General features: G+C 69.3%; 105 protein-coding genes, 1 tRNA gene and 1 riboswitch. Of the genes, 26 read left to right on the top strand and 80 right to left on the bottom strand.

Annotated elements, in window-relative coordinates; translation table 11 throughout:
* Positions 1-81: 81 nt before the first annotated feature.
* The 3 genes from ACT3SQ_RS02830 to ACT3SQ_RS02820 all read left to right on the top strand — a co-directional run bounded on the left by ACT3SQ_RS02830 (position 82) and on the right by ACT3SQ_RS02820 (position 2161).
* Positions 82-426 (top strand): hypothetical protein, encoded by a 345-nt coding sequence (locus tag ACT3SQ_RS02830; RefSeq protein WP_444600802.1) that lies wholly within the window; start codon positions 82-84, stop codon positions 424-426.
* A gap of 50 nt (positions 427-476) precedes the next feature.
* Positions 477-1421 (top strand): hypothetical protein, encoded by a 945-nt coding sequence (locus ACT3SQ_RS02825; protein WP_444600801.1) that lies wholly within the window; start codon positions 477-479, stop codon positions 1419-1421.
* A gap of 158 nt (positions 1422-1579) precedes the next feature.
* Entirely contained in the window at positions 1580-2161 is a 582-nt protein-coding gene (locus ACT3SQ_RS02820; RefSeq protein ID WP_444600800.1) for a DUF4145 domain-containing protein, read from the top strand.
* 12 nt (positions 2162-2173) lie between these two features.
* On the opposite strand, the gene ACT3SQ_RS02815 is transcribed toward ACT3SQ_RS02820, so the two are convergent.
* Positions 2174-2698, bottom strand: a complete 525-nt coding sequence (locus tag ACT3SQ_RS02815; protein WP_444600799.1) for a hypothetical protein — start codon at positions 2696-2698, stop codon at positions 2174-2176.
* 47 nt (positions 2699-2745) lie between these two features.
* On the opposite strand from ACT3SQ_RS02815, the gene ACT3SQ_RS02810 reads away from it, so the two are divergent.
* Positions 2746-3720 (top strand): nucleoside hydrolase, encoded by a 975-nt coding sequence (locus tag ACT3SQ_RS02810; RefSeq protein WP_444600823.1) that lies wholly within the window; start codon positions 2746-2748, stop codon positions 3718-3720.
* A 179-nt stretch (positions 3721-3899) separates the two neighbouring features.
* Here the strand turns inward: ACT3SQ_RS02810 and ACT3SQ_RS02805 are convergent, their stop codons facing one another.
* From ACT3SQ_RS02805 to ACT3SQ_RS02795, 3 genes are all read right to left on the bottom strand, one after another.
* The gene (locus tag ACT3SQ_RS02805) at positions 3900-4946 is read right to left on the bottom strand and encodes a MaoC family dehydratase (protein ID WP_444600798.1); all 1047 of its coding nucleotides are present in this window, start codon (positions 4944-4946) and stop codon (positions 3900-3902) included.
* Complete coding sequence (locus ACT3SQ_RS02800; RefSeq protein WP_441444706.1) at positions 4943-6283, bottom strand: 3-oxoacyl-ACP reductase; 1341 nt, start codon at positions 6281-6283, stop codon at positions 4943-4945. Before ACT3SQ_RS02800 ends, ACT3SQ_RS02805 begins: the two co-directional genes overlap by 4 nt.
* A gap of 88 nt (positions 6284-6371) precedes the next feature.
* Positions 6372-7694 (bottom strand): acetyl-CoA C-acetyltransferase, encoded by a 1323-nt coding sequence (locus tag ACT3SQ_RS02795; RefSeq protein ID WP_441444705.1) that lies wholly within the window; start codon positions 7692-7694, stop codon positions 6372-6374.
* A gap of 175 nt (positions 7695-7869) precedes the next feature.
* Here ACT3SQ_RS02795 and ACT3SQ_RS02790 point away from each other — a divergent pair, with 175 nt between their 5' ends.
* From ACT3SQ_RS02790 to purL, 3 genes are all read left to right on the top strand, one after another.
* Complete coding sequence (locus ACT3SQ_RS02790; protein ID WP_444600797.1) at positions 7870-8580, top strand: TetR/AcrR family transcriptional regulator; 711 nt, start codon at positions 7870-7872, stop codon at positions 8578-8580.
* On the top strand, positions 8577-10766 hold the full coding sequence (locus ACT3SQ_RS02785; RefSeq protein WP_444598990.1) for an acyl-CoA dehydrogenase family protein: 2190 nt from the start codon (positions 8577-8579) through the stop codon (positions 10764-10766). The genes ACT3SQ_RS02790 and ACT3SQ_RS02785 overlap by 4 nt, the downstream gene beginning before the upstream one ends.
* A 120-nt stretch (positions 10767-10886) precedes the next feature.
* Positions 10887-13235: a phosphoribosylformylglycinamidine synthase subunit PurL gene (purL, locus tag ACT3SQ_RS02780; RefSeq protein WP_441444702.1), complete on the top strand. Its 2349-nt coding sequence runs from the start codon at positions 10887-10889 to the stop codon at positions 13233-13235.
* Between the two features lie 152 nt (positions 13236-13387).
* Here purL and ACT3SQ_RS02775 read toward each other — a convergent pair whose 3' ends face one another.
* From ACT3SQ_RS02775 to rplN, 21 genes are all read right to left on the bottom strand, one after another.
* On the bottom strand, positions 13388-15721 hold the full coding sequence (locus ACT3SQ_RS02775; protein WP_444592087.1) for a glycosyltransferase: 2334 nt from the start codon (positions 15719-15721) through the stop codon (positions 13388-13390).
* Between the two features lie 41 nt (positions 15722-15762).
* Positions 15763-17697: an S-layer homology domain-containing protein gene (locus tag ACT3SQ_RS02770; protein ID WP_444592088.1), complete on the bottom strand. Its 1935-nt coding sequence runs from the start codon at positions 17695-17697 to the stop codon at positions 15763-15765.
* A 461-nt stretch (positions 17698-18158) separates the two neighbouring features.
* Positions 18159-18665 (bottom strand): 50S ribosomal protein L17, encoded by a 507-nt coding sequence (gene rplQ / locus ACT3SQ_RS02765; RefSeq protein WP_444592089.1) that lies wholly within the window; start codon positions 18663-18665, stop codon positions 18159-18161.
* 27 nt (positions 18666-18692) lie between these two features.
* Positions 18693-19688, bottom strand: a complete 996-nt coding sequence (locus tag ACT3SQ_RS02760) for a DNA-directed RNA polymerase subunit alpha (RefSeq protein ID WP_444600796.1) — start codon at positions 19686-19688, stop codon at positions 18693-18695.
* 154 nt (positions 19689-19842) lie between these two features.
* Positions 19843-20247, bottom strand: a complete 405-nt coding sequence (gene rpsK, locus ACT3SQ_RS02755; RefSeq protein ID WP_441444698.1) for a 30S ribosomal protein S11 — start codon at positions 20245-20247, stop codon at positions 19843-19845.
* Positions 20248-20351: 104 nt separating this feature from the next.
* Complete coding sequence (gene rpsM, locus ACT3SQ_RS02750) at positions 20352-20726, bottom strand: 30S ribosomal protein S13 (RefSeq protein WP_441444697.1); 375 nt, start codon at positions 20724-20726, stop codon at positions 20352-20354.
* A 216-nt stretch (positions 20727-20942) separates the two neighbouring features.
* On the bottom strand, positions 20943-21056 hold the full coding sequence (gene rpmJ, locus ACT3SQ_RS02745) for a 50S ribosomal protein L36 (protein ID WP_299298739.1): 114 nt from the start codon (positions 21054-21056) through the stop codon (positions 20943-20945).
* A 22-nt stretch (positions 21057-21078) separates the two neighbouring features.
* Positions 21079-21300: a translation initiation factor IF-1 gene (gene infA, locus ACT3SQ_RS02740; RefSeq protein WP_299298742.1), complete on the bottom strand. Its 222-nt coding sequence runs from the start codon at positions 21298-21300 to the stop codon at positions 21079-21081.
* Positions 21301-21630: 330 nt separating this feature from the next.
* On the bottom strand, positions 21631-22479 hold the full coding sequence (gene map / locus ACT3SQ_RS02735) for a type I methionyl aminopeptidase (protein WP_441444696.1): 849 nt from the start codon (positions 22477-22479) through the stop codon (positions 21631-21633).
* Complete coding sequence (locus ACT3SQ_RS02730) at positions 22476-23081, bottom strand: adenylate kinase (RefSeq protein WP_441444695.1); 606 nt, start codon at positions 23079-23081, stop codon at positions 22476-22478. Before ACT3SQ_RS02730 ends, map begins: the two co-directional genes overlap by 4 nt.
* Positions 23078-24382 carry a preprotein translocase subunit SecY gene (gene secY / locus ACT3SQ_RS02725; protein ID WP_442331988.1) on the bottom strand — a complete coding sequence of 435 codons (1305 nt, stop codon included), beginning with the start codon at positions 24380-24382 and terminating at the stop codon, positions 23078-23080. The genes ACT3SQ_RS02730 and secY overlap by 4 nt, the downstream gene beginning before the upstream one ends.
* Positions 24383-24535: 153 nt before the next feature.
* A complete protein-coding gene (rplO, locus tag ACT3SQ_RS02720; RefSeq protein ID WP_441444693.1) occupies positions 24536-24994 on the bottom strand; it encodes a 50S ribosomal protein L15 in 459 nt (152 codons plus the stop codon).
* A 1-nt stretch (position 24995) separates the two neighbouring features.
* A complete protein-coding gene (rpmD, locus tag ACT3SQ_RS02715) occupies positions 24996-25175 on the bottom strand; it encodes a 50S ribosomal protein L30 (protein WP_441444692.1) in 180 nt (59 codons plus the stop codon).
* A complete protein-coding gene (gene rpsE / locus ACT3SQ_RS02710; RefSeq protein ID WP_299298757.1) occupies positions 25175-25864 on the bottom strand; it encodes a 30S ribosomal protein S5 in 690 nt (229 codons plus the stop codon). Before rpsE ends, rpmD begins: the two co-directional genes overlap by 1 nt.
* 37 nt (positions 25865-25901) lie before the next feature.
* Complete coding sequence (rplR, locus tag ACT3SQ_RS02705; protein WP_441444691.1) at positions 25902-26288, bottom strand: 50S ribosomal protein L18; 387 nt, start codon at positions 26286-26288, stop codon at positions 25902-25904.
* 2 nt (positions 26289-26290) lie between these two features.
* Positions 26291-26833 carry a 50S ribosomal protein L6 gene (rplF, locus tag ACT3SQ_RS02700; protein ID WP_441444690.1) on the bottom strand — a complete coding sequence of 181 codons (543 nt, stop codon included), beginning with the start codon at positions 26831-26833 and terminating at the stop codon, positions 26291-26293.
* Between the two features lie 22 nt (positions 26834-26855).
* Positions 26856-27254: a 30S ribosomal protein S8 gene (gene rpsH / locus ACT3SQ_RS02695; RefSeq protein WP_299298766.1), complete on the bottom strand. Its 399-nt coding sequence runs from the start codon at positions 27252-27254 to the stop codon at positions 26856-26858.
* A 72-nt stretch (positions 27255-27326) separates the two neighbouring features.
* Positions 27327-27512, bottom strand: coding sequence for a type Z 30S ribosomal protein S14 (locus tag ACT3SQ_RS02690; RefSeq protein WP_193103395.1), 186 nt, complete (start codon positions 27510-27512; stop codon positions 27327-27329).
* A 1-nt stretch (position 27513) separates the two neighbouring features.
* Positions 27514-28083 (bottom strand): 50S ribosomal protein L5, encoded by a 570-nt coding sequence (rplE, locus tag ACT3SQ_RS02685; protein WP_441444689.1) that lies wholly within the window; start codon positions 28081-28083, stop codon positions 27514-27516.
* Between the two features lies 1 nt (position 28084).
* On the bottom strand, positions 28085-28471 hold the full coding sequence (gene rplX / locus ACT3SQ_RS02680; protein WP_441444688.1) for a 50S ribosomal protein L24: 387 nt from the start codon (positions 28469-28471) through the stop codon (positions 28085-28087).
* 1 nt (position 28472) lies between these two features.
* Positions 28473-28841 carry a 50S ribosomal protein L14 gene (gene rplN / locus ACT3SQ_RS02675; protein ID WP_089064412.1) on the bottom strand — a complete coding sequence of 123 codons (369 nt, stop codon included), beginning with the start codon at positions 28839-28841 and terminating at the stop codon, positions 28473-28475.
* A gap of 486 nt (positions 28842-29327) precedes the next feature.
* Between rplN and ACT3SQ_RS02670 the strand changes: the two genes are divergently transcribed.
* Positions 29328-29735, top strand: coding sequence for a hypothetical protein (locus tag ACT3SQ_RS02670; RefSeq protein WP_441444687.1), 408 nt, complete (start codon positions 29328-29330; stop codon positions 29733-29735).
* Between the two features lie 144 nt (positions 29736-29879).
* On the opposite strand, the gene rpsQ is transcribed toward ACT3SQ_RS02670, so the two are convergent.
* The 14 genes from rpsQ to ngcE form a co-directional block, all read right to left on the bottom strand.
* Complete coding sequence (gene rpsQ, locus ACT3SQ_RS02665) at positions 29880-30206, bottom strand: 30S ribosomal protein S17 (RefSeq protein ID WP_441444686.1); 327 nt, start codon at positions 30204-30206, stop codon at positions 29880-29882.
* Positions 30207-30226: 20 nt separating this feature from the next.
* Positions 30227-30460: a 50S ribosomal protein L29 gene (gene rpmC, locus ACT3SQ_RS02660; protein ID WP_345077038.1), complete on the bottom strand. Its 234-nt coding sequence runs from the start codon at positions 30458-30460 to the stop codon at positions 30227-30229.
* Positions 30460-30879: a 50S ribosomal protein L16 gene (gene rplP / locus ACT3SQ_RS02655; protein WP_441444685.1), complete on the bottom strand. Its 420-nt coding sequence runs from the start codon at positions 30877-30879 to the stop codon at positions 30460-30462. Before rplP ends, rpmC begins: the two co-directional genes overlap by 1 nt.
* Positions 30880-30884: 5 nt before the next feature.
* Positions 30885-31736 (bottom strand): 30S ribosomal protein S3, encoded by an 852-nt coding sequence (gene rpsC / locus ACT3SQ_RS02650; RefSeq protein WP_441444684.1) that lies wholly within the window; start codon positions 31734-31736, stop codon positions 30885-30887.
* A 10-nt stretch (positions 31737-31746) separates the two neighbouring features.
* Positions 31747-32100 (bottom strand): 50S ribosomal protein L22, encoded by a 354-nt coding sequence (gene rplV, locus ACT3SQ_RS02645; RefSeq protein WP_299298804.1) that lies wholly within the window; start codon positions 32098-32100, stop codon positions 31747-31749.
* Positions 32101-32153: 53 nt separating this feature from the next.
* Positions 32154-32435, bottom strand: coding sequence for a 30S ribosomal protein S19 (rpsS, locus tag ACT3SQ_RS02640; RefSeq protein WP_015776373.1), 282 nt, complete (start codon positions 32433-32435; stop codon positions 32154-32156).
* Positions 32436-32453: 18 nt separating this feature from the next.
* Positions 32454-33290, bottom strand: a complete 837-nt coding sequence (gene rplB / locus ACT3SQ_RS02635) for a 50S ribosomal protein L2 (protein ID WP_441444683.1) — start codon at positions 33288-33290, stop codon at positions 32454-32456.
* Between the two features lie 46 nt (positions 33291-33336).
* Entirely contained in the window at positions 33337-33639 is a 303-nt protein-coding gene (gene rplW / locus ACT3SQ_RS02630; RefSeq protein WP_441444682.1) for a 50S ribosomal protein L23, read from the bottom strand.
* Positions 33636-34568: a 50S ribosomal protein L4, sunset domain variant gene (gene rplD, locus ACT3SQ_RS02625; RefSeq protein ID WP_444592094.1), complete on the bottom strand. Its 933-nt coding sequence runs from the start codon at positions 34566-34568 to the stop codon at positions 33636-33638. Before rplD ends, rplW begins: the two co-directional genes overlap by 4 nt.
* A 5-nt stretch (positions 34569-34573) precedes the next feature.
* Entirely contained in the window at positions 34574-35254 is a 681-nt protein-coding gene (gene rplC, locus ACT3SQ_RS02620) for a 50S ribosomal protein L3 (RefSeq protein WP_441444680.1), read from the bottom strand.
* An 11-nt stretch (positions 35255-35265) separates the two neighbouring features.
* A complete protein-coding gene (gene rpsJ, locus ACT3SQ_RS02615; protein ID WP_015776378.1) occupies positions 35266-35574 on the bottom strand; it encodes a 30S ribosomal protein S10 in 309 nt (102 codons plus the stop codon).
* A gap of 456 nt (positions 35575-36030) precedes the next feature.
* Positions 36031-36942: a carbohydrate ABC transporter permease gene (locus tag ACT3SQ_RS02610; RefSeq protein ID WP_441444679.1), complete on the bottom strand. Its 912-nt coding sequence runs from the start codon at positions 36940-36942 to the stop codon at positions 36031-36033.
* Complete coding sequence (locus tag ACT3SQ_RS02605) at positions 36939-37910, bottom strand: carbohydrate ABC transporter permease (RefSeq protein WP_441444678.1); 972 nt, start codon at positions 37908-37910, stop codon at positions 36939-36941. Before ACT3SQ_RS02605 ends, ACT3SQ_RS02610 begins: the two co-directional genes overlap by 4 nt.
* Positions 37907-39370, bottom strand: coding sequence for an N-acetylglucosamine/diacetylchitobiose ABC transporter substrate-binding protein (gene ngcE, locus ACT3SQ_RS02600; RefSeq protein ID WP_441444677.1), 1464 nt, complete (start codon positions 39368-39370; stop codon positions 37907-37909). Before ngcE ends, ACT3SQ_RS02605 begins: the two co-directional genes overlap by 4 nt.
* A 173-nt stretch (positions 39371-39543) precedes the next feature.
* Here ngcE and ACT3SQ_RS02595 point away from each other — a divergent pair, with 173 nt between their 5' ends.
* The gene (locus tag ACT3SQ_RS02595; RefSeq protein ID WP_441444676.1) at positions 39544-40488 is read left to right on the top strand and encodes a general stress protein; all 945 of its coding nucleotides are present in this window, start codon (positions 39544-39546) and stop codon (positions 40486-40488) included.
* 381 nt (positions 40489-40869) lie between these two features.
* Here the strand turns inward: ACT3SQ_RS02595 and tuf are convergent, their stop codons facing one another.
* The 15 genes from tuf to ACT3SQ_RS02520 all read right to left on the bottom strand — a co-directional run bounded on the left by tuf (position 40870) and on the right by ACT3SQ_RS02520 (position 66021).
* Positions 40870-42057 (bottom strand): elongation factor Tu, encoded by a 1188-nt coding sequence (gene tuf, locus ACT3SQ_RS02590; protein ID WP_441444675.1) that lies wholly within the window; start codon positions 42055-42057, stop codon positions 40870-40872.
* Positions 42058-42187: 130 nt separating this feature from the next.
* Positions 42188-44335 carry an elongation factor G gene (fusA, locus tag ACT3SQ_RS02585; protein ID WP_441444674.1) on the bottom strand — a complete coding sequence of 716 codons (2148 nt, stop codon included), beginning with the start codon at positions 44333-44335 and terminating at the stop codon, positions 42188-42190.
* A 90-nt stretch (positions 44336-44425) separates the two neighbouring features.
* Positions 44426-44896, bottom strand: coding sequence for a 30S ribosomal protein S7 (rpsG, locus tag ACT3SQ_RS02580; RefSeq protein WP_299298842.1), 471 nt, complete (start codon positions 44894-44896; stop codon positions 44426-44428).
* Positions 44896-45270: a 30S ribosomal protein S12 gene (gene rpsL / locus ACT3SQ_RS02575; RefSeq protein ID WP_345076990.1), complete on the bottom strand. Its 375-nt coding sequence runs from the start codon at positions 45268-45270 to the stop codon at positions 44896-44898. The genes rpsG and rpsL overlap by 1 nt, the downstream gene beginning before the upstream one ends.
* Before the next feature lie 582 nt (positions 45271-45852).
* Entirely contained in the window at positions 45853-47085 is a 1233-nt protein-coding gene (locus ACT3SQ_RS02570) for a resuscitation-promoting factor (RefSeq protein WP_441444673.1), read from the bottom strand.
* A gap of 562 nt (positions 47086-47647) precedes the next feature.
* The gene (locus ACT3SQ_RS02565; RefSeq protein ID WP_441444672.1) at positions 47648-51532 is read right to left on the bottom strand and encodes a DNA-directed RNA polymerase subunit beta'; all 3885 of its coding nucleotides are present in this window, start codon (positions 51530-51532) and stop codon (positions 47648-47650) included.
* Between the two features lie 114 nt (positions 51533-51646).
* Complete coding sequence (rpoB, locus tag ACT3SQ_RS02560; protein WP_441444671.1) at positions 51647-55135, bottom strand: DNA-directed RNA polymerase subunit beta; 3489 nt, start codon at positions 55133-55135, stop codon at positions 51647-51649.
* Positions 55136-55752: 617 nt separating this feature from the next.
* Positions 55753-61095 (bottom strand): S8 family serine peptidase, encoded by a 5343-nt coding sequence (locus ACT3SQ_RS02555; RefSeq protein ID WP_444600795.1) that lies wholly within the window; start codon positions 61093-61095, stop codon positions 55753-55755.
* A 323-nt stretch (positions 61096-61418) separates the two neighbouring features.
* Positions 61419-61805, bottom strand: a complete 387-nt coding sequence (gene rplL / locus ACT3SQ_RS02550) for a 50S ribosomal protein L7/L12 (protein ID WP_441444669.1) — start codon at positions 61803-61805, stop codon at positions 61419-61421.
* Between the two features lie 150 nt (positions 61806-61955).
* Entirely contained in the window at positions 61956-62471 is a 516-nt protein-coding gene (gene rplJ / locus ACT3SQ_RS02545; protein ID WP_442331985.1) for a 50S ribosomal protein L10, read from the bottom strand.
* A 774-nt stretch (positions 62472-63245) separates the two neighbouring features.
* On the bottom strand, positions 63246-63965 hold the full coding sequence (rplA, locus tag ACT3SQ_RS02540) for a 50S ribosomal protein L1 (RefSeq protein ID WP_441444667.1): 720 nt from the start codon (positions 63963-63965) through the stop codon (positions 63246-63248).
* 5 nt (positions 63966-63970) lie between these two features.
* The gene (rplK, locus tag ACT3SQ_RS02535) at positions 63971-64402 is read right to left on the bottom strand and encodes a 50S ribosomal protein L11 (RefSeq protein WP_441444666.1); all 432 of its coding nucleotides are present in this window, start codon (positions 64400-64402) and stop codon (positions 63971-63973) included.
* 183 nt (positions 64403-64585) lie between these two features.
* The gene (gene nusG, locus ACT3SQ_RS02530) at positions 64586-65542 is read right to left on the bottom strand and encodes a transcription termination/antitermination protein NusG (protein ID WP_442332785.1); all 957 of its coding nucleotides are present in this window, start codon (positions 65540-65542) and stop codon (positions 64586-64588) included.
* Positions 65543-65618: 76 nt separating this feature from the next.
* Entirely contained in the window at positions 65619-65885 is a 267-nt protein-coding gene (gene secE, locus ACT3SQ_RS02525) for a preprotein translocase subunit SecE (RefSeq protein ID WP_441446251.1), read from the bottom strand.
* Between the two features lie 63 nt (positions 65886-65948).
* Positions 65949-66021, bottom strand: a tRNA-Trp gene (locus tag ACT3SQ_RS02520).
* 229 nt (positions 66022-66250) lie between these two features.
* Here ACT3SQ_RS02520 and ACT3SQ_RS02515 point away from each other — a divergent pair.
* Genes ACT3SQ_RS02515 through ACT3SQ_RS02505 form a run of 3 tightly spaced genes read left to right on the top strand, consistent with a single transcriptional unit; the run spans position 66251 to position 69015 of the window.
* Positions 66251-67495: a pyridoxal phosphate-dependent aminotransferase gene (locus ACT3SQ_RS02515; protein WP_441446250.1), complete on the top strand. Its 1245-nt coding sequence runs from the start codon at positions 66251-66253 to the stop codon at positions 67493-67495.
* A complete protein-coding gene (locus tag ACT3SQ_RS02510; protein ID WP_442332786.1) occupies positions 67492-68529 on the top strand; it encodes an adenosine deaminase in 1038 nt (345 codons plus the stop codon). The genes ACT3SQ_RS02515 and ACT3SQ_RS02510 overlap by 4 nt, the downstream gene beginning before the upstream one ends.
* Before the next feature lie 9 nt (positions 68530-68538).
* Complete coding sequence (locus ACT3SQ_RS02505) at positions 68539-69015, top strand: hypothetical protein (protein WP_441446248.1); 477 nt, start codon at positions 68539-68541, stop codon at positions 69013-69015.
* A 219-nt stretch (positions 69016-69234) separates the two neighbouring features.
* Here the strand turns inward: ACT3SQ_RS02505 and galK are convergent, their stop codons facing one another.
* The 4 genes from galK to ACT3SQ_RS02485 form a co-directional block, all read right to left on the bottom strand.
* On the bottom strand, positions 69235-70488 hold the full coding sequence (galK, locus tag ACT3SQ_RS02500; protein ID WP_444502122.1) for a galactokinase: 1254 nt from the start codon (positions 70486-70488) through the stop codon (positions 69235-69237).
* A 112-nt stretch (positions 70489-70600) separates the two neighbouring features.
* A complete protein-coding gene (locus ACT3SQ_RS02495) occupies positions 70601-71704 on the bottom strand; it encodes a lactonase family protein (RefSeq protein ID WP_444502123.1) in 1104 nt (367 codons plus the stop codon).
* Complete coding sequence (locus ACT3SQ_RS02490) at positions 71701-73197, bottom strand: threonine/serine ThrE exporter family protein (protein WP_444592095.1); 1497 nt, start codon at positions 73195-73197, stop codon at positions 71701-71703. Before ACT3SQ_RS02490 ends, ACT3SQ_RS02495 begins: the two co-directional genes overlap by 4 nt.
* A 208-nt stretch (positions 73198-73405) precedes the next feature.
* Positions 73406-73696 carry a DUF3017 domain-containing protein gene (locus ACT3SQ_RS02485; protein WP_441446244.1) on the bottom strand — a complete coding sequence of 97 codons (291 nt, stop codon included), beginning with the start codon at positions 73694-73696 and terminating at the stop codon, positions 73406-73408.
* Between the two features lie 112 nt (positions 73697-73808).
* Between ACT3SQ_RS02485 and ACT3SQ_RS02480 the strand changes: the two genes are divergently transcribed.
* Positions 73809-75323 (top strand): aspartate ammonia-lyase, encoded by a 1515-nt coding sequence (locus ACT3SQ_RS02480; protein ID WP_442332572.1) that lies wholly within the window; start codon positions 73809-73811, stop codon positions 75321-75323.
* Positions 75324-75510: 187 nt separating this feature from the next.
* Here the strand turns inward: ACT3SQ_RS02480 and ppk2 are convergent, their stop codons facing one another.
* The 3 genes from ppk2 to purN all read right to left on the bottom strand — a co-directional run bounded on the left by ppk2 (position 75511) and on the right by purN (position 79004).
* Positions 75511-76416, bottom strand: a complete 906-nt coding sequence (ppk2, locus tag ACT3SQ_RS02475) for a polyphosphate kinase 2 (protein WP_442332573.1) — start codon at positions 76414-76416, stop codon at positions 75511-75513.
* 191 nt (positions 76417-76607) lie between these two features.
* Positions 76608-78296: a bifunctional phosphoribosylaminoimidazolecarboxamide formyltransferase/IMP cyclohydrolase gene (gene purH / locus ACT3SQ_RS02470; protein WP_442332574.1), complete on the bottom strand. Its 1689-nt coding sequence runs from the start codon at positions 78294-78296 to the stop codon at positions 76608-76610.
* Between the two features lie 28 nt (positions 78297-78324).
* Positions 78325-78402: riboswitch (ZMP/ZTP riboswitch) on the bottom strand.
* Between the two features lie 29 nt (positions 78403-78431).
* Positions 78432-79004: a phosphoribosylglycinamide formyltransferase gene (gene purN / locus ACT3SQ_RS02465; protein ID WP_441444450.1), complete on the bottom strand. Its 573-nt coding sequence runs from the start codon at positions 79002-79004 to the stop codon at positions 78432-78434.
* Between the two features lie 290 nt (positions 79005-79294).
* On the opposite strand from purN, the gene ACT3SQ_RS02460 reads away from it, so the two are divergent.
* Positions 79295-79711 (top strand): hypothetical protein, encoded by a 417-nt coding sequence (locus ACT3SQ_RS02460; protein ID WP_442332576.1) that lies wholly within the window; start codon positions 79295-79297, stop codon positions 79709-79711.
* On the opposite strand, the gene ACT3SQ_RS02455 is transcribed toward ACT3SQ_RS02460, so the two are convergent.
* The gene (locus tag ACT3SQ_RS02455) at positions 79689-81284 is read right to left on the bottom strand and encodes a cell division protein PerM (RefSeq protein ID WP_444600794.1); all 1596 of its coding nucleotides are present in this window, start codon (positions 81282-81284) and stop codon (positions 79689-79691) included. The two genes, ACT3SQ_RS02460 and ACT3SQ_RS02455, sit on opposite strands and share 23 nt — an antisense overlap.
* Before the next feature lie 175 nt (positions 81285-81459).
* On the opposite strand from ACT3SQ_RS02455, the gene ACT3SQ_RS02450 reads away from it, so the two are divergent.
* Positions 81460-82749, top strand: a complete 1290-nt coding sequence (locus ACT3SQ_RS02450) for an isochorismate synthase (protein WP_444600793.1) — start codon at positions 81460-81462, stop codon at positions 82747-82749.
* A gap of 3 nt (positions 82750-82752) precedes the next feature.
* Here the strand turns inward: ACT3SQ_RS02450 and ACT3SQ_RS02445 are convergent, their stop codons facing one another.
* The 3 genes from ACT3SQ_RS02445 to ACT3SQ_RS02435 form a co-directional block, all read right to left on the bottom strand.
* Entirely contained in the window at positions 82753-84003 is a 1251-nt protein-coding gene (locus tag ACT3SQ_RS02445) for a S1C family serine protease (protein WP_444600792.1), read from the bottom strand.
* A gap of 182 nt (positions 84004-84185) precedes the next feature.
* Positions 84186-85979 carry a 2-succinyl-5-enolpyruvyl-6-hydroxy-3-cyclohexene-1-carboxylic-acid synthase gene (menD, locus tag ACT3SQ_RS02440; RefSeq protein WP_444600791.1) on the bottom strand — a complete coding sequence of 598 codons (1794 nt, stop codon included), beginning with the start codon at positions 85977-85979 and terminating at the stop codon, positions 84186-84188.
* 47 nt (positions 85980-86026) lie between these two features.
* The gene (locus ACT3SQ_RS02435) at positions 86027-87004 is read right to left on the bottom strand and encodes an o-succinylbenzoate synthase (RefSeq protein ID WP_441444444.1); all 978 of its coding nucleotides are present in this window, start codon (positions 87002-87004) and stop codon (positions 86027-86029) included.
* 54 nt (positions 87005-87058) lie between these two features.
* Between ACT3SQ_RS02435 and ACT3SQ_RS02430 the strand changes: the two genes are divergently transcribed.
* From ACT3SQ_RS02430 to ACT3SQ_RS02415, 4 genes are all read left to right on the top strand, one after another.
* Positions 87059-87661, top strand: coding sequence for a GNAT family N-acetyltransferase (locus tag ACT3SQ_RS02430; protein ID WP_441444443.1), 603 nt, complete (start codon positions 87059-87061; stop codon positions 87659-87661).
* A complete protein-coding gene (locus ACT3SQ_RS02425; protein WP_444600790.1) occupies positions 87658-88653 on the top strand; it encodes a 1,4-dihydroxy-2-naphthoyl-CoA synthase in 996 nt (331 codons plus the stop codon). The genes ACT3SQ_RS02430 and ACT3SQ_RS02425 overlap by 4 nt, the downstream gene beginning before the upstream one ends.
* 13 nt (positions 88654-88666) lie before the next feature.
* Positions 88667-89965, top strand: a complete 1299-nt coding sequence (locus ACT3SQ_RS02420; protein ID WP_444502199.1) for an AMP-binding enzyme — start codon at positions 88667-88669, stop codon at positions 89963-89965.
* 161 nt (positions 89966-90126) lie between these two features.
* Positions 90127-91023, top strand: a complete 897-nt coding sequence (locus ACT3SQ_RS02415) for a 1,4-dihydroxy-2-naphthoate polyprenyltransferase (RefSeq protein ID WP_442332297.1) — start codon at positions 90127-90129, stop codon at positions 91021-91023.
* On the opposite strand, the gene ACT3SQ_RS02410 is transcribed toward ACT3SQ_RS02415, so the two are convergent.
* Positions 91004-91390: a DUF4229 domain-containing protein gene (locus ACT3SQ_RS02410; protein WP_442332296.1), complete on the bottom strand. Its 387-nt coding sequence runs from the start codon at positions 91388-91390 to the stop codon at positions 91004-91006. The genes ACT3SQ_RS02415 and ACT3SQ_RS02410 overlap by 20 nt on opposite strands.
* A gap of 94 nt (positions 91391-91484) precedes the next feature.
* Here ACT3SQ_RS02410 and ACT3SQ_RS02405 point away from each other — a divergent pair, with 94 nt between their 5' ends.
* Positions 91485-91856 carry a PLD nuclease N-terminal domain-containing protein gene (locus ACT3SQ_RS02405; RefSeq protein WP_442332295.1) on the top strand — a complete coding sequence of 124 codons (372 nt, stop codon included), beginning with the start codon at positions 91485-91487 and terminating at the stop codon, positions 91854-91856.
* A gap of 28 nt (positions 91857-91884) precedes the next feature.
* Here ACT3SQ_RS02405 and ccsB read toward each other — a convergent pair whose 3' ends face one another.
* From ccsB to ACT3SQ_RS02375, 6 genes are read right to left on the bottom strand one after another with little or no spacing between them, the layout of a single operon-like run.
* A complete protein-coding gene (gene ccsB / locus ACT3SQ_RS02400) occupies positions 91885-92988 on the bottom strand; it encodes a c-type cytochrome biogenesis protein CcsB (protein ID WP_442332294.1) in 1104 nt (367 codons plus the stop codon).
* Positions 92985-94760: a cytochrome c biogenesis protein ResB gene (resB, locus tag ACT3SQ_RS02395; protein WP_442332293.1), complete on the bottom strand. Its 1776-nt coding sequence runs from the start codon at positions 94758-94760 to the stop codon at positions 92985-92987. The genes ccsB and resB overlap by 4 nt, the downstream gene beginning before the upstream one ends.
* Positions 94760-95566, bottom strand: a complete 807-nt coding sequence (locus ACT3SQ_RS02390) for a cytochrome c biogenesis CcdA family protein (protein WP_442332292.1) — start codon at positions 95564-95566, stop codon at positions 94760-94762. Before ACT3SQ_RS02390 ends, resB begins: the two co-directional genes overlap by 1 nt.
* Positions 95563-96177, bottom strand: a complete 615-nt coding sequence (locus ACT3SQ_RS02385; protein ID WP_441444434.1) for a TlpA family protein disulfide reductase — start codon at positions 96175-96177, stop codon at positions 95563-95565. Before ACT3SQ_RS02385 ends, ACT3SQ_RS02390 begins: the two co-directional genes overlap by 4 nt.
* Positions 96174-96821, bottom strand: a complete 648-nt coding sequence (locus ACT3SQ_RS02380; RefSeq protein ID WP_441444433.1) for a histidine phosphatase family protein — start codon at positions 96819-96821, stop codon at positions 96174-96176. The genes ACT3SQ_RS02385 and ACT3SQ_RS02380 overlap by 4 nt, the downstream gene beginning before the upstream one ends.
* Before the next feature lie 17 nt (positions 96822-96838).
* The gene (locus ACT3SQ_RS02375) at positions 96839-97447 is read right to left on the bottom strand and encodes a MarR family winged helix-turn-helix transcriptional regulator (protein WP_442332291.1); all 609 of its coding nucleotides are present in this window, start codon (positions 97445-97447) and stop codon (positions 96839-96841) included.
* A gap of 125 nt (positions 97448-97572) precedes the next feature.
* Between ACT3SQ_RS02375 and ACT3SQ_RS02370 the strand changes: the two genes are divergently transcribed.
* Together ACT3SQ_RS02370 and ACT3SQ_RS02365 are read left to right on the top strand one after the other, a co-directional pair.
* Positions 97573-98103 carry a YceI family protein gene (locus ACT3SQ_RS02370; protein ID WP_441444431.1) on the top strand — a complete coding sequence of 177 codons (531 nt, stop codon included), beginning with the start codon at positions 97573-97575 and terminating at the stop codon, positions 98101-98103.
* A gap of 157 nt (positions 98104-98260) precedes the next feature.
* Positions 98261-98566, top strand: a complete 306-nt coding sequence (locus ACT3SQ_RS02365; RefSeq protein WP_441444430.1) for a glutaredoxin family protein — start codon at positions 98261-98263, stop codon at positions 98564-98566.
* A 159-nt stretch (positions 98567-98725) separates the two neighbouring features.
* Here ACT3SQ_RS02365 and ACT3SQ_RS02360 read toward each other — a convergent pair whose 3' ends face one another.
* From ACT3SQ_RS02360 to ACT3SQ_RS02350, 3 genes are all read right to left on the bottom strand, one after another.
* A complete protein-coding gene (locus ACT3SQ_RS02360; protein ID WP_019174583.1) occupies positions 98726-98824 on the bottom strand; it encodes a 30S ribosomal protein bS22 in 99 nt (32 codons plus the stop codon).
* A gap of 143 nt (positions 98825-98967) precedes the next feature.
* Positions 98968-100668 (bottom strand): GTPase family protein, encoded by a 1701-nt coding sequence (locus ACT3SQ_RS02355; RefSeq protein ID WP_441444429.1) that lies wholly within the window; start codon positions 100666-100668, stop codon positions 98968-98970.
* Entirely contained in the window at positions 100665-102419 is a 1755-nt protein-coding gene (locus ACT3SQ_RS02350; protein WP_444600789.1) for a dynamin family protein, read from the bottom strand. Before ACT3SQ_RS02350 ends, ACT3SQ_RS02355 begins: the two co-directional genes overlap by 4 nt.
* Before the next feature lie 58 nt (positions 102420-102477).
* Between ACT3SQ_RS02350 and ACT3SQ_RS02345 the strand changes: the two genes are divergently transcribed.
* Positions 102478-103074: a hypothetical protein gene (locus ACT3SQ_RS02345; protein ID WP_444600788.1), complete on the top strand. Its 597-nt coding sequence runs from the start codon at positions 102478-102480 to the stop codon at positions 103072-103074.
* Here the strand turns inward: ACT3SQ_RS02345 and ACT3SQ_RS02340 are convergent.
* Positions 103034-104311, bottom strand: coding sequence for an acetoin utilization protein AcuC (locus ACT3SQ_RS02340; protein ID WP_444600787.1), 1278 nt, complete (start codon positions 104309-104311; stop codon positions 103034-103036). The genes ACT3SQ_RS02345 and ACT3SQ_RS02340 overlap by 41 nt on opposite strands.
* 173 nt (positions 104312-104484) lie before the next feature.
* Here ACT3SQ_RS02340 and ACT3SQ_RS02335 point away from each other — a divergent pair, with 173 nt between their 5' ends.
* A complete protein-coding gene (locus tag ACT3SQ_RS02335; RefSeq protein ID WP_441444425.1) occupies positions 104485-105900 on the top strand; it encodes a TrkH family potassium uptake protein in 1416 nt (471 codons plus the stop codon).
* 86 nt (positions 105901-105986) lie between these two features.
* Complete coding sequence (locus tag ACT3SQ_RS02330; RefSeq protein WP_441444424.1) at positions 105987-106652, top strand: potassium channel family protein; 666 nt, start codon at positions 105987-105989, stop codon at positions 106650-106652.
* A 50-nt stretch (positions 106653-106702) separates the two neighbouring features.
* Here the strand turns inward: ACT3SQ_RS02330 and proC are convergent, their stop codons facing one another.
* The 4 genes from proC to ACT3SQ_RS02310 all read right to left on the bottom strand — a co-directional run bounded on the left by proC (position 106703) and on the right by ACT3SQ_RS02310 (position 113709).
* Entirely contained in the window at positions 106703-107557 is an 855-nt protein-coding gene (gene proC / locus ACT3SQ_RS02325; RefSeq protein WP_442332287.1) for a pyrroline-5-carboxylate reductase, read from the bottom strand.
* A gap of 100 nt (positions 107558-107657) precedes the next feature.
* Positions 107658-107993 carry a hypothetical protein gene (locus ACT3SQ_RS02320; RefSeq protein WP_441444422.1) on the bottom strand — a complete coding sequence of 112 codons (336 nt, stop codon included), beginning with the start codon at positions 107991-107993 and terminating at the stop codon, positions 107658-107660.
* Positions 107990-112651 (bottom strand): hypothetical protein, encoded by a 4662-nt coding sequence (locus ACT3SQ_RS02315; protein ID WP_444600786.1) that lies wholly within the window; start codon positions 112649-112651, stop codon positions 107990-107992. Before ACT3SQ_RS02315 ends, ACT3SQ_RS02320 begins: the two co-directional genes overlap by 4 nt.
* Before the next feature lie 158 nt (positions 112652-112809).
* Entirely contained in the window at positions 112810-113709 is a 900-nt protein-coding gene (locus ACT3SQ_RS02310; RefSeq protein ID WP_444600785.1) for a DeoR/GlpR family DNA-binding transcription regulator, read from the bottom strand.
* Between the two features lie 163 nt (positions 113710-113872).
* Here ACT3SQ_RS02310 and ACT3SQ_RS02305 point away from each other — a divergent pair, with 163 nt between their 5' ends.
* Positions 113873-114070: an antitoxin gene (locus ACT3SQ_RS02305; RefSeq protein WP_444600784.1), complete on the top strand. Its 198-nt coding sequence runs from the start codon at positions 113873-113875 to the stop codon at positions 114068-114070.
* The last annotated feature ends 110 nt before the right edge of the window (positions 114071-114180 follow it).

Here is a 114180-nt window from a genome sequence, read left to right as displayed (position 1 = left end):
AGCGTCGAGCGCGCTACCGCCGCGCCTTCAACGCGCTCATCAAGGCGGGCAAGCGCCGAGCCTCGAAGAAGGAGACCGCTCGTGGCTAACGCGAAGACGACCAAGCGCAACCGCTCGCGTCAGCGCCAGAGAGAGCGCGACCGAGAGAAGGCAGAGCTGGCCGAGAAGGGTCTCACTGCGGAGCAGAGAGAAGAGCTGGCCGCGATCGACGCCCGCCTCGGACTGACCCCGGACCGAAGCCCACGCAAGCGGCAGTACTTCGGGGGCAACTGCCTGGAGTGCGACCGGGCGCAGTGGCACTTCGACGCCCGACCTCGTGTGCCGATGTGCGACACGTGCGCCGCGAAGCGGGAGGGGCGGAAGCGCCGCGATCGGCTGGACCGGATCGCCCTCGATCAGTGGAAGCAGGAGAGGAAGGCGCGATGAGCAGCACCGAGCACAGAGCATCCCAGATCACCAACCGGAACAGGACGACCATGAGCACCACGACCACCCTCGCCTGCTACTCGTGCGGAGCGCAGGCCAACACCCACCGCCGACCGTTGAACTTCTCCTCGATGTGGATCGAAGGCCAGAACCCTGCCCTCGCCGCATCAGCCCGCGCGAAGCCGCGCACCATCCAGCTGGGCGAGTGCACCGAGTGCGGGGAGAGGCACGCCCTGGCCCGCTACCTCGTGACGGGCAAGCGCGACGGTCGCGACGCCACCGTGACGACGGACCGCCTCGGAGCAGCGCTCGACGGGCTGGCGATCCTCGGGAAGCCGATGCCGAAGCTCGGGGACGGCATCGGGTCACTGCTGCGGCACATGTCCACGCCGGGCTCCCTGGCCCGCTGGGCGATGCGCTACGCACCGACGTGGACGAAGGGCGCGACAAAGGACGAGATGAACCCGAGCGCGTGGGCGCACGTGTCCGAGGAGCAGATGAAGGACCTGAGGGAGGGCTACGCGTCGGTGCTCGCCGAGCGCGTGGCGGCGACTTCTCCCCCGACCGGAGTCGAGCCCCCGGCGGTCGGAGAGGGTAAGGGCCGCACGGTGGAGGGCGCGTGCCTGTTCTGCGGCACGACCGCAGTCGAGGTGAACGCGCAGAGCATCGTGGCGAGCGGTGGCCTCGGGACGATGCGGGACCGGGTGTGGAGGCCGGTGAGCGCAACCACCGGTGCGCTGGGCTCCAAGCACGCCTCGGAGAAGTTGCGAGGGCACCTCTGCCCGTCGTGCACGGAAAGCGTGGAGGCGGTGGGCGCCGTCGGCACGAAGGCGATGGAGCGGGCCTTCATGCGTCACCTGAAGGCGAGCGGGCGCGGAGACGATCTGCCACCTCTCGGGCCGGGTGAGCACCTGTCGGGCATCGTCGCGTGGGCGGTGACGGAGCGGCGTCGGAACGGCGTGCCGTGGGACCACCTGAGCCTGCCTCGGAAGTAATCTGGAGGCAGTGCTACAGCACGGCGTGGCGGAGCGGGTCGGTCCTCGGATCGGCCCGTTTCGTCGTCTGGGCTCCGCCTGTGGTACCCACCGCATACGATCCGAGCATGGTGGCGAGAATCTGCTGGAGCTGCGGCGTACACGCTCAGATGCATGGGATGCAGCAGGCATCCCCGATGAAGAACCCGTGGCACAACTGGGCGATCCCGATGCAGTGCATGCACTGCGGCGACATCAACGTCGCGCATGCGAAGTCGGACTTGAAGGAGACCGGCTTCGCCTACGAGGAGTTCATGGAGGACGGGTGGTCCCGAGCCACCTGGTACCCCAAGCGGCTCGACGCTCCGGACTTCCGGTTCACACCAGCGGCGATCAGCGCGCCCGCTCACGAGGCCTACGTGGCGAGGAGCAATGGCGCCAATCGAGCCGCGATCCTCATGGCACGTGCCGTGCTGGAGGCGATCTGCAAGGACCACGGCATCACCTCGGGGCTGCTCTTCCACAAGATCGACGCCCTGGAGTCGGAAGGGCACATCACGAAGTCGTTGCAGCGGGCGGCGCACGCGGTGCGGGACCTCGGGAACGACATGGCGCACGGCGACTTCGTGAAGACGGACCCGACGGCGGAGCAGGCGCTGCAGGTGCTCGCGATCATGTGGCAGTTCATCGAGCAGCTGTACGAGCAGCCCGCTCAGACGCGGCGCCTCCTGGGCGAGGACGAGGCCAGCTCAGAGACCTGACCCCGGCCCTGATCACAGACGTTCGAGGAGTCGCAGGTCGCGCAGTGCACGATCCACGTCGTCCGATGCCGAAGGTGCCGAGAGCGCTACGTGCAGGGAGCCTGTGTCGATGTTCTGCGGACCGGAACGGAACGCGGCGCCGACGTGAGCGACGAACGCCGAATTCCCCGAGTCGTCCTTCATGAGCCGGACACGATCGACGACCCACTGCCCGAAGATGCGACGGAGGACTCGAAGCGTCACCCGCTTCCGCACCCACCCGAGCTGCTGTGCGGCACGAACGAACCTCCACGCCGTCGAGAGATCATCGGCATCGAACACGTCAAGCGATCTCGGCCCGACGTGGTTGCGGGCGTCCTGGTGATTGAGGAGCTGGAGCTGCAGTTCGCGTGCCTTCTCGACGATTTCTCGGCGGGCAAGCTCGCGCTCCTCCGCTCGCATCTGGATCACCTTGGTCTGGGAGGCGATGCCGAGTCCGATGGAGGCGCTGATGCCGGTGCTGATGAGCGCCGAGACGGTGACGGTGGACCAGTCCATGGGCCTGAGAGTAATGGTCCAGAGTGAAAAAGTGAACTTTGTGACAGATATGTCAAATCGTAGGTATCGACGATGCGATCGCCCTGGCCTACCTCGCGAGCCGTCCCGACGTCGAGGCGGTGGGCCTGGTCTCCACCGGCGGCAACGTCGACGTCCACGCGGTCCATCGCAACAACCTGGCCCTCGCCGAGCTGCTCGGGACCACCGCCCCCATCGCGCGGGGTGCGGAGCGGCCGCTGGTGCAGGAGCCGATGTACGCCGACGACACCCATGGCCCCGGCGGGCTCGGTCATGCAGTCCTCCCTCCCACGACTCGTAGGGAGGATCCGCGCAGCGGCGCGCAGCTGTGGGTCGATGTCGCGCGCGCATATCCCGGGGAGCTGGTCGGCCTGGTGCTCGGACCGCACACCAACCTCGCCCTCGCACTGGAGATCGAGCCGGAGCTGCCACGGCTCCTCAAGCGCCTGCACATCATGGGCGGGGCGATCAATCATCGCGGCAACACCGGACCCACGAGCGAGTGGAACATCGCCGTGGATCCGGAGGCCGCCCAGCGCGTCCTCGCCGCGTTCTCCGCCGCGCCGCACCGTCCGGTGCTGGGGTCGCTCGAGGCGACGGAAAGCGTCCGCTTCACGCAGCGCGAGCTGGATCGCTTCGGCGAGCTCGCCGAGCGCACCGGCCATCCAGTGGCGCAGATCCTGGTCGACGCGCTGCGCTTCTACTTCGAGTTCCACGAGGCCGACGGACTCGGCTGGTCCGCGCATGTGCACGACCCGCTGGTCACCGCGCATGCGGTCACCGGCGGCTTCGCCTCCACCCGCGCGCTCGCCGTGGACGTGGAGCTCACAGGCACCCTGACCCGCGGTCAGACGGTGGGCGATGTGCTGGGTCGCTGGGGCCGGGAGCCGAACGTCGACGTGCTCACCGAGGTGCGGCCCGCGGAGTTCATCGACCACCTGCTGGAGACGCTGCAGACCGGACTGGACCGGACCGTCCGACCAGACCATCCCGTCGGCGGCTGACCACGACGGGGCATCTCACCCCATCCTCGCCGGGGGCGACTCACCCACGTCGAGAACGACCTTCGGAACAACATCTCGCGAGGAAGGTGTGCCAAAGGTCGTTCTCGATGCTGTGGGGTGGGATCTCGGTGCCGTCAGGTGGCTCCGGGTCCTCTCTCGCGACTCAGCAGCTCAGGGGCTCACCGGCCCAGCGTGGTCACCTGGACCTCGAAGCAGCGCCGGGGGCCCTTGTCCCCGCGCCCGGCGCGCCAGCCCACGCAGCGGGTGGTTCCCGCGTCGCGGTCGTCCTCGAAGGCGACGAGCACTGTGCCGGGCAGGGTGACAGGGGCGTCGAAGCTGACGTCCCAGCGCAGGGGACGGGAGAGGTCCACGCGCGCCTCGGTGAAGGCGCGGGAGGCGGTGTACATCCCGTGCGCGATCGCTCTCGGGAATCCGAAGGCCTTCGCACTGAGGGCCGACATATGGATCGGATTCACGTCGCCCGAGACCGCCGCATAGCGCCGACCGGCATCGGCCGACAAGGACCAGCGGCCGGTCGGCGTCGGCGCCTCGAAGGCACGACGCGCGGCGCGACCGCCGTCGGTCGAGGACGTGTCGCGCGCCGCCTGGACGGTGGACGGCGACTGCTCGGCAGACGCCGTCAGCGCAGGGGACGCCGCGCCGCCCTTGGTCAGGTAGGTCGACACATCGGTGGCGATGATCTCCCCGTCCTCGCCGAGGATCGTGGAGACCGCCTCGAAGGTGCGCCCCTTGCGGTGCGGGCGCAGGTCCCGCACCCGGCATTCGACATCCACCAGCTCCCCCACCCGCACCGGGCGGTGCTGGAGGACCTGGTTGCGCAGGTGGACCAGGCCCAGCAGGGGGAAGGGGAAGTCCCGCCGTGCCATCAGGGCGAGGGAGACCGGGAAGGCGAGCACGTGCAGCACGCCCGGGTGGACCAGGTCCGTGGCGGGCCCACCCATCAGGTGGTCGAAGTCGCGGGCCCGCTCGGCATCGATCCGCACGGAGCGCACCCGGTAGGCGGTGCTCGGGAGCACCGGTTCACCACGGGTGCGGCCACCACGGGTGCGGCCACCGCGAGGGTCGAGCGCGGCGGCATAGACGGCGGGGAAGGAGGGGATGTCGGTGAGGTCCTTCATCCGCTCGGGCATCGACTCGGAACCGCCCTGCTGAGAGGGATCCTGCTGCGAGGAGCCGGGGTGCGAGGAGCTCTGCACGGCGCTCACTTCCCGACCATGTTCTGGCCGCACACCCGCAGCGTCTCACCGCGGATCCCGCCGGCCTCATCGGAGGAGAGAAAGGAGATCGTCTCGGCGACGTCGATGGGCAGCCCGCCCTGCTGGAGCGAGTTGACCCGGCGGGCGACCTCGCGGGTGAGGGCCGGCATCCGGGCGGTCATCTCGGTCTCGATGAATCCGGGGGCGACAGCGTTGGCGGTGCCGCCCAGCGGCTCGAGTTTTCCGGCGAGCGCGTCGACGAAGGCGATCACGCCTGCCTTCGAGGCGGCGTAGTTCGTCTGGCCGCGGTTCCCGGCGATGCCGCTGGTCGAGGCCAGGGACACCACCCGGGGCTGCTCGCCGAGCACGTCACCCGCCTCGATCAGCGCCTCGGTGAGGGTGATCTGGCTGGTGATGTTGACCGCGAGGACGGGGTCCCAGCGGTCGGCGGTCATGTTGGCCAGCAGCTTGTCGCGGGTGATGCCGGCGTTGAGGACGATCACATCGAGGGTCAGTCCCCGCTCGCGGAGGACGCCGACCAGCCGCTCCCCCGCGCCCACGGAGGCGACGTCGAGCTGGATCGGCACTGCACGCAGCTCGTTGGCGAGCCGTGCCAGCTCGGTGCCCGCACCCGGGACATCGAGGACCACGAGCTTCGCACCGTCCGCGGCGAGCGTGCGCGCGATCGCCGCGCCGATGCCGCGGGCGGCGCCGGTGACCAGAGCGGTGCGCCCGGCCAGCGGCAGCGTGTCGTCCTCGGTGCGGCTGCCGGCATCGGTGGAGACGGTGAGCAGCTGCCCGGTGACGAAGGCGCTGCGGGCGGAGAGGAAGAAGCGCAGCGCCCCGATCACGCCGGGAGCGTCAAGCTTCACACCGTCTTCGACAAGGACGCCGTTGGCGGTCGCCCCGCCGCGCATCTCGTGGGCGAGGGAGCGCAGGAAGCCCTCGACCCCACCGCGCGCGGCATCCTGTGCCGGATCCTCGCCGCGCGCGGGACGGGACAGGGTGATCACGCGGGCACCGGGGGAAAGGCTGCGCATGGCACTGCCCAGCGGGAGCACCAGCGGGCCGAGATCGGACGGGGAGGTGATCTCGTCGGCCACCACGATCACGGAGCCGATCTTCCGCAGCTCCTCGAAGCGGCGGCGCACGTCGGCGCCCCACTGCAGGAGCAGGCGCGCGATCTCGTCGGCTCCTGCGGAGTCTCCCAGCACCACGACCGGGTCGAGCACGGGTCCGGGCCGGTCCGCGCGGCGCGGAAGCTTCGAGGGGCGTGGCAGACCCAGCTGCTTGGCGAGGGCACCACCGGGGGCGGAGCGGATGAAGCGGGTATAGGCATCGGTCATGGGGACCTCCGGTTCAGAACTGCGGGCACGGGGCTGCGGATCGGGGCGTGAAGGGCTCAGCCGATCAAGGGCTCAGCCGGTGACGGGATCAGTCGGTGACGGACTCGAGCAGCACGACGGTGCCCTGGCCGGCAGCGGCGCACACCGAGATCAGCCCGCGCTGGACGCGGCCGGTCTCCTTGGCCCGCTCGTGCAGGAGCTTGGCGAGGGTCGCGACGAGACGCCCGCCGGTGGCCGCGAAGGGGTGGCCCACCGCGAGCGAGGAGCCCGCGACGTTGAGCTTGGCGCGGTCAATGCTTCCCAGTGCTCCGCCTCGGCCCAGCCGCTCGCGGCAGAACTCCTCGGACTCCCAGGCCTTCAGAGTGCTCAGCACGGTCGAGGCGAAGGCCTCGTGGATCTCGTAGAAGTCAAGATCCTGGAGGGAGAGGTGGTTCGCGTCCAGCAGCTCCGGCACGGCGTAGGCGGGGGCCATCAGCAGGCCCTCGTCTCCGTGCACGTAGTCGACGGCGGCGCTGCGGGCGTCGACCACCCGTGCGAGCGGCGTGAGACCGCGCTCGGCGGCCCATTCGGCGCTGCCCATCAGCACCGAGGATGCGCCGTCGGAGAGCGGTGTCGAGTTACCGGCGGTCATGCTCGGCTCGGCGACCTGCGGGGACTTCACGCCGAAGACGGGCTTGAGGGAGCCGAGCTTCTCGAGCGAGGAGTCGGGGCGCAGGTTCTGGTCGCGTGAGAGCCCGCGGTAGCCGGTGATCAGATCGTCGAAGAATCCGGCGTCGTAGGCGGCGGCGAGATGCTGGTGGGAGGCGAGTGCGAGCTCGTCCTGGTCCTGGCGGGTGATGCCCCACTGGGCGGCGGTGAGCGCCTGGTGCTCCCCCATGGACAGCCCGGTGCGGGGCTCGCCGTTGCGGGGTGGGACCGGGGCGAGATCGGCGGGGCGGATCGCGCTGAAGGCCTTGACGCGCTGCATCGCGGTCTTCGCGGCGAAGGCGCGATGGAGGATGCGGCGCAGGCGAGGGGTGACCTCGATCGGGGAGTCCGAGGCGGAGTCGACGCCGCAGGCGATGCCCGAGTCGATCTGGCCCAGCTGGATCCGGTTGGACACGTGGATCACGGTCTCGAGGCTGGTGGCGCAGGCCTTGGACATGTCGATCGCCGGGGTGCGCGGGTCCAGGGGTGTGCCCAGGGCGCTCTCGCGGGTGAGGTTGAGGTCACCGGCCAGCTTGAGCACAGCGCCGCCGGCGATCTCGCCGAGCTTCTCACCCTGCAGCCCGAAGCGAGCCACGAGGCCGTCGAGCGCCGCGGTGAGCAGGTCCTGGTTGGAGATGCCGGCGTAGGGGCCGCCGGAACGGGCGAAGGGGATCCTGTTACCGCCGAGGATCAGGGCGTCGCGCGGGGAGTCGTGCTGGGTCACTGGGTGCACCTCTTCGTGGTCACTGCGGTCTTCATGGTCACTGCCGTGGTTCGTGGAGATCCTGGGCCGTGGGAGCCCGGGCTGCCGATGCGCTCTCGCTCCCGCAGGAACTCGCCGGAGGATCTTCTCCGGAGCACTTTACATAGAACCGACGGTACTTGATACCCTAGGTCTCGTGAACGCGACGACGCAAGCCCCCGTGGACGGCCGATCGGCCCGTTGGGCCCGCCACCGGGAAGAGAGACGTGCCGAGCTGCTCGACGTGGCCCGGCACCTCATCCATGAGCAGGGTCCCGATGTGACGATGGAGGACATCGCCGCAGCCTCCGGCACCTCCAAGTCCATCGTCTACCGCTACTTCGAGGACAAGGCCCAGCTCCAGCGCGCGCTGGGGCGCAGCATCCTGTCCACGATGCACGGCAAGCTGCTGGAGGAGATGCGAGCCCTCGAGGCTCGCGTCGGCCGCGAACCGGAGGCCGACGAGCGGATCCACGCGATGATCCGCGCCTATGTCGAAACGGCCCAGCGCTCCCCCGGCGTGTACCGCTTCGTCACCCGGCCCAGCGACGGGCTGAACCACTTCCTGTCCTCGGTCTCGCGGCTGGTCGCGACCTTCCTGCCCGCCGAGATCCCGGCGCCGCAGGTCTGGGCCCACGGCTCCGTCGGCTTCGTCGAACGCGCCGTCGACGTCTGGATGACTGATCACGACACCTCTGAGATCTCTGAGGCCTCTGAGACCGCTGACGCCTCACACGCCTCACACGCCTCAGCCGACCCGACCGACCCGACCGACCCGGGCAACGCAGCCCAGCGCACCACCCCACTCACCTCCGATCAGCTCGTGACCCACCTGGTCACCTGGCTCATGAAGGGACTGCACGCATGACCACCGATTCCCGCACCGCACCCGCCACCACCACTTCCCCCGCCACGGCGGAGGTCTCCGACGTGACGACCACCGCCAATCCCACCGGACCCATCTCGATCCCGCCCGGCGGGAGCCCCCGGCTCGACATCGCGCAGGTCTCCGAGGCCCTGCTGGGCAAGTGGGCCGACGCCCGCCTCGAGGCCCGTGAGCGCGCCGCCCGCCCCGAACTGCACCGACCGCTCGACGCCTCCGTCGCCGAGCATCGCGAGCGCGTCTACGAACAGCTCCAGCTCCTCGTGAAGGACGACGTCTCCCGCCGGATGCTGCCCGAGCACCTCGGCGGCCCCAACGACAACGGAGGCAACGTCGCCTCCTTCGAGGAGCTGGTCGTCGCCGACCCTTCCCTGCAGATCAAGGCCGGAGTGCAGTGGGGCCTGTACACCTCGGCGATCATCCAGCTGGGCAGTGAGGAGCAGCAGCACGCCTGGGTGCCCGATGCGATGGACCTGACCACCCCCGGCGCCTTCGCGATGACCGAGATCGGCCACGGCTCCGACGTGCAGGCGCTGGCGACCACCGCCACCTTCGACCCCGCCGGCGGGACCGATGGGGAATGGGTGATCCACACCCCCTTCCGCGCTGCCTGGAAGGACTTCCTGGGCAACGCCGCGATCCACGCGAAGGCAGCGACGCTGTTCGCACGCCTGATCACGAACGGCGTGGACCACGGCGTGCACTGCTTCTACGTCCCGGTCCGGGACGCGGCCGGGGAGCTGCTGCCCGGCATCTCGAGCGAGGACGACGGCGAGAAGGGTGGGCTGAACGGCATCGACAACGGACGCCTGGCCTTCGACCAGGTGCGCATCCCCCGCACCAACCTGCTGAACCGATACGGCGACGTCGCACCCGACGGCACCTACACCTCCCCCATCGAGTCTCCCGGCCGCCGGTTCTTCACGATGCTCGGCACCCTGGTCCAGGGCAGGGTCTCCCTGGACGGCTCCGCGATCCGGGCCAGCCAGCTCGCCCTGCATATCGCGATCACCTACGCGACTCAGCGCCGCCAGTTCAGCGCCGCGGATCCCACGCAGGAGACGGTGCTGATGGACTACCAGGCACACCTGCACCGCCTGCTGCCGAAGCTCGCCGAGACCTATGCCGGCGCCTTCGCGCACGAGCAGCTGCTGCAGGCCTTCGATGACGTGTTCTCCGGCCGGGCCGACGACCCCGAGTCCCGTGAGGACCTCGAGACCCTCGCCGCGACCCTCAAGCCCACCTCGACCCGGCTCGCGCTGGACACCATCCAGGAGTGCCGCGAAGCCTGCGGCGGCTCCGGCTTCATGGCGGAGAACCAGCTGGTGGGCCTCCACCAGGATCTGGACGTGTACGCCACCTTCGAGGGTGACAACACCGTCCTGCTGCAGCTGGTCGCCAAGCGTCTGCTCTCGGACTACACCTCCGAGCTGAGCAGCGTGGACCGGGCGGGGATCGGCCGCTTCATCGCGCAGCGCGCCGAGGTGCTCGCCAAGCGCCACACTCCCTGGGCGCGCCTCGGGCAGAGCGTCAGCGACCGCGGCAACGCCCGGCGCGCCTTCGATTCCATGCGCCAGTCGGAGTTCCAGGAGGAGCTGCTCGCCGACCGCGCCCGCGTCAAGGTCGAAGAGGTCGCTCTCGCCCTTCGCGGCGCCGCGAAGATGAGCCCGGCCGACGCCGCCTCCGAGGTCAACAAGCACCAGGTGGAGATGCTGGACGCCGCACGCGCCCACGCGGACCTGGTCCGCTGGCGCGCCTTCACCAGGGGGATCGAGGCGCTCACGGATGAGGGCTCCCGGGCGGTGCTCACCGATGTCCGGGACCTGTTCGGGCTCACCGCGATCAACGACGACCTCGCCTGGTTCCTGCTCAGCGGGATGATCTCCACCCAGCGCGGCCGCCAGATCGACCATGATCTGCGCCGGCTGCTGTGGCGGCTGCGCCCGCATGTGCTCGATCTGGTCGCCGCCTTCGACGTGCGCCCCGGTCACGTGCGAGCACCGATCGCTCTGGGCGGGGAGCAGGAGCGGCAGGACGAGGCCGCTGTGTACTTCCGTGCGCAGCGCGCCAGCAAGTCCGCGCCGGTCAGCGAGAAGGTCCTGCGGGACCGGGCGAAGAAGGCGAAGAGGGCGAAGCAGGGGGCCGGCCCGCGCGGCAGCGGCGCCCGCTGACCGCTGCAGGGCGGTCCGGGTCTCAGCACCTGCCCCGGTCCGCCCTGTCGTGCGCCGCGATCGTAGACTGTGGTCGCCGGGTCCGGGCCCTCACGGCCCGCCCGCACCCCAGCCCTCGTGATGAACGGACCCGAAACCGCGATGACCGCCGACCTCGCCCCCTCCACCCCGCACGGCACGCCCGCGGACGTCGACACGGTCGAGCATGCCGCCTCCACCCCTGACCAGGCTCAGCCGTACGCCGATCTCGGGCTCAAGGAGGACGAGTACGCGAACATCCGCGAGATCCTCGGCCGCCGTCCCACGAACGCCGAGCTCGCCATGTACTCGGTGATGTGGTCCGAGCACTGCTCGTACAAGTCCTCCAAGAGGCACCTGAGCACCTTCGGCAAGCACACCACCGAGAAGATGCGCGAGAAGCTGCTGGTGGGCATGGGCGAGAACGCCGGCGTGGTCGACATCGGTGACGGCTGGGCGGTGACCTTCAAGGTCGAGTCCCACAACCACCCCTCCTACGTCGAGCCCTACCAGGGCGCGGCCACCGGCGTCGGCGGAATCGTGCGCGACATCATCTCGATGGGTGCCCGCCCGGTCGCGGTCATGGATCAGCTGCGCTTCGGCGCGATCGACCACCCCGACACCGCCCGCGTGGTCCACGGCGTCGTCTCCGGAGTGGGCGGCTACGGCAACTCCCTCGGCCTGCCGAACATCGGCGGCGAGACCGTGTTCGATGCCGCCTACCAGACCAACCCCCTGGTCAACGCGCTCGCACTCGGCGTGATGCGCCACGAGGACATCCACCTCGCCTCCGCGACCGGCCCCGGCAACAAGGTGGTGCTCTTCGGTGCCCGCACCGGAGGGGACGGCATCGGCGGCGCCTCCATCCTCGCCTCGGAGACCTTCGAGGAGGACGGCCCCCTCAAGCGCCCCAGCGTCCAGGTGGGCGACCCCTTCATGGAGAAGGTGCTCATCGAGTGCTGCCTCGAGCTGTTCGCCGCCGGCACCGTCGAGGGCATCCAGGATCTTGGCGCCGCGGGCATCTCCTGCGCCACCAGCGAGCTGGCCGCCAACGGCGCCTCGGGCATGCACATCCACCTCGAGGAGGTGCTGCTGCGCGACCCCACCCTGAACGCCGGCGAGATCCTGATGAGCGAGTCCCAGGAACGCATGATGGCCGTGGTGAGCCCCGAGAAGCTCGAGGAGTTCCAGGCGATCGCCGCGAAGTGGGATGTCGAAGCCGCGGTGATCGGCGAGGTCACCGGTGACGGCCGCCTCACCATCGACCACCACGGACACCGCATCGTCGACGTGGACCCGGCGACGGTCGCGATCGACAGCCCCGTCTACGACCGCCCCTACGCCCGTCCCGACTGGCAGGACGCCCTGCAGGCCGACACCGCGGAGGTCCTCCCCCGCCCCGGCACCGCCGAGGAGCTCGCGGCGACCGTGCGCACCCTGATCGCGTCCCCGAACCTCGCCTCCAAGAACTGGGTCACCGACCAGTTCGACCGTTACGTGGGTGGGAACACCGCGCTCTCGATGCCCGACGACGCCGGCGTGCTCCGGATCGACGAGGCCACGGGCCGCGGCATCGCGCTCGCGACCGACGCCAACGGCCGATACACCAAGCTCGATCCCCGTACCGGGGCCCAGCTCGCGCTGTCCGAGGCCTACCGCAACGTGGCGACCTCCGGCGCGGTGCCGCTCGCGATCACGGACTGCCTGAACTTCGGCTCCCCCGAGGACCCGGGCCCGATGTGGCAGCTGGTCGAGGCGATCGTCGGGCTCGCCGAGGCGTGCGAGACGCTCGAGGTGCCGGTCACCGGCGGCAACGTCTCCCTGTACAACTCCACCGGCGAGCCGGGCCTCATCGATTCCGCGATCCACCCCACCCCGGTGGTCGGCGTGCTCGGCGTGTTCGAGGACGTCGCGCGCCGCGTCCCCTCCGGCTGGCAGGCAGAGGGCCTGTCGGTGCTGTTGCTGGGCACCACGCGTGAGGAGCTCTCGGGCTCGGCCTGGGCGGATGTCATCCACCAGCACCTGGGCGGCATGCCGCCGCAGGTCGACCTCGAGGCCGAGCGCTCGCTGGCCCGAGTGCTGATCACCTCCGCCGAGGAGGGGCTCGCCACCGCGGCGCATGACCTCTCCGAGGGCGGTCTGGCCCAGGCCCTGGTGGAATCGGTGACCCGCTTCGGCACCGGTGCCCAGGTGGATCTCGTGGGCCTGACGGAGCGCGACGGCGTGGATCTCGCCAGCGCTCTGTTCTCCGAGTCGCAGGGTCGTGCTCTGGTCGCGGTCCCCGCCGAGCAGGAGGAGCGGCTGACGGCGCTGGCCGCCGAGCACGGGGTGCCGGTGCTGCGTCTGGGCACCACCGGCGGCAGCGCCCTGGCGGTCGAGGGTGTGGGCACCTTCACCGTGGGCGAGCTGCGGGAGCTGCGAGACGGCACCCTGCCGCGCTACTTCGGCTGACACCGCAGGACCACAGGAGGGTCTCTCCGCGCGCGACTGCGTGCTCGGAGAGACCCTCCTGTGGTGTCAGGTCCGTCGATTCCCCGGGCCAGCTCCGACAGAGGCAGGCTCAGTCGCTGAGATTCCCCGGGCTGGCTCGGACCGAGGCAGGCTCAGTCACCGCGCGAGGGGCGTTCCCGACGCGCGACGCCGCCGAGAGCCCGGCGCCCCGCGCGTCGCACGAAGCCCGCGGCACGGCCTGCTGCGCCCTGCCCGGCGCTTCCCGGCGCGATGCCGTCCAGCCGCTCGTGCAGCTGCGCGACCTCCTCGCGCAGCGCCTTCAGCTCCTCGAGAAGCCTCTCCTCGCTGCGTTCGACGACCGTCTCGGTGTTCTTCGACAGGAACATCGGCAGCCCGATCCCGTGCTCCGCGACCCACGGCCGGAAATACCGCTCGCGCAGCTCGGCATCGTAGTGGCGGTGGCCTCCGGACAGGGCGTACATCGAATTGCTGCTGGCTCCCACCGCAGCGGGCCGCTGCCGCCACTGCGCGAGCGGACGGTCCAGGAACCCCACCTCCGCGCTCTGCAGCAGCTGCAGGTGGAAGGCGTAGTCGCCGACCACTGGGAGGGACTCGTCATAGGGGCCCACGATGTCGTGGACCCGCCGACGATGCAGCATCGAGATCGGCACGTTGCGGTTCACGGCGATGTAATCCACCAGCCGCACGCCCTCGAGCTCGGGCCAGGACAGGAACATCTCGTCCTCGACGAAGCCGGTGGGGGTCTCATGCTCGTGGACGATCAGCGTGCGCACCACCACCGCCTCCTGCTCGGGGTGCGCCTCGAGATGGCCGAGGGTCTCCTGGAGGAAGGTCGCATGCCAGGTGTCGTCGTCATCGTGGATCACCACGGCGGGCGCTGAGGTCTCGCGCAGTCCGTGATTGCTCGCCGCCTCCATACCGGTGGAGGCCTCGCGGTGGATCACGCGGAGGCGCCCGTCGGCCTCGCTCGCATGCCGGGCGGCGACAGCGTCGACGGCCGCCCGGTCCCCGGCGTCGTCGACGATCACCAGCTCCCAGTCCTGGCGGGTCTGGGCGAGGACGTCCTGGACGGCGCGGTCGAGCATCTGCGGCCGGTCGCGGGTGCGCATGATGATCGCCGCCGACGGCTCCCCTGCACGGTCCACGGCCCGGGTGAAGGGTGCCAGGGCAGAGCGCAGCGGCTCGCGCCAACGCTGCTGCGGCGTGAGACCGGCACCCACCGGATCGGTGTGTTCGGAAGCGGAGTGTTCCTCACCGGCCAGCGCTGCGGCGACGCGGTCCCACCAGGACTCCGCCGCAGCCAGCAGCTGCGGCCGGGCGGCCTCGAGCGTGGCGTGCTCGGCCTCCCGGCCGGCCACGAGCGCCTCGACCACGGGACCCACCAGGTCCGACGGCCCCTGAGCGACCGGATCCCACAGCGCTGCGGCGGGCACCGCCGCGCCGGCGAGCCCGATGTTGCGCAGCGCGCCGTCCATCCGGGAATGCCCGTAGCGGTTCAGCGGCAGCGCGAGCACCGAGGAGCAGGCGGCGGTCCCGAAGACGACGGGATGGAAGCGGGTGCTGATCACCCAGGCTGCGCCGGTGGTCCGTGCGGCGGCCGCGGTGTCCTGCTCGATCGGCAGCACCGTCGCGGGCATGCTCAGCTGGGCGGCCACTTCATGGTGCAGCAGCAGATCACCGCCACCGTCATCGGGGTCAGCCATGTGCGGGACCAGCTCCACCCGGGCACCGGTGCGCCCTGCGAACTCCTCGATCACCGCGCACGCCAGTGCGATGTAGGCGTCCCGCGGCAGGGGGTCCCCATCCCCTCCCAAGGTCACGCTCAGCAGCTCAGGGTCGAGGTCATGTGCGCCGGCCGCTGCGGACAGGCCGAGCCCGACGGCGTCATCGAGCGTCTGCACCAGCGCGGGGTGGGCCGGGCACAGCTCGCGCGCGATCCGCACGCTGTGCGTGTCCCGCAGGCCCACCAGCGTGCACAGCTCCAGCAGCTCGCGCATGCTCTCCCGGTCGGCCGGGGTGAGCTCCGGGCCGAGGCTCTGCCCGGTGAGCACCACCGGCTTGCCCAGGGACCGTGCGACCAGAGCGGTGGCGAGGCGCTCGTCGAGCAGCCAGCCGTAGCGGGAGGTGAGGCTGCCGCCCCCGCCGATCACGACGGAGTCCACGTCCTTCAGTTGATCGATGATGGTGAACAGCTTGTCCGCAGCGGGCAGGGCGCCCGGGTCACCGGCGAGGGCCCGGCGGATCTCCGCGAGATACCTCGCCCTGTCCTCGATCGGCCAGGGGAAGGTGAGCGCCGGGATGCTCGATGCCGGCGCAGCACCTCCGGGCCCGTACTTCTCGTGCCGCGAGAGCCGCACCACCTGATGGCCGCGCGCGGTGAGGCGCCGTGCGCTCATCGTCGCGATGGCTTCATCACCGACGTGGTAGACGGTCTGATCGACGTCGCACAGCAGAGCGACCTTCACCGGCATCTCCTTCTTCCGGAGCAGGTCTGCTCCCTCAGGGGTCAGAGTCCGCGCACATCCATCCAGCGGATCATGAACGCGGCCATCGCATCACGGGCGATCGGCGCGACGGGACGGAAGGTGCCGTCCGGCCAGCCGGTCGTGATGCCCGTCGAGGCGAGCCACGTGATCTCCTTGCCGAACTGATGGTTCGACGGGACATCGGAGAACGGGTTCGCGGTCTTGGTGGACCGTTCCCCGGAGGCACGGTACAGGAAAGCCGCGACCGCTCCACGCTCCACGGATGCTGTGGGACGGAAGGTGCCGTCCGGCCAGCCGGTGGTGATCCCCTTGGCATGCGCCCAGGTGATCTCCTTGTAGAACATCCGGCTGGGCGGCATGTCCTTGAACGGGGACCTCGTCGGCGGGGTGAAGGCGGGCTTCCCCAGTGCTCGGTAGACGAAGGCGACCATCGCATCGCGCTGGATCGGTGCCAGCGGGCGATAGCTGTCGTCGTCCCAGCCCGTGGTGATCCCCTTGGCGGCGAGCTTCTCGATCTCCGCCCGGTACATCAGGTTCGGGGGGACATCGATGAAGCGGGAGTCGTGGAACTGGACGGACTTGCCGGTCTTCACCACCGCGCCCTGCTGGAAGGTCTGCACCGTCTGCCCGAAACGGGTGGAGGCGGAGCCCGTCGGCCGGCCCCAGGTACCGCGCCACTGCGAAGCGAACGGCGTCGCATACCCTGCGGCTGCTCCACCCTCCTGGAGGACCAGGCCCTTGGTGAGGACCGTCGCGGTGTACTTCCCGGTGCGGTGGGCGCTCTTGACCACGGTGCCGAGCTTCGAGGTGCCGCCCGCACCCTGGAAGGCCCAGAGGTGCTCTTTCCAGCCCCCGTCGATGAAGGCCTGGGCCTCCCCGCGGATGGTGTCGAACTGGCGGTACAGGCTCAGCCCCGGGCACTCGGTGTAGTTGACGTCGCGGTGGCCCATCATCTTCGCGAGCGAGATCGTCTTGCCGGCGGTGAAGCGGGTTCCGGTCCCCGGGGTCCAGGAGGACTTCGCCCAGACGCTGGTCTGGAAGGTGTTCAGCAGCTTCCAGCCCACCAGCTGCGCGACGGCGACGCGGGCGGCGCGCGGCGGCGCTGTCGAGGAGTAGTCGCCCATCACGGAGATGCCGAAGGAACCGGTGTTGAAGCCATAGGCGTGGGCGCCGGTGATGTTGCGGTGCAGGCCCCCGCCGCGTCCCTCGAAGATCTGGCCGTACTTCGAGACCAGGATGTTGTAGCCGATGTCGGCCCAGCCCATGGTCCCGGTGTGATAGTTCAGGATGCCGCGCACGATCTGCGCGGACTGCGAGGAGGAATAGTTGTTGGTCCCCGCGGTGTGGTGAAGGACCACTGCCTTGAGCTCATCGGCGCCGCTGGTGCCCCGCACCTTGGACTCATCGGCGCCCCATGCGGCGCGGGAGACGTAGGAGGGAGCCCCCGGCCCGAGGACGGGCGTGGCAGGGTTCGTCGAGGCGGCAGCGGCCATCGTGGTCACCTGATCGGCCTGGGAGACGCGCGCGGAAGGGCCCGTGTACTGCCCGACCTGGCTGTCGGCCGGGGCTGGCGAGGTGGTGACGACGTGCGCGATGAGGGACTCTGTGACGTCGGCGCCGTCGAGCTCGGCCCGGATCTGCAGCGCGGAGACCACACCGATCCATGCGACCTCGGTGCCGGCGGCGTCCTCGCCCGTCTCGGGGTTCTCTGCGGTCTCCAGCGGGAGCCACGGCGTCCACTCGCCGTCCTCGCCCAGACCACGCGCCTGGACCTCGGGAGCGTCGGCGTCGTTCGGCCAGGTCACGCCGACCATGGTGGCCGGCTGATCGGCGAGGTCGCGAACCTGCGCGCCGCTGTCATCGAGCAGCGGGACGTCCGCGAGGGGGACGTCGACGATACGGGTCTCGCCGTCGGTCACTGCGGGATCGGCGAGCGCGGGGGCGGCAGAGAGCACAGCGGCCCCGGCCGGAACCGAGGCGGCGGCGACGAGGAGGCCACGGCGCGAGAGGGGTGAGGGTCGAGACGTGTCGGGGGCGGGGGGAATGTTCCGCGTGGACATTGATGAACAGCTCCGAACGAGAGGTGGTGAGGCACGAAGACCGGGGCCGAGGCACACCACGAGCTCGAGGAGCGAGACGAGGTTGCCCGGGGAACGGACATCCGTGGATCACCGTAGTGCACGAAGCCCACGGGGGAACTTTCGCCCGGGTCACGATCGGACAAACACCGGAGATGCTGGTCTCAAAACCGCTAGTGGAATGCGGAATGTCCGGTAAAGACCTATCGTCCGTATTCGCCGATCCTCACCGGGAAGGTGCGCTGATTCCTGAAATTCCGATGAGAACGAGGGCGGACCGTCGGGATCTCTCCCGTCGGCCCGCCCTCGGCGTGGCGCTGCTCCTCAGAGCAGAGTGCTCACTTCTCGTCGTCGGCGCCCTCGGCGGGCTCGACCGGAGCGACGTCCTCGGCAGCAGCGGTGTCGGCGGCCGCAGCGGTGTCAGCAGCCTTGGCGTCGTTCTTGGCGGCGCCCTCAGCCTCCTTCACCACGGACTGCTTGGCCGAGAACTCCTCGGTGACCAGCTCGATGACGGCCATCGGGGCGTTGTCGCCACGACGCGGTGCCACCTTGGTGATGCGGGTGTAGCCGCCGGGACGCTCGGCGAAGGTCGGTGCGATCTCCTCGAACAGCGAGTAGACGACGCCCTTGTCACGGATGGTCTCCATGACCCGACGACGAGAGGCGAGATCGCCCTTCTTCGCCTGGGTGATGAGACGCTCCGCGTGGGGGCGCAGGCGCTTGGCCTTGGTCTCGGTGGTGGTGATCGCCTTGTGGCGGAACAGCTCGGTCGCGAGGCTGGCGAGGATCATCCGCTCGTGCGCGGGGGATCCGCCGAGGCGCGCACCCTTGGTGGGGGTAGGCATGGTCGTTCTCCTAGTGAAAGATAAAGGTCAGTACTGGTCGCCGAAGCCGTCGGAGTAGGAGTCCAGGGCAGACGGATCGAATCCGGCCGGGGAATCCTTCAGCGACAGACCGAGGTCGGCGAGCTTCGCCTTGACCTCGTCGATGGACTTCTGGCCGAAGTTGCGGATGTCGAGCAGATCGGCCTCGGAACGGGCGGTCAGCTCGCCGACGGTGTGGACACCCTCGCGCATCAGGCAGTTGTACGACCGGACCGTGAGGTTCAGGTCGTTGAGCGGAAGCGCCAGATCGGCGGCCAGAGCCTGATCCGTGGGCGACGGGCCGATCTCGATGCCCTCCGCCTCCTGGTTCAGCTCATGAGCCAGCCCGAACAGCTCGACCAGGGTCTTGCCGGCCGAGGCCACCGCATCGCGGGGCGAGATGGCGGGCTTGGTCTCGACGTCGACGATCAGCTTGTCGAAGTCGGTGCGCTGCTCGACACGAGTCGCCTCGACCTTGTAGGTCACCTTCAGCACGGGCGAGTAGATCGAGTCGACCGGAACCCGGCCGATCTCGCCGTCGACGCCCTTGTTCTGCGCGGCGGAGACGTAGCCGCGACCGCGCTCGACGATCAGTTCGATCTCCAGGCGGCCCTTCTCGTTCAGGGTCGCGATGTGGAGGTCGGGGTTGTGGATCTCCACGCCGGCGGGCGGGGTGATGTCGGCAGCGGTGACGCGGCCGGCTTCCTCGCGACGCAGGTACATCACGACCGGCTCGTCGTTCTCGGAGGAGACGACCAGGTTCTTGACGTTGAGGATGACCTCGGTGATGTCCTCCTTGACGCCGGGGACCGTGCTGAACTCGTGGAGCACACCGTCGATGCGGATCGAGGTGACCGCAGCTCCGGGGATCGAGGACAGCAGGGTGCGGCGCAGGGAGTTGCCGAGGGTGTAGCCGAAGCCCGGCTCGAGCGGCTCGATGACGAACCGTGAGCGGTTGTCCGACACGACCTCTTCGGTCAGCGTGGGGCGCTGTGCAATGAGCACTGTGGATCCTTTCAGCGAGCGTCCGCCATATGACGCTCAGAAGGGGGCGATGGGCCTAGAAGGTGAGTGGTGTCCAGGGTGCCGGGCGCGGCAGGAGCCCCGCCCGGCACGGAACGGCACAGCGGGGAGCAGAGCCCCGCCGTGACCGTAGAGGTCAGACGCGGCGGCGCTTGGCCGGGCGGGTGCCGTTGTGCGGCTGCGGGGTGACGTCCTGGATCGAACCGACCTCGAGGCCGGTCGCCGTGAGCGAACGGATCGCGGTCTCGCGGCCGGAGCCCGGGCCCTTGACGAAGACGTCGACCTTCTTCATGCCGTGCTCCTGGGCGCGGCGAGCGGCGGCCTCGGCGGCCATCTGCGCGGCGTACGGGGTCGACTTGCGCGAGCCCTTGAAGCCGACCTGGCCCGCGGAGGCCCAGGAGATGACGGCGCCGTTCGGGTCCGTGATGGACACGATGGTGTTGTTGAATGTGCTCTTGATATGAGCCTGGCCGTTGACAATGTTCTTCTTGTCCTTGCGGCGCGGCTTGCGCGCAGCGGCCTGCTGGGTCTTGGATGCCATGCGGCAGTACTCCTCTGGTGGGTTTCGGGTGCGCCGGGTCCCTCAGCGGCGCGAAGTGACTACGGGTCCGAAGACACTCGCGGTCCGACGGCGGAAGCCGTGGATCAGCGGGCCTTCTTCTTGCCGGCGACCGTGCGCTTGGGGCCCTTGCGGGTGCGCGCGTTGGTCTTGGTGCGCTGACCGTGCACCGGCAGACCACGGCGGTGGCGCAGGCCCTGGTAGCTGCCGATCTCGACCTTGCGGCGGATGTCACCGGCGACCTCGCGGCGCAGGTCACCCTCGACCATGTAGTTCTCTTCGATGTGATCGCGAAGCTTGACGAGGTCCTCGTCGCTGACCTCGCGCACGCGCAGGTCACCAGAGACGCCGGTCGCGGCCAGGGTCTCCAGGGCGCGGGTGCGTCCCACGCCGAAGATGTACGTCAGGGCGACTTCGAGGCGCTTTTCGCGCGGAAGGTCTACTCCCACCAGACGTGCCATGTGCAGATTCTCCTACTGTCTCGGAGGCCTGATCCGACAACTCGCCCGGGTCTGTTCCCTGGACGCCGCAGCCTCCGCGCTGCGGGTAGCCGACCCGAGGGCCGGTGGTGTCGTCTCTTCTTTTATGTGTGTCCGACGGATCGGACGGTGCCCTTCAGGGCTGCCGCCTCTGGGGCGGCTGTCACGACAGTTGCCGGGATGTGCGGAGTGCTCCGCTCAGCCCTGGCGCTGCTTGTGACGAGGGTTCGAGCAGATCACCATGACGCGCGAGTGGCGACGGATCACCTTGCAGTTGTCACAGATGGGCTTGACGCTCGGATTGACCTTCATAGCTTTCCTTCTCCCGGGACGATCACTTGTAGCGGTACACGATGCGGCCACGGTCGAGGTCGTAGGGGCTCAGCTCGACGACCACACGGTCCTCGGGAAGGATGCGGATGTAGTGCTGGCGCATCTTCCCGGAGATGTGCGCGAGCACCTTGTGCCCGTTGTCGAGCTCGACACGGAAACGCGCATTCGCGAGCGCCTCCGTCACCAAGCCCTCGACCTCGATCACGCCGTCCTTCTTCGCCATGCCTCCCCAATCTCTCGCCCCCGGCAAGCCGGTGCCGAGTTCCGCGTTCCTGATTACTCAGGCTGTGCTCACCGACCGTCAGGTGACGGTACGGTGGTCGACAAGGGTGCGCGTTGTGCGTGTCGTCGGCCTCGCTGATCTTCACGGCTGAGCCGTTGGATCGATCGGCGCGACGGGACTGCACGACCTGCGATGAGGACGACATGCACGGAGCACACCCGATGGATCAGCCTACACGCGCCTCGCGGATCAGGCGAGAGGCAGAGGCGATGACCCCGGTCACGTCGGGCCGGAATCCAGGCGATGAAAGGCCGCGCCCCGTCCTGGTCCTCACGTAGCAGGGTCGGCCAGCGGATCCGGCGCGGCCACGATGCCCCGCCGCGCGAGCTCGGCGGCACCGCCGTCGCCCTCGGTGAGCACCAGCAGCCCCTGCTCGGTCACGGCCACGGAGTGCTCTGCGTGGGCGGCACGGCCCCCGGCGGTGGCACGCACGGTCCAGTCGTCATCGTCCAGCGTCCAGTTGCCGGGACCCTGGATCAGCATCGGCTCGATCGCCAGGCACATCCCCGGGCGCACCCGGGGCCCTCGGGAGCGGGTGCGGTAGTTCATGACGTCAGGCGCCTGGTGCATCGCCGTACCGATCCCGTGCCCGCCGAAGCCCTCGAGGTGGGAGAGGGACTCCCCCGCCGCCTCAGCGACGTAGTCCTCGATCGCGGCGCTGATCTGACCCACCCGGTCCGCGGTCGCGAGCGCGGCGATGCCGGCCCAGAGCGCCTCGCGCGTGGTGCGGACCAGATCCTCATCGGCCACCGAGCGCGCCCGGCCCACGATGTGGGTGCGCGCCGCATCCGAATGCCAGCCCTCGATGATCAGGCCGCCGTCGATCGAGACGATGTCGCCCTCGACCAGCGGACGTTCATCGGGGATCCCGTGGACCACGACCTCGTTGACGCTGATGCACAGCGTCGCCGGGTACCCCTGGTAGCCCAGGAAGTTCGGGGTCGCACCCTCGTCGCGGATCATGTCGTGGGCGAGGGTGTCCAGCTCGTTCGTGGTGATGCCGGGCCGGATCTGCGCGGCGAGCATCTCGTGGACGCGGTGCAGCAGCATCCCGCTGCGGCGCATCACATGGATCTGCTCGGGGGTCTTGAGCTCCACGCGCTCCGGCAGGATGCTCATCGGTCGGCGAGGGCCTCGCGCAGCGACGCGGTGACGTCGTCGATCGTTGCCATGCCGTCGACCCGGCGCACCAGATCACGCTTCTCGTAGACGTCGATCAGCGGCGCGGTCTGCTCCGCATAGACCTCGAGCCGGCGACGGATCGTCTCCTCGGTGTCGTCGCTGCGGCCCTGCTGCTCGCCACGCTCGACGAGGCGGCCCACGACCTCCTCGGTCTCGACCACCAGCAGCAGCACCGCATCGAGCGTGGTGCCCAGCTCGGTGAGCATCCCGTCCAGCGCCTCGACCTGGTCGAGGGTGCGGGGGTAGCCGTCCAGCAGGAAGCCGTCCTGGGCATCGGCCTCGCCGAGCCGCGAACGGACCATGTCGTTGGTGACCGAGTCCGGAACGTACTCGCCCTTGTCCATGTAGGACTTCGCGAGCACACCGAGCTCGGTCTCGCCGGACACGTTGGCCCGGAAGATGTCGCCGGTGGAGATCGCCGGGATGGACAGCTCCTCGGCGAGGCGCACGGCCTGGGTGCCCTTGCCCGCGCCGGGCGGGCCCACGATCAGGAGGCGGCGGGCCTGGACGGGCGAGGCGGCGGAGGTGGGGGTGTTCACCGAAGAATCCCTTCGTAGTGGTGCTGCTGGAGCTTCGCATCGATCTGCTTCACGGTGTCGAGGCCGACGCCGATGATGATCAGCAGGGACACACCACCGAGCGGAAAGTCCTGCGAGGTTCCGAGATAGACGAGAGCGAACAGCGGGATCAGGCAGATCACCGCGAGATAGACCGCGCCGGCGGACTGGATCCGGTTGATCACGTAGCGCAGGTAGTTCTCGGTGGGCTTGCCCGCGCGGACGTTGGGGATGAACCCGCCGTACTTCTTCATGTTGTCCGCGATCTCCTCCGCATTGAAGGTGATCGAGGTGTAGAAGAACGCGAAGAAGACGATCAGGGTCACGTACACCAGGGCGTAGACCCAGGAGAAGGAGAAGCCGAGCACGAGGTGGGTGTTCACCCACGCCACCCAGGGGGCCTCAGGATCACCGAAGGAGGAGGCCATCTGCGGCAGCGCGAGGATCGAGCTCGCGAAGATGACGGGGATGACGCCGGCCTGGTTGACCTTGACCGGGATGTAGGTGGAGGTGCCGCCGTACATGCGGCGCCCGACCATGCGCTTGGCGTACTGGACGGGGATCCGCCGCTGAGACTGCTCGACGAAGACCATGCCCACCATGACGACCAGCGCCACGACGATGACCAGGGAGAAGGTCAGCCAGCCCTGCAGCTGCCACACCTGGCCGAAGGAGCCGGGGAACGAGGACGCGATCGAGGTGAAGATCATCAGCGACATGCCGTTGCCGATGCCGCGCTCGGTGATCATCTCACCCATGAACATGATCAGCACGGTGCCGACGGTCATGGTCAGGACCATGGTCAGCAGGGTCGGGATCGACTGGTCGGGAACCAGCTCGAGCTGGCAGCCGACGAAGAAGTTGCCCGAGCGCACCAGGGTGATGATGGTGGTCGATTGGAGGATGCCCAGACCGATGGTGAGGTACCGGGTGTACTGGGTGAGCTTCGCAGTACCGGATGCCCCCTCCTTGTGGAGGGCCTCGAACCGCGGGATCACCACGCGCAGCAGCTGCACGATGATCGACGCGGTGATGTAGGGCATCACGCCCAGGGCGAAGATGGAGAGCTGCAACAGGGCGCCACCGGAGAACATGTTGACCATGCCCAGCACGTTGGAGCCACCGGCCGAGGCGGCCTGATCAGCACAGAACATCACGTTGGAGGCGTCGAATCCCGGGGTGGGGATAAAGACACCGAGGCGATACACCGCGATCAGACCGAGTGTGAAGAGGATCTTCGCTCTCAGCTCGGGGGTGCGCAGCGCGCGCACGAACGAGTTCACCTGTTTCCCTCCTGGAGGTCCGGGGACGGGACCAAGGGTGTCACGGTCCGTCCCGGTGCCGCGGGATTGCGCGGCCATCGGACCGGCCCCGAAATGACGACAGGGCACCGTGGCACAGAATATTCCGTGCCACGGTGCCCCGTCAAAAGAGACTCACGCGGTGGTGACGGACCCGCCAGCCGCCGCGATCTTCTGCTCCGCCGAGGCGGAGAACTTCTGGGCGGTGACGTCGAGCTTGACGCTCACGTCGCCGGCGCCCAGCACCTTGACGGGCTGGTTCTTGCGCACGGCGCCCTTGGCGACGAGATCCTCGACCGTGACGGTGCCGCCCGCGGGGAACAGCTCCTGCAGGGTCGACAGGTTCACTGCCTGGTACTCGACGCGGAACGGGTTGGTGAAGCCGCGAAGCTTCGGCAGCCGCATGTGCAGCGGCATCTGCCCGCCCTCGAAGCCGAGGCGCACCGTGTTGCGGGCCTTGGTGCCCTTGGTGCCACGCCCGGCCGTCTTGCCCTTGGAAGCCTCACCGCGACCGACGCGGGTGCGTGCGGTCTTCGAACCCGGCGCGGGGCGCAGGTCGTGAAGCTTCAGAGGGCTCTGGTTGGAATCAGTCATGTCAGTCCACCTCTTCGAACGTCACCAGATGGGTGACGGTGCGGATCATGCCGCGGATCTCAGGGCGGTCTTCCTTCACCACGGTGTCACCGATGCGCTTGAGGCCGAGGCCGCGCAGGGTGGCTCGCTGGCTCTTGGTGCCGCCGATGTCAGAACGGGTCTGGGTCACCTTGATCTGCATCAGGCACCCACCTTCTGTGCACGGGCTGCAGCGCGACCCGCGGCCTGGGCCCGCAGGAGCGGTGCCGGGGTGACCTGCTCGACCGTGAGGCCACGACGTGCTGCCACGGCCTCCGGCTCCTCGAGCATCTTGAGCGCGGCGACCGTTGCCCGCACGATGTTGATCGCGTTGGTCGAGCCGAGCGACTTGGAGAGCACGTCGTGCACTCCAGCGCACTCGAGGACGGCGCGGACCGGGCCACCGGCGATCACACCGGTACCGGGAGCGGCCGGGCGCAGCAGGACGACGCCTGCTGCATCCTCGCCCTGGACCGGGTGGACCACGGTGCCCTGGATACGAGGGACGCGGAAGAAGTTCTTCTTCGCCTCCTCGACGCCCTTGGCGATCGCCGCGGGCACCTCCTTGGCCTTGCCGTAGCCGACGCCGACCGTTCCGTCGCCGTCACCCACCACCACGAGGGCGGTGAAGGAGAATCGACGGCCGCCCTTGACGACCTTCGACACGCGGTTGATGCTCACGACGCGCTCGAGGAATGCCGACTTCTCGGCTTCCTGACCGCGGCCGCGGCCACCCTGACGCCCACCGCGATCGTTGCCGCCCTGGCGGGCACCGCGATCATTGCTGGTGTTCGTGTTGTCGTTCCCACGGCCGGAGGCCGCGGGACCGTTGCTACGCTGCTGTGCAGCCATATTCAGATCCTCTTCTCGTCCTGTGTCCGGGCGGCGATCACAGCGCCAGGCCAGCCTCGCGGGCGCCGTCTGCGACGGCGGCCACACGGCCGTGGTACTTGTTGCCGCCGCGGTCGAACACGACGGAGTCGATCCCGGCAGCCTTGGCACGCTCAGCGACGAGGGTCCCGACGGTGCGGGCCTTGTCGGTCTTCGCTGCCTCGGTGCCGCGCAGGTCGGCTTCCATGGTCGATGCCGACGCGATGGTCTTGCCGAGAGCGTCGTCGACGACCTGGACGAAGACGTGGCGTGCCGAGCGGGTGACCACCAGGCGCGGACGCTGGGCGGTGCCGACGACGCGACGACGGACCCGCAGGTGACGGCGGCCGCGCGAACGCAGCTTGCTGCCGCGGTTGCCCTTGGTGTGCTTGAGTGCGTAACCCATGATCACTTACCAGCCTTTCCGGCCTTGCGGAGCACGACCTCGTCGGCGTAGCGCACACCCTTGCCCTTGTAGGGCTCGGGCTTGCGCAGCTTGCGGATGTTCGCTGCGACCTCGCCCACCTGCTGCTTGTCGATGCCGTTGACCGAGAACTTGGCCGGCGACTCGACGACGAAGGTGATGCCCTGGGGCGCCTTCACCACGACGGGGTGGGAGAAGCCGAGGGCGAACTCGAGGTCCGTACCCTTCGCGGTGACACGGTAGCCCGTGCCCACGATCTCCAGCTTCTTGGTGTAGCCCTCGGTGACACCGAGGACGATGTTGTTGATGAGGGTGCGGGTCAGGCCGTGAAGGGCCTTGCTCTCGCGCTCCTCGTCGGGGCGGCTCACCACGATGGTGCCGTCCTCACCGCGCTCGACGGTGAGGGGAGCCGGCACGATGTGCTTGAGCTCGCCCTTGGGGCCGGTCACCGTGACGGTGCGGTCCTCGATGGTGACGTTCTGGACTGAGGCCGGCACTGCGACCGGCAGGCGTCCGATGCGGGACATAGCTGTTTGTCTCCTCTCCCGCTCACCAGATGTAGGCGAGGACTTCCCCACCCACACCCTTCTTGGCTGCCTGCCGGTCGGTCAGAAGGCCGGAGGACGTGGACAGGATCGCCACGCCCAGTCCGCCGAGGACCTTGGGCAGATTGGTGGACTTCGCGTACACACGCAGGCCGGGCTTCGAAATACGACGGATCCCGGAGATGGCACGCTCACGGCTGTCCGAGTACTTGAGCTCGAGGACGAGCTTGGAGCCCACCTCGGCCTCTTCCTCGGTCCAGCCGAGGATGTAACCCTCTGCCTTCAGGATGTCCGCGATGCGGGCCTTCAACTTCGAGTACGGCATGGACGCGGTCTCGTGGTACGCCCCTGAGGCGTTACGGATCCGCGTCAGCATGTCCGCGATCGGGTCGGTCATGGTCATGTCTGTTGCTTCTTCCTCACCTGGTTTCCCTCGGCCGCCATGTATGCGACGAGGGACCTCTGGCGGTAGTCCTTACCAGCTGCTCTTGGTCACGCCGGGGAGCTCACCGCGGTGAGCCATCTCGCGAAGGCAGACTCGGCAGAGCCCGAACTTGCGGTACACGGAGTGCGGACGGCCGCAGCGCTGGCAACGGGTGTAGCCGCGCACAGCGAACTTGGGCTTGCGCTCCGACTTCTTGATCAGGGCTGTCTTCGCCATATCAGTTCTCCTTGAAGGGGAAGCCGAGCAGCTTGAGCAGCGCGCGTCCCTCGTCGTCGGTCTTCGCAGTGGTCACGACCGTGATGTCCATACCGCGGACGCGGTCGATCTTGTCCTGGTCGATCTCGTGGAACATCACCTGTTCCGTGAGACCGAAGGTGTAGTTCCCGTTGCCGTCGAAGTGCTTCGGGGACAGGCCCCGGAAGTCACGAATACGGGGCAGCGCGGTGGACAGCAGGCGGTCCAGGAACTCCCACATGCGGGCGTTGCGCAGGGTGACGTGGGCACCGATCGGCATTCCCTCACGCAGCTTGAACTGCGCGATGGACTTGCGAGCCTTGGTGACCTGGGGCTTCTGGCCCGTGATGTCCGCGAGATCGCGGATGGCACCGTCGATGACCTTGGAGTCGCGAGCGGCGTCGCCGACGCCCATGTTCACGACGATCTTGGTCAGACCGGGGACCAGCATGACGTTGCTGTAACCGAACTGCTCGGTCAGCTGAGCCTTGATGGTCTCGTTGTACTTGCTCTTGAGGCGCGGGGTGGTCGCCTGGGTGGCAGTCTCGCTCATCTCAGATGTCCTTCCCGGAGCGCTTGGCGAAGCGGACACGCACCTGCTTGGTGCGGCCGTTCTCGAGCTCGAGGGTCTCGACGCGGTAACCGATCTTGGTCGGCTTGTTGTCCTCCGGGTCGACCAGAGCCACGTTCGAGACGTGGATCGAGGCCTCGCGCTGCTCGATGCCGCCCGCGCCGCCAGCCTGGTTGGGCTTGACATGGTGCGTGCGGCGGTTGATGCCCTCGACCAGCACACGCTGGGAATCGGGGAACACCTGCAGGACACGGCCCTGCTTGCCCTTGTCGCCGACCTCGAGACCGCGCTTGGCGGCGGTGTCGCTGTCGCTGGTGCGACCGGTGATCACCTGGACGAGGTCGCCCTTCTTGATCTTCATCTTTGCCATGTCACACCACCTCCGGTGCCAGCGAGACGATCTTCATGAAGCGCTTGTCGCGCAGCTCGCGGCCGACGGGGCCGAAGATGCGGGTTCCGCGCGGCTCCCCATCGGTCTTGAGGATCACCGCTGCGTTCTCGTCGAAGCGGATGTAGGAGCCGTCGATGCGACGGACTTCCTTGGACGTGCGGACGACGACCGCCTTGACGATGTCGCCCTTCTTGACGTTGCCACCGGGGATGGCGTCCTTGACGGTCGCCACGATGGTGTCCCCGATGCTGGCGTAACGGCGACCGGAGCCACCGAGAACACGGATGCAGAGAATCTCCTTGGCACCCGTGTTGTCGGCGACCTTCAGTCGCGACTCCTGCTGAATCACTCGTTCTCCTATCGTCTCACCGGTTCTCTTCCCACCCGCGGGAGCGGATGAGCCGAGCCTTGCGGAACGGAATATGGACACTGCATATTGCACTTCACCGACTCTGGGCAGAACTTCGACCAAAGGCGTGACCGTCGACCGGTCCCGGGCACCAAAAAACTCCTCATCCGGACTCAGGCACTAGCGTGAGGAACGCACAGCGTTCGCTTCTCGTGCGAGGTCTCCGGGGAGGATGGATCTGGTGACACCGGATCCTGTCGCAGCCGTCCATCCGCCAGCATCCGAGGATGCATGCGCACAGCCGTCCGGCAACTGCTCAAGACTACGCGCCGCACCAGCCGCTGTCACCCCTTCTCCCCGAGGCGAACCGTGTGTGCTTGCTCTCCTGCCGATCACCGCCGGCAGCACTCCCCCACGACACTCCCCCACGACGGCGATCACCGGTCGGGCACGGCAGATTCTGGGGTGGGGCATAGGCTCGTGCCCATGATCGACATCGACATCGCACGGCGCCTGCGGGACGCAGGACTGCAGTGGGCGCCGGCGGACGGCGACCTCTTCATCATCGACAACGAGCAGCTGCGGGACGAGACCTTCATGCTCTCGGCGATGGTCATCGAGCTCGGGAATGGGCGCAGCGGAGAGCGGGTCTTCCGGTTCAACGGGACCACCGAGTGGGCGCTGGATTCCGTGGAGCAGGAGGATGCGCTCTGGATCCCCCGGGAGGATCAGCTGCGCGCAGCACTCGGTGAATCCTTCAGCGCGCTACGCCGCACCGCGGACGGCAGCTATGCCGTCGCGCTGATCGACGGCGAAGGCGCCACCCGGGAGGTCCCCGCGCCCGCAGCGGAAGATGCGCTTGCCGGCGCACTGCTGATCCAGTTGACCGCCTGACCCGGCTGGGACGGCGCGGCGCACCACCCCCGCGGCCACAGCGGCCAGCTCGGCAGCAGCGCAGAGACGAAGAGAAGGGCCGACCCTCCCTGTGGGAGGACCGGCCCTTCTCTGGATCACGGAGCGGTCACTGGGACCGCCCGATCACTTGGCGCGCTCGACGATCTCGACCAGACGCCACCGCTTGGTGGCGGAGGTGGGACGAGTCTCCATGACGACGACACGGTCGCCGATGCCGGCGCTGTTCTCCTCGTCATGAGCCTTGAACCGGCTCGTCTTGGTCGTGACCTTGCCGTAACGGGCGTGCTTCACACGCTCCTCGACCTCGATCACGATGGTCTTGTCCATCTTGTCCGAGACCACGTAGCCACGCTGGGTCTTGCGGTAGGGACGCTCGTGGGAGGACGCGTGCGCGCCTTCCTTGTCGAGCTCCTCGACGGCCGGGGTCTCGGCCTGGGTGTTGTCAGTCATCTCTGTTCCTCGCTTCGCGGTCACTCGGCGGCGCCGGGCGCCTGACGGATGCCCAGCTCTCGCTCGCGCAGGATCGTGTAGATCCGTGCGATGTCCTTCTTGACGGACCGCAGACGGCCGGAGTTCTCGAGCTGACCGGTCGCGGACTGGAAACGGAGCTTGAACAGCTCGTCCTTGCCCTTGGCAAGTTCTTCCACCAGCTTCGCGTCGTCCAGCTTGTCGAGTTCATCGGCGGTGAGCTTGGTCGCTGCCATCAGATGTCACCACTCTCTCGGCTCAGGATGCGGCTCTTCATGGGGAGCTTGTGCTGCGCCAGGCGGAGTGCCTCGCGAGCCACCTCCTCCTCGACGCCGGCGAGTTCGAACATGACTCGACCCGGCTTGACATTGGCGATCCACCACTCGACCGAACCCTTACCGGAGCCCATGCGGACCTCGGCAGGCTTCTTGGTGAGCGGACGATCGGGGTAGATGTTGATGAACACCTTGCCGCCACGCTTCATGTAGCGCGTCATGGCGATACGTGCAGCTTCGATCTGACGGTTGGTGACATAGGCGGGCTCGAGAGCCTGGATGCCGTAGTCGCCGAACGCGAGATCGGTGCCGCCCTTGGACATGCCACTGCGGTGCGGTCGGTACTGCTTGCGGTGCTTGGTCCTGCGAGGGATCAGCATGTCGCTCAGGCCTCCGTTCCGGGCTGCTGTACGGGCGCGGGTGCCGCCTGCTCGGCGGAAGCGGACGGAGCAGCAGCCGGAGCTGCACCCTCCGAGCCGTCCCGACGCGCGGTGGCGTTGCGCTCGTTGCGACGGCCACGCGGGCGCTCTGCACGCGGGGCGCCACGTCCGCCGGAGCGGGGACCCTGCGAGGCGGCCTGCTGAGCCGCGAGCTCCTTGGCGGTGACGTCGCCCTTGTAGATCCACACCTTCACGCCGATGCGGCCGAAGGCGGTCTTGGCCTCGTAGAAGCCGTAGTCGATGTTCGCGCGAAGGGTGTGCAGCGGCACGCGACCCTCGCGGTAGAACTCGTTACGGCTCATCTCGGCGCCACCGAGGCGACCGGAGACGGCCACTCGGATGCCCTTCGCACCTGCACGCTGCGCGGACTGCATGCCCTTGCGCATCGCACGGCGGAAGGAAACGCGGGCGGCGAGCTGCTCGGCGATGCCCTGAGCAACCAGCTGAGAGTCAGCCTCGGGGTTCTTGACCTCGAGGATGTTCAGCTGGATCTGCTTGCCGGTGAGCTTCTCGAGCTCACCGCGCAGGCGCTCGGCCTCCGCGCCACGACGCCCGATGACGATGCCCGGGCGGGCGGTGTGGAGGTCGACGCGCACACGGTCACGGGTGCGCTCGATCTCGACCTTCGAGATGCCAGCCCGCTCCATGCCCTTGGACATGAGCGTGCGGATCGCGACGTCTTCCTTCACGTAGTCGCGGTAGCGCTGACCCTCCTTGGAGGAATCAGCGAACCACCGGCTGCTGTGCTCCGTCGTGATCCCGAGACGGAACCCATTCGGATTGACCTTCTGGCCCATTCGGGACTCCTTACTTGTTCACGGGAGCGACGACCACGGTGACGTGGCTGGTGCGCTTCTTGATCTGGAAGGCTCGACCCTGAGCACGCGGCTGGAACCGCTTCTGGGTCGGACCCTCATCGACGAAGGCGGCGGCGACGGCGAGGTCGCGCTCGTCAAAGCGCTCCCCTGCCTGATCAGCCTTCACCCGCGCGTTGGCGATCGCGGACTCGACGAGCTTGAGGACGGGCTCACTGGCGGCCTGCGGGGCGAACCGCAGGATGTCCAGGGCCTCGGCCGTGCTCTTGCCACGAATCAGGTCCACAACGCGGCGAGCCTTCATGGGCGACATGCGGAGATGCCGCACCTGCGCCTTGGCTTCCATTGCTGTCCTGCTTTCTTCTGGGTGTCGGGACGTGCTGCCGTGCTGACCTCAGGTCAGCGACGACGGCCCTTTCTGTCGTCCTTCTCGTGGCCCTTGAAAGTCCGCGTAGGAGCGAACTCGCCGAGCTTATGGCCGACCATCGACTCGGTGACGAACACCGAGACGTGCTTGCGACCGTCGTGCACTGCGAAGGTGTGGCCGAGGAAGTCCGGGGTGATGACCGAACGACGCGACCAGGTCTTGATGAGGTTCTTGGTGCCCTTTTCGTTCTGGACATCCACCTTCTTCTGAAGGTGGTCGTCCACGAAGGGGCCCTTGGCGATACTGCGAGGCATAGTTCCTGGTTCTCCCTATCAGCGCTTCTTGCCGGTCCGACGACGGCGCACGATGAGCTTGTCGCTCTCCTTGCCCGGCCGACGGGTACGGCCCTCGGGCTGACCCCAGGGCGACACCGGATGACGACCACCGGAGGTACGGCCCTCGCCGCCACCATGCGGGTGATCGTGCGGGTTCATGACGACGCCACGCACGTGAGGGCGCTTGCCCTTCCAGCGCATGCGGCCGGCCTTGCCCCAGTTGATGTTGGACTGCTCGGCGTTGCCGACCTCGCCGATGGTCGCGCGGCAGCGCGCATCGACGTTGCGGATCTCGCCGGACGGCATGCGCAGCTGCGCATACGGTCCTTCCTTGGCGACCAGCTGCACGGAGGCGCCGGCGCTGCGGGCGATCTTGGCACCGCCACCGGGCCGAAGCTCGATGGCATGGACCACGGTGCCCAGCGGGATGTTGCGCAGCGGCAGGTTGTTGCCGGGCTTGATGTCCGCGCCTGGACCGTTCTCGATCCAGTCGCCCTGACGCAGCTTGGCCGGCGCGAGGATGTAACGCTTCTCGCCGTCCAGGTAGTGCAGCAGTGCGATGCGCGCGGTGCGGTTGGGGTCGTACTCGATATGAGCGACCTTCGCGTTGACGCCGTCCTTGTCGTGGCGGCGGAAGTCGATCACGCGGTAGGCCCGCTTGTGGCCACCGCCCCGGTGACGGGAGGTGATACGACCGTTGTTGTTACGACCGCCGGACTTGGACAGCGGACGGACCAGCGACTTCTCCGGCGTGGATCGGGTGACCTCGACGAAGTCGGCGCCACTCGAGAAACGACGACCGGGCGTGGTCGGCTTGCTCTTACGAATTGCCATGTGGGATTCCCTCAGACTCTCTTCGGCTCCTCGGATATCGGCCGCCTCAGGCGACCGACCCTCCGAAGATGTCGATGGCTCCGTCAGTCAGGGTGACGATGGCGCGCTTGGTGTCCTTGCGCTTGCCGGTCCCGAAGCGCGTGCGGCGCGTCTTGCCCTGACGGTTGATCGTGTTCACCGAGGAGACCGTGACGTCGAAGACCTTCTCGACGGCGATCTTGATCTCGGTCTTGTTGGCGTCGGCAGCCACCAGGAAGGTGTACTTGCCCTCGTCCATCAGCCCGTAGCTCTTCTCGGAGACGACCGGGGCCAGCAGGATGTCGCGGGGGTCCTTGTTCAGCGAGGTCACTTCGACTCCTCCTCGGTGGACTCCTTGACTGCGTTCACGAACCCGGCGGCCTTGGCGGCCTCCTCAGTCGCGAACCAGACCTCGGCCTTGGTACGGCCGTACCACGGGGAGTCCGGGGTGTGGAACTTCATCGAGTCCTGGTTGCCCTTGATCGTGAAGCCCTCAGGTGCGGAGTCGTCGGCCAGCGGGGCCGCCGATCCCTCACCGAAGGGGGCCTCCTGCGCAGCAGCCGGGGCGGCAGCGGCAGCAGCCGGTGCAGCCTTCGCAGCGGCGAAGGTCGAGGTGGACAGGGACAGGGTTGCCTGGGCCACGAAGTCCTCGAGCGCAGCGGCGGTGAAGACCACGTCGTCGGAAAGCATGACGTCGTAGGTGTTCACCTGGTCCGCGTACAGGACGTGGGTGGCAGGCAGGTTGCGCGAGCTCAGCGCGCCGAGATCGTCATCGCGACGCACGACCACCAGCAGGTGGCGACGGTCGGAGACGTTCGCCAGGGTCTGGCGGGCGGCCTTGGTGGACGCGACGTCACCCTCGAGCAGCGAGGAGATGACGTGGATGCGGCCGTTGCGGGCGCGGTCCGAGAGGGCTCCGCGCAGGGCGGCGGCCTTCATCTTCTTCGGGGTCCGCTGGCTGTAGTCACGCGGCACGGGGCCGTGGACGACGCCACCGCCGGCGAACTGCGGCGCACGGAGCGAGCCCTGACGGGCACGACCGGTGCCCTTCTGCTTCCAGGGCTTCTTACCGCCACCACGCACCTCGGCGCGGGTCTTGGTCTTGTGCGTGCCCTGACGAGCGGCCGCCTGCTGGGCGACGACCACCTGGTGGATCAGGGGCACGTTGGTCTGCACGTCGAAGATCGACGCAGGCAGCTCGACGGAGCCGGACTTCTTGCCGGCCGGATCGAGCACGTCGACAGAGAGATTCGCTGCCATCGGGCTCAGGCCTCCTTCGCGGGGCTCTTGACAGCCGAGCGGACGAGCACGAGGCCGCCCTTGGGGCCGGGAACGGCACCCTTGACGAGCACGAGGCCCTTCTCGACGTCGACCGCGTGAACGGTCAGGTTCTGGACACTGGTGCGGTCGCCGCCCATGCGGCCAGCCATGCGCTGACCCTTGAACACGCGACCGGGGGTGGATGCGCCACCGATGGAACCGGGCTTGCGGTGGTTGCGGTGCGCACCATGGGAGGCGCCGACACCGGAGAAGCCGTGGCGCTTCATGACGCCCGCGGTGCCCTTGCCCTTGGAGGTGCCGACGACGTCGACCTTCTGGCCGGACTCGAACACCGAGGCGTTGATCTCCTGGCCGACGGTGTAGTCAGCGGCGTCGACGGTGCGCAGCTCGACGAGGTGACGGCGCGGGGTCACGCCGGCCTTCTCGAAGTGGCCCTTCAGCGGTGCCGACACCTTGCGGGGGTCGATCTGGCCGTAGGCGATCTGCACGGCGTCGTAGCCGTCGGTCTCGATAGACCGGATCTGGGTGACGACGTTCGCACCGGTCTGCACGACGGTCACAGGGACGAGCTTTCCGTTCTCGTCCCAGACCTGGGTCATGCCGAGCTTGGTGCCGAGCACGCCGGACACCGGACGGGCCTTCTGGCCGGTCAATTCGTTGCTCATCTCCACCACCCTCAGAGCTTGATCTCGATGTTGACGTCCGCCGGCAGGTCGAGGCGCATGAGCGAGTCCACAGCCTTGGGCGTGGGATCGACGATGTCGATCAGTCGCTTGTGCGTGCGCATCTCGAAATGCTCACGGGAGTCCTTGTACTTGTGGGGAGAACGGATCACGCAGAACACGTTCTTCTCGGTCGGCAACGGCACCGGGCCCACCACAGTCGCGCCAGCGCTGGTGACCGTGTCGACGATCTTGCGCGCCGAGCTGTCGATCACCTCGTGGTCGTACGACTTGAGCCGGATGCGGATCTTCTGTCCCGCCATGGCGTCCTGTCTCTCTTCTAGGTCTGGCATGGAAGCAGCCGTCTCCCGGTACCCGAGGACGGGCGTGTCGGCCTCTGCGGGGCACACGAGCCCAGCACAGAACCGCCGAAAGTCGGCTGCTGCTGCGTCGATTCCCTCGTTCGATGCGCGATCCATGCCAGGGGCAAGGTTCGCATCCTCGGGACGGGCCTCATCCGGTGATCATTCGCCGAGGTGCCCCAGGGGACACTCAGAGAACGGAACCGGGTATGTCGGCCCACGCAGACAACTTGAACAGTGTGCCAGAGATCGGACCGCCCCCACAAGGGAGGGGCAGGTGCAGCCGATCACATGCTCAGCACCGGCGCCGGTGCCGGAACTCAAGAAGGGCCCGGACGCTGCCGCCCGAGCCCTTGCCACCGTACCCTCCCACGCCGTCCCGCTGGCACATCCGCCGTTCAGAGGGGAGGCGACCGATCACTTGTTCGTGCTCGGCCCGATCCCGCCCTGCAGCTGACGTTGGAAGATGAGGTACACGATCAGCACCGGGATGATGGTGATGGTGACGGAGGCGAACATCGCGCCCCAGTCCGAGTCGTACCCCTGCTGGGCCTGCATGTTCGCAAGACCCTGGGCGAGGACGTACTTGTCCCGATCGGTGTTCAGCACGATCGGGATCAGGAACTGGTTCCACAGGCCCAGGAAGTTGAAGATCGTCACGCTGGCCATGCCCGGGCCCGCCATCGGCAGCATCACCTGGAAGAAGGTCCGGAAGTCCCCCGCGCCGTCGATCGCCGCCGCCTCCGCGATCTCTTCCGGCAGCTGCCGGAAGAAGGCGTAGAGGAAGAACACGGTGAACGGGAGCGCGAAGCCCACATACGCCAGGATGAGGCCGATGTAGGTGCCGCGGATGTACAGCGACTCCATGATGAAGAACAGCGGCACCACCGCGAGGAACAGCGGGAAGGTGAGCCCGGCGATCAGGCCGTAGTACAGCACCTGCCGGCCCGGGAAGTCGTACCTCGCCAGCACGTAGGCGCACATCGCGCCGAGCAGCATGACCAGCACCAGTGCGACGCCCACCACCAGCACGGTGTTGCCGAAGAATCGGCCGATGCCGGCTTCCGTCCAGGCGGTGACGAAGTTGTCGAAGTTCCATGATTCCGGCATGGCGAACGGAGAGGCGAGGATCCCGCCGGAGCTCTTGAAGGAGCTGAAGACCGTCCACAGCAACGGCAAGAGCACGACCAGCGCCCACAGCGAGAGGATGGTCTGGGCGACCACCGTGAACACGCGGTCCTTCGGATTGGCCCGGCGCCGACGGGACGCGGCTGTCGCGCCGGTGGAGTGTGCCGGCGCGGATCGGGGCGCCTTGAGCTCGGTGTTCATCGCTCCCCCTTCTGGCGGGTGCTGAACAGGACGATGACAGCCATCAGCATCGTGATCAGCGCCATCACCACACCCATCGCCGAGGCGAGGCCGAATCGGGAGTCACTGAATGCAGTCTGGTAGAGATACCTCGAGACCACCTCGGTGCTCTTGCCGAGCCCGCCGTTGGGGGTCATGACGTTGATGTACACGAACATGTCCAGCGCCATGATCCCCATATAGACCGCCGCCGTGGAGACGTTCTCCCGCACCATCGGCAGGATCACCGCCACGGAGAGGCGGAAGCGACCGGCCCCGTCGATGCGGGCCGCCTCGACCACCTCGGAGGGGATCGACTTGATCGCCGCGACGAACAGGACCATGTAGAAGCCCACCAGGCTCCACACCACGGCGGCCACGATCGCCGCCAGTGCGAAGCGCCGATCGCCCAACCAGGCGATGTGGATGTCCAACCCCACCAGGTTCAGCAGCCCGTTCAGGAGCCCGCCGTTGGGCGAGTAGATGAAGGCGAAGAGGATCCCGACGACCACCGCGGGGATGACGTAGGGGAAGAAGCTGACGACCCGGAAGATCGTCGCGCCGCGGATGCCGCGGATCGTGCCGCGGCTGTCCCCACCCACCGTCACCAGGATGGCCAGGATGAAGGCGAGGGTGATGGTCACGGTGGGCAGCACGATCATGAAGATCATGTTGTTCCGCAGTGCCCGACGGAAGACGTCGTCGTGGAAGAGCGTGACGTAGTTGTCCAGCCCGATGAACTGCGGCGCCCTGGCCAGGCCGCGCCAGTCGGTCAGCGAGTAGTAGAACGCCTGCAGGAACGGCGAGACCACGAACACGACATAGATCAGCATCGGGAGGCCGAGGAAGAGCGCGAAGAACAGCACGCGGGAAGGGGTGATGCGGGCACGCCTCCCCCGGGAGCGCGGGGCGCTCACCGGAGGAGTGGCCGCGGGGACTACCGCCATCATTCGACGTCGAACTTCTCGATGCTGTCGTCTTCGCGGACCTTGTCGATCGCAGCCTGCGAACGCTCCCGCGCCTCGTCGGCGGTGACGTCACCGTTGAGGAACTCCGCCCACAGGGGCTTGAACTCATCACCCATGCCGTACCAGTCGGTGAAGTTGTAGGTGAAGACATCCTCTCCGGCGGCGTCGATCATGGAGCTGACCGAGGCCAGACCCGTCGAGCCGAAGCCGTCGTCGGGGATGGTGTCTTTGACGATCGTCATCGAGGAGGTGAGCTTCGAGAAGTTCTCGCACTGCTCCTTGGAGAGCATGACGCGGAGGAACTCGAGCCCGCCTGCCCCGTTGGCGGCCTTGCTGGGGACCATGAAGGGCTCGCCGGCAGCGCCGTGGATGGCGGTCGGGCTCATCGTGCCGCCGTCGGCGAGCATCGGGGTCGGGGCGCCGGTCATGGCGTAGTCCTCGGGCGTGGTGCTGCGCTGCTCATTCTCGATCCAGGACCCGGAGGGGTACATGACCGCCTTGCCGGTCACCCACTGGGTCTGGGCCTCGGTGTGCTTGATGCCGGCGCCGCCGGAGAGGAAGTACCCGGCCTTGACGGCCTCCTCGATCGCGGCGAAGGCATCGACCACGGTGGGCTGCTCATAGGCGCCCTCCTCCAGGCGATCCAGCATCTTCGCGACCTCCGGGCCGCCCTGCTTGATCGCCATCGACAGCGCGAGCTCGTGATAGTAGTCGGCGGCGTTCTGACCGCCCCAGGCGAACATGGCCAGACCCTCACCCTTGGCGGCCTCGGCGATGGTCATGACATCGTCCCAGGTGGTAGGGGCCTCCCAGCCCTTGTCCTCGAACTGCTTGGCCGAATACCACAGGGCGAAGACGGTGTACATGTAGTTCAGCGCGTACAGCTTGCCGGAGTAGGTGCCCGGCACCAGCACACCGGGCAGCAGGGACTCCTCGATGGTGCCGCCGTCGAGCGACGGCGCCTTGATGAGGGCGGCGAGGTCCGCGAGGCTGCCCTCGGAGATCAGGGCGCTGGCGTTCATCGACTGCGCACCTGAGTTGTCGAACAGGTCCGGGGGGTTGCCGCCGATGAAGCGGGGTTGGAGGTCGGGCTGGATGTTCACGGTCGAGGTCACCGCAGCGGTCGCCTCGGGGTAGAGCTCCTCGAACTTCGTTCCGGCATCCTTTGCATACTGGTCGCCGTAGCCACCGTTGAAGATGACCACGTCGACGGTCGAATCCGCTTCGACACCGAAGGGGTTCTCATCGCTGACGTCGCCGCCACCCGTGGCGACAGCGCCACCGCCGTCACTTCCTTCGTCGTCACCGCCACCACCGCCAGCCGCACAGGCGCTCAAGGCCACGGCACCGGTGCCGAGGGAGGCGAGAGAGAGGAAGCGGCGGCGGGAAGCGCCCATTCTGTCCAGGGGAGTCTCGAGCAGGGGATCGCGCTCAGCGTCCATGGTGTCCTCATTCGTTGTTCGTCGTCGAATACGAGTGCTGTACAGGACAGTAGTCGTTTATGTCGCGCGTCACGTGGTTTTCAGCGGCGTGCCCCGGATCGTTACCTGCACCCCCTGCCGCCGTGCGGGCGGAACCCAGCAAGTTCTCTCACGACTGCTCTACCGTGGGCTCCATGAGCCAACCGATGCAGTCCCCCCGCTCCGCGTCGCCGCTGACGGCGCGCCTGTACGACCTCGAGTACCCGCGCTCTCTCGGCGTCTACAACACCTACCAGGAGGTGCAGTCCGTGGTCGACACCCTGGCGGACCGTGAGTTCCCGGTGCAGAGCACGCTGATCGTGGGCACGGATCTGAAGCTGATGGAGCGGGTCACGGGGCGAAAGACCTGGCCGCGGGTGGTCGGGCAGGGCGTGCTCTCGGGCCTGTGGATGGGACTGTTCCTGGGCCTGCTCCTGATGCTGCTGAACCCGGGCGACCTCATGATCGTGGTGACCAGCGTCCTGATGGGCATGGTGTTCTTCACCGTGTGGTCCGTCATCGGATATGCGATGACCGGGGGCAAGCGTGACTTCACCTCGATGACCTCGACCATCCCGATGCAGTACGAGCTGCTCGTCGAGCACAAGCACGCCGCGCAGGCGCGCCAGATCCTCGCTGACTCCGGTGCGGGGCCCGCTCCCACCGCTGCACCCGCCCCGGTGACGGCTCCGCCTCACGGCCATACCCCGCTCCCCCACGCAGGCGCACCCTCCAGCGGGGGCCAGCAGTTCGGCGCACGCACGCCGCAGCCCGGCGCACCCGTGTCCGGCGCACCCGCCCGACCCAGCTACGGACAGCCGGCCTCCGGCGCGTCCCCAGCCCAGGGAGAGCCTCGCAGCCACCGGCCCACCTTCGGGAAGCCGGCCGGTGCACCCCTCCATGAGCAGGCGACCTCGCCGTCGACTCCGCAGGCGTCTGCCGCCTCCGGCAGCTTCGGAGCGCCGGCACCTGCGCCCGAGCCTGCGCCTGGTGCCGGGGGTGCCTCACAGTCCCACTCCACACCGGACGGCCGTCCGAGCAGAGGCGATCATGCCGCTCCCCCGCAGGACGGCAGCCAGGACGGCGACGCCTCGCGCTGACCGGTTCGGCTCAGGGGGCAGGCCCCCGCATCAGCACGTCGGGCGTGCTTGGTGCGGGGGCCTTTCTCTGCCCCGTGCCCCTGAGCTCCGTGGTCCTCAGGAGCTCACTGGCCTGCCGTCCCGCCGTCCTCGCCGCCTGCCGGCCTGCCCTCCAGCTGGCCCGGGCACCTGCCGCCAGCCCTTCTGCTGCCCTGCTGCCCTGCTGCCCGTCCTGCTGCTCACGCGCATCGGCAGGATGATCAGCTGTACGGCGTGGGCCCGAAGACGGAGCGGGCCCAGAGACGACGAAAGACCCCGCACCGGTCATCCCGGTGCGGGGTCTTCGTTGCTCAGCGCTCGCAGAGAGAGCGCCTCACGGTTGCGGGGTCACCCCCGCGGCGATCACTTGGTGATCTTGGTGACGCGGCCGGAGCCCACGGTGCGGCCACCCTCACGGATGGCGAAGCCGAGGCCCTCCTCCATGGCGATCGGCTGGATCAGCTCGACCGTCATCTCGGTGTTGTCGCCGGGCATGACCATCTCGGTGCCCTCGGGCAGCGTGATGACGCCGGTGACGTCGGTGGTGCGGAAGTAGAACTGCGGGCGGTAGTTCGAGTAGAACGGGTTGTGACGCCCGCCCTCGTCCTTGGACAGGATGTAGACCTGCGCCTCGAAGTTCGTGTGGGGGGTGATGGTGCCGGGCTTGGCGACGACCTGGCCGCGCTCGACGTCCTCACGCTTGGTGCCACGCAGCAGCAGACCGCAGTTCTCGCCGGCCCATGCTTCGTCCATCTGCTTGTGGAACATCTCGATGCCGGTGACGATCGTCTTCTGCGGCTCGCGGATGCCGAGGATCTCGACCTCGGAGTTGATCGCGAGCTTGCCGCGGTCGACCTTGCCGGTGACGACGGTGCCACGACCCTGGATCGTGAAGACGTCCTCGATCGGCATCAGGAAGGCCTGGTCGAGATCGCGGACGGGGTCCGGGATGGACTCATCCACGGCGTCCATGAGCTCTTCGATGGCCTTGACCCACTTCTCTTCACCCTCGAGGGCCTTGAGAGCGGAGACCTGGATGACCGGCGCGTCCTCGTCGAAGCCCTGAGCGCCCAGCATCTCGCGGACCTCCATCTCGACGAGCTCGAGGATTTCCTCGTCGTCGACCATGTCGGACTTGTTGAGAGCGGCGAGCAGGTAGGGAACGCCGACCTGCTTGGCGAGCAGGACGTGCTCACGGGTCTGAGCCATCGGGCCGTCGGTGGCGGCGACCACGAGGATCGCGCCGTCCATCTGAGCAGCGCCGGTGATCATGTTCTTCACGTAGTCAGCGTGCCCGGGGGCGTCGACGTGCGCGTAGTGGCGCTTGTCGGTCTCGTACTCGATGTGCGAGACGTTGATCGTGATGCCGCGCTGCTTCTCTTCGGGCGCGTTGTCGATCGTGTCGAAGTCACGCTTCTCGTTGAGATCCGGGAACTTGTCGTACAGAACCTTCGAGATCGCAGCGCTCAGCGTGGTCTTGCCGTGGTCGACGTGACCGATGGTGCCGATGTTGACGTGCGGCTTGGTCCGCTCGAACTTGGCCTTCGCCATGATGGTGTCCTCCTAGGACTTCTAATCGTGGTACTTCTGGATCGGGATCGGATCCCGCCTCGGCGAGGCGGAGCTCCGAAGGGAGTGTGGGGGAAACAGGAGAAGGAGCCTACCTGCTTCCCCCGACTCCTCACTCGCCCCGGGTCTTTGCGATGATCTCGTCCGCGATGCTGGACGGGACCTCCGAGTAGCTGTCGAACTGCATGGTGTACATCGCACGGCCCTGGGTCTTGGACCGCAGGTCGCCGACGTAGCCGAACATCTCCGACAGCGGCACGAGAGCACGGACGATCTTGACCCCGCTCGCGTCCTCCATCGACTGGATCTGACCTCGCCTGGAGTTCAGATCGCCGATGACATCTCCCATGTACTCCTCAGGAGTACGGACCTCGACGTCCATGAGGGGCTCGAGGAGGACCGGCTGCGCCTTGCGCAGGGCCTCCTTGGCCGCCATGGAGCCGGCGATCTTGAACGCCATCTCCGAGGAGTCGACGTCGTGGTAGGCGCCGTCAAGCAGCGAGGCCTTGACGTTCACGACCGGGTAGCCGGCGAGGATGCCGGAGACCAGGGCGCTCTGGATGCCTGCGTCCACGCTCGGGATGTACTCGCGCGGGATGCGGCCGCCGGTGACCTTGTTCTCGAACTCGTAGAACACGCCGTCTTCGGCATCGGTCAGCGGAGCGAAGGTCACCTGGATCTTCGCGAACTGGCCGGAGCCACCGGTCTGCTTCTTGTGGGTGAAGTCGAACTTCTCCACCGTCCGCTTGATCGTCTCGCGGTAGGCCACCTGCGGCTTGCCGATGTTGGCCTCGACGTTGAACTCGCGACGCATACGGTCCACGAGGATGTCGAGGTGCAGCTCGCCCATGCCCTTGATGACGGTCTGGCCGGTCTCCTCGTCGAGCTCGACCTGGAAGGTCGGGTCCTCCTTGGCGAGCTTCTGGATGGCCACACCCAGCTTCTCCTGGTCGCCCTTGGTCTTCGGCTCGATGGCGACCGAGATGACCGGCTCCGGGAAGCTCATGGACTCGAGCTGGATCGGGTTCGCCGGATCGGTGAGGGTGTCACCGGTGGTGGTGTCCTTCAGACCGATGAACGCGTAGATGTGGCCCGCGAAGGCCTCATCGACCGGGTTCTCCTTGTTGGAGTGCATCTGGAACAGCTTGCCGACGCGCTCCTTCTTGCCGGTGGTGGCGTTCAGGATCTGATCGCCCTGCTTCACCTGGCCGGAGTAGACGCGCACGTAGGTCAGCGACCCGAAGAACGGGTGCGCGGCAACCTTGAAGGCGAGGCCGGAGAAGGGCTCGTCCCACTCGGGCTTGCGGGTCAGCTCGACCGACTCGTCGTTCGGCTTGTGGCCGACCATCGGGGGCACGTCGAGCGGCGAGGGCAGGTAGTCGATGACACCGTTGAGCATGGGCTGGACGCCCTTGTTCTTGAACGCGGTGCCGCAGAAGACCGGGTATGCCTCGGAGTTGACCGTCATCGAGCGGATGCCGGACTTCAGCTGCTCGAGGGTGAGGTCGCCCTCCTCGAGGTAGGCCTCCATGAGCTCCTCGGAGCTCTCGGCGACGTCCTCGACGAGCTTGCTGCGGTACTCCTCGACGGTGGCTGCCAGATCCTCGGGGATCGGGATCTCGCGCTGCCACTGGCCGAGCGAGGGGTCACCCTTCTTCGAGTTGATCGCGGGCATGTCCTCTTCGAGGGTCTCGGGCCAGTCGTAGGCCTTCATCTCGACGAGGTCGACGATGCCGGTGAAGTCGTGCTCTGCACCGATCGGGACCTGCATGACCAGCGGCTTCGCGCCGAGGCGGTCCACGATGGTCTTGACGGTGAAGAAGAAGTCGGCGCCGAGCTTGTCCATCTTGTTGACGAAGCAGATGCGGGGCACGTCGTACTTGTCGGCCTGGCGCCAGACGGTCTCCGACTGGGGCTCCACGCCCTCCTTGCCGTCGAACACTGCGACAGCGCCGTCCAGCACGCGCAGCGAACGCTCCACCTCGACGGTGAAGTCGACGTGGCCGGGGGTGTCGATGATGTTGATCTGGCTGTCGTGCCAGTAGCAGGTCGTCGCGGCCGACGTGATCGTGATGCCGCGCTCCTTCTCCTGCTCCATCCAGTCCATCGTGCCGGCGCCGTCGTGGGTCTCGCCCATCTTGTAGTTCACGCCGGTGTAGAAGAGGATGCGCTCGGTCGTGGTGGTCTTGCCAGCATCGATGTGAGCCATGATGCCGATATTGCGGACCTTGTTCAGGTCGCTGAGCACTTCAAGTGCCACGGGCTGTGCCTTTCTGGAGAACGGATGCTGGTGGAGCTGCCGAAGGACAGTCGGTGGGGTCCGCCCAGACGGGCGAACCCCACCGTGAACTCACCAGCGGTAGTGAGCGAAGGCGCGGTTGGACTCGGCCATCTTGTGGGTGTCCTCGCGGCGCTTGACAGCTGCACCGAGGCCGTTGGAGGCGTCGAGGATCTCGTTCATCAGACGCTCGGTCATGGTGTTCTCGCGGCGGGCGCGGGAGTAGCTGACCAGCCAGCGCAGCGCCAGCGTGGTGGAGCGGCCGGGCTTGACCTCGATCGGCACCTGGTAGGTCGCGCCGCCGACTCGGCGGGAGCGGACCTCGAGGGAAGGCCGGATGTTGTCCAGAGCCTTCTTCAGGGTGACGACCGGATCCTGGCCGTTCTTCTCACGGGCACCCTCGAGGGCGCCGTAGACGATGCCCTCGGCGACGGTCTTCTTGCCGTCCAGGAGGATCTTGTTGATGAGCTGCGTGACGATCGGCGACCCGAAGACGGGGTCGACGGCCAGCGGGCGCTTGGGAGCGGGGCCCTTACGAGGCATTACTTCTTCTCCTTCTTGGCGCCGTAGAGCGAGCGCGCCTGCTGGCGGCCCTTGACGGACTGGGTGTCCAGTGCGCCGCGAACGATCTTGTAGCGCACGCCGGGGAGGTCCTTCACACGACCGCCGCGGACGAGCACGATCGAGTGCTCCTGGAGGTTGTGGCCCTCGCCGGGGATGTAGGCGCTGACCTCGATGCCGGTCGACAGCCGCACACGCGCGATCTTGCGCAGCGCAGAGTTCGGCTTCTTGGGGGTCTGGGTGTAGACGCGGGTGCAGACACCGCGGCGCTGGGGCGAACCCTGGAGCGCGGGCGTCTTGGAGGAGGACGAACGACCGTCCCGCCCCTTGCGCACCAACTGCTGAATAGTAGGCACAGCTTCTCTTCCTTGTCAGCCCTCGGAGCTGTTGGCACCGAAGGATCAACATCTTCGACCGCTTGCACGGTCGGCGACCCGATATTCACCGCCCCCATGGCCCGGGAGGCTCGGCGTATCGGCCCGCCCGACAGGTGATGGCACCAGTCGGGCGTCCAGGAGGACCGTGATCGGCGCCCCGGGGCAGGAGGCCGGGCATGGCCACCCTTCCCATATTCGGGCACACCGCGAGGATCCGCTCCTCGCGGGGGACACCCCCCGCAGCCCCGAAGGGCACGCGGGTCAGTCCCGGGTCACGACCAGAGGGCACTCCGGACGCATACGCAGTCTACTGAGATGCGCGGGATGCGGTCAAAGCTTCTGGGAGGTTCCGACACAGATCACATGACGCCCTGTGACCGCCGGCCGAACCCGCAGCAAAGCGCCCGGCGAGAGCCAGCATCTCCCCAGGTCAGCGCTATGCGAGCTGTACTGCACATCCCTGACGCCGTGGATCCCACTGGATCCCACGCACAACGGGACCCCGGGCCAGAAGCCCGGGGTCCCGTGGAAGATCAGTGCATCAGCACGTCAGTACGTCGCTCAGCGGATGCCGAGCTTGGAGGTGCAGGAGGGCCATGCGCCCCAGCCCTGCTGGGCCTGAACCTTCTTGGCGATGTCGATCTGCTGGCCGCGGGTGGCCTGGTTCGCGGTGGAGGCGTACTTGCCGCCGCCGAAGGCCTTCCAGGTTCCTGCACTGAACTGCAGGCCGCCGTAGTAGCCGTTGCCGGTGTTGATGGACCAGTTGCCACCGGACTCGCACTGGGCGATGCGGTCCCACACGGAGCCCGACGGAGCAGCCGGCGCCGAGGCACCGGTGTTCCCGGAGGACTCCGACGAGCTGCGCTCGGAGCTGCGGTTGGACTTGCTGCCGGTGCTGCGCTTCTCGCTGGAGGACTTCTCGGAGGACGACTTCTCCTCCTGCACGGGCTCCGGCTTCGGGGCGGGCTTGGTGCCCTTGGCGACGACCTCGGTCACCGGCTCGGTGACGACGGTCTCGGAGACCAGCTCGGACTCGGTGACCTCACCGTCGACGGTCTTCTCGGCGAAGACCTTCTCGGTGGCGCCCGCCTTGCCCTCGGTGGTGGTCTTGGTCTTGCCCTCGAGCAGCGAATCATCCTCGACGGTCTTCGTCTCGAACGGGATCTCGACAGACTCGGTGCGCTCGCCCTCGCGGACGCGTTGGACCGTGTGGGTCGCGCCGTCCTCGAGCAGGGTGTCGCGGGGGACGTCGGCGGTGTCGGTGTCCTCGATATCTCCGAGCACCTTCTCCATCGCCTCGCCAACGGTCAGGGCGGACACCTCGAAGGTGTCCTGGCCCTTCTGGCCGACGAAGGTGACCGTCTTACGGGTGACGATCTCGACCTCGCCGTTCGCGGCGCTGAGCGAGGAGGTGGGCTCCGGGGTGATCACGGCGCCCTCGGCCTTGTAGTCGGTCTCCTCGAGCGCATCGGCCACGGTGTCGCCGGTGGTGAGCAGATCCTTCGCCACCCCGTCGATGGTGACGGTGACCGGGGTGCGCTGGATGACCTGGATCTCGAGGCCGTCGGTGACGGCCTCCGTCAGGGCCGGCACCACCAGGTCGGTGTCCTTGACCTCGATGCCCTGGGCGGAGAGCAGATCCCCCACGGTGGGCTGCGAGAAGGTGCGCACCGAGGATTCCTCGCCGTACACGTTGAGCTGCGCCTCATTCGACATGGCGAACGCGGTGCCGCCACCTCCGACAGCGACGACGCACACGGTTGCGGCTGCGACGATCCACGGGGTCTTCTTCACTGTTCCACCTGTTCCTTGCCGCGGCATGCGGCGTTCGTGTCGTTCTCAGAGCTCCGGTCCCCAGCAGGTGGGGCATGCAGCTCCGGCACGCGCACGCACTCCGACGGAGATGCGGCAGGAAAGCCTGCGCGGGAACTGCCAGGTGCCATCGTTTCCCGGTTCGTCCCATTGCGTAAGGGGAGAGGCGAGAGTTTGAAGAAGCACCCGAGAGGTCTTTACCCTCTCGTGAACCTCAGGGTCTGCCAGGTCACGCCGCAGAGCCCTGGATCCGCCTGGAACGCGACCGGGACCACAGCGGACGCGTTCGCCGCCACTCCCCCACAGCCATCTGCCGCGGATCCCTCCCCGTGCCCTCTCGCGCCAGTCCCCCGTGCCCTCGTGCGGGGGTCCTTCCCTAGACGGGAGCAGCGCCAGTCCCTATACAGGGGCATCGGCAGCAGGCCCCGGACGCAAAGACGCCGCGGGGCGGCCCCACCGAAGTGGAGCCGCCCCGCGGCGTGTGGTCGCTCGTGCGCCGCCTCGACGGCGGACGAGCTCCCGCGCTCAGCGCAGGATCACCGGATCACCGGAAATCAGTGCGGAACGGATCTGCGTAGTCGATGTCGTCGAGGTTGACGGCACCGGTCTGGCCGAAGCCGGAGAAGTCCAGCTCGTCGTAGCCCGGCACCTGGTACATCTGTGCCTTGGCCTCGTCGGTGGGCTCGACCGCGATGTGGCGGAACCGCGACAGGCCGGTGCCAGCGGGGATGAGCTTACCGATGATGACGTTCTCCTTGAGCCCCATGAGCTTGTCGCTCTTGCGGTTCAGGGCAGCCTCGGTGAGCACTCGGGTGGTCTCCTGGAAGGAGGCCGCCGAGAGCCACGACTCGGTCGCCAGCGAGGCCTTCGTGATGCCCATCAGCTCCGGACGACCCGAGGCCGGCTGACCGCCCTCGGAGAGGACCCGACGGTTCTCCCGCTCGAAGTTGACCCGCTCGGCGAAGTCGCCGGGCAGCAGACCGGTGTCACCGGACTCGATGACCGTCACGCGACGGAGCATCTGGCGCACGATGACCTCGATGTGCTTGGCATGGATGTCCACACCCTGGCTGATGTAGACCTTCTGCACCTCGTCGACCAGGTGCTGCTGCACGGCACGCGGGCCGAGGATCCGCAGGACCTGCTTCGGGTCCACCGAACCCAGCGTGAGCTTCTGGCCGACCTCGATGTGGTCACCGTCGGCGATCAGCAGGGACACGCGCTTGGAGACGGTGTAGGACACCGGCTCGGAGCCGTCGTCCGGGGTGACCGTGATCCGGCGCTGCTTGTCGTTCTCCTCGACCTCGACCCGACCCGAGAACTCGGAGATCGGCGCGAAGCCGGCCGGGGTACGGGCCTCGAAGAGCTCCTGCACACGCGGCAGACCGTGCGTGATGTCGCCCTCGGCGCTGGCCACACCACCGGAGTGGAAGGTACGCATGGTCAGCTGGGTGCCGGGCTCGCCGATCGACTGGGCCGCGACGATGCCGACGGCCTCGCCGATGTCGACCAGCTGGCCGGTCGCGAGCGACTTGCCGTAGCACTGGACACAGGTGCCCACCGCGGAGTCACAGGTCAGCACGGAGCGGATCTTGACCTCGCGGACACCGGCCTCGACGAGCTGCTCGATGCGCACATCGCCCAGCTCGGTGCCGGCCGGAGCCGCCTCGGTACCGTCGGCGCCGATGGCCGCAGTGGCCAGGACGCGCCCGTAGACGGTGGATTCCGCGTGCTCGTGGGGACGGAGCACGCCGGCCTCCTCGACCGCGATCGGAAGCACCAGGCCCTTGGTCGTGCCGCAGTTGTCCTCACGGATGATGACGTCCTGCGAGACATCGACCAGACGACGGGTCAGGTAGCCCGACTGCGCGGTCTTCAGCGCGGTATCCGCCAGGCCCTTGCGGGAGCCGTGCGAGGCGATGAAGTACTCCAGGACCGAGAGCCCCTCCTTGTAGTTGGAGAGGATCGGGCGCGGGATGATCTCGCCCTTCGGGTTGTTCACCAGACCACGCATACCGGCGATCTGGCGGACCTGCATCCAGTTGCCTCGAGCGCCCGAGTCCACCATCCGGAAGATGGTGTTGTTCGAGTCGAAGTTCGCCCGCATCGCCTGGTCGACCTCGTTGGTCGCCTCGGTCCAGATGTCGATGAGCTCCATGTTGCGCTCGTGCTCGGAGATCAGGCCCAGGTCGCGGTTCTCCTGGATCTGGGCGTTCTTCTCCTCGTACTTCGCGATGATCTCCGCCTTGTTCGGCGGGGTCACGACGTCGGACAGGGCGAAGGACGCACCCGAACGAGTCGACCAGGAGAAGCCATAGGACTTCAGCGCATCCAGCGATGCGGCGACCTGGCCCTTGTCGTAGCGCTCCGCCAGGGCATTGACGATGCCGCCCAGGCGCTTCTTGCCGACCTGACCCTGCACGAAGGGGAAGTCCTCGGGCAGCGTCTCGTTGAAGTGGACGGCGCCCAGGGTGGTGGTGAGGATGATCGGGTCACCCTCGGTCCAGCCCTCGGGGGCCTCCCAGTCGCTCGGCGGGACGATGTCCGTGAAGCGGATGTCCACCAGCGCGTTGAGATCCAGCTCGCCGCGGTCGTAGGCCATGATCGCCTCGGCCTCGGAGGCGAAGCGCCGACCGATGCCGGGGACGCCCTCGCGCACCGTGGTGAGGTGGTACAGACCGATGATCATGTCCTGTGCGGGCATGGTCACGGGGCGGCCGTCGGACGGCTTGAGGATGTTGTTGCTGGACAGCATCAGGATGCGGGCCTCAGCCTGCGCCTCTGCCGACAGCGGCAGGTGAACAGCCATCTGGTCGCCGTCGAAGTCCGCGTTGAACGCGGCGCACACGAGCGGGTGCAGGTGGATGGCCTTGCCCTCGACGAGCTGCGGCTCGAACGCCTGGATGCCCAGACGGTGCAGGGTGGGCGCACGGTTCAGCAGCACCGGGTGCTCGGTGATGACCTCTTCGAGGACGTCCCACACCTCGGGGCGTGCCCGCTCGACCATCCGCTTGGCGGCCTTGACGTTCTGGGCGTGGCTGAGCTCGACCAGGCGCTTCATGACGAAGGGCTTGAAGAGCTCGAGCGCCATGCCCTTGGGCAGGCCGCACTGGTGCAGGCGCAGCTGCGGGCCGTTGACGATCACGGAGCGGGCGGAGTAGTCCACGCGCTTGCCGAGCAGGTTCTGACGGAAACGACCCTGCTTGCCCTTGAGCATGTCCGAGAGCGACTTCAGCGGGCGGTTGCCCGGTCCGGTGACCGGACGGCCACGACGACCGTTGTCGAACAGCGAGTCGACCGACTCCTGCAGCATCCGCTTCTCGTTGTTCACGATGATCTCGGGAGCACCGAGATCCAGCAGCCGCTTGAGGCGGTTGTTGCGGTTGATCACGCGGCGGTACAGGTCGTTGAGGTCGGAGGTCGCGAAGCGGCCACCGTCCAGCTGCACCATCGGACGCAGGTCCGGCGGGATCACCGGGACGGCGTCCAGCACCATGCCCACCGGCGAATTCGTGGTGGTGAGGAAGGCGGAGACGACCTTGAGGCGCTTGAGCGCACGGGCCTTCTTCTGCCCCTTGCCGGTGGCGATGATCTCGCGCAGCAGCACCGACTCGGCCTCGAGGTCGAAGTCGGCCAGACGACGCTGGATCGCCTCGGCGCCCATGCCGCCCTCGAAGTACGTGCCGTAGCGCAGCTTCATCGCACGGTAGAGCTGCTCGTCACCCTCGAGGTCAGCGACCTTGAGAGTCTTGAAGCGCTCCCAGATGCGAGTGATGCGGTCGATCTCGGCGTCGTACTTCTTGCGGATCTGGGCCTGCTCACGCTCGCCGGAGTCGCGGACCTTGCGCTTCGCGTCGGCCTTCGCACCCTCCTCCTCGAGCTGGGCGAGGTCCTTCTCCGCGGACAGCGCGCGGTTGTTGATCGCGGCGTCGCGCTCGTTCTCGAGCTCCTTGACCTCGAGATCGAAGCGGGCCTGGAGGTCCGGCATGTCGTCGTGACGTGCCTGATCATCCACTGCCGTGATCATGTACGCGGCGAAGTAGATGATCTTCTCGAGATCCTTCGGCGCAAGGTCCAGCAGGTAGCCCAGGCGGCTCGGCACGCCCTTGAAGTACCAGATGTGGGTGACGGGGGCGGCGAGCTCCACGTGGCCCATGCGCTCACGGCGCACGGAGGACTTGGTGACCTCCACGCCGCAGCGCTCGCAGATGATGCCCTTGAAGCGGACGCGCTTGTACTTGCCGCAGTAGCACTCCCAGTCCCGGGTGGGGCCGAAGATGCGCTCGCAGAAGAGGCCGTCCATCTCGGGCTTCAGGGTGCGGTAGTTGATGGTCTCCGGCTTCTTGACCTCGCCGTGGGACCAGCCGCGGATGTCATCGGGCGTCGCAAGACCGATGCGCAGCTCGTCGAAGGTATTGACGTCGATCACAGGTGTCCTTCTCTCGATCGGAAGTGTGGTGTCTGAGGGAACGGGGTCGAGGGCGGGGCTCAGGGGGCGGGTGCCGCGTCACGCGGCGACCCGGCCGCCCGAGCCCTATATCCCTCAGACCTCTTCGATGGAGCCGACGCCCTCGTGAGGCCGGCGGGACAGGTCGATGCCGAGCTCCTCCGCGGCGCGGAAGACCTCCTCATCGCCTTCCTGAACTTCCTGGGCCGTGCCGTCGGAGGACAGGACCTCGACGTTCAGGCACAGGGACTGCATCTCCTTGAGGAGCACGCGGAAGGACTCCGGGATGCCGGGCTCGGGGATGTTCTCGCCCTTGACGATCGCCTCGTAGACCTTGACGCGGCCGGCGATGTCATCGGACTTGATGGTCAGCAGCTCCTGCAGGGCGTAGGCGGCGCCATAGGCCTCGAGGGCCCAGACCTCCATCTCGCCGAAGCGCTGGCCGCCGAACTGCGCCTTACCGCCCAGCGGCTGCTGCGTGATCATCGAGTACGGGCCCGTGGAGCGCGCGTGCAGCTTGTCGTCCACCAGGTGGTGGAGCTTCAGCAGGTACATGTAGCCCACGGAGACCGGCTCCGGGAACGGCTCGCCGGAGCGGCCGTCGAACAGCCGTGCCTTGCCGTCCTCCTTGACCATCCGCTCGCCGTCCCGGTTGGGGCGGTGGTTGGCGATCAGGCCGGTGACCTCGTCAGCGGTGAGGCCGTCGAAGACGGGGACGGCGACCGGGGTGCCGGGCTCGCCGTGCAGAGCTGCCTCGGGCAGATCAGCGGCGGTGGCATCCGTCGGATCCAGATCCCAGCCGGACTTGGCGACCCAGCCGAGGTGGGTCTCCATGACCTGGCCGATGTTCATTCGGCCGGGCACGCCCATCGGGTTCAGGATGATGTCGACCGGGGTACCGTCCTCCAGGAACGGCATGTCCTCGACCGGCAGGATCTTCGCGATGACGCCCTTGTTGCCGTGACGGCCGGCGAGCTTGTCACCATCGGTGATCTTGCGCTTCTGGGCCACGTACACGCGGACCATCTCGTTGACGCCGGTGGGGAGGATGTCCCCGTCCTCGTCGTCGTTGAAGACCTGCACACCGATGATGGTGCCGGACTCGCCGTGAGGGACGCGCAGGGAGGTGTCGCGCACCTCGCGGGCCTTCTCGCCGAAGATGGCGCGCAGCAGGCGCTCCTCCGGGGTCAGCTCGGTCTCGCCCTTGGGCGTGACCTTGCCGACCAGGATGTCTCCCGGCTCGACCTCGGCGCCGATGCGGATGATGCCGCGCTCGTCGAGATCGGCCAGCACGTCGTCGCCGACGTTCGGGATGTCCCGGGTGATCTCTTCCTTGCCCAGCTTGGTGTCGCGGGCGTCGACCTCGTGCTCCTCGATGTGGATCGAGGTGAGGACGTCATCCTGGACCATCCGCGAGGACAGGATGATGCCGTCCTCGTAGTTGTGGCCCTCCCAGGACATGAAGGCGACCAGGAGGTTCTTGCCGATCGCGAGCTCGCCCTGATCGGTCGAGGGGCCGTCGGCCAGGATCGAGCCCGCTTCGACGCGGTCGCCCTCGTCGAAGAGCACCCGCTGGTTGTAGGAGTTGCCGGCGTTGGAGCGCTGGAACTTCCCGATCGGGTAGGTCTGGCGGGTGCCGTCGTCGGCCATCACCACGACCAGATCTGCGGAGAGCTCCTCGATGACACCGGCCTTCAGCGCGGTGATCACATCGCCGGCGTCGACGGCGGCGCGACGCTCCATGCCGGTGCCGACCAGCGGCATCTCGGAACGGAGCAGCGGCACGGCCTGGCGCTGCATGTTGGAGCCCATGAGCGCACGGTTGGCGTCATCGTGCTCGAGGAAGGGAATCATCGCCGTGGCGACAGACACCATCTGCCGAGCGGAGACGTCCATGTAGCCGACGTCCGCGACGGCGACCAGGTCGGGCTCGCCGCCGGGGAGGCGCACCAGGACCTCTTCCTCCAGGAAGCGGCCCTTCTCATCGATCTTGGCGTTGGCCTGCGCGATGATGTGGCGATCCTCGTCGTCCGCGGTGAGGTAGACGACCTCGTCGGTGACGTGGCCGCCCACGACCTTGCGGTACGGGGTCTCGATGAAGCCGAAGGGGTTGATGCGGGCGAAGGTCGCCAGCGAGCCGATCAGACCGATGTTCGGACCCTCAGGGGTCTCGATCGGGCACATGCGGCCGTAGTGCGAGGGGTGGACGTCACGGACCTCCATGCCGGCGCGGTCGCGGGAGAGGCCGCCCGGGCCCAGCGCCGAGAGCCGGCGCTTGTGCGTCAGGCCCGACAGGGGGTTGTTCTGGTCCATGAACTGCGAGAGCTGGGAGGTTCCGAAGAACTCCTTGATCGCCGCCGTGACCGGTCGGATGTTGATCAGGGTCAACGGCGTGATCGCCTCGACGTCCTGCGTGGTCATGCGCTCGCGGACGACGCGCTCCATGCGGGACAGGCCGGTGCGGACCTGGTTCTGGATCAGCTCGCCCACCGCGCGGATGCGACGGTTGCCGAAGTGGTCGATGTCGTCGGTCTCGACGCGGACCGGCTTGTCGTCGGTGCTGGTGTACTCGCTGACACCGTCATGCAGGGCGACGATGTACTTGATGGTCGAGACGATGTCCTGCAGGCGCAGGGTCGACTCGGAGAGGCTGCCGTCGAGACCGAGCTTCTTGTCGATCTTGTAGCGGCCGACCTTCGCGAGGTCGTAGCGCTTGTTGTTGAAGTAGAGGTTGTTCAGCATCGCCTCGCCCGCATCGCGCGTGGGCGGCTCGCCCGGGCGCTGCTTGCGGTAGATGTCGATGAGCGCCTCGTCCTGGGACGCGATGCGGTCCTTCTCCAGGGTCGAGCGCATCGACTCGAACTCGCCGAACTCCTCGAGGATGTCCGAGTGGGACAGGCCCAGGGCCTGGAGCAGGGTGGTGACGGACTGCTTGCGCTTGCGGTCGATGCGGACGCCGACCTGGTCGCGCTTGTCGATCTCGAACTCGAGCCAGGCGCCGCGCGACGGGATCATCTTCGCGGAGAAGATGTGCTTGTCGCTGGTCTTGTCGATCGACTCCTCGAAGTACACGCCCGGGGAGCGGACCAGCTGCGAGACGACGACACGCTCGGTGCCGTTGATGATGAAGGTGCCCTTGGGAGTCATGAGCGGGAACTCGCCCATGAAGACCGTCTGGGTCTTGATCTCGCCGGTCTCGTTGTTCATGAACTCCGCGATGACGTACAGCGGAGCCGCGTAGGTGAGATCCTTGTCCTTGCATTCGTCGACCGTGTACTTCGGGTCGTCGAAGGTGTGGTCCCGGAAGGACAGCGACATATTGCCGGCGAAGTCCTCGATCGGGGAGATCTCCTCGAGGATGTCCGCAAGACCTGAGGTCTGCGGGACGTCCTCCCGACCTGCGGAAGCGGCTTCCTGGGCACGCTCCTGCCAGCGGTCGTTGCCGAGCAACCAGTCGAACGAGGTGGTCTGCAGACTCAGCAGATCCGGGACCTCGATCGGGTCGCCGAGCTTCGCGAAGGTGACGCGAGGTGAGGCGGTACGAAGTGCGATGTCAGTGGTGCGATCGGTGCTCGAGGCAGCCAAGGGGGGTCCTTCCACAGGCCGATGACGGAATCCCAGGCGCGGCGAACACCCGTCAGGCGGTGGAGCAGACAATGTGGTGAACAGAGCGGCAGAACCGACGGGCGACGCGTAGCGCAAGGACCGAGCATACAGAAATTCGCGGATGGACACAAGTGCCGCGACGCGACTGGTCCATCCACGTCGGCCGCTATATGCCTGGCGCAGAGGTTCTGTCGGTGCTTCCTGCCCGTCTGTCTCGACCGGCCCGGCGGTGTGAACACACCGGGCACGTGCAGCAGGAACAGCTCCGTACGGGAAAAAGCATGAAGGGAAATCGCGCCAGAGTCAAGCAGGCAGGGTCCCGCCCGGAGTGTCGGGGCACGTCAGGGCACCTTTGGGTACCTTTTGGGCATCTTCCTGCCTCCGGGCGGAGGGTGCGCGTCCGGCGCCTTTGCAGCCCCGCAGGGCCGGCCGCGCGCGGCGCGCGAGCACCTTAGGGACAGCACGTGGGGCCGCGTCCTCTCTCAGAGGATGCGGCCCCACATGATCTGCCTCACCGTTCCGGCTCGGAGTCCGTTCCGGCTCGGAGCCGTGTTTCAGCGCCGGAGCTCAGGACCGGGACTCAGGGCCCGTGGTGTTCAGCTTCGGCGGCGAAGCGCGATCAGCCCCCCACCGGCCAGCAGCAGCGCCGCCGCCGCCCCGAGCGGGACGAGGATCTCGGTGCCGGTGCGGGCGAGTGGACCGCCCGAGCCCTTACCGGCGCCGTCAGCCGTGCCGGTGCCCTGTCCCCCGCCGCTGCCAGATCCGCCTCCGGCGCCGGCATCGCCACCGTTGCCATCTCCGCCGGAGCTGCCGTCATCACCGCCCCCGTCACCGCCGGTCCCGCCGCCGGGTACCTCGGCCGGCAGGATCAGGTACGAGGCCTGGGAGGGCCCGGAGAAGGTCAGCATCCCGTCCGCCCAGGTGGAGGTCACCGGCAGGCGGGTTCCGTCCTCCAGCAGCTGCAGGACCCGCTCGCCCTCTGCACCAGGCACGGTGATGACCGACTCCAGGGAGCCGTAGACGTTGGCGAGCGTCACCACCCGGCCTTCGCCGCCCTCGGCATCACCGATGGTGGCCGTCAGCGAGTCATCGCTGCGGAAGGTCGCCGTGGCGCTCACCTCACCCGCGGTGAGGGTCACCTGCTGCAGGGCCACCGTCACGGTGATCCCCAGCTCGACCGCCTCGCCGCCAGCGCCCATGACCGGGTCACCGGCCGCATCGACCACAAGGGCCCGCACCGCTTGCTCTCCGTCGGCCAGGACGGTCCCCGGCGCGAGCCGCAGGCTGTATCCGGCCGCGGCGGCGGCCTCGGCGTCACCGTCGAGTGTCACCTGGTAGCTCGCGAGCGCCGCCTGGGCCAGCGCGGCCTGGTCGCCCAGCTGCTCGCGGTGGATGCTCAGCTCCACCGTCTCGGGACCGCTGATCCCCAGCTCGGGCTCGGCGGCGACGACCTGGAAGATCCGCTCTGAGGTGGACGTGCTGCCGGCGAGGTCGGTGGCGAGCACCGTGAGGGTGTGGTTCCCCTCTGCGAGGTCGGCCGTGGGCACCTGGGTGCTCAGCTCGGTCTGCGCGGCACGGGTGCTGGTGCCGAAGGTCGTGACCTCGTCGACGCCATCTGTGCCGTCGGTGTCTGCACCCTCAGCGTCTGCGCCGTCGGCGTCTTCGCCCTGCAGCTCCCGCAGGTCGACCAGCGCGTCTTCGAGGGCGTGCTCCTCGGTCGCGAGGTCGGTGGCCGCGTCGTGGACCACCTCACCGTCCAACAGCACCTGCATCCCAGCCAGGTTCTCGTCCGCGACGGAGACCTCGATCTCGCGGGCGTCGTCGATGACTTCGCCGTCGGCCAGGTTCGCGATGTCGACCCTTGTGACGTCCTGGTCGAGGATGACCGGGATCAGACCCAACAGCACATTGCCGTTGGAGTCCACGAACTCGACCAGCAGCGTGTCGCCATCGGCCACGGTGATCTCGGTGGAGAAGTCGCGCTGGTTGGACTGCTCCCCCGGGCTGCCGATGTCGAACCGTTCGATGACCGTGGAGTCGTTCAGCCGGAGCCCGTAGCCCCAGCCGTCATCGGACGCGGTGCCGGCCACGGTCACCTGCTCTGTGTTCGTGTACAGGGTCCCGCCCACCAGGGTGGGTTCGTCGATCTGCAGGGTGGGTGCCGTGACATCGAAGTACAGGCGGACCCCGCGGTCGTAACGGATGGTGCCGTCCGCGTCCTCGATCACCATGCGGTAGTGGTTCTCACCGGTCGTGACCGGGAGCTCGGCGGCGAAGGCGCCGTCCTCCGCGATCTGGGCCGTGATCGGCTCCGGGTCGGTGTACTTCCCGTCCTCGTCCACGCGGCTGCCCGGGGTCAAGGTGATCGTGCCCCCGGACAGGTACTCGCCGCGGAGGGTGAAGACACTGCCGTCGGCACTCGTATCCGGGGTGTCGCCGGGCACGAAGCATGCGGCCTGCTCGAGCACGCAGTCGGCGTTGGTGATCTCGGGCATCGCCCAAGTCTCGGCAGGGGCCCGCCCGGAGATCGCGAAGGACTCCGAGCTCGTATTCACGCCGTCCGAGGCGGAGAGCGTGAAGGCCGCTGCGATCTCGCCCGGAGTGACCGTGATCTCGAAGCTGCCGTCCTCGGCGATCTGCGCCGTGATCTCACCGGAGGTGACGCTGAGCTGGGCGCCCTCGCGCTCGTCGGCGACCGTGCCGGCGACCGTGAGGGTCCCGTCCTCGCCGACCACGGCGTGTCCCTCCGCGTCGGTCTCCATCGCGGTGATGGTGAGCTCCGGTGCGGTCGAGTCGAAGGTGACCGGGAGCGTCCGTTCCTGCAGCACCGTGCCATCCTCGCCGAGCCCCTCGACGAGGAACTCCTGCGTGCCCTCGGCCAGCGGGAGCACGTGGCGGGAGCGCCCCTCGGGGGTCTCCACCGTCTGGTCACCGACACGCACGGCGACGATGTCGGAGGAGACATAGCCGCTCAGCAGCAGCGATCCGTCCTGCACCAGCAGCGACTGCGGGCCGAGGACGCCCTGCTCGAGCTGGGAGGCGTTGGCGATCAGCATCGTCGAGGGTTCGAAGACCTTCGTGCCGACGCCCAGGTTGAAGCCTGCATCGAGCACCGAGACGGTGACGAACGGGACCGACTCCGGGTCGACCTCGATCGAGAACGTGCCGTCAGGCGCCTCGGTCACCGGGATGTCCTCGCCGGCGGCGCCGGTCGCGGTGGGCGGGGCGAGGATGCCGGAGCCGTCCTCGAGGACCGAGAAGGAGAGCAGCCCAGCCTCGTAAGGACCGAAGTCGACCTCGGGCGCGGTGGCGTCGATCCCGAAGGAGAAGTCGGTGCTCTGCCAGTCCTGCTCCTCACCGAGCCGGGCCTCGACCCGGTAGGTGTACTGCCCATCCGGCAGCGCGGCGTAGCCCACCGCCTGCGGGTCGTAGAGGGTGCCATCGAAGGCAGCCCCGGTCCACTGGAGCTCGCGCGGATCGGCGACGAGTCCCCAGTCGCCGAGCAGGTTCCGGTAGACCCCCTGCTCCTGCCCCAGGACCTTCACCTGCGCACCCGAGGCGTCCAGAACGCTGTAGCGGATGTCGGAGGCATTGCGCATCGTCACCAGATTCGGCGCGATGGTGTCCATGTCGCCGTCACCGTTGGGCGAGAGCCAGAACTCTCCGATGTCGCTGCTGAGCGGCAGGGTGGAGCCGCCCCACATCGTGATCAGCTCGCTCTGCACGCCGACGCCCTCGAGCGGTTCGCCCACGGGGAGCACGATCGGCTCGGCATTCCAGTCACCGGCGAAGCCGAGGAAGGGGATGGAGAGGTTCGGCTGGTCGGCGTCATTCGAGGTGAACTGCACCCAGCCGCCGGTGAAGTGATCAGCACCCGCCTCAGGGGTGACGGCGACCTCGACGGACGCGGTGCCACCGGCGGGCACGGTCACCGTGTTCGGCGTGGCCACGGAGCCGCTCGAGCTGCGCACCGTGGTGGCGCCGCCGGCGTCGTTGGTCTCAGCCAGCAGGGTGGTGCTCGGGAGGGTGAACTCCGCGGCGGTGTCGCCGCTGTTGGTGAGCGTCACGGTGAAAGAGGCGGTGCCGGAGATCTCGCGCAGCGCGGCGGCGCCTTCACCCTCGACGGTGGCGATGACCTGGGAGCCCAGTGCCCGATCAATCTGGGCGAGGCCTGCACCGATCTGGCGCGGCGAGGCCGACGGGACGTCGGAGCCCTCCTCGACGGGGATCATCGCCGTGTTCATCAGCATGATCTTCGCCAGATCCACCCGCTCGGCACCGGTGACGTCGGGACGGGTCTGCTCCAGATGCTGCAGCACCAGCGCGGTCATCCCGGCGACGTTCGGGGAAGCCATCGAGGTGCCGGAGTTCATGCCGTAAGTGCCGTCGTTGTACGTCGAGTACACATTGCCGCCGATGCCGGCGATCTCGGGCTCGAAGTCGAGCGTCGGGGTCGAGCCCCACGAGGTGAAGCTCGACGGGGTCAGCGCGGTCGCGCTCGCACGCACATCGACCTCGTCGGTGATGCGCAGCGTGGTCTCCCCCGCCTCGATGGCGGCCTGCAGCTCGAGGCCGACGGACTGGCTGACGGTGATACCGGGCAGGGTGAAGCTCTCCACCCCCGCCATCCCGAAGGCTGCATCCTCGGTGTTGTAGACGACGACGCCGCCGGCGTTGGCCGTGATGGCGTTCTCGTACTTCTCGGTGAAAGAGATCTCGCCGCGGGAGATGAGCGCGTAGGCGCCGTCCAGATCCACCCCGTCGATGTCCGCTGCGGTGCCGAGGCCCAGGTCGACCAGGCGGTGCGGCTGATCATCGAGGGTCCCGGTGGCGGGCGAGTAGGGCACGCCTTCGGTCTCGTCGTTCACGTACGCCATCAGCTGCGTGAGGACCGAGTTGTCGATAGAGGCGACGGTCAGCGCGGAACCCAGGGTGCCCGGCGCGCCGACGGTGCCGTCGTCATGGAGCCCGTAGAGATCATCGGCGACCCCGCTGGGCGAGAAGTTCTGGCCGTCGTTGCCGGCGGCGATCACCGTGACGACCCCCGCGTCACGGGCGGACTCGATCGCGAGCGAGCTCGCGTCGGAGGCGTTCTTCTGCCCGTTGGAGGAGCCGAGCGACATGTTGATCACGTCGGCGCCCTGCTTCACCGAGTCCTCGATCGCGGCGACGATGTCCGAGTCCGTGGCACCGCCGCCGGAGTTCGAGAACACCTTCATCGCGAGCAGCTGCGCGTTGGGCGCGGCGCCGTCCAGCTCGCCGGTCTCGACGAAGTCACCGGGGTGGTCGCCCTCGGAGCCGTTGGCCGCGGCGATGCCGCCGACGTGCTGGCCGTGCGCGTCGACCACGCCGTCCTTGATCACGTAGCTCTCGTCGGCGTAGTTGTAGCCGTCGGGGATCTTGCAGGTGAACCCGGCCTCGGCGGCCGGATTGATCTCCGAGATCGCGGCCGCGCCGCAGTCGTCGAGTCGCAGGGCGGGGTGGCTCGGGTCCAGGCCGGAGTCGATGATCGAGATGACCATGCCGGTGCCGTCCACGCCGTGGGCATCGAAGGCCGCGGGCACTCCCTGCAGATCGCGGGCGGTGTGCTCGGTGCGCTCGTAGACCCGCTCCCGGCGGACCGAGAACACCTCCGGCTCGAGCGAGAGAGCGGCGAGCCGGTCCCCCGGCACGGAGGCGCTGAACCCGTTGACCAGGTAGCCGAACTGTCGGTCGATGACGAGCCCGTGCCGCTGGGACCAGGTGTCGATCAGGGACTGCTGAGCCTGCAGCCGCGAGCTCTCCTGGGACATCGAGAGGGTCGAGTCCTCGCCCTTCAGCAGCACCACGACGTCCACCGGATCCGAGGTGACGTCGTCCGGGAGGCTGGGGACACCCTCCACCGGGCTGGGTGCGGCCGGTGGCGTCGGCACCTCAGGGGCCGCGACCGCGGCACTCATACCGAGACCGAGGGTCCCGATCAGCAGTGCGCCGGACAGAGCGGCGAGACGACGAAGCGGCCGAAATGGCACAGGAACCCCCGGGTGATTCACGACATAGGCGGGGTCAGCCTATGGAGCATCCAGCGAACTTTCACCTGGTCGTCAGCATCCGGAAGTCACGAAACGGTGACGGTGCGCCGATGCGCCCCCGGAGCGGGCAGGCATCGCGGCCCCGGGGCGTCTCCGGGCATGCAGAAGGGCCGCCCCGCATCGCGGGACGGCCCTTCGGAAGCAGTACGACTGCCGTCAGATCAGGCGCGCGCCGGAGGGCACGCCACGGATCACTTGACGGAAGCGGACGCGCCGGCCTCTTCGAGCTTGGCCTTGGCAGCCTCGGCGTCTTCCTTCTTGACACCCTCGAGGACAGCCTTGGGGGCCTCGTCGACGAGCGCCTTGGCCTCCTTCAGACCGAGGGAGGTGAGGGCGCGCACCTCCTTGATGACGGCGATCTTCGCGGAACCGGCCGACTCGAGGATGACGTCGAACTCGGTCTGCTCCTCCTCGGCAGCGGCCTCGCCACCGGCGGCGCCACCGGCAGCGGCGACGGCCACGGGGGCAGCAGCGGTGACGTCGAAGACGTCCTCGAACTGCTTCACGAACTCAGAGAGCTCGATGAGGGACATTTCCTTGAAAGCTTCGATGAGCTCGTCGTTGCTGAGCTTTGCCATGGTGGCGTTCCTTCCTATGGTCGGGACCTGCGTCCCTGCGGTGTGAGGCGGCGCTTTCGCGCCAGGTCTTGCGGACCGCGCTTCCTGTGAAGGAGGCACGGGGGACAGCGCTGAGGCTGTGGGTGCGGAGAGCTGAGAGGCTCAGGCCCCTCAGGCCTCCTGCTTGGCCCGCAGCGCGTCCACGGTGCGTGCTGCCTTCGACAGCGGCGCCGCAAACACTGCGGCGGCCTTGCCCATCGACGCCTTCATAGCGCCAGCGGCCTTGGCCAGCAGGACCTCGCGGGACTCGAGGTCCGCGAGCTTCTGGACGTCTTCCTGCGAGAGCACATTGCCCTCGAAGAAGCCGGACTTGATCACGAGCTGGTCGTGGGTCTTGGCGAAGTCACGCAGGGCCTTCGCAGGCCCCACCGGCTCACCCTTGATGAAGGCGATAGCGGTAGGACCGCTGAGCGTGCCATCGAGAGCGGTGATGCCGGCCTCGCGGGCGGCGATCTCCGTGAGCGTGTTCTTCACCACGGCGTAGGTCGTCTCGGAACCCAGGGAGCGACGAAGCTCCTTGAGGTCACCCACGCTGAGCCCGCGATACTCGGTGATGACAGCGGCATCGGACTCGCGGAAAAGCTCCGCGATCTCCGAGACGGCATCCACCTTTTCGGGGTTAGCCATGGCCCTCCTTCCAGAGGTCTCTCGCCACCGGGTGAAGAAGTCTGAGAACAGGAAAGGCCTCGACACGCAAGTGTCGAGGCCTCGAACGCGGTGGGTGCCCGTGCCACGAATGGCTCCAGCCGGGGCCGGACGGGCGACTTCGCGAAAGTCGCTTCTTCACCTGCGCAGGCCATCCCTGACGGGATCTCTTCGGTCGCTCTCGGGGTCGAGCACGACAACCGGCGGTCTTCGGTAGGTCCAGAGTAGACCAGACCCGCGCGCCCGCGCCATGGCGAGAGCCGCGTTCTGCATCACATCCGCGACGGCATCCCCGGCCGGTCCACTCCCCCGTCGAGTCCGCCGTCGAGGGACACGCCCGCCCCCGGCCCACTCCCCCTCCCGGCTCGCTCCCCGTCGGCCGATGCCGCGATGGCGAATGGCAGATGGGCAGATGGGCAGATGGGCAGATGGGCAGATGGCGACACTCCGCTCTCAGGCCGTCGAGATCACCGATCTCCCCCGTTTCCGGCAGAGATCGGTGATCTCGCGCGGCGCGTCGTGGGGGAACCCGCGACAGGGGCCGATCGCGCGCGGCCGCGACTGGGCCTATCGCCGGGAACTGCGGCTGGGCCAGTCGCGGGGAACTGCGACTGGGCCGGTCGGGCGCCGCTGCGGCTCGGCCGGCGGCAGGCAGGGCGTCGTCACATTCCAACGCCCCGTGCATGACGACGGCGCCCCGCCCACCTGCTGGTGGACGGGGCGCCGGAGTGCACCTTCGAGGCGTACCGGAGAGGATCAGGCCTCGTCGGTGTCCTCGAGGAGGTTGCGGGTGCGGTTCACGTCGACCGGGATGCCCGGGCCCATGGTGGTGGACACGGTGATCTTGGTGATGTAGCGGCCCTTGGAGGAGGACGGCTTCAGACGCAGGATCTCGTCCAGCGCTGCGACGTAGTTCTCGACCAGCTGCTGGTCGGAGAAGGAGACCTTGCCGACCAGGTAGTGCAGGTTCGCCGCACGGTCGGTGCGGAACTCGATCTTGCCGCCCTTGATGTCGGACACGGCCTTGGTCACGTCCATGGTGACGGTGCCGGTCTTGGGGTTCGGCATGAGGCCGCGGGGGCCGAGCACGCGGCCCAGCTTGCCGACCTTGCCCATCAGGTTCGGCGTGGCCACGGCCGCGTCGAAGTCGGTCCAGCCGCCGGCGACCTTCTCGATCAGCTCGTCGTCGCCGACCTCGTCGGCGCCGGCCTCACGGGCGGCGTCAGCCTGCGCACCGGTCGCGAAGACGATGACGCGGGCGGTCTTGCCGGTGCCGTTGGGCAGGTTGACGGTGCCGCGCACCATCTGGTCTGCCTTGCGGGGGTCGACACCCAGGCGCATCGAGACCTCGACGGAGGCATCGAACTTGGCCGGGGAGGACTTCTGGGCCAGACGCAGTGCGTCCAGCGGTGAGTAGGCGCGACCCTCTTCGATCAGCGCTGCACCGTTCTTGTATGCCTTGCTACGGAAACCCATTGTCGTCAGCCCTCCACCGTGATGCCCATGGAACGAGCGGTGCCGGCGACGATCTTCGCCGCGGCCTCGATGTCGTTCGCGTTCAGATCAGGCATCTTGGTCTCCGCGATTTCGCGGACCTGTGCCTGGGAGATCTTGCCGACCTTGTCGGTGTGCGGCGTCGCGGAACCCTTCGAAAGCCCAGCGGCCTTCTTGATGAGCTCAGCGGCCGGCGGGGTCTTCGTGATGAAGGTGAACGAGCGATCCTCGTAGACCGTGATCTCGACCGGGACGATGTTGCCGCGCATGTCCGCGGTGCGATCGTTGTAGGCCTTCACGAACTCCATCATGTTCACGCCGGCAGCGCCGAGCGCGGGACCCACGGGCGGCGCAGGGGTGGCCGCGCCGGCCTGGATCTGGAGCTTGATGACGCTCGCGATCTTCTTCTTGGGAGCCATTGCTCTTCCTTACTGTGGTGTGGTCCGGGCGGAGCTCATCATGCGCTCCTCCCACGGCTGGACCCATCTCCGCAGTCAAGCGGAAAAGGGTCCGGGGTGCGACGTTACCTGCACGTCGCGGCGGCGTCGACCGGTATCGAGAGTGATCCTGGTCGTACTGACGCGGCAGCTGCCGCGCGCCGCTCAGATCTTGGTGACCTGGTCGAAGCCGAGCTCGACCGGGGTCTCGCGACCGAAGATGGACACCAGCACCTGAAGCTTCTGGGACTCGGTGTGGATCTCGGAGATCGTGGCCGGCATGGTCTCGAAGGGACCGTCCATGACCGTGACGGACTCTCCGACGTGGAAGTCGGGCATCTTCTGCGCAGCGGCGGCCTTGGCCGGCGTGCCACCCGAGGAGCGCTTCTTCTCCGGCAGTCCGACGGAGGGCGCCAGCAGCGAGTAGATCTCGTCGAAGCTCAGCGGGGTGGGGTCGGTCGCATTGCCCACGAACCCGGTCACACCAGGGGTGTCGCGCACGACGCGCCAGGACTCGGTGGTCAGATCCATGCGCACCAGCACGTAGCCGGGCACTCGCACGCGGCGGACGATCTTCTTCTGGCCGTTCTTGACCTCGGTCGCGTCCTCCATCGGGACCTGGACCTCGAAGATGTAGTCCTCCATGTCCTGGGTCTCGGTACGCGTGGCCAGCTGGGTCTTCACGCGATTCTCGTGACCGGAGTAGGAGTGGACGACGTACCACTCGCCGAAGGAGGAGCGCAGATGCATCTTGAGCTGCACCAGCGGGTCCTCCTCCTCGGGCTCCTCGGACTCCTCAGCGGATTCTGCCTGCTCGGCGTCCTCCGGCTGCTCGGCGGAGTCCGACTCGCCCTCGGTCGGCTCGTCCTGCTCGGAGGACTCATCCTGCGAGTCCTCGACGGGCTCGGACTCGCCGAGGGTCTCGGGATCCTGCTCCGCTGCGGAGTCGTCGGCCTCCGGCGCCTCATCGACGGTCTCGTCGGCGGGCTGCTCGTCGGCGTCCACCTGGGGCGCTGCGGTCTGCGGCTGCGAGGAGGCGGAGAAGGAGAGGGAGTCGTCGACACCCTGGTAGGACTCGTCGGGGGTGGAGGACTCTTCGGGGGTAGAGGTCTGGTCGCTCATCGGCGGGTACCTGCCTTCCTGGCGGCGTGGAACTGATCGGTCACGGTGCGTTGCGTGGTGCGGGCCAGCCCGCGGCTCACACGTCGGGAACCGTGAAGGCGATCCTGGAGAGCCAGCTGAACACGGAGTCGAGGCCGAAGATCAGAAGGATCATGAAGACGACGAACAGCAGAACCGTGATCGAGTACAGGACCAGCTCCCGACGGGTCGGGACGACCACCTTCCGGAGCTCCGCGATGATCTGGCGGATGAACAGACCGATGGCCAGGAACGGGTTCTTCGACCCGGAGCCCTGGGCGTCGGCACCGGTGGGCGTCGACGGGGCGTTCTGGCTGGAGTTCACGTCTGGGCTGTCCGATCTCGTCGAGGTCATCCGCATCCGGTCGGGTGACCCCGACCGGACCGGCAGGGCAGACAGGGCTCGAACCTGCAACCTGCGGTTTTGGAGACCGCTGCGCTACCAATTGCGCCACTGCCCTTCACGAGGACCAGGCCTCATGAGGTCTTCGCACTGCCCCCGGAGGAGCATCGTGATTCTGACCAGCGACCAGCATACAAGCCGCAGGGACCTCGTGCGAATCGGCTGGCAGCAGATCACATCACATCTGCTCCAGGAACGGTCCCCCAGCGTTCTCCCCCGCCGTATTCCCCCGTGTCCGAATGGGGTCGGACCTGGCGACTGATCGCGTGCTCTGCCACGATAGGCGGGTGACCAACGACGATGCCAGCATCTCCGCGACCAGCCCGCACACCCCTCAGCACGCCCGCATCTCGCAGCAGGTCGGAGCGATCCAGCCGTCGGCGACCCTTGCGGTCGATGCGACCGCGAAGGCGCTCAAGGCCGCCGGTCGGCCGGTGATCGGCTTCGGTGCCGGCGAGCCGGACTTCCCCACCCCGCAGCACATCGTCGACGCCGCGATCGAGGCGGCGCAGGATCCGCGCAATCACCGCTATTCGGCCACCGGGGGCCTCCCGGAGCTGCGCGAGGCGCTGGCCGAGGCGTTCTCGGGCACCACCGGTCTGGAGATCCAGCCCTCCCAGGTGCTCGTCACCAACGGTGGCAAGCAGGCCGTGTTCCAGACCTTCGCGACCCTGCTGGACCCGGGCGACGAGGTGCTGCTGCCGGCCCCCTACTGGACCACCTACCCCGAGGCGATCCGGCAGACCGGAGCGGTCGAGGTGCCGGTGCTGGCCGGGGTGGACCAGAATTATGTGCCGACCATCGACCAGCTCGAGGCGGCCCGCACCGAGCGCACACGCGCCCTGGTGCTCTGCTCCCCCTCGAACCCCACCGGGGTGGTGCTGACCCCCGAGCAGGTCACCGAGATCGGGCGCTGGGCGCTCGAGCACGGGATCTGGGTGGTCACCGATGAGATCTACCAGTCCCTCACCTACGACGAGATGCCCTTCACCTCGGTCCTCAAGGCGGTGCCCGAGCTCGCCGAGACCACAGTGCTGCTGGGTGGGGTGGCGAAGTCCTTCGCGATGACCGGCTGGCGGGTGGGCTGGATGGTCGGCCCGGCCGACATCATCAAGGCGGCGACCAACCTGCAGTCCCACCTCACCTCGCACGTCAACAACATCGCCCAGCGGGCGGCCCTGGCGGCGCTCACCGGCCCCACTGAGCCCGTCGAGCAGATGCGCGAGGCGTTCGATCGTCGACGTCGCCTGATCGTGGAGAAGCTCTCCGCGGTACCCGGGTTCACGGTCCCCACCCCCACCGGCGCGTTCTACGTGTTCCCGGATGTCTCCGGAGTGCTCGGCCGCGAGATCCGCGGGCGGAAGATCACCACCTCGGCAGAGCTGGCGGCTGTGATCCTCGAGGAGGCGGAGGTCGCCGCGGTGCCGGGTGAGGCCTTCGGCGCCCCTGGTCACCTGCGCTTCTCCTACGCCCTGGCCGATGAGGACATCGCCGAGGGCATCGACCGGGTGGCAGCGCTCCTGGCCGGATGAGTCCGGCCGATGGTGCTGGCCGCGATCTCGCGGCACTGCCCAAGGCGCACCTGCACCTGCATTTCACGGGGTCGATGCGCCAGCGGACGCTCCTGGAGCTAGCGGACGAGCGGGGCATCCGACTGCCCCGCTCGCTCACCGACGACGTCGCGCTGCAGGTCGAGCCCACGCGCCGCGGCTGGTTCCGCTTCCAGCGCCAGTACGACGCGGCGCGGGCGGTGGTCGATTCCGAGTCGGCCATGCGCCGGATCCTGCACGAAGCGGCCGAGGACGATGCTGCCGAGGGTTCCGGGCGGCTCGAGCTGCAGGTGGACCCCACCAGCTATGGGCCCTTCGTCGGCGGTCTGACCCCGGCGATCGAGATCGTGCTGGACCAGGCCGCCCGTTCCGAGCAGGAGACGGGGGTGAGCATCGGGATCGTCATCGCCGCCTCCCGCACCCGTCACCCCCTGGATGCGCGGACCCTCGCCCGGCTGGCGGCGCGGCACGTCGGCCCGGTGGTCGGCTTCGGTCTCTCCAATGACGAGCGGCGCGGCACCACTGCAGACTTCGCGCTGGCCTTCCGGATCGCTCGCGACGCGGGGCTGATGTCGGTGCCGCACGGTGGGGAGCTGCTGGGACCCGAGCATCTGGAGGACGTGGTGGAGCATCTGCACCCGCACCGCCTGGGCCACGGGGTGCGCGCCGCAGAGGACCCGGCTCTGCTGGAGCGGGTGGTCGAGGCCGGGATCGGTCTGGAGGTGTGCCCCGCCTCCAACGCCTCGCTGGGGGTGGTGGAACAGGCGGCCGACGTTCCGCTGCGCCGCCTGGTGGATGCCGGGGCCCAGATCGCCCTGGGCGCCGATGACCCGCTGCTGTTCGGCTCTCGCCTGCTGGACCAGTATGAGACCGCGCGGGAGATCGGCTTCGACGACGCCGAGATCGCGGACCTCGCTGCGTCCTCGATCCGGATCTCGGCCGCGCCGGTCGCGGTGAAGGAGCGCCTGTTGGGCGGGGTGAGGGCCTGGCTGGCCTCCCCTCCGGCAACGTTCTAGGGTCGGCGCATGAGAACTCCGCGCAGGATGCTCCCGCTGGTGGCGGTCGCCGCCCTGGTGATCACCCTGGTGGTGCCCGTCAGCGTCTCCAGCGATCCTGATTTCGACGCGTTCCTCATGACCAGCGCCGGCCAGCCGGGGACCACCGATTCCCTGCCCCTGATGCTCCCGATCTGGGCGATCGTGCTGGTCGCCGCCGCGACGGTGTGGATCCCGCGCTGGCCGGCTCTCTGGGCGGTCGTCGCCTTCGTCGCCGCTCTCACGCTGGTCATCCTGCCGGCGACCCTCGTCCTGGATCCCCCACGGTTGATGTGGGACGGCTGGGATGAGGCGAACAATCGGCCGACCGGAGGAATGGTGGTTGGTCGACCGTTCATCGGCTCGGCCCTGTGGGTGGCGGGCTCCCTCGCCCTGACGGCCTCGGGAGTGCTCGGGATCCTCGACGCGGTGCGGTCGCGGGCGAGGCGCCCTGCTCAGACGCGGTGAGAGCGAGGGCGACGGGGCCAGGGTGGGCACGGTGTTCTCGGTCAGCGGGGAGAAGCAGCCTCGTTCAGAGCGGCCAGTTCCTGCCGCTCCACCCTTCCGGACGCGGCAAGGAGATCACCCGCACGCCGAGCGCAGCGGCCTCGTCGAATCCGGTGGTCACCAGCAGGATCTGGTCCCCCTCGGCTGTCGCAGTCGGCGTCTGCAGACGTGGCCGGCGTGTCAGCGGTCCTGCCCGGCGCCTTCCGAGGGCAGTGCCAGGAAGAACTCCGGGGCGTCGAAGCCATGCTCGGCGAATGCCGCAGCGATCGCCGCCGCGACCTGCGGGGCCTGCTGCGCCTCGACCAGAGCGATGGTCGAGCCGCCGAAGCCGCCGCCTGTCATCCGCGCACCGTGGGCACCCGCCCCCCGCGCGGCCTCGACCGCGACGTCGAGCTGCGGGACGGTCACCTCGTAGTCCTCGCGCAGGGAGTCGTGCGAGGCGTTCAGCAGGGCGCCGAGGTCCGTCACCTGCTCGCGCACGGTGCCGGCGGCGAGCAGGGCGTCGAACTCCCGCACCCGCTGGATCTCGGTGATGACGTGATGGGCGCGACGGCGCACCACCTCGTCGTCGATCCGGGTGAGCTGCTCGTCCAGCTGTGCGGGGTCGACGTCCCGCAGCGTCGGCACGCCCAGGGCCTGCGCCGCGCGCTCGCTGTCCGCACGGCGTGCCGTGTACTCGCCATCGACATGGGAGTGCTCGGCGCGGGTGTCCGTGATCAGCAGGGCGAGGCCCTGCGAAGCGAGGTCCCACGGCACCGGACGGGTGGAGAAGTCACGGCAGTCTAGGAAGAGGGCATGCCCCTCGCGTGAGAGCACCGAGGCGGACTGGTCCAGACCGCCGGTGGAGGCCCCGGCGAAGTCGGTCTCGGCGGTGATCGCAGCCCGCACCCGGTCCAGCGGCTCGGTGCCGAGGCTCAGCAGCGCCTCGATGGCCTCGGCAGCGGCGCATTCGAGCGCCGCGGAGCTGGAGAGCCCGGCACCCAGCGGCACCTGACCGTCGATCATGATGTCCATCCCGCGGGTCGAGGCCCCCGAGATCCGGGAGCGCAGCGCCCACAGCACACCCGCCACATAGGCCGGCCAGCCGGTGACAGCCTCGGGCGTGAGCGCACGCGCATCGATGTCCAGGACCGTCTCGTCCTGCGCCGAGCGCACCCGCAGCCGATCCGTGGGGGTGCGCGCCGCCGCCGCGAAGCAGCGGTGCGAGATCGCCATCGGCAGGCACAGCCCGTCCTGGTAGTCGACGTGCTCGCCGATGATGTTGACCCGGCCGGGCGCGGACCACACTCCGTCGGGCTCGTAGCCGAAGGACTCGATGAACAGCTGTGCGGCGTGATCCGCGGCCTCCGAGCGGTCCGGGGCGGCGGACAGCTCGACCGCGGCCGGATCTGCTCCGAGTCGCGCAGCGGCGGCGGGAGAAGCGGCAGAGATCATGGGGGTTCCTTCCGAAGCGGTGAGGAGCCGGCGGCGCAGCGGGAAGCGCGCCCTGTCCGGCTCGGCGTCCGAGAGTCTAACCGTCATCTCGACAAGAGCCGAGGAGCAACGTTCAGGGACGCACCGCGAGGCACGCCGCCGACGGAACAGGGATCGGCTCCCCCACCACCTCGAGCCGCTCCCCCGCGCGCCTGAGCACATCGATGCAGTCCCCTTCCTGCGCGGCGACCAGGATCAGTTCGCCCCACTGGGTGAAGTGCCGCGGATGCGCCCCGACCTCGATCTCCGCCACCAGCTGCGGCCGCATCATGGCCAGCGAGAGCAGGGAGAGCGTGTCCGGGCCCCGGTTGGCCACCACCAGCAGCGACTCCTCTGCCGCGAGCTCGATGTGGGAGAGCGCATTGGGACCCTCATGACTGCTGGCCGGGGTCATCGAGCGCACGCTCCAGCGATGTCCGGCCCGCGGGTCCCGGCCGGCGGCACCACGGGTGAGCTGCGGTGCGGGCTCGTCCCGGGATGCGGTGGCGACCATCCCCGAGAGCTCGCAGGCGATGTAGAGCTGCTCCGATTCGTGGTCCGGGGCGAGATGTCGTGGTCCGCTGCCCCGCCGCAGCGGGATCTCCCCGCTGAGGTTGATCATTCCCTCCACGTCCTGGCGGTAGAGCAGCACCCGATCCAGGCCGAGATCCGGCACTGCGAGCACCTCGGTACCGGGCAGCGGGACCACCTGGTGCGGATGCGGGTCCTCTCCGTCGCTGTAGTCGTGATGGTCGTCCAGATCGATCTGCTCGAGGGGGACGCCGTCCGCATCCAGCCGCACCGTGACGACACTGCCCGCCCCGTACTGCGCGATGACCAGCGTGGACCGGTCCGTGCCGAAGCTCAGATGACAGCCCCCGGAGCCGTCCACGGCAAGCTCTCCGAGCACCTCCGCCGCGCACCCGTCGGCGCTCACCCGCACCGCGGCCACCCGGGTGGGGTCCCCTTCGAGCACCGCGTACAGCAGCGTGCCGTCCTCGTTCCAGAGCACGAAGGAGGGATCGGCGAGATCCACCACCGCCAGCTGCTCCACCGCAGGCACGGCGTGGGGATCCTCGAGGGTGAGCTTCAGCAGGGTCAGACCCGGGCCGCGGCCCGTGCCGCTGCGCGAATATCCGCCGACGGCGATCTGTGCGGTGGCGCTCACGGCGGTGGTGCTCAAGGCGGTGGTGCTCACGAGGGCTCCTCGGGGTCGGTGCGCCGCCGCGAACCGTCCTCGAGGTCCGAGGGCGGATCGAGATCCGCCAGGAAGGACGGGTCCTCGAACATCGTGGAGGACAGCGCTGTCATCTCGCCGGTCATCGTAGACGGCTCGATCACCGGCGCGCCACGACGACGCCGCTGCCCGCGCGAGCCCAGAGAGAGGCGGCGGCGGCGCAGCGTGGTGAACGGCGAGGAGATCGCCGGGGTGTACGCGATCCCGGTGCGGCGGATGTAGGGCATCAGGCGCGAGGCGAGCAGCTGCCCCAGCACCACCCCGGCCGCGATCGAGACCGCGATCTCGGCGGCTCCCAGCAGATCGGCGACGCCGGTGCCGAGATCATCGCCCAGCCCCAGCAGGCCGCGGTAGATGAGGCTGCCGGGGACCAGCGGGATCACGCCGGCCATCACGAAGGCGAGGGACGGGGCGCGCAGCCGATCTGCGAGCGCCGTGGAGACCATGCCGGTGCCGAAGGCCGCCAGGGCGACGGCGACGGTGCGGTCCAGCAGCAGGCCGGACAGCAGATGCGCGAGGATCCCGGAGCCCCCAGCGACCAGCGCCGCGAACAAGAGCAGCCGGGCGGGCACCTGCGTGCCGACCCCGTAGCCGAGCCCCATGCCCAGCCCGGAGATGATCACCACCACCGCTGTGGTGAGGGTGAGGGGAAGGGCTGCGCTGACCGAGATATCCGCGCCGACCAGGTCGGCGAGCAACATGCCTCCGCGGACCCCGGCCACGAGGCCGACGGTGAGCATCAGCGCTTCGAGCATGCGTCCGGCCGCGGTGACATACCAGCCGGTGACCGCGTCCTGGACGGCGCTGATCGAGCTCAGCCCGGCCAGCTGCACGATGATGCAGGAGATCACCACCGTCGAAGGGTTCGCGCTCTCATCGAGCAGGGCCACGAGCACTGCGCCCCCCACCGCGATGAAGCCCCCCAGCACCTGGCTGTAGAAGGGCGGGATGTTCCATCGCGCCAACAGCTCGCCGATCGCGATCAGCAGCCCGGCGGAGAGGGTCGCCGCAAGCACCACGAGGCTGCCCGCTCCGAAGAAGAGCGCCGCGGCCCCGCCCATGACGGCGAAGCCGGCGACCACCAGGGGGATGCGGTACAGAGGCTGGCGCTGCGGGATCGCGGAGGCCTGACGGCGCGCCTCGTCCAGCGGCAGCTCTCCGGAGAGGTAGCCGTGGGAGATGTCCTCGAAGGCGGCCAGCCGGGCGAAGTCCTGCACCCGTTCGCTCGCGGAGCGCACCCTGGTGAAGGGAGTGGCGGATTCGTCCGCCAGGTAGGAGATCGTCACCTCGTTGAACGTCACCTGCACCGAGACGTTGCGACGACCGGAGGAGCTGGTCACCCGCAGCACGGTCGCCGTGACCTCGGAGGCCGCGGCGCCGTTGGTGAGCAGGCCCTCGCCGATCCTCATGGCGAGGTCGAACACGGCATGGAGCCGGGTGGAGTCGGTGGGCACCCACCGATCGTGCCACACGCGCCGGGACCTGGAACACTCCGCGGGCCGCTTGACGCCTCACAGCCTGACGCTTCACCGCGCCGACCGGTCCGCGCGGTGCTGCTGCGCCGCGGCGCAGCACGTCCGTCAACGAGGAGGACCGCAGTGACGTCAGCGGAGAGCTGGCGTCAGCGGAGACGTCAGCGGAGAGGTGGCGTCAGGCCGGAGGTCAGAGGTTGGGCGAGGCGGACAGCACAGCAAGGGAGATGGCGAGCAGCAGCAGCACCACCACGTCCAGCCCTCGGGAGCGGACCGCGAGCGCCCCGACCGCCCGCACCGGAAGCACCGCTCTCAGCACGGCGAGCACCCCCAGCAGCGCGGCCAGCAGCAGCCCGGCCAGCGGCACGGAGGCGAGCACGGCGATCGCCACGACCGCACCCAGTGCGCACAGGGCAAGAGTCAGCACCGCCTGCCGCTGGAAGGCGGCGGCGAGGGTGGTGGGGGAACGACGCTCGGACACGGACCCATCGTACGGTCCACGCCGTACGGTCCTCGCGTCGGCCCCGACGCGGCTACCCTGGCCGTGGTCGGCAGCGCCGTCGACCGCAGAGCGACCTGGAGGACTCCTTCACATGACCATCCCCGGTGCGATGACCGGTACTGCGACCCGCACGGAGCATGATCTGCTCGGCGATCGCGAAGTGCCCGCCGATGCCTACTACGGTGTCCAGACCCTGCGTGCGCAGGAGAATTTCCACATCACCGATGTGGCGCTGAGCCACTTCCCCCGACTGATCGAGGCACTCGCCCAGGTCAAACGGGCCACGGCCCGCGCGAATCACGGTCTCGGAGCGCTCGATGACGAGCGAGCGGCCGCTATCGAGCAGGCCTGCTCCGAGATCGCCGGCGGTGAGCTCCACGAGCACTTCGTGGTGGACATGATCCAGGGCGGCGCCGGCACGAGCACCAACATGAATGCGAACGAGGTGATCGCGAACCGGTCGCTGGAGATCCTCGGTCACGCCAAGGGCGAGTACGAGCACCTCCATCCGAACAACCACGTCAACCTCTCCCAGTCCACGAACGACGTGTACCCCACCTCGCTGCGGCTGGCGATCCTGCTGACGTTCCCGGCTCTGGTGGACTCGATGGAGCATCTGATCTCCACCCTCCGCACCAAGGGCGCGGAGTACTCCGAGATCCTGAAGATGGGTCGCACCCAGATGCAGGACGCGGTCCCGATGACCGTGGGCCAGGAGTTCAACGCCTGGGCCACCACGATCGAGGAGGACGTCGAGCGACTCACCCGCACCGCGTCGGCGTTCCAGGAGATCAACCTCGGGGCCACCGCGATCGGGACCGGCATCACCACGGATCCGCGTTACGCGCAGCGTGCCACCGAGGAGCTCTCGTCCCTGACCGGCATCGACTTCATGGTCTCGATCGACCTCGTCGAGGCCACCAGCGACACCGGCGCGTTCGTGACCTTCTCCGGGATCCTGCGCCGCATCGCGGTGAAGATCTCCAAGATCTGCAACGACCTGCGCCTGCTGTCCTCGGGCCCGCGGGCCGGCTTCCACGAGATCAATCTGCCCGCGGTGCAGCCGGGCAGCTCGATCATGCCGGGCAAGGTGAATCCGGTGATCCCGGAGGTCGTCAACCAGGTCGCCTTCGAGGTGATCGGCAACGATCTCACGGTGGCCTTCGCCGCCGAGGGCGGGCAGCTGCAGCTGAACGCCTTCGAGCCGGTCATCGCGTTCAACATCCTCGAGTCCACGCGCATCATGACCCGGGCGATGAACACGCTCGCCGATCGCTGCATCGCCGGCATCACCCTGAACGAGGACATCCTGGAGGACCACCTGCGCCGCTCGATCGGCGTGGTCACCGCGCTGGTGCCGGTGATCGGCTACGCCGCCGCGACCGATGTGGCCGCCACCGCCCTGGACACCGGCCGTCCCGTCGCCGATCTGGTGCTCGAGCGAGGCCTCCTGGACGAGACCCGGCTGAAGGCACTGCTGTCCCCGGCCTCGATGACCCGCCCGCACCGCACCACCCCCACCGGCACCCTGCCGGCGCTCTCGGAGGAGTGGCTGGACTCGGGGGAGATCGCCCGCCTGCCCGAGGAGCCGATCACGGAGGGCTGACTCCCATCGCTCCCCTCGCCCTTCCCCCGCCCCTCACTCTCGACCGCGACACGCCGACCGAGAACACCGGCTCCGTCCCCGAACGGGAGCTGCCGGTGTTCTGGGCTGGCGTGTCGGTGCGTGCGAGTGCGGGAGGGGTGCGTGCGTGCGCGCACGGTATATGCGGGCGCGCCGAGGGAGCATCAGCTCACTCGTCGGCCTCTTCCATCTTGCCGCGCATGACGAGCTTGGGATCGGGGAGCCCGACGACCTCGTGGTCCTTGTCCTCGTACTCGAACTGCGAGAGGAAGTAGCGCATCGCGTTCAGCCGCGCCCGCTTCTTGTCGTTCGAGCGGATGATGGTCCAGGGCGCGTACTTCTTGTCCGTGCGGCGGAACATCTCCTCTTTCGCCTCGGTGTACGCCTCCCAGCGGTCCAGGGACTCGAGGTCCATCGGGGACAGCTTCCACCGCCGCACCGGATCCAGCTGGCGGATCGCGAAGCGGGTGCGCTGCTCCTTCTGGGAGACGGAGAACCAGAACTTGGTGAGGTGGATGCCGGAATCGACCAGCATCCGCTCGAAGTAGGGCACCTGGTTCATGAACGTCTCGTACTGCTCGGGCGTGGCGAAGCCCATCACCCGCTCGACTCCGGCCCGGTTATACCAGGAGCGGTCGAACATGACCATCTCGCCATCGGTGGGCAGATGCTGGATGTAGCGCTGGAAGTACCACTGGCCGCGCTCGCGGTCGCTGGGCTTGTTCAGCGCCACCACCCGGGCGGTGCGCGGGTTCATGTGCTCGGTGAAGCGCTTGATGGTGCCGCCCTTGCCGGCCGCGTCCCGCCCCTCGAAGATGATGACCGACTTCTGATCGTTGTCTTCGAGCCAGTACTGGTACTTCAGCAGTTCGACCTGGAGCTTGTACTTCTCGCGCTCGTACTCGTCCCGGTCCATGCGGGTCTCGTACGGGTATCCCTCCTGCCAGGTGTAGACGGGATTGCCCTGAGGGTCGATGAGATCCGGGTCCGGAGTGTGCCCGTCGAGGACCGAGTACCCCTCTTCGCGCAGATGCTCGATGTACTCGCGCAGGCTCTGGTTGTCAGGGATCTTCACGGTCGCTCCTTCGTACGCTGGTGTATGGGTCCAACTCTAGAGGCCCCGCATGTCCATTCGGTGAACTAGAGGGCCCCTCGACATGCGCGATGGGGGCACCGGCGCCCCGCGTGAGCGGGACGCCGGTTCCGCGGGCGCGGATGCCTGCACCGCCCCGGCGAGAGTCCCCGCCGCCGGGGCGGGCGACCGGCTCAGTGCGCGAAGTGGCGCGTCCCGGTGAGGTACATGGTCACCCCGGCTGCACGGCAGGCCTCGATGACCTCCTCGTCGCGGATCGAGCCGCCCGGCTGGACGATCGCGCGCACGCCGGCGTCGAGCAGGATCTGTGCACCGTCGGCGAAGGGGAAGAACGCGTCCGACGCGGCGACCGCACCGCGGGCCCGCTCAGGCACCGCGGCACCGTCGGCGGCCTGTCCCAGGCTGTTCGCACGGGCGACGGCAAGACGGCACGAATCCAGGCGGTTGACCTGGCCCATCCCGATGCCGACCGCTGCGGAGTCCTTGGCCAGCAGGATCGCGTTGGACTTCACAGCCCGCACCGAGCGCCAGGCGAAGGCGAGGTCCGCGAGGGTGGCGGCATCCGCCGCGTCGCCCGCGGCGAGGGTCCACTGCGAAGGATCGTCGCCCTCAGCGGCGATGGTGTCCGCGTCCTGGATCAGCATCCCGCCCCAGATCTCACGCATCTCGACGCTGCGGGAGTACTCCCCCACCAGTCGCAGGATCCGCAGGTTCTTCTTGGTGCGCAGCAGCTCGAGCGCCTCGTCCTCATAACCGGGGGCGAGGATGACCTCGGTGAAGACCGGCTTGACCTGCTGGGCCATGGCGAGGGTGACCGTACGGTTGGTCGCGATGACACCGCCGTAGGCGGAGACCGGATCGGTGCCGTGGGCGCGGGCATGGGCGAGTGCGATGTCCTCGGACTCGTCGGCCACCGCGATGCCGCAGGGGTTGTTGTGCTTGACCACGGCGACGCTCGGACGGTCGTGGTCGTAGGCCGCGCGCACGGCGGCGTCGGCGTCGACGTAGTTGTTGTAGCTCATCTCCTTGCCGCCGAGCTGCTCTGCGCCGGCCAGGCCCGGGGCGCTCTCGTCGGTGACGGCCAGACGCGCCCGCTGGTGCGGGTTCTCGCCGTAGCGCAGGGTCGCGGTGATGCCGAGCTCGGCGGCGTCGGCATCGGAGAGGTCGAGGATGGAGATGTCCTCGTCGTCGTCGAAGGAGCCGTCCTCGTCGGAGTCTGCCTGGTCGTCGGCGCCGGTCGGGGTGTCATCCTCGGCCGTGTCCTCGAGCTGCTCGAGCATCCAGTCGCTGATCGCGTCGTCGTACTCGGCGGTGCGGGTGAAGGCGATGGTCGCGAGCTCCTGGCGCTCAGCGAGGGTGAACCCGCCGGCCTCGGCGGCCTCGGCGGCGATCCGGTAGACCTCCGGGTCGACGACGACGGCGAGGGAGGCGAAGTTCTTCGCTGCGGCGCGCACCATGGTGGGGCCGCCGACGTCGATCTTCTCGATGATCTCGTCGAAGGTGCCCCCGGCGGCGACCGTCTCGCTGAACGGGTACAGGTTCACCACGACCAGGTCGAAGGGTGCGATGTCGTGATCGGCCAGCTGGGTGCGGTGCGCGTCGAGCCGCTGATCGGCGAGGATCCCGCCGTGGATGCGCGGGTGGAGGGTCTTGACCCGGCCGTCGAGCATCTCGGGGAAGCCGGTCACGCTCTCGACGTCGGTGACGGCGATGCCTGCGTCACGGATCGTGGACCCGGTAGAGCCGGTCGACACGATCTCGACGCCGTTCTGCGCGAGGGTGCGGGCGAGGTCGACGATGCCGGTCTTGTCGAAGACGGAGATGAGGGCTCGACGGATGGGGCGGCGTTCTGCGGTGCTCACGGGGCGTGCTCCTGTTCGGATCTGCTGCTGCGGGCACCCAGGCGGTCGATGTCCACGCTCGTCACTCCCCGGTGGTCCCCCACCTTCGCCAGTCGTGTGCCGCCATCCTAGCCGGGGCCCGTAGGCCCCTTCGGCTCAGCCAGCCGCGGTGAGACGCCGCACAACCTCGACCAGCAGCGGCTGCTCGACGGCCTTGATCCGTTCGTGGAGGGTCTCCTCCGTGTCCTCGTCGAACACCTCCACGGCGGTCTGGGCGAGGATCCGTCCGGTGTCCACACCGGCATCGACCTCGATCACGCTGCAGCCGGTGACCTTGACCCCGTGCGCGAGCGCGTCGCGCACCCCGTGAGCTCCGGGGAAGGAGGGCAGCAGCGCGGGGTGGGTGTTGATGATCCGCCCGCCGAAGGCTTCCAGCAGCGGCGGCCCCACGAGCTTCATGAAGCCGGCCAGCACCACCAGGTGCGGGCTGTGCGCCGCGACAGCGGTGACGAGCGCCTGATCCCAGGCGTCGCGGTCCGGATGCGCGGACAGTGACACCACCTCGGTGGGGATGGCAGCGGCCCGGGCATGCTCGAGGCCCGTGGCATCGCGGTCGGCGATCACGGCGACGACCTCATAGGGACAGTCCTCGCCGCGCGCGGCGGCGAGCAGGGCGGCGAGGTTGGAGCCGGTACCGGAGATGAGGACGACGACGGGGAGGCGGTTCACCGCTCCAGAGTAGTCATCGCAGTCCTCCTGCAGCAGCCACGACGAGCTGCGCGGGCCGCATTCCCTCGAACAGGTCAGGACGACGGGTGCGGCTGACGGGTGCGGCTGACGGCTGCAGCCGACAGGTGCGACCGACAGGCCCGGCCGACGGATGCAGCTGACGGGCCCGACTGACGGGTGCGGCCGACGGGTCCGACCGACAGACCCGTTCGACGAGCGCGTGGTGACGAGTCGGCGATAGAGAACCGGGTTGGCCGTGCCTGCGCGCGCGAACGGGCACAATGGACTCGATGAACAGCGACTCCTCCCCCGGCCCGAAGCAGGACCAGGCATCGCGGCGCCGCCCCCGCCTGGTGGGCGGGCTGACCCTGGCGATGCTGGCCTCCTGGCTGCTGATGCTCTCCCCGCTGCCGTATTCGCTGCTGTCCGGAATCACGGGCCTGGTCGCCCTGGGACTGCTGATCCCGGTGATCGTGCTGTCGATCAGGGAACGGCGCTATTCGATGGCGGTGATCGGTGCACTGCTGGGCGTGCCGGCGACGCTGCTGATCATCGCGGGCGCGACACTCAGCATCCTGTTCTACGGACCGATGGCCGAGCTCGAGGAGTGCCGCTCGACGGCGATCACCGAGCAGGCCCGGATCCAGTGCGACGACGCCGCTCAGGGCTCCATGGCCCAGTGGATCAGCGGTCTGTTCGGCGGCTGATCCCCGAGCCGGGCTGCGCGGGGTCCGAGGCATCCTCGGTATCGAGCGACCAGGCATCAGGCTCGAGGTCGGCGCTCGCCTCTGCGCTGGTCTTCCCTGCGCCGGTCTTCCCCGCGTCCGTCTTCCCTGCACGGTTCCGCCCTGCGCCAATCTTCTCAGCGTCGAGCTTCACGGCGTCGGCGGTCGCAAGGATCACGGGCTCGGGGACGTCCTCGACTGCTGAGCTGTCCGCCGACTCCGCCCCGTCCGCCGTCGCAGTGTCCTCGCCACCGGCGTCCTCTCCACCTCCGGCGTCCCCACTTCGCTCGGTGCGCTCCGCTGCCTCGACCCGCTCCCGCATGGACCGGAACGCATCGCGGGTCCAGGGGATCAGCGGGGTCGCGAGCACCCCGAGCACGACGGCTGTGGTGAGCACCACGACCCCGATCAGCGGGAGCACCAGGGTGCTCATCTGCGGTCCCAGATGCACCAGGCGCCCGTCACCGATGCCGCCGGTGGACAGACCGGCAAGCAGCAGCAGGGCGACGATGACGACCAGCGGATACGCCACCCAGGCGGTGATCCGGTCGCGCCGCTCGAGGGCGGCGACGTCGCGCACCAGTCGCACCGCCCCCAGCGCCACCGGGATCGCGGGCAGGATCATCAGCACCCAGGCCCACCCGGGGAAGGACCCGGGAGCCGGCAGCGCACCCAGCAGAGGCAGCGCGGGCAACACGCCGGTCTCCGCACCGGCCAGGGAGATGCCGGTGGCCGTCCCGACGCCCACGGTGCCGCCGAGCACCACCGTCAGCGCCCACACCGCGAGCAGCGGCAGCAGGGCGAGCTGGACCAGAGCGAGCACGAGCCCGCCGACGGGGCCGGGGGCGAGGCCGTCGAACAGCGCGGACTGCGCCGGCACGGAGAGCAGGAGCATCACCACCACGACCGCCATGCCGACGCCGAGCAGCCCGGTCACCGCGAGCAGCGCGGAGCGTGCGATATCGCCATACGGTGCGGGCAGCAGGTCCAGGACCCGCACCCCGGGCACCGACTCCGTCGGCTCCCGGCGCAGGGACCACAGCAGCCCGATCAGACCACCGGTCACCGCGACCATCGCCCCGGAGACCACCGCGGAGGTGACCATGGGCGAGGAGTCCGCACTGCGACCGATGCTGGCCACCAGCGCCAGTCCGATCGCATAGACCAGCGCGTACATGCCCAGCGCGGAGCCGACGTCACGCAGCGCGCCGGTGCGCAGCAGGCCGTCGTCCCGCACCGGCCGCAGCGCCCGGCCCACCCGTCGCATGGCGCTGGCGGACAGCAGCACGAGCAGGAGCAACAGGCCGAAGGGGGTCAGCGTCACGGCGCCGTCGATCACCCCGGTGCTCAGCATGATGCCGCCGCCGTGCCCGAGGATCAGCAGGTTCAGGGAGATGATGATCGCGTCGAGCGCGGTCGCGGTCGACGCGGTCCCGGCGACCTGTGCGGCCAGCGCCGGCACCACCACGACGGCGACGGCGATGCCGAGCGAGGTGAGCGCCCCGAGGACACCGCGGACCAGAGGTGTCGCGATGCTTTCGGCGGTGCTGCTCACGTGCTCGCTCCTTCAGGAAGTGAGGGGACGGGGACGCGGGGCCGGGAGCGGCTCCGCACGCCCCTCGGGCGGGGTCGCCGGTCCATGGTCGCACCTCGCAGCAGCGGCTCGGCGCATCTGGCCACGGGACGCGGGTCACGGCCCAGAGCGGCTGCGGTGTCGCATAATGACGGGGATGTCTGCCCCGCTCCATGCCCCCGACGCCCCCGCGGCGACCCTGTTCGTGCGCACCCAGCGGATCGAGGACCCGGTCGACCTGCTCGAGCACGTCCCCGCCGAGGTCAGCGGTGCCTGGATCCGTCACGGCCAGGGAGTGGTGGCCCTGGGCACGGCCTGGTCCGTGCAGACCACCGGCCCTCACCGCTTCACCGCCGCGAGCGCCGCATTCCGCGAGATGGCCGACCGCGCCCGGGTCGATGACGAGGTGCGGGTGCGCACCAGCGGGCTGATCTCGCTGGGCAGCTTCTCCTATGCCGACGCCTCGCAGCGCCCCTCGACGCTGATGGTGCCGCGCGCTCTGCTCGGCGTGCACGACGGCGAGGCCTTCCTCACCGTCGTCGGCGTCGACGAGGAGCCCTCGCTGCCCACCTCCTGGCGGGACCTCTTCCCCTCGCCCCCGGTGTCCGCGGCGGGCCCCGACCAGTTCGACCTGGAGGCCGACCACACCCCGGAGGAGTACCAGGCGCTGGTGCAGGAGGCGATTCTCGAGATCCACGCGGGCCGCGCCGCGAAGGTGGTGCTCTCCGAGCGGACCACCGTGCGCAGCCGCGTCCCCCTCGAGCCTGCGGTGCTGCTCACCCGGCTGGCCCGCGCCTATCCGAGCACCTGGGTGTATCACCTCGAGGATGTGGTGGGCGCGAGCCCCGAGATGCTCGCCCAGACCGAGGACGGCCGGGTCTTCTCGCGGGTGCTGGCCGGCTCCCGCCCGGTGGCCGACGACGGCGAGCTCGACGAGGTGGACCGCCGCGCCTTCCGCGCCGATGCGAAGGAGCGCTCCGAGCATGCCTTCGCCGTCGATTCCGTGGTGGACCGGCTGGCCGGCCTGGCGGAGGAGATCGAGGTCTCGCCTGAGCCCTTCGTGCTGCGCCTGCCGGGACTGGAGCATCTCGCCTCGGACGTCTCAGCACGGCTGCGGAACGGCACCACGAGCCTCGATGTGGCCTCGCGCCTGCACCCCTCGGCTGCGGTGTCCGGCACGCCGCGGGAAGAGGCCGACGAGATCATCGCGCGGCTCGAGCCCCAGGACCGCGGCGGCTACGCCTCTCCGGTGGGCTGGATGGACGCCCGCGGGGACGGGCAGTGGGCGATCGCGCTGCGGATGGCGCACCTGGTCGATGACCGGACGGTGGTGATGCAGGCCGGTGGGGGCCTGGTCGCCGCCTCGGATCCCGTCTCCGAGCATGCTGAGGCGCTCGCGAAGTGTCGGCCGATGCTGCGCGCCCTGCGCGGAGAATCCTCCGCCTGAGGCTCAGGAGGGACGCACCCCGAGGGTGACCTCGAGCGTCTGCACGGCACCATCCCGCACCACCTCGAAGCGGTGCGTCGAATCGATCTCGAGCCCGCGCACCACGCCCGTGAGCGCCGCGGCACCGCCGACCGGGACGTCGTCGACCTCGATGATGAGATCGCCTTCCCGCAGATCGACCTCGGAGGCGGGACTCTGCTGCTCGACGCTGACGACCTCGGCCCCACGATGGGTCGCTCCACCCTCCGAGGAGGATCCATCCTTGCTGGTCACTCCGAGGAAGGCGTGCTCGGCGGTGCCATCTTCCTGGAGCTGGCGGGCGATCATCGTCGCGGTGTTCGACGGGATCGCGAAGCCCAGTCCGATGCTGCCGGCCTGACCGGAGGCGTTGGGGATCCCGGCGATCGCGGTGTTGATCCCGATCACCTGGCCGGCGGCGTCCACCAGCGGGCCGCCGGAGTTGCCGGGGTTGATCGCGGCATCGGTCTGGATCGCGGACGAATAGGTGGTGTCGGACCCGTCGGACTCCTCCCCGGAGGCGGTGACCGGACGGTCCAGGGCGGAGACGATGCCGGTGGTGACCGTGTTCCGCAGTCCCAGCGGGGTGCCCAGCGCCATCACCGGCTGCCCGACCTCGACCGTCGTCGAGTCGGCGAAGGCGGCGGGCTGGAGGTCCCCAGGCGCGGAGTCCATCCGGAGCACGGCGAGGTCCGTGATGGAGTCGGTGCCGACGATCGAGGCCGGGTAGCTGAGCCCGTCGCTCGTGGTGACCTCGACGCCCTGGGCTCCATCGACGACATGGTTGTTGGTCAGGATCGTGCCCTGCTCGTCGAGGATCACGCCGGTGCCCTGGCTGGTGCCGCTGCCGGTGGAGACGTGGATCGCCACCACACTGGGCCCGACCAGCTCGGCGATCCTCGCCCAATCAGCGTCCTCGCCGCTGGACAGCGCGGCCGGTCGGGCCTCGGCGCTCGAGACGGGGGCCTCCTGCACGATGGGGGCGAGATCGGAGCCGCTGAGCTGGTCGTAGGCGACCACTCCCCCGAGCGTCGCCCCGCTGGAGAGCAGCATCCCGAGCGCCACCAGACCGGTCACCCCGCCCCAGCCCGGCCCGCGACGCGACGGAGCAGGTGCTGGTCCAGGAGCAGGCGCAGCTGCACCGCTCATGACGGTGCCGGCGGTGGCGGCGGTGCCTGCGGGGTCAGGGGTCGAGACGGCGGGGATCGCGGTGGTGGGAGTGGCTGCAGCGGACACGGCTGCAGGGTTCGACACCTCGGCAGTGGCCGAGGGGGAGGTGCCCTGATCGGTCCGAGAGTCGGGAGCCAGAGGGTCGGAAGCCGGAGACTCTGACTGCCAGGGCTGCCCGGAGGCGGAGAAGTGATCATCCTCGTGCGAAGCGCGCTCGTCCTTCATGGGGTCCATATCAGCATCCCTGTTCAAGAGTTCCTCGGGATGCTGCTGGATGTCTCCTGGACGACCAGAACGCGCAGACCGTGGGCCGGCTCGGCCAGAGCGGCCGGGAGCGTCTGAGGGGTGACCTGCTGGGTTGTCGCCCCGAGCGCAGCGGCCGCGGCGGTGATATCGACCCCGTGCGGGGTCGTGAAGAAACGTCGCAGCAGCGCGGGCGGGGCCGCGGCATGCTCGAGTCCGGAGAAGATCCGGCCGCCGCCGTCATCGACCACGATCAGGTCCAGCTCTGGAGTCTCCTCCTCCGGTCCGATGATCAGCCCGGTGAGGTCGTGCAGGGCCGTGAGGTCGCCGACCAGCGCCCGCACGCGTCCGGGAGCGTCCCGCGTGTCGGGGGCCCGCTCAGCCGGCTGAGCCGGCTGCGCCGATTGCGCCAGCTGGGCCTGCAGGGCCTGCAGGGCCAGGGCGATGCCTCCGGCCATCGCGGCGGTGCCGTCGATACCGGCCAGACCACGATTGGCGATGACCCGGGCCGCGCTCGGGCCTGCGTGCTGTTCGAGGTCGCGGATCAGGCTCGAGGAGCCGAGCACCAGCACGTCCTCTGGGCCGGAGGCTTCCCAGACGGCGAGCGCGGCGTGCTGCTGCCAGGTCATCGGCAGCGCCGCTGCGGCAGCGGTGGCCGCCTCTGCCCAGGCCGCCAGCCGCTCGGTGCGCCGTGTCTCGTCCACGGGGAGCGTCTCCTGCCCTACCGCGGCAGGGACCACGAGTCGCGCCCGGCGGGCGACGTCGGGCCAGTCCAGGTGCGGATCCACCACGATCACCTCGACGTCCTCGGCCCCGAGCAGGGCGCCGACGACGGGACGGGAGAGCGTGGGATGGCCGAAGACGATCGCCCGCTGCGGTCGCAGCAGATGCTCCGGATCAGCCATCACGGCGCGCAGCTGCGCGGGATAGCGGGGCACCAGGCTCACCCCGTGGAGCGCACCGGAGCTCGGTTCGGCCAGGAGCGGCAGCTGGTGGCGGGCAGCGAACTCGGCGGCGGAGGGACCTGCGCCGTCCCCTGCGACGACCACCGTGCGGTCATCGACCGGCACCGGCTGCGGGGCAGGTGCCACCGGGTGGGCGCGGTGGGTGAGCACGATCCGCTCACGGGAGGGTTCGGAAGCGCTCCGGGTCGAGTCGTGGTCCGGTGAGTCACCGGCCTGTGGGCGCGGCACCAGCGGGTCCCGGAAGGAGAGATTCAGGTGCACCGGGCCCGGATGTTCCGCCGTCGCCGCGGCCAGCGCCCTCGCAGCGGTGGAGACGGCGGTGCGCAGCTCGAGGGGGCTCGCCTGGACGGCCGCAGGAGCCGGCAGGTCCACGGCCAGGCGCACCAGGGAGCGGAACATCCCGGCCTGCCGGGTGGTCTGATTGGCACCCACCTCCCGCAGCTCGGCGGGACGATCCGCAGTGAGCACCAGCAGCGGGATCCGGGAGTGGTGGGCCTCCATCACCGCGGCATGCAGGTGCGCGGTGGCGGTGCCCGAGGTCGTGACCACCGCTGCCGGATGCGCCGGGTCCTGACGGCTCAGCCCGAGCGCCGTGAAGGCCGCCGCCCGTTCGTCGATCCGCACGTGAGCGCGGATCCTTTCCGCGTTCCCCTCCACGGCCAGGGCGTAGACCAGCGGGGCCGATCGGGAGCCGGGGGCGATCACAGCCTCGCGCACGCCGAGCGCTGCCAGCGCGCTCCAGAGCGCCACGGACTGGTCGACCGCCCCGGAGCCTGTGGGCACGGGGGCGTCGATCCACGCGGGCGGGGTGGTCAGGGAGGTTCGCTCAAGCACCCCGTCAGCGTAATGCGCGCGGGGTCAGCACCGCGGCGAGCGTCGAGTCAGAGCTGCGCGGTGCACGCCTCGAGGCGCTGCTCCCAGCGGGCGGTGAGCTCGGCGCCCGCGGCGTGGCGCTCCAGCAGCTCAGGAGCCGGCTCGGGGCGGTCCACGGGCAGGACACCCTGCGCCGCGCGGAGCGGCTCGTCGACGAGATCGCCGGTGAGCAGCGTGGCGGTGGCGAGACCGCAGGCATAGGGCAGCTCCGGCAGCGCGGCGGCGAGGGCGAGGCCGGCGCTGAGTCCCACGCTGCTCTCGAGCGCGGAGGAGACCACCACCGGCAGGCCGGCCTGTTCGGCCAGCTCCAGGCAGCGCTGCACTCCCCCGAGGGGCTGGACCTTCATCACCAGCAGGTCAGCGGCCTCGGCGCGGGCGACGAGCAGCGGGTCCTCGGCGCGGCGCACGGATTCGTCTGCGGCGATGGGAATGCCGAGGGCGCGGCGCAGGGCTGCGAGGTCCGCAAGCTCGGCGCAGGGCTGCTCGGCGTACTCGAGACCGCCGGCGGCGCGCTCCAGCACGGGCAGTGCTGTGAGTGCCTCCTCGAGGGTCCAGGCGGCATTGGCGTCGATCCGCAGGCGGGCGGCGGGGCCCATCGCGTCACGCACCGCCTCGAGCCGCTCGGCGTCCTCGGCGAGGGTCGATCCCGGATCGGCGACCTTGATCTTCGCGGTGCGGGCTCCGCCGACGGTCGCGATGCGATGGGCGAGCACCGCGGGGACCACGGGGATGGTCGCGTTGACCTCGATCTGGTCGCGAAGCGGGGCGGGGCGTTCGGTGGTGGCGTCGGCGAGCGCGGCGCGCAGCCAGGCAGCGGACTCCTCCGCGTCGTAGTCCCAGAACGGGGAGAACTCCGACCATCCGGCCGGGCCGTGCAGCAGCAGGCCGTCGCGCTCGGCGATGCCGCGGAAGCGAGTGGTCATGGGGATCGACCACGCGTGGACGCGATCGATGCCGCGCTCGCGCAGGGCGGAGGGGATTCTCATGCCCTCGAGGGTAATGAGGTGGCGGCGTCGAGACCAAGCCGAGAGGATGGCACCGTGACCGCGCCCTTCCTCCCGGACTCTCCCACACCCTCCGCCCGGCCTCTTCCTCCGGACCCAGCCCACGGCTACCGGCTGCGTCCCGTGCGCACGGACGATTCTCCTGACCTCCTGGAGGCCTACCGCTCCGCGCCGGACATGGCCCGGCAGGGCACCGTGACCACTCTCGAACAGGCTCGGGAGCAGACGGCGTGGCTGCTGTCCTCTGAGCGCCGGGCGACCGCGATCGTCGATGGGAACGACGTTCTCGTGGGCCTGGTCGCGATCAGCATCGACGAGGAGAACCGGAACGGCTGGTTCTTCTACTGGCTCCATGCCGCGCACCGCGGGAGCGGATTGGCTGCCCGGGCGGCGGCAGCGGTCGCCGATTGCGCGCTGGCGCCGTCGGCCTTAGGAGGGTGGGGGCTGGAGCGCCTCGAGCTCGGCCACCGCGCGAACAATCCCGCCTCCGGCGCCGTGGCCCGCGCGGCGGGTTTCGTTCACGAGGGCACCGAGCGGGGGAAGTTCCTCATCGACGGGGAGCGCCTGGACGTGCTGACCTACGGCCGGCTCGTCGGCGATCCTCAGTCGACGGCGGCCGGACTACCCTGGCTTCCATGACCACCCCGCCTGCTCCGCTGCCCCGTCGGGTCTCCGACACCTTCGATCCGCACCTCTGGCGGGAGGTGCCCGCGAGCGAGCACGGCGGGCCCGCGCTGACCGACCTGACCTACCATCGGGCGGTCCAGCGGATCGAGTCCGCCGATGGGGAGCGCACCGAGCGGGACCTGCCCACCGTGCGGATCGCCTTCGACCGCCCCGAGGTGCGCAACGCCTTCCGCCCACACACAGTCGACGAGCTGTACCGGGCGCTGGACCATGCGCGGCTGGACACCGGCGTGGGCGTCATCCTGCTCACCGGCAACGGCCCCTCTCCCAAGGACGGCGGCCATTCCTTCTGCTCTGGCGGGGACCAGCGGATCCGGGGCCGCGCAGGCTACGAATACGCGGCGGAGGAGGAGTACGGCGACACCGCGCAGGTGCGGACCGGCTCCTCCGGCCGGCTCCACATCCTCGAGGTGCAGCGCCTGATGCGCACCATGGGCAAGGTCGTCATCTCGCTGGTGAATGGCTGGGCTGCGGGCGGTGGGCATTCTCTGCACGTGGTCTCGGACCTCTCGATCGCCTCCCGCGAGCACGCCCGGTTCAAGCAGACCGATGCGAACGTCGGCTCCTTCGACGGCGGCTACGGCTCCGCCTATCTCGCCAAGCAGGTGGGTCAGAAGCGGGCCCGGGAGATCTTCTTCCTCGCCGAGGAGTACTCCGCCCAGGACGCCTACGACTGGGGCGCGGTCAACCGCGTGGTCGATCACGCTCAGATCGAGAATGTGGCGCTGGAGATGGCGGCGACCATCGCCACCAAATCCCCGCAGGCGATCCGGATGCTGAAGTTCGCCTTCAATCTCGCCGATGACGGGCTGATGGGCCAGCAGGTGTTCGCCGGGGAGGCGACCCGCCTGGCCTATATGACCGACGAGGCCGCTGAGGGCCGCGACGCCTTCCTCGAGAAGCGAGACCCCGACTGGTCCCACTTCCCCCACCCGCAGGGCTGAGGGAACCGGCGCTGTGATCTCCGCTCCCGCCGTGCACTCCTCACCTGCCGCGCTGCCCTGGCTGGTCCCCCCGGCCTATGATGCCTCTGCCGCCTCGCTGACCGCCCACGTCGGCGCGATCGGCGAGGTGATGGCCGGGCGGGCCCGGCTCTGGCTGGGCCCCTTCGCCCCGCCCACGCAGCTGCCCGCCGGCTTCGAGGACACCGCCCTGGTGGTGCCCACCTCCGGCTCCACCGGCACCGCCAAGGCCGTGGCTCTCACCCGGGAGGCACTGCTGGCCTCGCAGGATGCCACCGCGGAGCTCTTCGCGGCCGACGGCACCGCCCCGCGCACCCGCGGTCATGGCTTCTGGCTGCCGCTGCTGCCGCCCACCCACATCGCCGGGGTGCAGGTGATCGCCCGCGCGCACCGCACGGCGCAGGTCCTCGGCCTGGAGGCCCCGGCACTGCCCGCACCGCTGCCAGATCTGCGCGGTCACTTCGATGCCGCCGCCTTCGCCGAGCTCGCCGGGCCCGTCCTGGAGCAGGCCGAGCAGGCGGGGCTGCCGGCCATCACCTCCCTGGTGCCCACCCAGCTGACCCGGATCGTCACCGGGGTCACGGGCGCCGACGCCCGCGCCCGCGGTCTGCTCAAGCGCTTCGCCGCTGTGCTGGTGGGCGGCGCTGCGACCAGCCCGGACGTCCTCGCCCGGGCTCGAGCGCAGAAGATCGCCGTGCGCACCACCTACGGCTCCTCGGAGACCGCGGGCGGCTGCGTCTACGACCGGGCTCCCCTGCCCGGTGTGGAGCTGCGGCTCGAGCAGCCGGACGCCGCCGGGGCGGGTCGACTCCTGATCTTCTCCCCCACCCTGGCGCTCGGGTATCTCACGGCCGACGGCGGCACCGACCACGGCCCCTTCAGCGCCGGGTCCCCGCGCGGCTTCCGCACCTCGGACCTCGCCGAGCTGGGCCCTGACGGCGGGCTGGCGGTGCTGGGCCGCGCCGATGATGTCATCAACACCGGCGGCCGGAAAGTGCTCCCCCAGGACGTGGAGCGCGCCATCGACCGCTCGTTGATGCTGCGCGGGATGGTGCGCGCGAGCGTCGTGGTGGGGGTCGCGGATCCCGAGTGGGGGCAGCGGGTCGAGGCGCTGGTGGCCCTGGAGCCCGGGATGGACCCGGCGGAGGCGAGCTCCCTGGTGCGCTCGGCACTGCGCACCAGCGAGGTGCCCGCGCACATGATCCCCAAGCGGGTGCACGTGGTCGATGAGCTGCCGCTGCTCGGGATCGGCAAGATCGACCGTGCCGCCGCCCGCCGCCTCGCCGCCGGCTGAGCTGGCGGCCGAGTTGCCGGCCGAGCTGGCGGCTGAGCTGCCGCGCTCGCTGGACCGCCACCTGCTGTGCCGTCGGCCACGGGAGCGGTTCGGTGCTGTGACCGCGGCGTATCCTCGAACGGGCCGTCGCGCGGCGGCCCTCGATCTTCATGAGGAGCACGATGGCCAGCCTGTCGCAGTGGGTGCAGGGCGCCCGACCCCGGACCCTCCCGGCGGCGCTCGCCCCGGTTGCCGCGGGCACCGGTGCCGCGGTGTGGCAGCTGGAGAGCCTGCACGGGGAGGTCGACTGGTCCCTGGTGATCCCGAGGGCACTGCTCGCCCTGGCTGTGTCGTTCTCCCTGCAGGTGGGCGTGAACTTCGCCAATGACTATTCCGACGGGATCCGCGGCACCGACGATGACCGGGTGGGCCCCTTCCGCCTGACCGGCTCCGGCGCCGCGCAGCCCGCGACCGTCAAGCGGGCCGCGATCCTCTCCCTGGCCCTCGGCGGAGTGTTCGGGCTGGCGCTCATCGCCGTGGCCCAGATCTGGTGGGCGCTGGTGATCGGTGCCGCCGCGATCATCGCTGCCTGGTCCTACACCGGCGGGAAGAAGCCCTACGGGTACCTGGGCCTGGGCGAGCTGTTCGTGTTCATCTTCTTCGGCCTGGTGGCCGTCAACGGCACCGCCTACGCGATCACCCAGCAGCCCACCTGGGTGGCGCTGCTGGCCTCGGTCGCGATCGGTCTGCTGGCCGTCTCGCTGATGCTCACCAACAATCTGCGCGACATCCCCACCGACGAGCTCTCCGGCAAGCGCACCCTCGCGGTACGACTGGGCGAGCGCGGCACCCGATGGCTGTACACCGCCACGCTGCTGGTGCCCTTCGTGCTGATGGCGCCGGTGATCGCGGAGCACCTGCCAGCGGCGCTGGTGCTGCTGGCGCTGCCGCTCGCGATCTCTCCGGTGCGCACGGTGCTCCGCGGCGCCGCCGGGCGTGACCTGATCCCGGTGCTGGGGGCGACCGGCCGGCTCGAGCTGGTCTATTCGCTGCTGCTGCTCAGCGGTCTTCTCCTCTGACGTCTCCTGTGCTTTCTCCTCCGACGTCTCCGCTGGCGTCGTCCGGATCCTCGAGGTCCGGCAGCTGCTGCGCGGGACCGGCCGGCTCCTCGGGGTCCGTCCCCGCGGCGTCCAGCAGGGAGTCCTCGTACTCGGCGTCCTCGTCGACCTGCACCCCGCGGCGCTCCACCCGCCGTTCATGGGCGCCCTTCCACCGCATCGCCGCGCCGTCGCGCAGCCGCTCCAGGAAGAGGATCGAGAGCAGCATGGCGATCAGCGCCGCCAGCACCCCGGCCAGCATCACCCCGACGTCGAGCAGGGTCAGCAGCCACCAGATCAGGGCCCACAGGCCCAGGCGGATCACGGCATAGAGCAGGAACTGACGCATGGGTCCAGGGTAGTTCTCCTGCCGGATGCTCTGCGCCGGTGCTCACGACCACCGCCCCCACCTCGCGATCAGGTGCATTGCCTACACTTCGGCCATGGCCCGCGGAATCCTGGCAGTTCTCTCCATCGCCCTCACCGTCTTCGCGCTCGCTGATTGCGTGCAGACGGAGGACGACAAGGTCCGCGGGGTCCCGAAGTGGGCCTGGATCGTGCTGATCGTGCTGCTGCCGTGGGTGGGGCCGATCACCTGGCTCTTCGTCGGCAAGGATCGCTCCCTCAGTGCCGGCGACGCCCAGCCCCTGCGCAAGGGGCCGGTCGCCCCGGACGAGGATCCGGACTTCCTGCGCAAGCTCGACGAGGACATCCGCCGCGAGCGCCGTGAGCGTGGTCGCGAGCAGGGCGAGGACGGTGAGGCCGGGCCCACCGACGCCGGGCCCACCACGGACGACGGGGACCGCGGCGCCTGACGCGCGCCGGGGCTCAGAGCCTTGAGGCTCAGATCCCCGAGTAGGAGTGCAGTCCGTTGATCACCGTGTTGACGATGGTGTAGTTGAAGACCACGGCCACGAATCCGGCCAGGGCGAAACCGGCGGCCCGGCTGCCGCGGAAGCCACCGGTTGCCCGTGCGTGCAGGTAGGCCGCGTAGATCACCCAGATGATGAAGGTCCACACCTCCTTGGGGTCCCAGCCCCAGAAGCGGCCCCAGGCCTCGCGGGCCCAGATCGCCCCGAAGATCAGGGTGAAGGTCCAGCACACGAAGGCCACTGAGTGGATGCGGAAGCTCAGGGCCTCCAGCACCGTCGAGGAGGGCAGGCGGTCCAGCACGTGACCGAACCGGTCCCAATGCTCCGGATGCTCCTCACCGGCGCTCACCTTCTCCACCAGGGCGCGTTCGTGGCGGGCCTGGAGCAGCTGCATGGTGGCGATCACCGCACCGAGGATGGACAGCGCGGTGGCGAGGATCGCGACGCCGATGTGGATGTAGATCCAGTGGGAGTTCTGCAAGCTGGGGGTGAGTGCCGTGGCCGGCACGATCCAGAAGGTCTGCGCGAGCAGCAGCACCAGCAGCACCGGGCTGACCACGAAGGTGCCCAGCACCCGCAGCTCCGTGCGCTTGATGCTGAACACCAGGAACGCGACCATCACCAGGGCGGTGCTGGTGGTGGCGAACTCGTACATATTCGCCCACGGCACCCGCTGGGTGGCGGCCGCACGGGTCGCCACCCCCACCACGTGCAGCAGCGTCGCCGCACCGGCGAGGAGGAAAGCGAACTTCTGCGCGCTCATGGTGCCGGAGGTGTCGCGCGACCCCTCGCCGAGGGCGCCGCCCTCGGTGCCGGCTCGGCTCTCGCCTCCGACGCCGCTGCCCGCGGCGACCGCACTGCCCTCCGCGGCAAGCGCTCCACCCTCCGCGCCCACAGCCGCGGCCTGCAGGGCACGGGCGTTCTCTTTCCGCTCGAGCGCGGCGAGGCGCTCATCGCCGCGGCGCTGCGAGGTCGATGCCAGATCGGCGCCGAAGCCGATCAGGGCGAGCACGTAGAGAACGATCGTCACCACCAGGGCGAGGTTCGAGATCTCCGCCAGCTGCTCATTGATCACTGTGCACTTCCTTCAGGGGAATCGTCCGTGGGGTTCGAGCGGCGGTCGAGGGGGCGAGAGTCGCTCCGCGGTCCACCCTGCTCTTTGTCCTGTGCCTCATACTGCGCCTTATCCGGCGACGTCGCGAGGGTGGAGGCCAGAGCCTGCACGTCATCCGCCAGGGCGGGGTCGTCACTGCGGGCGAGGCCGGCCACCTCGAGCACTGCGCCGTCCGCGGTGGTGCGCACCCGCACCCAGAGGCGGCGGCGTGGGATGAACAGCGACAGGATCAGCCCGCCCACGGCGGTCAGCGCGCTGATCAGCACCCAGCGCTCGAAGGGGTTGTGGGCGACATCGAACGCTGCATAGCGCCGCAGCCCGTCGAAGCTGACGGTGGTGCCGTCGGGCAGCTCGAACTCCTGGCCGGGGTAGAGGCGGATCAGCACCGGGGTGCCGTCCTCCCCCGCCACTGGGGTGAGGGTGGTGACGTCCACCTCGTAGGCGTTCTGCGGGATCCCGGAGTCGAGGCCCAGATCGCCCTGGTGGACGGTCAGCGCGAGCTGTGGGTCCAGGGAATCCGGGTACAGCGAATGGGGGCCCTGCTCGTCGATGGTGCCGGTGGGCAGGAAGTATCCGACCACGGCGGTCTGTTCGGGCCGAGCATCCGGGGCCTTGATCACGAGCTGTGAGGTGTAGCCGACATCGCCCATGGGAACGGTGATGATCGGGCCCTCGGCGACCACGGTGCCCTCGGGGTCGGTGACGGTGACCTCGGGGGCGTAGCCGTTGCCCAGCAGGTACATCGAGGCGCCGTCGATGTGCAGCGGCTTGTTGACCTGCACGGTCTGCGAGCGCTCGGGGTCCCCGGGGGTGGTCACGGCGACGTCGGCTTCGAAGGAGCGGGGCTCGCCGACGTTGCCGGACTCCCCGGGCTGAACGTAGGTGGCGCGGAAGTCCTCGAGGGTGAGGCGGAAGGCCGGCATGTCCCGCTCGTCGAACCAGGCCCCGGACTCGAAGGAGTCGTACTGTGTCAGCGAGTTCGAGAACCCGGTGCCCTCGATCACCGTGATCTGGCCCCGGTAGCTGGTCATCTGCCCACCGGCGATGCAGACCAGCACCCCGACCAGGGCGATGTGGAAGGCCAGGTTGCCGGTCTCCCGCAGCAGGCCCCGCTCGGCGCTTACTGAGCGGGAGGCGGTCTCCTCCCGCACCTCGGTGCGATAGCGCGAGCGGCGCAGCGCATGCTGCGCCTGCTGCAGCAGGGTGTCAGCATCGGCACCGGGCAGCTCGACCCGGGTATGGCCGACGAACCGATTCAGCCGCGAGGGGGTCCGCGGCGGCTTCGAGCGCAGCTGCCGCAGGTGCACGCCGACGCGCGGCACGATGCAGCCGATCAGCGAGATGAACAGCAGCAGGTAGATCGCGGAGAACCACGGCGAGGAGAAGACCTCGAAGAAGCCCAGCGCGTCGAGGAACTCCCCCCACTTGCCGTTCTCCTCGAGGAACTGATCCGTCAGTGCCGGGTTCACGCTGCGCTGCGGGTAGAGCGAGCCGGGCACCGCGGCGACCGCCAGCAGCATCAGCAGGATCAGCGCGGTCTGCATGCTGGTCAGCTGGCGCCAGAGGAACAGCAGCGTGCCGCGCAGGCCCAGGCCGGGCACGGTGACCGGCGCGGTGCCGTCGATCTCGGGCTTGCTGCTCCAGGAGCCGCTCGCCCCGCGAGCGGCAGTGTCCGGAGCAGGAGTGTCCGGAGCGTCGGTGCCAGGGTTGTTCCCGGGCGTCTTCTCGTTCATCACACCACCGGCTCGAAGGTCGCGATCAGGCCCTGCAGCCCGCTCATCCAGGTCGACCACACGCCGGTCATCAGCAGCACCCCGATCGCGATCAGCAGCGCCCCGGAGAGCAGGCCGATGGTGCGCCGGTGGGCGGCGAGCTTCTTGCTCAGGCCCAGTGCCCGCTCGAAGAGCAGCGCGAAGACGATGAAGGGGATGCCCAGGCCCAGCGAGTAGGCCAGTGCCAGCACGGCGCCGCGCAGCGCAGCACCTTCGCCTCCGCCGTCGAGGGAGAGGGCGACGATGGCCGCGTAGGTGGGTCCGATGCAGGGTGTCCAGCTGAGCCCGAAGATCAGTCCCATCAGCGGAGCACCGAGCAGTCCCGCATCGGGTCGCTTCGAGGAGACGGGCCGGGTGGCGGACAGGCCGGGGAACACCCCCATGAACAGCAGACCCATGAGGATCACGATCGCGCCAGCGACGCGGTTGATCCACACGCTGTACGCCTGGAGCAGGTAGCCCAGCGCGCCGGCGAATCCGCCGAGCACCATGAAGACGATGGCGAAGCCGGCGACGAACAGTGCGCTGCCGGCGAGCAAGCGCCCGGTGCGGGGTCGGGCGCGCTTCGCGCCGGCGCCCGTGCCCGGTCCCACCGCGCTCTGCCCGGCGAGCCCCGAGACGTAGCCGAGGTATCCGGGCACCACCGGCAGCACGCAGGGAGAGAGGAAGGCGACCAGGCCCGCGGCAGCGGCCACGGCCACGGCCAGCAGCAGCGAGCCGGACAGCGCGGTGGCCTGGAAGGCGGCCCCGACCTCGGCGACGATCATTCGGCGACCACCACATCGATCATCGCGCGCAGCACCGAGGGGTCCGCGGCGCCGGAGATGCGTGCGGCGACCCGACCCTCGCGGTCGATCACCAGGGTGGAGGGCACCGCATTGGGTGCGACCTGGCCTCGCAGCGAGAACATGATCTCGGCGTCCGGATCGGGCAGTGAGGAGTAGGTGATCCCGTAGCGCTCCTCGAAGGCCTGCGCCGGGCCGGCGGCATCGCGCACGTTGACCCCCAGGAAGGACACGCCCTGCTCCGCGTACTCCTCGTGGATCGCCTGGAGGTCAGGAGCCTCCTTGCGGCAGGGCGGGCAGGAGGCGTACCAGACGTTCAGCACCAGCACCTCGCCCCGCCGGTCAGCGGCCGTGATCTGCTCACCGTCGTAGGAGGTGCCGGAGAACTCGAGCGGCTCGGCGCGGTCCGCCGGCGGGATCTCGGTGGCCACGCCGTCGCCGGAGACATATCCGGAATCCCCGGAGGCATAGCGTTCGCCGGTGTCGGTCCCGCAGGCGGCGAGCAGCAGCGCGGCGGAGGCGCCGCCAGCCGCTCCCAGCAGGCCGCGCCGGGTCAGGCGCAGGGTGCGCGAGGATGAGGTCCTGATGCTCACGTGAGCTTGCCTCCGGTGGCGTCGACCGCCCCGGCGTACAGCGCGGCAGCGGGTTCGGCGTAGCCCACGTCCGCGAGGTGCGGGCCCACGAAGCGGAGGCTGGTGACCGAGCACAGCCCGCACTGGCGGCGGCGCGGATCATGGAAGAGAGGCTTGCCCTCGGCGCTGCGGCGCGTCACCCAGATCGGGAGCTGGTGGAGCACGAGCACGGCCTCACGGCCTTCGGCCGCGGCGCGCGCGTCGTGCACCGCCGAGACCACCCGTGCCACCTGCGCACGGTAGGGCTCGCCCCAGGAGGGGCGGAAGGGGTTCAGGAACCAGCGCCAGTTGCGCGGATCGCTCAGCTTGGCCTCACCATGGCCCATCCGGTGGCCCTCGAAGTGGTTGCCGGACTCGATGAGCCGCTGGTCGGTGGTGATCTCGAGGCCGTGCGGGCTGGCGATCGGGGCGGCGGTCTGCTGCGCGCGCAGCAGCGGGGAGGAGCGGACCACCGCGATATCCGCCTCAGCGAGATGCTGGCCGACCAGGCCTGCCATCTGCTCACCACGATCGCTGAGCCGGTACCCGGGCAGGCGGCCGTACAGGATGCGCTCGGGGTTGTGCACCTCGCCGTGGCGGACGAGGTGGACCGTGGTGGTGGTCATGGGCGGGGAGTCCTCTTTCACTGTCGCGCTGCGGGCTCAGGCCCGAGCCGCTTCACGGTACCAACCGAACCTCCGGATCGGCGGGGAGCGGAGGCCGTCTCGTGAGGTGCCGGACATCCGACGGCCACGGGGGCGTCCTCGTCGAGCGTCTTGCCGAGGATCCGGCCCAGCTCGAGCAGATCGTCGTGGCCGATCACATCGAGCAGGTGCTCGCGCACGGAGCGCACATGCGTGGGGGCGGCGCGCTCGAGCATCTGCTCTCCGGCTGCGGTCAGCTGGGCCTGCCGGCCGCGTCCGTCATCCGTGCAGCGAACCCGCTCCACGAGCCCCCGCTTCTCCATGCGGGTGATCGTGTGGGTCAGGCGGGAGCGGGAGTGGACGACCTTGTCCGCCAGCTCGGACATCCGCAGGAACTTCTTCTCCGCCTCGGACAGACGCACCAGGATCTCATATTCACCGAGGGTCAGGTCGATCTCGGCATCCGCCTGGAGCGCCTCGCTGAAGCGGTCGTTCAGCAGGGTCGTCGCGTAGAGGTAGGTGCGCCATGCCGTCTGCTCCTGCGGAGTCAGCCACAGCTCCCCCGGGGTCGAGCCTCGACCCTCGCCGGGCGTTATCGTGTCGTCCATCACGTTCTCCTCTTTCCTGGGATCCGATGCTTGCCATCCTCCCCCAGATTAGTTTATATTTCAAGCAAGCTCGTGGTGATCGCTTCTAGACCGCCACTGTCCATTCAACTCCAAGGAGACCTCTCATGACGGACCTGACCCCCGGCACCTGGACCCTCGACCCCGCCCACACCTCCGCTGCGTTCACCGTGCGTCACGCCGGCATCTCCAAGGCTCGTGGCCAGTTCCATGACCTCGAGGGCTCCCTCGAGGTCGGCCAGGGCGGCGAGAACCTCTCCTTCTCCACCGCGCTGAAGACCGCCTCGATCAACACCGCTCAGCCGGATCGGGACGCTCACCTGCGCAGCGGCGATTTCTTCGACGCCGAGAAGTTCCCGGAGATCACCTTCACCTCCACCAAGGTCGAGGGCGACAAGCTGATCGGTGACCTCACCATCCGCGACATCACCAAGCCGGTCGAGCTGGACTTCACCTACGAGGGTGCAGCCACCGACCCCTTCGGCATCTACCGCGCGGGCTTCACCGGTGAGACCACCATCTCCCGCAAGGAGTTCGGGCTGACCTGGAACGCGGCACTCGAAGCCGGTGGCGTGATGGTCGGCGACAACGTCAAGATCCTCATCGAGGCCGAGTTCACCGCTCCGGCCGCCGCCTGAGCCTCCCCGCTCCCCCGGCGCGCTGCGCCGTATGAGTCCGACGGGCCGTCCGCACTGCGCGGGCGGCCCGTCGTCGTTCCCGCACCAGCTCGTCGGCCCCGCATCACCGCCGACCCCCGGCGCATCGCCGCCCGCCCCGCCTCGATAGGGTTCGCCCATGACCGCACCGCGCATCCCCTCACCCACCGATCCGGACGCTCGCGTCCTGTACCTCACCCGAGAGGGCTGCCACCTCTGCGAAGAGGCCCTGCCGGTGGTGCGGGCCGAGGCGGACCGGGTCGGCTCCACCGTGGAAGTACGCGACATCGATGCCGATGATCAGCTGCGCGAGGACTGGGACTACGACGTGCCGGTCATCATCGTGGACGGCAAGGTCCACGCGAAGTACCGGGTCGATGCCGGGCAGCTCCGCGCAGCACTCGCCAAGCGCCCCTGGTGGCGCCGCCTCACCGGCCGCGCCTGAGCATTGGCCGTCCGGCCGCGCCCGAACCTCCCGCTGGCCGCGCCCGAGCGTCTCTCCGGCCGCGCCTGAACGCCGCGTGATGAATGCCCCGTGACATGCGTCGGCCCCCGCCTGATGGCGGGGGCCGATGTGCGTCACGCAGAGATCACCGTGCGGCGATCACTTCTTGTTACGACGCTGGTGACGGGTCTTGCGAAGCAGCTTGCGGTGCTTCTTCTTGGACATGCGCTTGCGTCGCTTCTTGACGACTGAACCCATAGGGAACCTCAGTTCTGCAGGTCAGTGCCTGCGGTGATGCAGCGGATCAGGTATGCGCGGCCCGCGGAGACTGCACGGGGAGCTGCCTCGTGCGGGCCCGACGCCACGGTCGACCAGTAATTCTACACAACCACCCTGCATCCTCAGCCGTGGGCGAGTGCGAGATCCCTCGCAGCCGTCGCCGCGAGCGTCAGCTCGGCCTCGACCTCGTCGACGACGAGGTCGTGCGCGACCTCCCTGACACGGGCCGTGAGCACTCGTCGCGCCCGGCGGCGGTGCCAGGAACCGGTGAGCGCAGCGACCACTCCCCCGGCCACGCCGATCAGGATTCCTGCCGCGATCCCGAGCACCACCAGCACGGTGGGCAGCGGGATCGGGATCCAGAGCTCCTCGACCATCGGCATCGGCGGCGGCGGAACCCCGAGGAATGCCAGCAGCGCGTTCAGCCCGAGCCAGCCCAGGCCCACCACCCAGGTGAGCAGCGCCAGCCACTGGAGCACATCGAGCACCGGCCACCACCAGGAGGTCGTCGTCGCGCGCAGATCGGCGCCGGCGACCGCCTGGTCGAGGGCATCGGGCAGCTCCTCCTCATGGGAGCGGGCCGCTGCCCGTACGGCGGCGCGCCAGGGATCGCTGCCGCCGACGGAGGCGGCATCGGCGAAGCGACGAACCCCACCGGCGGCGCGGGCTCGGGCTGCGGCGTCCGGTTCGGGCAGGGACGTGCGCTCGAGCCCTTCGCCGTCGCGTGCCCGGCCGATGCCGAGGCGGCGCAGCGGATCGGGCCGCGCAGCGCGCAGCCAGCGCAGCGGGGGCCAGCCCACCTTCCCCGCCGCTCGGTAACGGTAGGAGGCGCCGACGGCGCGCGCCACCGGCTCGACCCGGGCTGCGGTGGCGAGATCCTCGACCAGGTCATCGATCTCGGCCGGGGTCGCGGCCGCCGGCAGCCCGGTGGGGTCGGCGGCGTCCTGCAGTGTCTCGGCGGCGCCGCGCACGTCGGCCCGGTGCCGGGAGGCGATGGCCTCGCGGCTGCGGGCGATCTGCAGCAGATGCTCGCGCAGCTCGTCGACGCCCTCCCCGGTGCTCGCAGAGGTGGCGAACACGGGGGCCTGCTCGAGCCCATCGGTCCGGGCGAGGGAGGCGAGGGAGGCGATCACGGCCTCCCGCTCACTTTCGCGGATCCGGTCGATCTGGTTGAGCACCAGCACGGTGACGGCGTCGTGGCCGGCAAAGGGGCGCACGAACTCCTGGTGGAGGACGGCGTCGGCGTACTTCTGCGGGTCGGTGACCCACACCAGCACGTCGACCAGGCCCGTCATCCGTTCGGCGACGGCACGGTTGGCGCTCTCGACCGAATCGAGGTCAGGCAGGTCCAGCAGCACGATGCCGGGAGCACCCGAAGGCCCAGAGGCCTGCTCCCGCCGGGCGCGGCGGCCCGAGGGCGCCTGGACGGCGGAGGTGGCGAGGGCGGCGTCGGTCCCGTCGAGATGGTGGCGGTCCTCGACCTCGAGCCAGTCCAGCAGCGCATCGCTGCCGGGGGCGCCGAGCACGGCGGCGACCGGCTTCGCGGTGGTCGGCCGGCGCACCGCGGCGCGGGAGACATCGACCCCGACCAGCGCATTGACCAGCGATGACTTTCCGGAGCCGGTGGCCCCGAAGAGCCCGATCACGGTGTGTTCGGCGGAGAGCGCGCGGCGCCGGTCGACGCGGTCCAGCAGCTCCGTCACGCTCTCGAGCGGTCCGTCAGCGGCGACGCCGTCGAGCGCCTCGAGGGCGCTCTCCAGGGCGTCGATCCGTTCTGCGAGCGGGGCGGGGCCCTTCGCGGAGCGGCTCAGCAGCGGGCTCATGCGTCCTCCCGGATGTCGCGGGCGAGCTGGGTGAGGGCATCGGCGTCGGCGCCCAGCAGCTCGCCGGTGCCGACCTCGCCGAGGGCGTCGAGACGGTCGAGGAAGGGTCCGGAGCGTTCGGCGACCAGTGCGTCCAGCCGGGAGGTGAGGCGCTCGCGGGCGATCGCGGCCATGCGGCGCACGGCGTCGTCGCCGAAGATCGTCTCCAGCAGCTTCTGGCCGACGACCGCGGTGGCGGCCCCCGCCCCGACCTCGAGGCCGGTGGGGATGAAGGCGGTCGAGGCGAAGACGACGACCATCAGCGCGACGCCGACGACGTTGACGCCGAGCGAGAGCATGCGGGCCTTGGTCCGGCGGTCGGCGCCCTCGGAGCGGACCAGTTCGAGCACGTCTCCCTGCCAGGCCCGGATCGCGCTCGAGACCTCCTCGCTGTAGCCGTCGGGGAGGCGGGAGAGGTCCTGCCCCTCGGTGAGGTGTCGCCCGGCGGCGGAGGAGCGCCAGGCGTTCTCGGCCAGTTCTGCGCCGCGGGCGGTCTCGTCGATGACCACGTGCACCAGGCCGGTCCCCAGCGCCTGCTCGGCAGCGACGGCCGGGGCGGGCTTCCCGCTGAGCATCTGGCCGATCCGGTCCCGGGCCCTGGTCACCAGGGACTCCACGCCGCGGAAGAACTCCCCGGTGCCCACCACGTCCTGCCAGCGGGCGAGCACCTCGCCGCGCAGCAGCGAGCCGTCCCCGAGGGCGTTGTCGATCCGTTCGCGCGCTCCGGAGAAGGCGGCGATCGCCTGTTCGCGCAGCTGCTGGCGCTCGGCGTCCTGCACGACGGCGTGCTCGGCGATCGTCCTTGCGGAGCCGGCCAGGCCATCGAGTGCGCCGGCGAGGGTGCGGCGGGCGATGCGGCTGCGGGCTTCGCCATCGGCCGCGAGGGTGCTGAGGTGCTCATGCAGCTCGGCGATCACTGCGGGCGGCAGCATGCCGTCCTCGTCGATGTCGGTCTCGGGGACCAGGAACAGGCGGTCCACGTCGATGCCGTTGCGCTCGAGCATGCCGCGGAGGTCCTCGGCGAGCTCCTCGGAGACGCCCTCGCGCGGAGGGATCCGGTTCATCACCACGTCGACGGTGACATCGCGCTCGGCGGCGGTGCGCAGCACGTCCCACGGCACGGCGTCGGCGTAGCGGTTGGCGGTGGTGACGAACAGCCACAGATCCGCGGCGCGCAGCAGCTGCCGGGCGAGCTCCCGGTTGCCGACCGCGACGGAGTCGATGTCCGGGGCGTCCAGCAGCGCGAGGCCCTGCGGCACCCGTTCCTCGCCGCGCAGCTCGAGGGAGGTCGCAGGATCGATGTCGCCGGTGGTGTCGCCGGTGCCCGGTGCCTCGGGATCACGCCGCTGGCCCGCATGGACCCGGGCGAGGCCGGGCAGGATGCGGGTGCCGGTGAACCAGGGCTCATCCAGCGGGTGGTGCAGCAGTACCGGCCGACGGGTGGTGGGACGGATCGCCCCGGACCGGGTGACCGGATGGCCCACCAACGCATTGACCAGCGTGGACTTGCCGGCGCCGGTCGAGCCGCCGATGACCACCAGCAGCGGGGCGTCGAGCGACTTCAGGCGCGGGATCACATGGTCGCCGAGCTGGGAGCGGGCGGCACCGGTCTCGGCGCGGGCGATCTCGACACCCTCGACAGGCAGCGGGAGCTCGAGGACACGCAGATGCTCGGCGAAGGCGTCGAGCACGGCGGTGGTCCGGTTCGTCATGGATCCCCCTGGGGTCTGTGCACGAGTGGTGACGGCGTCATTGTGGCAGGCTCGCGCCATGACGACGGCGTTCAGAGCATTTCCCCCGGTGCTGATCCTGGCCGCGCTGACGGTGATGGTGCTGCCCACGTGGCGGACGGAATGGCTCGGTCCGACGGTCGATTCGGTCCATGTCGTCGAGTTCCGCTGGTTCGCGCCGATCATCCTGGGGTACGGAAATCCGTTCCCGCTGCTGTGCCTGGGATCCACGGTGCTCGCGCTGGTCATCGCCCTGGCGCAACTGACCGGCGGCCCCGGCGAACGCGGCGGCCCCGGCAGCCCCGGCGAACGCGGCATTCGCCGCGGAGCCGGTGACGGGCGCGGAGCCGGTGGCGGGCGCGGCGTCGCCCTCGAGGTGGTCCTGGGCGTCGCGATCGCCGCAGCGGCGTGTGGCGCAGTGATCTTCGACGGCTTGCACGGCTGGGCCCTCGCGGCGCCGGCCCTCCTGCTGCTCTGTCTGCTGGTCCTGCTGCTCTCGCGTCTGGTCGCGAGGGTGAGGCGCTCGCGAGCTGGGCACTCACAGCCAGGGAGCCCGCCGCCGGGGAGCCCACAGCCGGGGAGCGTGCGAGAAGAGATCAGTCCAGGAACGGATCCAGGCCCCATTCGGGGAAGCTGACCCGCCGCGCCGCCTGGACCGCTCGGTCCAGGCCGTCCTCGGGATCGAATCCCTGCTCCCAGTCCCGTACGGCCAGGGGTCGCCCGTCCCCGAAGGTGATCAGCCCCGGCTCCGGGGAGAGCCCATGGGCGGTACGCGCCGCATCGGCAGCGGCGATGTACTGGGCCGGCAGCGGGGCGGTGGCCTCGATCGCCTCGCCAGTCGCGATCGCGATCAGGTGCGCCCAGGAGCGCGGCACCACGTCGATCACCGCATACCCGCCTCCGCCGAGGGCGAGCCAGCGCCCGCCGCAGACCTCATCGGCCAGCTCTCGCATCAGCAGCATCACCTCGCGCTGTGCCTCGAGGGAGACCGTGAGATCCGCCAGCGGGTCCAGCCGGTGGGTGTCGGCTCCGTGCTGGGTGACCAGCAGCGTCGGCTTCACTGCGCGGACCAGGGCGGGGACGGTGGCGCGGATCGCGCGCACCCACCCGTCGGCCGTGGTGCGCGAGGGCAGCGGCACGTTGATCGCGGTGCCTGCGGCCCCTGCCCCGCCGGTGTCCTGCACGAAGCCGGTGCCGGGGAACAGCCGTTCCCCGGTCTCGTGGACGGAGAGGGTGATCGCGCGGGGCTCGTCCCACATCGCGCGCTCCACGCCGTCACCGTGATGGACGTCGACGTCGACGTACATCACGCGCTCCTCCCCCGTGTCCAGGGCGTGGCGGATGGCGAGTGCGGCGTCGTTGTAGACGCAGAAGCCCGAGGCGGTGGCCGGCTTGGCGTGATGCAGCCCTCCGGCGAAGTTCACGGCGCGCCGCACCCGGCCCGAGAGGATCGCGTCGATCGCGGCGATCGACCCACCGGCGATCCGGGCGGAGGCGATGTGCATGCCGGGGAAGGGCGGGACATCATCACCGCCGAGTCCGAAGCGGATCAGCTCGTCGAGCTCCTCCGCCGTCATCTCCTCCATCGGCCGTGAGGCCTGCTTGACCGCCGCGATGTAGTCGGGGTCATGGACTCGGGCGAGCTGTTCATCGCTCGCCACCGGTGCCGGGAGGGTCACCACCCCGGGGCGGCCCAGCAGCCCGGCACCGCGGGCGAGCTCCCGGGTGAGCGTGAGCCGGATCGGGGACATCGGGTGGAAGGGTCCGAAGTCGTACTCGCACAGCGCGTCGTCCCACACGATCCCGGTGGGGGCCGGCGGATCGGCGTCGTCGACCGGGTCGACGGGGAGGGAGGGCAGCGCAGCATCGAGCATGGATCGAAGCGTACCCAGGGTGACGGGTTCGTGCCCGCCCACCGGTCCCCCGCCTGCCCGGCCGTCGCATGGACGTCCCGCACGGGCATCAGCGCATGGGAGCGCGCCGGGGCAACGGTCGTAGACTGCCGCGGACCGCGACCGCCGGTCACGGTCGTGGAGCGAGGAGCAGCATGAGCACACCCGGAAGACGCGCACGCCTGCAGCGCACCCGGCCGCTCGGTGCCCAGAGGCGTCCACCCGAGTGGCGCATCGCGATGCATTCCCTCACCCGCGCCACCCCGGCACGGATCGCGCTGGCCGTGTTCACGGGCTTGATCGGGGCGTTCACCGCACTCCTGTCGCTGCCTGCAGCGACCCTGGAGGGGGTGCGCACCAGCTTCACCGACGCGCTGTTCACCGCGGTCTCCGCGATCTGCGTGACCGGGCTGTACACGGTCGAGACCGGCACCCACTGGTCCACCTTCGGCCTCACCGTGATCATGATCGCGATCAAGCTCGGCGGCCTGGGGCTGATGACCGTCGCCTCGCTGCTGAGCCTGTCGGTGATGCACCGCCTGGGCCTCGCCCAGCGCGTGATCACCGCCCAGGAGACCCGGGCCGAGCGGCTCGCCGAGGTCGGCGGGGTGCTGAAGGTCATCCTCATCACCTCGACCACCTTCGAGGTCGCGACCTTCGTGGCACTGACCCCCTACATGTTCATCACCGAGCACGGGATCCGGGAGTCACTGTTCCTGGGCCTGTTCTACGCGATCAGCGCCTTCAACAACGCCGGTTTCGTGCCCGAGGCAGCGGGGACCGCGCAGTACGTCGGCGACCCCTTCTTCACCATTCCCATCGGCCTGGCGGTGCTGGTGGGCTCGCTGGGCTTCCCCGTGATCCTGGTGGTGGTGCGGAAGCTGCGCACGCCCCGGAAATGGAGCGTGCACGCGAAGCTCACGCTGACCACCACCGCACTGCTGCTGCTCCTCTCCTTCCTCGGCTATCTGGGCCTCGAATGGTCCAATCCCGCGACCCTCGGTGACCGCCCGCTGGGCACGAAGCTGCTCGGTGCGGCGTTCGCGGCGGTGATGCCGCGCTCCGGCGGGTTCTCCACGATCGACGTGGGCCAGCTGACCGCCGAGTCCCGCCTGCTGACCGACCTGCTGATGTTCATCGGCGGCGGCTCCGGCTCCACCGCCGGCGGCATCCGCGTCACCACCTTCGCACTGCTGATGCTCGCGATCTGGGCGGAGGTCCGAGGCAACCCGGATGTGGAGGTCTTCCACCGCCGGATCCCTCGGGATACGATCCGCCAGGCCATCGGGGTGCTGGTCATGAGCGCCTCCGTGGTGTTCCTGGCGACCTTCCTGCTGCTGCGGATGACCCCGTACACGCTGGACCAGACTCTGTTCGAGGCACTGTCCGCCTTCGGCACCGTGGGGCTGTCCACCGGGATCACCACCTCCCTGCCGGAAGAGGCGAAATGGGTGCTGATTCTGTGCATGTACGTCGGGCGTCTGGGGCCGATGACCCTCGGGGCCGCGCTCGCGGTCCGCTCCCGGGTGCGGATGATCCAGCTCCCCTACGAGCGCCCGATCGTCGGCTGACCCCCAGCCTGGCCTGGCGGCCGAGGCTCTAGACTGTGCCCGCTCAGCTCGCGGGATCCCCGCGGGCCCGTCCCTGAGGAGCAGACATGCCACGCAGCACGCGCGACGAGGGAGTCCTGGTCATCGGGCTCGGCCGCTTCGGCGCCTCGATCGCCCTGACACTCGAGAAGCTGGGCACCGAGGTGCTCGCGATCGACACCGACGAGGGGCTGGTCCAGAAGTACTCCGGGCAGCTCACGCACGTGGTGCGGGCCGACGCCACCCAGCCCGAGGTGCTCGAGCAGGTGGGTGCCGGTGACTTCTCGATCGCCGTGGTGGGGGTGGGCACCACCATCGAGGCCAGCGTGCTGATCGCCGCGAACCTGGTGGACCTCGGCAAGCCCGTGATCTGGGCGAAGGCGATCTCCGCCGCGCATGGCAGGATCCTCCAGCGCATCGGCGCGCACCATGTGGTCTATCCGGAGGCCGACGCGGGCAAGCGGGTCGCGCACCTGGTCAACGGCCGGCTGATGGACTTCATCGAGTTCGACGATGACTTCGCGATCGTGAAGATGCGTCCCCCGCACGAGGTGCAGGGCATGACGCTCGCCGAATCAGATATCCGCAAGCGTCACGGCGTGACCGTGGTGGGGGTGAAGTCACCGGGCAAGGACTTCACCTATGCGGTGCCCGAGACCATGGTCGCCGCGCATGACCTCCTGATCGTCTCTGGGCGCACCGGGCTGATCGAGAAGTTCTCCCACCGCGCCTGAGGGCGGCTGGGCTGGGCGACCGGATCAGCCCTGGGCACTGGCCGACCGGATCAGTCCTGGGTCATCTCCCGGGACTTCTCGGCAGCGGCGGCCATCGCGGCGGCGACCCCGGCCCGCATCCCGGCGCGCTCGAGCGCGGCGAGACCCTCGACGGTCGTGCCGCCGGGGCTGGAGACGCCGTTCTTCGCGACCGCCGGATGGATGCCATTCTGGGTGAGCATGGTCGCCGCGCCGCGCACCGTCTGCTGGATCAGCGTCGCCGCCAGGTCGCGCTTCAGGCCCAGCCGTACGGCCTCGTCGGTCATCGCCTCGATGATCGCGAAGACGAAGGCGGAGAGCGATCCGGCGGCGCCGATGAAGGCGTGGACCTGGTCCTCGGTGATGTCCACGGCGACTCCTGCGCGGGAGAACAGCGCATGGACCAGCCGATGCTGCTCGTCGGTCACGGCGCTGCCGCGCATCAGGCCCACCGCGCCCTCCCCGACCGAGATCGGGGTGTTGGGCATCGCCCGCACCACGGCGCTGCCCTCGGGAAGGGCCCCCTCGAGCTGGGCGAGGGTGATCCCGGCGGCCAGGGAGATCACGACCGCTCCGGCGGGGAGCTGCTCCCGCAGCTCGCCGGCCAGGTCGAGGATCTGGTACGGCTTGACTCCGAGCACCACGACATCGGCTTGCGCGAGCGCGTCCTCACGGGAATCGGCGGCGGTGGCGCCGAGCTCTTCGGCGGCGCGGCGGCTGCTGTCCGCGCTGGTGTTGGCGATCCGCAGCTGGTCGGGCCGCACCCCGGCGTCGAGCATCGTCCGGGCTACCGGCCCACCCATGTTGCCGGCGCCGATCACGGCGACCTGAACAGCGGCGAGGTCGACGCCGTCGGCGGTGGGGACGGTGGAGTCGGTGTCGTTCATATCCCCAGCGTAGTGCGGGCCGGGCTCAGGGACGGCCCTTGCGCTGAGCGGGATGGCTCGTTCATGAGCGGATGGCTCGTTCATGAGCGGGAGGGCCCGTTCAGCGGCCGCGGCCCCAGTGCGGGGGCACGTCCCCGGCGATGCGAGCATCGTTGGACTCGTCGACCCCGGGTTCCGGAGCGTCCTCGTCGACGCGATCGGGGAGGATCGGTCGGCGCTCCTGGGGGGCGCGGCCCGCCGGCGACGGAGAGGCGGGCTCGTCCCACGGGATCGGCTTGCCGGTCACCGAGGAGATGACCACCCGGCGCGCGGGGCGTGCCGCGCGCTCGTCGGCCGGTCGTCCGCTGCTCGCCGCGCGGTCAGCAGCTCCGCCGTCAGCTGCTGCCCGGTCAGCAGCTCCACGCCCTGCAGGACCGTCTGCTGCGTCGGTGCTCACTGGCGCTCCTGGTAGCGGCGGATGGCGCTGGAGACGGAGACGTCCAGCAGCACCGAACGCTGCTCGAAGCCGAGGAAGCTGCGCACCTCGGTGGCCAGGTGCTCCTCGAGGCGAGCCCTGCCGTCGGAGCAGATGTATTCCACCACCGCATCGAAATCGTCGCTCGAGTAGAAGGACAGCTGATGGCCGGCAGGGATCTGAGGTCGAGGGAGGCGATGGCGGATGGTGCCGACGCCCGAGGGTGAGTCGGAGCGCTCCTCGGCCTGGACCAGGCGCAGTGCCCGGTCCACGGCGCGTCGGATTCGCTCGGCTTCGCCGTCGGGGTCGATGAACAGCGCCCAGGACCAGACCCGTTCGGTCGCCCAGCCGGCGGCCTCGAGCCGTTCGGCGCGCAGCCGGTCGCGTTCGCGCTGGCTGGGGGTATCGACGTAATGGGAGCCGTCGGTATCCACGGCCAGCAGCAGGCGGCCCGGCATCTCCGGATGGCCCAGTGCGAGCTCGATCCGGTCGGCGGAGAGTCCGAAGTCACGCTCGACCAGCAGGCCGAGCCGGAACAGCCGATCTGCGAGGTCCTGCACCAGAGCGTCGGTCTCGAGCTCCCGGGGGGCACGGGGCTCAGGAGTGGGCTCAGCAGGCTCGGCCGGCTCTGCAGGCTCGGCGCCGGATCCGGCAGCTGTCTCTGAAGCTGCCTGCTCGGTGCCCGTCTGGTCGTCCGCCGTGGGCTCAGCACCCACGAACTCGCGCTCGCTCTCGTTCACGTTCACCGAGGCGTCGAGCGGCGCGGCGCTCTGCGGCGACTGGGCGGACTTGCGGCTCAGCGCCGCTTCGATCGCGGCGTCCATGTCCTCGTCCGACAGCTCCGCCGGCGCAGACTTCTCGTCGGCGAGCGGGGCAGCGGCCGGGGTCCGCTGCTGGATCGGCGCCGCCGGGGAGAGCCGTGGCTCCTGCGGGGCAGGCGGGACGATCTCCTCTTCGCTGCCGGTGAGGGAGGCGACATGCGGGACGACGGGGACGTCCGGCCCGCCCTGGAGCACCCACAGCATGGCCCGCAGGTCGCGGGCGCCGTCGGAGCGCAGCCGGGCATGCTCGAGATCCTGGACCCCGATCGAGGAGACCACCGTGGTCCGGCCCCGGGCACGCGTGATCACCGTGGCCAGCGCCTTGCGGCCACCGGCCTCGGAGAGCGGCCCGAAGCGGTGCAGCAGCCTGCTGTGCGGGGTCTTCCCGAAGCCGACGGAGACGATGATGTCGTCACGCACCACCGCGGTGGCCTGATCGGCAGGCAGGACGGTGAAGACCTCCTTGGCCGCAGGATCGAAATAGTCGCGCAGCGCCGGGATCACGGAGACGGTGTTCATGATCCGCTCCATCAGCCGACGGGCATGGTCCTCGGTGAAGGTGAGCACCGCGAGCGAACGCTCGGGGCGGCTGCGAGCGTGCTCGATCACCAGATCGGTGACCCGTCGCAGCTCGGCCTCGGTGCTCTCGACGTACTCCATGCCCTCGGTGACCGGGCCGCGCCCGTTCTCGACCATCACCAGCCGGTCCTGCTCGGGAGCGACCGGGCTGGGCACCGCGACCACCTCACCGACCAGCGCTCGGCGCTGCGCGAAGCCGCGCAGCCCATCGGTGGCGGGGTGGGGATCGCGCAGGATCTCGACGTGCGGGGCGATGCGCAGCATGTCATCGAGCAAGCTGGGTGCGGAGTCCCCGCCGTACTCGAGGGGATCGCCGACCACCACGGTCTGCTCGGCCCGGACGATCGAGGGCAGAGCGGCGGCGGTGGGCAGCCGGCCGCCGTCGGACACGATCACCACGTCGAAGTGGCGGCCGCGTGGGATCACCTGCGGGACCAGGTACGGCGAGGCGAGCCAGGCCGGACGGGCGGCGAAGAGGATGTCCTCGTATTTCGCGGCCAGGTCCCGGATGGAGACGGTCGAGGAGCGGGCGAGCTCCGCGATCGCGGAGCGGGAGGTGTCCGGGTAGGACTTCATGGTCTCCACGCGATTCTCGTCGGCCGCGGCGTGCACCCGGGCGGCGGCGTCGGCGAGGTATCCCGCATCCAGGCGGCGGAAGCGCTCGGCGACCTGGGACAGCGAGGTCCCGTCGTACTGCGAGATGGTGGGCTCCGCTCCGGCGATCAGCTCGAGCACGCTGCGCCACCAGCTCAGTTCGAGCTCCGCGCCGACCTGCTCGGCGGGCACCCGGCGCAGGCGGAGGTCCTCGACCAGCTCGCCGAGTCCGTCGAAGCTGAGGCGGCGCAGCAGCTCGGTGCGGCGCGGGAGGGTCTCGAGGTCCGAGCGGTCGGCGGCGAGGGCATCGATCCGCTGCTCGAGCTCGTCGAGGTCGGTGCGGGTGAGATCGGCGCCGGCGGGGGTCCCGTGCAGCAGCACGGACAGCTCGTCCAGGGCCTTCTCGGACCGGGCTGCAGCGCGGCGGACCGCCTCGAGATCGTCCGGCAGCGCAGGACGGGACGGCTCTGCTCTGTTCCCGGAGTTCCCGGAGTTGCCAGAGTTCCCGGAGTCTCTGGCATCGTCCGGCGCCGGCTCGATCGCGGCTCGGCGCCAGCTCTCCGCGATCTTCCTCGCCTCTCCCAGATCCTGGTGGAGATCCGGGGAGAGCGCGGCGGGGCGCTGCAGGGTGGTGGCCTCCCGACGCAGGCGCCGACGCAGGCCGAAGCCCATCGTGACCCCGTGGTCCTCGCGCCAGCGCTTGTCCGCGGTGGCCGCGACGAGGTCCGCGAGCGGCGCGGAGAACACCGCTGATTGGAAGGTGCCCAGCAGGATGCGCACCCGATCCAGCAGAGCGAGACGCTCGTCCAGCTGGGCGAGGGTGGTCGGCTCGGTGAGTCCGAGCTCGCCCCCGGCGCGGGTGCAGGCCCGACGCAGCTGCGGCAGGATCTCCTCACGCAGCTGGTCCACGAGCTCCTCGGCCCGCGCGGCCTGGGTGTCGCTGCTGATGGGGGCTCCGTACCAGCTGGTCAGCTCCGGTCCGGTGGTGAGCACCCCGACCTCGGCCGCCTCCCGCAGCACTGCGGCGTAGCGGTCCCGCTGTTCGCCGATCATCTGCGCGGCGACATCCGCGCGCAGTCGCACCTGGGTGCGGGGGGCCGGGTTCAGCCTGGTCAGAGCGGCGAGCGCGGAGATGGCGTCGTGCGCGGAGGCGTCCCAGGGCTGCTGCACCCGGTGCATCGCCTCGACGTGGCCCACCAGGATGTCCCGGCTGGCACCGAGCTCCTCCGGGACCCCGTCGTCGGGGCCGAGCCCGTGGGATCCGGCACGTCGCAGGCTTCGCAGCAGCGACGCAGAGGCGTTGCGCTGCAGGGAGGGATCCGGGGAGAGGTCGAAGACGAGCTCCTCGAGCCCTCGCCGCTGCGCGATCTCGATCAGCTGTGCCAGATTCCGGCGACGCTGGGAGACGATCAGCACGGAACGTCCGCGGGCGTTGAGCTCCTCGGCGAGGTCGACCACCAGGTCGAGGCTGGTGGTGCCGGGCGGGGTGACGACAGCGAGGTCCTGCCCCGCGAGGACCCGGGCGAGCACATCGCGGTGACCGGGGTCGACGGCGGCGACCAGCTCAGCTTCCGGCACCTCGGGAACGGCGACGGCGGAGTCCTCTGCGCGCACCACGGCCTGCGCCTCCGCGTCGCCGGCGAGGGCCGCGACCAGCGGGGAGGAGGCCCAATCTGGACGGTCCGCGGCGAGATCATCGGCGACCGAGCCGGTGGCGTCCATCAGGTTGCCGACCACCAGGGCGTGCACCACGCGGAAGCCGGGCAGCGGCTGACCCAGGGAACGGAAGGCGTCGAGCACCGGGGTGGGGTCGAAGCCGTGGGTGCTGTCGGTGGTGGCGAGCAGGGCCCGGGCGTCGACGGCGACGCCGGCCTCGCGCAGCGAGCGCAGCAGCACCGGGTTGAGGTCGGCGGTGGTGTCGACCTCGAGGTCGACGTCCTCGCGGGCATTGCCGCGCAGCCGCAGGGTGATGGGGCGCACCAGCACCGGGGCATGGATGGGCGCGGAGCCGTCCTCCGGGTACCAGATCGCCTCGCCGATGCCGAGATGGCAGGTGGTCAGACCCACCTCCTCCGCGTGCCGCTCGGCGATCTCCCGGATGGAGCGGGCGTGGGCGCGGGCATCGGCCAGCGCCCCCACCTCGCGCACCAGGGAGGACAGCCGGGTGGGGCCGCGGCCGGCGAGCAGCTGGGCAAGGCCCGAGGGGTGCGAATGGGTCAGGTCCAGCACCACTCCGCCGGCGCGGATCTGGGTGAGGAAGGAAGGGGCGGCGACCCCGCCGGTGAGCTGCTGGGTCCAGCGATCCAGGGCGTCCGCGACCCGATCCTCGCGGCTGAGCGGACGGTGCTCCCGCGGGGTGACGGGAAGATCGTCCTCGTCCTGCTCGGGAGCGATGCCGGCGCCGACCTCGTCGAGGTGGCGGTCGACCACCACTTCGTAGCCGCCGGTCTCTCCCGGTGCCGCGTCGCTGTCCTCGGGGGCAGCGGCAGAGCCCGGACCGGTCCTGTCCGAGCTTTCCGAGCTGTCGGGGTGTGCGCGCGAGGCGCCTCGGCGCTCACGGGCCATGGCCGAGAGGGCATCGTCACGAGGGGTCGTGTCCTCGTCCGATCGCTCTGACCGCTTCTTCCCGCGCAGGAAACTCCACATGGTCGCTCACGCTACCGGGGCCGGGGCGCACGAGGGTGCAGGCGTGCCGCAGAACCGCTGCCCGGCCTGCTCACATCGCACGAGGCCTGGGCCCGCGCTGCACCCGCACCCCGCCTCCGCCTCCGCCTGTGCTGCTCGCCCCTCTCGCATCGCCCCTCTCACACCTCGTGCAGGCGCACCGAGGCCTCCGCGAGATGGTCCCGCAGCCCGTCCGGGACGGGTCCGGCGATCACCAGGTCGGTGAGCACCGAGACCGGGCAGATGCCGGCCAGTGCGCGGTGCCCGATCTTGTCGGCGGTCGCCAGGCCCACCACCCGGCGGGCATGACCGATCATGATCCGAGTGACCCCCGCCTCAGCGTCGGAATTGCAGGTCAGACCCGCATTGAGGTCGAGTCCCACGGTGCCCACGAACATGGTGTCGAGCCACAGGTCGCGCATGGTGGCGGTGGCGAGCGGGCCGGTCAGCTCGAAGGAGTACGGCTCGGCGACGCCGCCGAGCACCACCGTGCGCACGGAGGGCCGCAGGACCGCCTCGGTGGCGATGTTCAGCGCCGCACAGACGACAGTCAGGCCCGGCTTCCCGTCCCGCGAGTCGATGTCCGGCCGCGACACCGCACGGCGCGCGGTCGAGGTGGTGGTGCGCCCACCGTTGAAGCCGATGATCTGTCCGGGCTCGACCATCGCCGCCGCTCTGTCGGCGACGCGCTCGCGCTGGGCAGCGCCCTCGTCGGCGCTGCGGGGGACGGTCGCCAGCGAGTAGGCGACGTCGACCGCGACGATCCCGCCGTGAGTGCGCCGGGCCAGCTGTGCGCGCTCCATCTCCATGAAGTCGCGGCGCACGGTCGACTCACTCACCCCGAGCTCCGCGGCCACCGCGGCGACGCTCAGCCGCTTGGTCGATGCCAGCAGGGTGAGGACATGGTCCCAGCGGGCGCTGCGGTCCGCGGGCGGGGTGCGAGACCCATCCCCCCGCTGCGCCCTCTTCTGGTCGGCCTTCTTCTGGCCGGCCATGTTGTCGTCGGCCCTCGTGTCGTATTCAGAATTGCGCAGAGTCACGCAGTCAGTATTGCGTGTTCGTCGCCGACTGGCCGGGAACCCGTGCAGAACATGCCACGTCTTCGCAGGATTCGGAGGTCACGTTTGAGCCAGGAGTCCTTCCCGTCGTAGGTTGACCGCGTCGCCCTGCACGGGGCGGTTCCGCGAACGGAAGGACATCCTCATGGGTTTCGATGACGCGCTGAACAAGGCCAAGAATCTTGCTTCCGAGAACCCGGAGCAGGCTGAGCGGCTCCTGGACGCCGCTGGCGACCAGATCAAGGAGCGCACCCCCGACAACGTCGATGGGCAGGTCGACTCCGGTCTGGATGCAGCCCGCGACAAGTTCGGACTCGGCGGGGACGAGAACAAGGGCAACTGAGCCCGGTCTTCCCGACCACGTGAGGAGGGGCCCCCCCCCCCCCCGCGGCGGGGGGGGAGCCCCCTTCTGCGTCGTGCTCTCCCGCCGCTCAGCGGTGCTCGGTCAGCGGG

The organism is Brachybacterium sp. AOP42-C2-15 (assembly GCF_052377065.1).
GTDB lineage: Bacteria > Actinomycetota > Actinomycetes > Actinomycetales > Dermabacteraceae > Brachybacterium.
This window is presented reverse-complemented; position numbering and strand designations above follow the sequence as displayed.

Coding starts and splice junctions, on each gene's coding strand:
- tuf (WP_441444675.1), bottom strand. CDS start 42,057: ATGGCGAAGGCCAAGTTCGAGCGGACCAAGCCGCACGTCAACATCGGC.
- ACT3SQ_RS02670 (WP_441444687.1), top strand. CDS start 29,328: ATGATCGACATCGACATCGCACGGCGCCTGCGGGACGCAGGACTGCAG.
- rpsM (WP_441444697.1), bottom strand. CDS start 20,726: ATGGCACGTCTGGTGGGAGTAGACCTTCCGCGCGAAAAGCGCCTCGAA.
- ACT3SQ_RS02340 (WP_444600787.1), bottom strand. CDS start 104,311: ATGCTCGATGCTGCGCTGCCCTCCCTCCCCGTCGACCCGGTCGACGAC.
- rpsG (WP_299298842.1), bottom strand. CDS start 44,896: ATGCCTCGTAAGGGCCCCGCTCCCAAGCGCCCGCTGGCCGTCGACCCC.
- ACT3SQ_RS02405 (WP_442332295.1), top strand. CDS start 91,485: ATGGCCCGCGGAATCCTGGCAGTTCTCTCCATCGCCCTCACCGTCTTC.
- ngcE (WP_441444677.1), bottom strand. CDS start 39,370: ATGGACGCTGAGCGCGATCCCCTGCTCGAGACTCCCCTGGACAGAATG.
- rplV (WP_299298804.1), bottom strand. CDS start 32,100: ATGGAAGCCAAGGCGCAGGTGCGGCATCTCCGCATGTCGCCCATGAAG.
- ACT3SQ_RS02380 (WP_441444433.1), bottom strand. CDS start 96,821: ATGACCACCACCACGGTCCACCTCGTCCGCCACGGCGAGGTGCACAAC.
- galK (WP_444502122.1), bottom strand. CDS start 70,488: ATGATCTCTGCCGCTTCTCCCGCCGCCGCTGCGCGACTCGGAGCAGAT.
- ACT3SQ_RS02800 (WP_441444706.1), bottom strand. CDS start 6,283: ATGACCGATGCCTATACCCGCTTCATCCGCTCCGCCCCCGGTGGTGCC.
- ACT3SQ_RS02350 (WP_444600789.1), bottom strand. CDS start 102,419: ATGACGAACCGGACCACCGCCGTGCTCGACGCCTTCGCCGAGCATCTG.
- ACT3SQ_RS02415 (WP_442332297.1), top strand. CDS start 90,127: ATGGCCAGCCTGTCGCAGTGGGTGCAGGGCGCCCGACCCCGGACCCTC.
- purL (WP_441444702.1), top strand. CDS start 10,887: ATGAACGGACCCGAAACCGCGATGACCGCCGACCTCGCCCCCTCCACC.
- rpsH (WP_299298766.1), bottom strand. CDS start 27,254: ATGACCATGACCGACCCGATCGCGGACATGCTGACGCGGATCCGTAAC.
- ACT3SQ_RS02335 (WP_441444425.1), top strand. CDS start 104,485: ATGAGCACACCCGGAAGACGCGCACGCCTGCAGCGCACCCGGCCGCTC.
- rplR (WP_441444691.1), bottom strand. CDS start 26,288: ATGGGTTACGCACTCAAGCACACCAAGGGCAACCGCGGCAGCAAGCTG.
- ACT3SQ_RS02820 (WP_444600800.1), top strand. CDS start 1,580: ATGCAGCAGGCATCCCCGATGAAGAACCCGTGGCACAACTGGGCGATC.
- rpmD (WP_441444692.1), bottom strand. CDS start 25,175: ATGCAGATCAAGGTGACCCAGACCCGTTCTGACATCGGCGGCACCAAG.
- ACT3SQ_RS02690 (WP_193103395.1), bottom strand. CDS start 27,512: ATGGCGAAGACAGCCCTGATCAAGAAGTCGGAGCGCAAGCCCAAGTTC.
- rpsK (WP_441444698.1), bottom strand. CDS start 20,247: ATGGCATCCAAGACCCAGCAGGCCGCTGCGCGCAAGCCGCGCCGCAAG.
- ACT3SQ_RS02610 (WP_441444679.1), bottom strand. CDS start 36,942: ATGAACACCGAGCTCAAGGCGCCCCGATCCGCGCCGGCACACTCCACC.
- proC (WP_442332287.1), bottom strand. CDS start 107,557: ATGAACGACACCGACTCCACCGTCCCCACCGCCGACGGCGTCGACCTC.
- ACT3SQ_RS02355 (WP_441444429.1), bottom strand. CDS start 100,668: ATGAGCCCGCTGCTGAGCCGCTCCGCGAAGGGCCCCGCCCCGCTCGCA.
- ACT3SQ_RS02370 (WP_441444431.1), top strand. CDS start 97,573: ATGACGGACCTGACCCCCGGCACCTGGACCCTCGACCCCGCCCACACC.
- rplL (WP_441444669.1), bottom strand. CDS start 61,805: ATGGCAAAGCTCAGCAACGACGAGCTCATCGAAGCTTTCAAGGAAATG.
- rplJ (WP_442331985.1), bottom strand. CDS start 62,471: ATGGCTAACCCCGAAAAGGTGGATGCCGTCTCGGAGATCGCGGAGCTT.
- rplX (WP_441444688.1), bottom strand. CDS start 28,471: ATGGCAAAGATGAAGATCAAGAAGGGCGACCTCGTCCAGGTGATCACC.
- rpmJ (WP_299298739.1), bottom strand. CDS start 21,056: ATGAAGGTCAATCCGAGCGTCAAGCCCATCTGTGACAACTGCAAGGTG.
- ACT3SQ_RS02605 (WP_441444678.1), bottom strand. CDS start 37,910: ATGATGGCGGTAGTCCCCGCGGCCACTCCTCCGGTGAGCGCCCCGCGC.
- infA (WP_299298742.1), bottom strand. CDS start 21,300: ATGGCGAAGAAGGACGGCGTGATCGAGGTCGAGGGCTTGGTGACGGAG.
- ACT3SQ_RS02410 (WP_442332296.1), bottom strand. CDS start 91,390: ATGCGTCAGTTCCTGCTCTATGCCGTGATCCGCCTGGGCCTGTGGGCC.
- rplO (WP_441444693.1), bottom strand. CDS start 24,994: ATGACTGATTCCAACCAGAGCCCTCTGAAGCTTCACGACCTGCGCCCC.
- ACT3SQ_RS02365 (WP_441444430.1), top strand. CDS start 98,261: ATGACCGCACCGCGCATCCCCTCACCCACCGATCCGGACGCTCGCGTC.
- ACT3SQ_RS02815 (WP_444600799.1), bottom strand. CDS start 2,698: ATGGACTGGTCCACCGTCACCGTCTCGGCGCTCATCAGCACCGGCATC.
- rplB (WP_441444683.1), bottom strand. CDS start 33,290: ATGGCAATTCGTAAGAGCAAGCCGACCACGCCCGGTCGTCGTTTCTCG.
- rplC (WP_441444680.1), bottom strand. CDS start 35,254: ATGAGCAACGAATTGACCGGCCAGAAGGCCCGTCCGGTGTCCGGCGTG.
- ACT3SQ_RS02555 (WP_444600795.1), bottom strand. CDS start 61,095: ATGAGTGCCGCGGTCGCGGCCCCTGAGGTGCCGACGCCACCGGCCGCA.
- ACT3SQ_RS02785 (WP_444598990.1), top strand. CDS start 8,577: ATGACCACCGATTCCCGCACCGCACCCGCCACCACCACTTCCCCCGCC.
- rplD (WP_444592094.1), bottom strand. CDS start 34,568: ATGGCAGCGAATCTCTCTGTCGACGTGCTCGATCCGGCCGGCAAGAAG.
- rplE (WP_441444689.1), bottom strand. CDS start 28,083: ATGAGCGAGACTGCCACCCAGGCGACCACCCCGCGCCTCAAGAGCAAG.
- rpsJ (WP_015776378.1), bottom strand. CDS start 35,574: ATGGCGGGACAGAAGATCCGCATCCGGCTCAAGTCGTACGACCACGAG.
- ACT3SQ_RS02330 (WP_441444424.1), top strand. CDS start 105,987: ATGCCACGCAGCACGCGCGACGAGGGAGTCCTGGTCATCGGGCTCGGC.
- ACT3SQ_RS02360 (WP_019174583.1), bottom strand. CDS start 98,824: ATGGGTTCAGTCGTCAAGAAGCGACGCAAGCGCATGTCCAAGAAGAAG.
- ACT3SQ_RS02345 (WP_444600788.1), top strand. CDS start 102,478: ATGACGACGGCGTTCAGAGCATTTCCCCCGGTGCTGATCCTGGCCGCG.
- ACT3SQ_RS02510 (WP_442332786.1), top strand. CDS start 67,492: ATGAGTCCGGCCGATGGTGCTGGCCGCGATCTCGCGGCACTGCCCAAG.
- rplQ (WP_444592089.1), bottom strand. CDS start 18,665: ATGCCTACCCCCACCAAGGGTGCGCGCCTCGGCGGATCCCCCGCGCAC.
- map (WP_441444696.1), bottom strand. CDS start 22,479: ATGAGCATCCTGCCGGAGCGCGTGGAGCTCAAGACCCCCGAGCAGATC.
- nusG (WP_442332785.1), bottom strand. CDS start 65,542: ATGAGCGACCAGACCTCTACCCCCGAAGAGTCCTCCACCCCCGACGAG.
- rpsE (WP_299298757.1), bottom strand. CDS start 25,864: ATGGCTGCACAGCAGCGTAGCAACGGTCCCGCGGCCTCCGGCCGTGGG.
- rplF (WP_441444690.1), bottom strand. CDS start 26,833: ATGTCCCGCATCGGACGCCTGCCGGTCGCAGTGCCGGCCTCAGTCCAG.
- ACT3SQ_RS02305 (WP_444600784.1), top strand. CDS start 113,873: ATGGGTTTCGATGACGCGCTGAACAAGGCCAAGAATCTTGCTTCCGAG.
- ACT3SQ_RS02450 (WP_444600793.1), top strand. CDS start 81,460: ATGTCTGCCCCGCTCCATGCCCCCGACGCCCCCGCGGCGACCCTGTTC.
- resB (WP_442332293.1), bottom strand. CDS start 94,760: ATGAACGAGAAGACGCCCGGGAACAACCCTGGCACCGACGCTCCGGAC.
- ACT3SQ_RS02425 (WP_444600790.1), top strand. CDS start 87,658: ATGACCACCCCGCCTGCTCCGCTGCCCCGTCGGGTCTCCGACACCTTC.
- ACT3SQ_RS02825 (WP_444600801.1), top strand. CDS start 477: ATGAGCACCACGACCACCCTCGCCTGCTACTCGTGCGGAGCGCAGGCC.
- rplK (WP_441444666.1), bottom strand. CDS start 64,402: ATGGCTCCCAAGAAGAAGATCGCGAGCGTCATCAAGCTCCAGATCCAG.
- rpsS (WP_015776373.1), bottom strand. CDS start 32,435: ATGCCTCGCAGTATCGCCAAGGGCCCCTTCGTGGACGACCACCTTCAG.
- rplA (WP_441444667.1), bottom strand. CDS start 63,965: ATGGGTTTCCGTAGCAAGGCATACAAGAACGGTGCAGCGCTGATCGAA.
- ACT3SQ_RS02460 (WP_442332576.1), top strand. CDS start 79,295: ATGAACAGCGACTCCTCCCCCGGCCCGAAGCAGGACCAGGCATCGCGG.
- rplP (WP_441444685.1), bottom strand. CDS start 30,879: ATGCTGATCCCTCGCAGGACCAAGCACCGCAAGCAGTACCGACCGCAC.
- rpsQ (WP_441444686.1), bottom strand. CDS start 30,206: ATGACTGACAACACCCAGGCCGAGACCCCGGCCGTCGAGGAGCTCGAC.
- ACT3SQ_RS02595 (WP_441444676.1), top strand. CDS start 39,544: ATGAGCCAACCGATGCAGTCCCCCCGCTCCGCGTCGCCGCTGACGGCG.
- rpsC (WP_441444684.1), bottom strand. CDS start 31,736: ATGGGCCAGAAGGTCAATCCGAATGGGTTCCGTCTCGGGATCACGACG.
- ACT3SQ_RS02315 (WP_444600786.1), bottom strand. CDS start 112,651: ATGTGGAGTTTCCTGCGCGGGAAGAAGCGGTCAGAGCGATCGGACGAG.
- rpmC (WP_345077038.1), bottom strand. CDS start 30,460: ATGGCAGCGACCAAGCTCACCGCCGATGAACTCGACAAGCTGGACGAC.
- ACT3SQ_RS02375 (WP_442332291.1), bottom strand. CDS start 97,447: ATGGACGACACGATAACGCCCGGCGAGGGTCGAGGCTCGACCCCGGGG.
- ACT3SQ_RS02505 (WP_441446248.1), top strand. CDS start 68,539: ATGAGAACTCCGCGCAGGATGCTCCCGCTGGTGGCGGTCGCCGCCCTG.
- ACT3SQ_RS02390 (WP_442332292.1), bottom strand. CDS start 95,566: ATGATCGTCGCCGAGGTCGGGGCCGCCTTCCAGGCCACCGCGCTGTCC.
- ACT3SQ_RS02480 (WP_442332572.1), top strand. CDS start 73,809: ATGACCATCCCCGGTGCGATGACCGGTACTGCGACCCGCACGGAGCAT.
- ACT3SQ_RS02435 (WP_441444444.1), bottom strand. CDS start 87,004: ATGAGAATCCCCTCCGCCCTGCGCGAGCGCGGCATCGATCGCGTCCAC.